At 37.0% G+C, this 115343-nt stretch carries 125 protein-coding genes and 3 pseudogenes (1 of these 128 running past the window's edge); 18 read left to right on the top strand and 110 right to left on the bottom strand.

Annotated elements, in window-relative coordinates:
- Nucleotides 1-149 precede the first annotated feature (149 nt).
- Complete coding sequence (locus CLORY_RS01395) at nucleotides 150-632, top strand: flavodoxin family protein (protein WP_079421786.1); 483 nt, start codon at nucleotides 150-152, stop codon at nucleotides 630-632.
- A gap of 229 nt (nucleotides 633-861) precedes the next feature.
- Nucleotides 862-1050, top strand: a complete 189-nt coding sequence (locus CLORY_RS01400) for a helix-turn-helix domain-containing protein (protein ID WP_242954295.1) — start codon at nucleotides 862-864, stop codon at nucleotides 1048-1050.
- A gap of 107 nt (nucleotides 1051-1157) precedes the next feature.
- Here CLORY_RS01400 and CLORY_RS01405 read toward each other — a convergent pair whose 3' ends face one another.
- The 8 genes and pseudogenes from CLORY_RS01405 to CLORY_RS01435 all read right to left on the bottom strand — a co-directional run bounded on the left by CLORY_RS01405 (nucleotide 1158) and on the right by CLORY_RS01435 (nucleotide 9238).
- Nucleotides 1158-3212: a DUF2264 domain-containing protein gene (locus CLORY_RS01405; protein WP_079421883.1), complete on the bottom strand. Its 2055-nt coding sequence runs from the start codon at nucleotides 3210-3212 to the stop codon at nucleotides 1158-1160.
- A gap of 16 nt (nucleotides 3213-3228) precedes the next feature.
- On the bottom strand, nucleotides 3229-4350 hold the full coding sequence (locus tag CLORY_RS01410; RefSeq protein WP_079421787.1) for a glycoside hydrolase family 88 protein: 1122 nt from the start codon (nucleotides 4348-4350) through the stop codon (nucleotides 3229-3231).
- 153 nt (nucleotides 4351-4503) lie between these two features.
- The gene (locus CLORY_RS01415; protein WP_079421788.1) at nucleotides 4504-5298 is read right to left on the bottom strand and encodes an AraC family transcriptional regulator; all 795 of its coding nucleotides are present in this window, start codon (nucleotides 5296-5298) and stop codon (nucleotides 4504-4506) included.
- Between the two features lie 706 nt (nucleotides 5299-6004).
- Nucleotides 6005-6346 (bottom strand): annotated as a pseudogene (locus CLORY_RS23510) (C69 family dipeptidase); the annotation flags it as partial.
- Between the two features lie 13 nt (nucleotides 6347-6359).
- Complete coding sequence (locus CLORY_RS23515) at nucleotides 6360-6935, bottom strand: C69 family dipeptidase (protein WP_207652153.1); 576 nt, start codon at nucleotides 6933-6935, stop codon at nucleotides 6360-6362.
- Nucleotides 6932-7294: an HsmA family protein gene (locus tag CLORY_RS01425; RefSeq protein WP_169911492.1), complete on the bottom strand. Its 363-nt coding sequence runs from the start codon at nucleotides 7292-7294 to the stop codon at nucleotides 6932-6934. Before CLORY_RS01425 ends, CLORY_RS23515 begins: the two co-directional genes overlap by 4 nt.
- Nucleotides 7295-7406: 112 nt before the next feature.
- Nucleotides 7407-8660 (bottom strand): S41 family peptidase, encoded by a 1254-nt coding sequence (locus CLORY_RS01430; protein ID WP_079421790.1) that lies wholly within the window; start codon nucleotides 8658-8660, stop codon nucleotides 7407-7409.
- Nucleotides 8661-8845: 185 nt separating this feature from the next.
- On the bottom strand, nucleotides 8846-9238 hold the full coding sequence (locus tag CLORY_RS01435; protein WP_079421791.1) for an ATP-binding protein: 393 nt from the start codon (nucleotides 9236-9238) through the stop codon (nucleotides 8846-8848).
- 143 nt (nucleotides 9239-9381) lie between these two features.
- On the opposite strand from CLORY_RS01435, the gene CLORY_RS24155 reads away from it, so the two are divergent.
- Together CLORY_RS24155 and CLORY_RS24160 are read left to right on the top strand one after the other, a co-directional pair.
- The gene (locus CLORY_RS24155) at nucleotides 9382-9708 is read left to right on the top strand and encodes a DDE-type integrase/transposase/recombinase (protein WP_169911493.1); all 327 of its coding nucleotides are present in this window, start codon (nucleotides 9382-9384) and stop codon (nucleotides 9706-9708) included.
- A gap of 9 nt (nucleotides 9709-9717) precedes the next feature.
- Nucleotides 9718-9882, top strand: a complete 165-nt coding sequence (locus CLORY_RS24160) for an IS3 family transposase (protein ID WP_423236511.1) — start codon at nucleotides 9718-9720, stop codon at nucleotides 9880-9882.
- A 109-nt stretch (nucleotides 9883-9991) separates the two neighbouring features.
- Here the strand turns inward: CLORY_RS24160 and CLORY_RS23920 are convergent, their stop codons facing one another.
- From CLORY_RS23920 to CLORY_RS01535, 20 genes and pseudogenes are all read right to left on the bottom strand, one after another.
- Nucleotides 9992-10117 (bottom strand): hypothetical protein, encoded by a 126-nt coding sequence (locus CLORY_RS23920; RefSeq protein WP_278335294.1) that lies wholly within the window; start codon nucleotides 10115-10117, stop codon nucleotides 9992-9994.
- An 88-nt stretch (nucleotides 10118-10205) separates the two neighbouring features.
- Nucleotides 10206-10886 carry a hypothetical protein gene (locus tag CLORY_RS01450; RefSeq protein WP_079421794.1) on the bottom strand — a complete coding sequence of 227 codons (681 nt, stop codon included), beginning with the start codon at nucleotides 10884-10886 and terminating at the stop codon, nucleotides 10206-10208.
- Nucleotides 10887-11455: 569 nt separating this feature from the next.
- Nucleotides 11456-12523 (bottom strand): sensor histidine kinase, encoded by a 1068-nt coding sequence (locus CLORY_RS01455; RefSeq protein WP_079421795.1) that lies wholly within the window; start codon nucleotides 12521-12523, stop codon nucleotides 11456-11458.
- Nucleotides 12520-12729: pseudogene (locus CLORY_RS24310) on the bottom strand (helix-turn-helix domain-containing protein); the annotation flags it as partial. The pseudogene CLORY_RS24310 and the gene CLORY_RS01455, both read right to left, overlap by 4 nt.
- Nucleotides 12730-12744: 15 nt before the next feature.
- On the bottom strand, nucleotides 12745-13203 hold the full coding sequence (locus CLORY_RS01460; RefSeq protein ID WP_341456623.1) for a response regulator transcription factor: 459 nt from the start codon (nucleotides 13201-13203) through the stop codon (nucleotides 12745-12747).
- Nucleotides 13204-13248: 45 nt separating this feature from the next.
- Nucleotides 13249-13716 carry an FtsX-like permease family protein gene (locus CLORY_RS23520; RefSeq protein ID WP_207652154.1) on the bottom strand — a complete coding sequence of 156 codons (468 nt, stop codon included), beginning with the start codon at nucleotides 13714-13716 and terminating at the stop codon, nucleotides 13249-13251.
- Complete coding sequence (locus CLORY_RS23525) at nucleotides 13691-14131, bottom strand: hypothetical protein (RefSeq protein WP_207652159.1); 441 nt, start codon at nucleotides 14129-14131, stop codon at nucleotides 13691-13693. Before CLORY_RS23525 ends, CLORY_RS23520 begins: the two co-directional genes overlap by 26 nt.
- On the bottom strand, nucleotides 14031-14642 hold the full coding sequence (locus CLORY_RS23640) for an ABC transporter ATP-binding protein (protein WP_242954297.1): 612 nt from the start codon (nucleotides 14640-14642) through the stop codon (nucleotides 14031-14033). The genes CLORY_RS23525 and CLORY_RS23640 overlap by 101 nt, the downstream gene beginning before the upstream one ends.
- Nucleotides 14643-15062: 420 nt before the next feature.
- The gene (locus CLORY_RS01475) at nucleotides 15063-15386 is read right to left on the bottom strand and encodes a hypothetical protein (RefSeq protein WP_079421796.1); all 324 of its coding nucleotides are present in this window, start codon (nucleotides 15384-15386) and stop codon (nucleotides 15063-15065) included.
- A complete protein-coding gene (locus CLORY_RS01480; protein ID WP_079421797.1) occupies nucleotides 15379-15591 on the bottom strand; it encodes a helix-turn-helix transcriptional regulator in 213 nt (70 codons plus the stop codon). Before CLORY_RS01480 ends, CLORY_RS01475 begins: the two co-directional genes overlap by 8 nt.
- 333 nt (nucleotides 15592-15924) lie before the next feature.
- Nucleotides 15925-16800 (bottom strand): AraC family transcriptional regulator, encoded by an 876-nt coding sequence (locus CLORY_RS01485; protein WP_242954298.1) that lies wholly within the window; start codon nucleotides 16798-16800, stop codon nucleotides 15925-15927.
- 145 nt (nucleotides 16801-16945) lie between these two features.
- Nucleotides 16946-17914 carry a phosphotransferase family protein gene (locus CLORY_RS01490; RefSeq protein WP_079421799.1) on the bottom strand — a complete coding sequence of 323 codons (969 nt, stop codon included), beginning with the start codon at nucleotides 17912-17914 and terminating at the stop codon, nucleotides 16946-16948.
- Between the two features lie 35 nt (nucleotides 17915-17949).
- The gene (locus tag CLORY_RS01495) at nucleotides 17950-18189 is read right to left on the bottom strand and encodes a purine biosynthesis protein PurH (RefSeq protein ID WP_079421800.1); all 240 of its coding nucleotides are present in this window, start codon (nucleotides 18187-18189) and stop codon (nucleotides 17950-17952) included.
- A gap of 866 nt (nucleotides 18190-19055) precedes the next feature.
- Complete coding sequence (locus CLORY_RS01500; protein ID WP_079421801.1) at nucleotides 19056-19484, bottom strand: hypothetical protein; 429 nt, start codon at nucleotides 19482-19484, stop codon at nucleotides 19056-19058.
- Between the two features lie 535 nt (nucleotides 19485-20019).
- Nucleotides 20020-20394: a winged helix-turn-helix transcriptional regulator gene (locus tag CLORY_RS01510; protein WP_079421803.1), complete on the bottom strand. Its 375-nt coding sequence runs from the start codon at nucleotides 20392-20394 to the stop codon at nucleotides 20020-20022.
- A gap of 41 nt (nucleotides 20395-20435) precedes the next feature.
- The gene (locus CLORY_RS01515; RefSeq protein WP_079421804.1) at nucleotides 20436-20576 is read right to left on the bottom strand and encodes a 4Fe-4S binding protein; all 141 of its coding nucleotides are present in this window, start codon (nucleotides 20574-20576) and stop codon (nucleotides 20436-20438) included.
- A gap of 58 nt (nucleotides 20577-20634) precedes the next feature.
- Complete coding sequence (locus CLORY_RS01520; protein WP_079421805.1) at nucleotides 20635-21030, bottom strand: pyridoxamine 5'-phosphate oxidase family protein; 396 nt, start codon at nucleotides 21028-21030, stop codon at nucleotides 20635-20637.
- 469 nt (nucleotides 21031-21499) lie between these two features.
- The gene (locus CLORY_RS01525) at nucleotides 21500-22234 is read right to left on the bottom strand and encodes a hypothetical protein (protein WP_079421806.1); all 735 of its coding nucleotides are present in this window, start codon (nucleotides 22232-22234) and stop codon (nucleotides 21500-21502) included.
- Between the two features lie 6 nt (nucleotides 22235-22240).
- The gene (locus CLORY_RS01530) at nucleotides 22241-24475 is read right to left on the bottom strand and encodes a hypothetical protein (RefSeq protein WP_079421807.1); all 2235 of its coding nucleotides are present in this window, start codon (nucleotides 24473-24475) and stop codon (nucleotides 22241-22243) included.
- Nucleotides 24476-25354 carry an ATP-binding cassette domain-containing protein gene (locus tag CLORY_RS01535; RefSeq protein ID WP_079421808.1) on the bottom strand — a complete coding sequence of 293 codons (879 nt, stop codon included), beginning with the start codon at nucleotides 25352-25354 and terminating at the stop codon, nucleotides 24476-24478.
- Nucleotides 25355-26438: 1084 nt separating this feature from the next.
- Here CLORY_RS01535 and CLORY_RS01545 point away from each other — a divergent pair.
- Nucleotides 26439-26804 carry a hypothetical protein gene (locus CLORY_RS01545; protein WP_079421810.1) on the top strand — a complete coding sequence of 122 codons (366 nt, stop codon included), beginning with the start codon at nucleotides 26439-26441 and terminating at the stop codon, nucleotides 26802-26804.
- A gap of 146 nt (nucleotides 26805-26950) precedes the next feature.
- Here CLORY_RS01545 and CLORY_RS01550 read toward each other — a convergent pair whose 3' ends face one another.
- From CLORY_RS01550 to CLORY_RS01580, 8 genes are all read right to left on the bottom strand, one after another.
- Nucleotides 26951-28627 (bottom strand): AAA family ATPase, encoded by a 1677-nt coding sequence (locus CLORY_RS01550; protein ID WP_079421884.1) that lies wholly within the window; start codon nucleotides 28625-28627, stop codon nucleotides 26951-26953.
- A gap of 304 nt (nucleotides 28628-28931) precedes the next feature.
- Nucleotides 28932-29225 carry a staygreen family protein gene (locus CLORY_RS01555; protein ID WP_278335295.1) on the bottom strand — a complete coding sequence of 98 codons (294 nt, stop codon included), beginning with the start codon at nucleotides 29223-29225 and terminating at the stop codon, nucleotides 28932-28934.
- Nucleotides 29226-29427: 202 nt separating this feature from the next.
- Complete coding sequence (locus CLORY_RS23165; protein ID WP_169911494.1) at nucleotides 29428-29592, bottom strand: hypothetical protein; 165 nt, start codon at nucleotides 29590-29592, stop codon at nucleotides 29428-29430.
- Nucleotides 29593-29674: 82 nt separating this feature from the next.
- Complete coding sequence (locus CLORY_RS01560) at nucleotides 29675-30226, bottom strand: DUF4932 domain-containing protein (RefSeq protein WP_079421812.1); 552 nt, start codon at nucleotides 30224-30226, stop codon at nucleotides 29675-29677.
- Between the two features lie 59 nt (nucleotides 30227-30285).
- Nucleotides 30286-30534 carry an AlkZ-related protein gene (locus tag CLORY_RS01565; RefSeq protein WP_079421813.1) on the bottom strand — a complete coding sequence of 83 codons (249 nt, stop codon included), beginning with the start codon at nucleotides 30532-30534 and terminating at the stop codon, nucleotides 30286-30288.
- A 484-nt stretch (nucleotides 30535-31018) separates the two neighbouring features.
- A complete protein-coding gene (locus tag CLORY_RS01570) occupies nucleotides 31019-31696 on the bottom strand; it encodes a hypothetical protein (protein ID WP_242954299.1) in 678 nt (225 codons plus the stop codon).
- 47 nt (nucleotides 31697-31743) lie between these two features.
- Nucleotides 31744-32442 carry a class I SAM-dependent methyltransferase gene (locus CLORY_RS01575; RefSeq protein WP_079421814.1) on the bottom strand — a complete coding sequence of 233 codons (699 nt, stop codon included), beginning with the start codon at nucleotides 32440-32442 and terminating at the stop codon, nucleotides 31744-31746.
- Between the two features lie 294 nt (nucleotides 32443-32736).
- The gene (locus tag CLORY_RS01580; RefSeq protein WP_079421815.1) at nucleotides 32737-33225 is read right to left on the bottom strand and encodes a P-loop nucleotide/nucleoside kinase family protein; all 489 of its coding nucleotides are present in this window, start codon (nucleotides 33223-33225) and stop codon (nucleotides 32737-32739) included.
- A gap of 493 nt (nucleotides 33226-33718) precedes the next feature.
- On the opposite strand from CLORY_RS01580, the gene CLORY_RS01585 reads away from it, so the two are divergent.
- Complete coding sequence (locus CLORY_RS01585) at nucleotides 33719-34294, top strand: TetR/AcrR family transcriptional regulator (protein ID WP_079421816.1); 576 nt, start codon at nucleotides 33719-33721, stop codon at nucleotides 34292-34294.
- A gap of 129 nt (nucleotides 34295-34423) precedes the next feature.
- Nucleotides 34424-35866 (top strand): MDR family MFS transporter, encoded by a 1443-nt coding sequence (locus tag CLORY_RS01590; protein WP_079421817.1) that lies wholly within the window; start codon nucleotides 34424-34426, stop codon nucleotides 35864-35866.
- A gap of 126 nt (nucleotides 35867-35992) precedes the next feature.
- Here CLORY_RS01590 and CLORY_RS01595 read toward each other — a convergent pair whose 3' ends face one another.
- From CLORY_RS01595 to CLORY_RS23170, 64 genes and pseudogenes are all read right to left on the bottom strand, one after another.
- A complete protein-coding gene (locus CLORY_RS01595; protein ID WP_079421818.1) occupies nucleotides 35993-36868 on the bottom strand; it encodes an AraC family transcriptional regulator in 876 nt (291 codons plus the stop codon).
- A gap of 345 nt (nucleotides 36869-37213) precedes the next feature.
- A complete protein-coding gene (locus tag CLORY_RS01600) occupies nucleotides 37214-38803 on the bottom strand; it encodes a type I restriction-modification system subunit M (RefSeq protein ID WP_079421819.1) in 1590 nt (529 codons plus the stop codon).
- A gap of 31 nt (nucleotides 38804-38834) precedes the next feature.
- Nucleotides 38835-40055 carry a restriction endonuclease subunit S gene (locus CLORY_RS01605; protein WP_079421820.1) on the bottom strand — a complete coding sequence of 407 codons (1221 nt, stop codon included), beginning with the start codon at nucleotides 40053-40055 and terminating at the stop codon, nucleotides 38835-38837.
- 212 nt (nucleotides 40056-40267) lie between these two features.
- Nucleotides 40268-43477 carry a type I restriction endonuclease subunit R gene (locus tag CLORY_RS01610; RefSeq protein ID WP_079421821.1) on the bottom strand — a complete coding sequence of 1070 codons (3210 nt, stop codon included), beginning with the start codon at nucleotides 43475-43477 and terminating at the stop codon, nucleotides 40268-40270.
- A complete protein-coding gene (locus CLORY_RS01615; protein WP_079421822.1) occupies nucleotides 43470-44048 on the bottom strand; it encodes a restriction endonuclease subunit S in 579 nt (192 codons plus the stop codon). The genes CLORY_RS01610 and CLORY_RS01615 overlap by 8 nt, the downstream gene beginning before the upstream one ends.
- 267 nt (nucleotides 44049-44315) lie before the next feature.
- Nucleotides 44316-44600 carry a helix-turn-helix domain-containing protein gene (locus tag CLORY_RS01620; RefSeq protein WP_079421823.1) on the bottom strand — a complete coding sequence of 95 codons (285 nt, stop codon included), beginning with the start codon at nucleotides 44598-44600 and terminating at the stop codon, nucleotides 44316-44318.
- Nucleotides 44593-44907: a type II toxin-antitoxin system RelE/ParE family toxin gene (locus CLORY_RS01625; RefSeq protein ID WP_242954300.1), complete on the bottom strand. Its 315-nt coding sequence runs from the start codon at nucleotides 44905-44907 to the stop codon at nucleotides 44593-44595. Before CLORY_RS01625 ends, CLORY_RS01620 begins: the two co-directional genes overlap by 8 nt.
- Before the next feature lie 95 nt (nucleotides 44908-45002).
- Nucleotides 45003-45146, bottom strand: a complete 144-nt coding sequence (locus tag CLORY_RS24040; RefSeq protein WP_341456624.1) for a type II toxin-antitoxin system death-on-curing family toxin — start codon at nucleotides 45144-45146, stop codon at nucleotides 45003-45005.
- 29 nt (nucleotides 45147-45175) lie between these two features.
- Nucleotides 45176-45385: a type II toxin-antitoxin system death-on-curing family toxin gene (locus tag CLORY_RS24045; RefSeq protein ID WP_341456625.1), complete on the bottom strand. Its 210-nt coding sequence runs from the start codon at nucleotides 45383-45385 to the stop codon at nucleotides 45176-45178.
- On the bottom strand, nucleotides 45382-45624 hold the full coding sequence (locus CLORY_RS01635; protein WP_079421825.1) for a type II toxin-antitoxin system Phd/YefM family antitoxin: 243 nt from the start codon (nucleotides 45622-45624) through the stop codon (nucleotides 45382-45384). The genes CLORY_RS24045 and CLORY_RS01635 overlap by 4 nt, the downstream gene beginning before the upstream one ends.
- 788 nt (nucleotides 45625-46412) lie before the next feature.
- Nucleotides 46413-46907, bottom strand: a complete 495-nt coding sequence (locus CLORY_RS01645) for a P-loop nucleotide/nucleoside kinase family protein (RefSeq protein ID WP_002337568.1) — start codon at nucleotides 46905-46907, stop codon at nucleotides 46413-46415.
- A gap of 44 nt (nucleotides 46908-46951) precedes the next feature.
- Nucleotides 46952-47317, bottom strand: coding sequence for a GrpB family protein (locus CLORY_RS01650; protein WP_242855620.1), 366 nt, complete (start codon nucleotides 47315-47317; stop codon nucleotides 46952-46954).
- Nucleotides 47318-47445: 128 nt separating this feature from the next.
- On the bottom strand, nucleotides 47446-47940 hold the full coding sequence (locus CLORY_RS01655; protein WP_008981870.1) for an HD domain-containing protein: 495 nt from the start codon (nucleotides 47938-47940) through the stop codon (nucleotides 47446-47448).
- 37 nt (nucleotides 47941-47977) lie between these two features.
- Nucleotides 47978-48718: a class I SAM-dependent methyltransferase gene (locus tag CLORY_RS01660; protein WP_032541185.1), complete on the bottom strand. Its 741-nt coding sequence runs from the start codon at nucleotides 48716-48718 to the stop codon at nucleotides 47978-47980.
- Nucleotides 48699-49568, bottom strand: coding sequence for a nucleotidyltransferase domain-containing protein (locus CLORY_RS01665; protein WP_015926176.1), 870 nt, complete (start codon nucleotides 49566-49568; stop codon nucleotides 48699-48701). Before CLORY_RS01665 ends, CLORY_RS01660 begins: the two co-directional genes overlap by 20 nt.
- 15 nt (nucleotides 49569-49583) lie before the next feature.
- Nucleotides 49584-50582: a PD-(D/E)XK nuclease family protein gene (locus CLORY_RS01670; protein WP_015926177.1), complete on the bottom strand. Its 999-nt coding sequence runs from the start codon at nucleotides 50580-50582 to the stop codon at nucleotides 49584-49586.
- 34 nt (nucleotides 50583-50616) lie between these two features.
- Complete coding sequence (locus CLORY_RS01675) at nucleotides 50617-51129, bottom strand: hypothetical protein (RefSeq protein ID WP_015926178.1); 513 nt, start codon at nucleotides 51127-51129, stop codon at nucleotides 50617-50619.
- Between the two features lie 158 nt (nucleotides 51130-51287).
- A complete protein-coding gene (locus CLORY_RS01680) occupies nucleotides 51288-52859 on the bottom strand; it encodes a recombinase family protein (RefSeq protein ID WP_079421827.1) in 1572 nt (523 codons plus the stop codon).
- 3 nt (nucleotides 52860-52862) lie between these two features.
- Entirely contained in the window at nucleotides 52863-53276 is a 414-nt protein-coding gene (locus CLORY_RS01685; protein WP_066067919.1) for a recombinase family protein, read from the bottom strand.
- On the bottom strand, nucleotides 53277-54842 hold the full coding sequence (locus CLORY_RS01690) for a recombinase family protein (RefSeq protein WP_079421828.1): 1566 nt from the start codon (nucleotides 54840-54842) through the stop codon (nucleotides 53277-53279).
- A gap of 61 nt (nucleotides 54843-54903) precedes the next feature.
- Entirely contained in the window at nucleotides 54904-55125 is a 222-nt protein-coding gene (locus tag CLORY_RS01695; protein WP_079421829.1) for an SHOCT domain-containing protein, read from the bottom strand.
- Nucleotides 55126-55259: 134 nt separating this feature from the next.
- Nucleotides 55260-55961 carry an N-acetylmuramoyl-L-alanine amidase gene (locus CLORY_RS01700; RefSeq protein ID WP_079421830.1) on the bottom strand — a complete coding sequence of 234 codons (702 nt, stop codon included), beginning with the start codon at nucleotides 55959-55961 and terminating at the stop codon, nucleotides 55260-55262.
- Entirely contained in the window at nucleotides 55958-56368 is a 411-nt protein-coding gene (locus CLORY_RS01705) for a phage holin family protein (protein ID WP_044036476.1), read from the bottom strand. The genes CLORY_RS01700 and CLORY_RS01705 overlap by 4 nt, the downstream gene beginning before the upstream one ends.
- Nucleotides 56369-56450: 82 nt before the next feature.
- The gene (locus CLORY_RS01710) at nucleotides 56451-58922 is read right to left on the bottom strand and encodes a glycosyl hydrolase family 18 protein (protein WP_079421831.1); all 2472 of its coding nucleotides are present in this window, start codon (nucleotides 58920-58922) and stop codon (nucleotides 56451-56453) included.
- Complete coding sequence (locus tag CLORY_RS01715; RefSeq protein WP_021400988.1) at nucleotides 58919-59500, bottom strand: hypothetical protein; 582 nt, start codon at nucleotides 59498-59500, stop codon at nucleotides 58919-58921. The genes CLORY_RS01710 and CLORY_RS01715 overlap by 4 nt, the downstream gene beginning before the upstream one ends.
- A gap of 9 nt (nucleotides 59501-59509) precedes the next feature.
- A complete protein-coding gene (locus CLORY_RS01720; RefSeq protein WP_024400885.1) occupies nucleotides 59510-59704 on the bottom strand; it encodes a hypothetical protein in 195 nt (64 codons plus the stop codon).
- A 15-nt stretch (nucleotides 59705-59719) separates the two neighbouring features.
- Nucleotides 59720-62242 carry a phage tail spike protein gene (locus CLORY_RS01725; protein WP_042679835.1) on the bottom strand — a complete coding sequence of 841 codons (2523 nt, stop codon included), beginning with the start codon at nucleotides 62240-62242 and terminating at the stop codon, nucleotides 59720-59722.
- Between the two features lie 4 nt (nucleotides 62243-62246).
- Nucleotides 62247-63020 carry a distal tail protein Dit gene (locus tag CLORY_RS01730; RefSeq protein WP_079421832.1) on the bottom strand — a complete coding sequence of 258 codons (774 nt, stop codon included), beginning with the start codon at nucleotides 63018-63020 and terminating at the stop codon, nucleotides 62247-62249.
- Nucleotides 63021-63033: 13 nt separating this feature from the next.
- Nucleotides 63034-65592 carry a phage tail protein gene (locus CLORY_RS01735; RefSeq protein WP_079421833.1) on the bottom strand — a complete coding sequence of 853 codons (2559 nt, stop codon included), beginning with the start codon at nucleotides 65590-65592 and terminating at the stop codon, nucleotides 63034-63036.
- Between the two features lie 26 nt (nucleotides 65593-65618).
- A pseudogene (locus CLORY_RS24050) lies at nucleotides 65619-65810 on the bottom strand (hypothetical protein); the annotation flags it as partial.
- On the bottom strand, nucleotides 65807-66190 hold the full coding sequence (locus CLORY_RS01740; protein ID WP_079421834.1) for a hypothetical protein: 384 nt from the start codon (nucleotides 66188-66190) through the stop codon (nucleotides 65807-65809). The gene CLORY_RS01740 and the pseudogene CLORY_RS24050, both read right to left, overlap by 4 nt.
- A gap of 11 nt (nucleotides 66191-66201) precedes the next feature.
- Nucleotides 66202-66804: a major tail protein gene (locus CLORY_RS01745; RefSeq protein ID WP_021401015.1), complete on the bottom strand. Its 603-nt coding sequence runs from the start codon at nucleotides 66802-66804 to the stop codon at nucleotides 66202-66204.
- A gap of 3 nt (nucleotides 66805-66807) precedes the next feature.
- A complete protein-coding gene (locus tag CLORY_RS01750) occupies nucleotides 66808-67161 on the bottom strand; it encodes a hypothetical protein (protein ID WP_024400890.1) in 354 nt (117 codons plus the stop codon).
- Nucleotides 67158-67589, bottom strand: a complete 432-nt coding sequence (locus tag CLORY_RS01755; RefSeq protein WP_079421835.1) for an HK97-gp10 family putative phage morphogenesis protein — start codon at nucleotides 67587-67589, stop codon at nucleotides 67158-67160. Before CLORY_RS01755 ends, CLORY_RS01750 begins: the two co-directional genes overlap by 4 nt.
- The gene (locus CLORY_RS01760) at nucleotides 67582-67917 is read right to left on the bottom strand and encodes a head-tail adaptor protein (protein WP_079421836.1); all 336 of its coding nucleotides are present in this window, start codon (nucleotides 67915-67917) and stop codon (nucleotides 67582-67584) included. The genes CLORY_RS01755 and CLORY_RS01760 overlap by 8 nt, the downstream gene beginning before the upstream one ends.
- Before the next feature lie 3 nt (nucleotides 67918-67920).
- Nucleotides 67921-68229 carry a head-tail connector protein gene (locus tag CLORY_RS01765; protein ID WP_024400893.1) on the bottom strand — a complete coding sequence of 103 codons (309 nt, stop codon included), beginning with the start codon at nucleotides 68227-68229 and terminating at the stop codon, nucleotides 67921-67923.
- Nucleotides 68230-68246: 17 nt separating this feature from the next.
- Entirely contained in the window at nucleotides 68247-68465 is a 219-nt protein-coding gene (locus tag CLORY_RS01770) for a Head fiber protein (RefSeq protein ID WP_079421837.1), read from the bottom strand.
- 15 nt (nucleotides 68466-68480) lie between these two features.
- Nucleotides 68481-69680 (bottom strand): phage major capsid protein, encoded by a 1200-nt coding sequence (locus CLORY_RS01775; protein ID WP_079421838.1) that lies wholly within the window; start codon nucleotides 69678-69680, stop codon nucleotides 68481-68483.
- Between the two features lie 12 nt (nucleotides 69681-69692).
- On the bottom strand, nucleotides 69693-70373 hold the full coding sequence (locus CLORY_RS01780; protein WP_024400896.1) for a head maturation protease, ClpP-related: 681 nt from the start codon (nucleotides 70371-70373) through the stop codon (nucleotides 69693-69695).
- A complete protein-coding gene (locus tag CLORY_RS01785; protein WP_024400897.1) occupies nucleotides 70370-71626 on the bottom strand; it encodes a phage portal protein in 1257 nt (418 codons plus the stop codon). Before CLORY_RS01785 ends, CLORY_RS01780 begins: the two co-directional genes overlap by 4 nt.
- 72 nt (nucleotides 71627-71698) lie before the next feature.
- Nucleotides 71699-72028, bottom strand: a complete 330-nt coding sequence (locus CLORY_RS01790) for a hypothetical protein (protein ID WP_021401040.1) — start codon at nucleotides 72026-72028, stop codon at nucleotides 71699-71701.
- Nucleotides 72029-72136: 108 nt separating this feature from the next.
- Nucleotides 72137-73735 carry a terminase large subunit gene (locus tag CLORY_RS01795; protein WP_032532182.1) on the bottom strand — a complete coding sequence of 533 codons (1599 nt, stop codon included), beginning with the start codon at nucleotides 73733-73735 and terminating at the stop codon, nucleotides 72137-72139.
- A gap of 65 nt (nucleotides 73736-73800) precedes the next feature.
- On the bottom strand, nucleotides 73801-73986 hold the full coding sequence (locus tag CLORY_RS01800; protein ID WP_021401016.1) for a DUF5049 domain-containing protein: 186 nt from the start codon (nucleotides 73984-73986) through the stop codon (nucleotides 73801-73803).
- Entirely contained in the window at nucleotides 73979-74437 is a 459-nt protein-coding gene (locus CLORY_RS01805; RefSeq protein ID WP_074441011.1) for a gamma-glutamylcyclotransferase family protein, read from the bottom strand. The genes CLORY_RS01800 and CLORY_RS01805 overlap by 8 nt, the downstream gene beginning before the upstream one ends.
- 38 nt (nucleotides 74438-74475) lie before the next feature.
- The gene (locus CLORY_RS01810; RefSeq protein ID WP_012102990.1) at nucleotides 74476-75375 is read right to left on the bottom strand and encodes an amidoligase family protein; all 900 of its coding nucleotides are present in this window, start codon (nucleotides 75373-75375) and stop codon (nucleotides 74476-74478) included.
- Nucleotides 75376-75520: 145 nt separating this feature from the next.
- The gene (locus CLORY_RS01815) at nucleotides 75521-75748 is read right to left on the bottom strand and encodes a DUF4314 domain-containing protein (protein WP_039652078.1); all 228 of its coding nucleotides are present in this window, start codon (nucleotides 75746-75748) and stop codon (nucleotides 75521-75523) included.
- Nucleotides 75745-76437 carry a virulence protein gene (locus CLORY_RS01820; RefSeq protein WP_042679859.1) on the bottom strand — a complete coding sequence of 231 codons (693 nt, stop codon included), beginning with the start codon at nucleotides 76435-76437 and terminating at the stop codon, nucleotides 75745-75747. The genes CLORY_RS01815 and CLORY_RS01820 overlap by 4 nt, the downstream gene beginning before the upstream one ends.
- A gap of 100 nt (nucleotides 76438-76537) precedes the next feature.
- A complete protein-coding gene (locus CLORY_RS01825; protein WP_042679862.1) occupies nucleotides 76538-77782 on the bottom strand; it encodes a site-specific DNA-methyltransferase in 1245 nt (414 codons plus the stop codon).
- The gene (metK, locus tag CLORY_RS01830) at nucleotides 77772-78938 is read right to left on the bottom strand and encodes a methionine adenosyltransferase (protein ID WP_139375941.1); all 1167 of its coding nucleotides are present in this window, start codon (nucleotides 78936-78938) and stop codon (nucleotides 77772-77774) included. Before metK ends, CLORY_RS01825 begins: the two co-directional genes overlap by 11 nt.
- 17 nt (nucleotides 78939-78955) lie before the next feature.
- Nucleotides 78956-79507 (bottom strand): P27 family phage terminase small subunit, encoded by a 552-nt coding sequence (locus CLORY_RS01835; RefSeq protein WP_079421840.1) that lies wholly within the window; start codon nucleotides 79505-79507, stop codon nucleotides 78956-78958.
- A gap of 112 nt (nucleotides 79508-79619) precedes the next feature.
- The gene (locus CLORY_RS01840; RefSeq protein ID WP_042679870.1) at nucleotides 79620-79979 is read right to left on the bottom strand and encodes an HNH endonuclease; all 360 of its coding nucleotides are present in this window, start codon (nucleotides 79977-79979) and stop codon (nucleotides 79620-79622) included.
- A 120-nt stretch (nucleotides 79980-80099) separates the two neighbouring features.
- Complete coding sequence (locus tag CLORY_RS01845; protein WP_042679872.1) at nucleotides 80100-80558, bottom strand: ArpU family phage packaging/lysis transcriptional regulator; 459 nt, start codon at nucleotides 80556-80558, stop codon at nucleotides 80100-80102.
- A 4-nt stretch (nucleotides 80559-80562) separates the two neighbouring features.
- A complete protein-coding gene (locus tag CLORY_RS01850) occupies nucleotides 80563-81912 on the bottom strand; it encodes a DEAD/DEAH box helicase (RefSeq protein ID WP_042679875.1) in 1350 nt (449 codons plus the stop codon).
- The gene (locus tag CLORY_RS01855; protein ID WP_039652072.1) at nucleotides 81893-82174 is read right to left on the bottom strand and encodes a VRR-NUC domain-containing protein; all 282 of its coding nucleotides are present in this window, start codon (nucleotides 82172-82174) and stop codon (nucleotides 81893-81895) included. The genes CLORY_RS01850 and CLORY_RS01855 overlap by 20 nt, the downstream gene beginning before the upstream one ends.
- 257 nt (nucleotides 82175-82431) lie before the next feature.
- The gene (locus tag CLORY_RS01860; protein ID WP_079421841.1) at nucleotides 82432-84777 is read right to left on the bottom strand and encodes a virulence-associated E family protein; all 2346 of its coding nucleotides are present in this window, start codon (nucleotides 84775-84777) and stop codon (nucleotides 82432-82434) included.
- Nucleotides 84774-85193 (bottom strand): DUF7768 domain-containing protein, encoded by a 420-nt coding sequence (locus tag CLORY_RS01865; protein ID WP_079421842.1) that lies wholly within the window; start codon nucleotides 85191-85193, stop codon nucleotides 84774-84776. Before CLORY_RS01865 ends, CLORY_RS01860 begins: the two co-directional genes overlap by 4 nt.
- Nucleotides 85194-85195: 2 nt before the next feature.
- Nucleotides 85196-85987 (bottom strand): phage antirepressor, encoded by a 792-nt coding sequence (locus CLORY_RS01870; protein WP_042679881.1) that lies wholly within the window; start codon nucleotides 85985-85987, stop codon nucleotides 85196-85198.
- 86 nt (nucleotides 85988-86073) lie between these two features.
- Nucleotides 86074-88008, bottom strand: coding sequence for a DNA polymerase (locus CLORY_RS01875; RefSeq protein WP_042679883.1), 1935 nt, complete (start codon nucleotides 88006-88008; stop codon nucleotides 86074-86076).
- Nucleotides 88005-88565 (bottom strand): DUF2815 family protein, encoded by a 561-nt coding sequence (locus CLORY_RS01880; protein ID WP_042679885.1) that lies wholly within the window; start codon nucleotides 88563-88565, stop codon nucleotides 88005-88007. The genes CLORY_RS01875 and CLORY_RS01880 overlap by 4 nt, the downstream gene beginning before the upstream one ends.
- 4 nt (nucleotides 88566-88569) lie before the next feature.
- Nucleotides 88570-89697, bottom strand: coding sequence for a DUF2800 domain-containing protein (locus CLORY_RS01885; RefSeq protein ID WP_058085657.1), 1128 nt, complete (start codon nucleotides 89695-89697; stop codon nucleotides 88570-88572).
- Nucleotides 89694-90011: a hypothetical protein gene (locus CLORY_RS01890; RefSeq protein WP_058085658.1), complete on the bottom strand. Its 318-nt coding sequence runs from the start codon at nucleotides 90009-90011 to the stop codon at nucleotides 89694-89696. The genes CLORY_RS01885 and CLORY_RS01890 overlap by 4 nt, the downstream gene beginning before the upstream one ends.
- Nucleotides 90004-90213: a hypothetical protein gene (locus tag CLORY_RS01895; RefSeq protein WP_032507254.1), complete on the bottom strand. Its 210-nt coding sequence runs from the start codon at nucleotides 90211-90213 to the stop codon at nucleotides 90004-90006. The genes CLORY_RS01890 and CLORY_RS01895 overlap by 8 nt, the downstream gene beginning before the upstream one ends.
- Nucleotides 90214-90330: 117 nt before the next feature.
- Nucleotides 90331-90924: an RNA polymerase sigma factor gene (locus CLORY_RS01900; RefSeq protein WP_231307032.1), complete on the bottom strand. Its 594-nt coding sequence runs from the start codon at nucleotides 90922-90924 to the stop codon at nucleotides 90331-90333.
- A 70-nt stretch (nucleotides 90925-90994) separates the two neighbouring features.
- Entirely contained in the window at nucleotides 90995-91144 is a 150-nt protein-coding gene (locus tag CLORY_RS23170; RefSeq protein WP_165475739.1) for a hypothetical protein, read from the bottom strand.
- Between the two features lie 250 nt (nucleotides 91145-91394).
- Between CLORY_RS23170 and CLORY_RS01905 the strand changes: the two genes are divergently transcribed.
- Genes CLORY_RS01905 through CLORY_RS01950 form a run of 10 tightly spaced genes read left to right on the top strand, consistent with a single transcriptional unit; the run spans nucleotide 91395 to nucleotide 103031 of the window.
- Nucleotides 91395-92549: an ABC-three component system protein gene (locus tag CLORY_RS01905; protein ID WP_058085659.1), complete on the top strand. Its 1155-nt coding sequence runs from the start codon at nucleotides 91395-91397 to the stop codon at nucleotides 92547-92549.
- Nucleotides 92533-92760 carry an ABC-three component system middle component 7 gene (locus CLORY_RS24165; RefSeq protein WP_058085660.1) on the top strand — a complete coding sequence of 76 codons (228 nt, stop codon included), beginning with the start codon at nucleotides 92533-92535 and terminating at the stop codon, nucleotides 92758-92760. Before CLORY_RS01905 ends, CLORY_RS24165 begins: the two co-directional genes overlap by 17 nt.
- The gene (locus CLORY_RS01915) at nucleotides 92750-94402 is read left to right on the top strand and encodes a DUF2326 domain-containing protein (RefSeq protein WP_058085661.1); all 1653 of its coding nucleotides are present in this window, start codon (nucleotides 92750-92752) and stop codon (nucleotides 94400-94402) included. The genes CLORY_RS24165 and CLORY_RS01915 overlap by 11 nt, the downstream gene beginning before the upstream one ends.
- The gene (locus CLORY_RS01920) at nucleotides 94402-94614 is read left to right on the top strand and encodes a helix-turn-helix domain-containing protein (protein ID WP_058085662.1); all 213 of its coding nucleotides are present in this window, start codon (nucleotides 94402-94404) and stop codon (nucleotides 94612-94614) included. The genes CLORY_RS01915 and CLORY_RS01920 overlap by 1 nt, the downstream gene beginning before the upstream one ends.
- Nucleotides 94611-96482 carry a type I restriction-modification system subunit M gene (locus CLORY_RS01925; RefSeq protein WP_330384069.1) on the top strand — a complete coding sequence of 624 codons (1872 nt, stop codon included), beginning with the start codon at nucleotides 94611-94613 and terminating at the stop codon, nucleotides 96480-96482. Before CLORY_RS01920 ends, CLORY_RS01925 begins: the two co-directional genes overlap by 4 nt.
- A 4-nt stretch (nucleotides 96483-96486) precedes the next feature.
- Nucleotides 96487-97878, top strand: a complete 1392-nt coding sequence (locus tag CLORY_RS01930; protein ID WP_058085663.1) for a restriction endonuclease subunit S — start codon at nucleotides 96487-96489, stop codon at nucleotides 97876-97878.
- Between the two features lies 1 nt (nucleotide 97879).
- Entirely contained in the window at nucleotides 97880-98341 is a 462-nt protein-coding gene (locus CLORY_RS01935; RefSeq protein ID WP_074097862.1) for a TFIIB-type zinc ribbon-containing protein, read from the top strand.
- A complete protein-coding gene (locus CLORY_RS01940; protein ID WP_198963675.1) occupies nucleotides 98328-99113 on the top strand; it encodes a hypothetical protein in 786 nt (261 codons plus the stop codon). Before CLORY_RS01935 ends, CLORY_RS01940 begins: the two co-directional genes overlap by 14 nt.
- Nucleotides 99114-99133: 20 nt before the next feature.
- Nucleotides 99134-102106: a type I restriction endonuclease subunit R gene (locus CLORY_RS01945; RefSeq protein ID WP_074097863.1), complete on the top strand. Its 2973-nt coding sequence runs from the start codon at nucleotides 99134-99136 to the stop codon at nucleotides 102104-102106.
- A gap of 25 nt (nucleotides 102107-102131) precedes the next feature.
- On the top strand, nucleotides 102132-103031 hold the full coding sequence (locus CLORY_RS01950; protein ID WP_009052922.1) for a GIY-YIG nuclease family protein: 900 nt from the start codon (nucleotides 102132-102134) through the stop codon (nucleotides 103029-103031).
- Between the two features lie 202 nt (nucleotides 103032-103233).
- Here CLORY_RS01950 and rlmD read toward each other — a convergent pair whose 3' ends face one another.
- The 4 genes from rlmD to CLORY_RS01975 all read right to left on the bottom strand — a co-directional run bounded on the left by rlmD (nucleotide 103234) and on the right by CLORY_RS01975 (nucleotide 108937).
- Nucleotides 103234-104595, bottom strand: coding sequence for a 23S rRNA (uracil(1939)-C(5))-methyltransferase RlmD (gene rlmD, locus CLORY_RS01960; RefSeq protein WP_079421843.1), 1362 nt, complete (start codon nucleotides 104593-104595; stop codon nucleotides 103234-103236).
- Nucleotides 104596-104627: 32 nt separating this feature from the next.
- Nucleotides 104628-105323: an MgtC/SapB family protein gene (locus CLORY_RS01965; protein WP_079421844.1), complete on the bottom strand. Its 696-nt coding sequence runs from the start codon at nucleotides 105321-105323 to the stop codon at nucleotides 104628-104630.
- A gap of 104 nt (nucleotides 105324-105427) precedes the next feature.
- A complete protein-coding gene (locus CLORY_RS01970) occupies nucleotides 105428-107188 on the bottom strand; it encodes an ABC transporter ATP-binding protein (RefSeq protein ID WP_079421845.1) in 1761 nt (586 codons plus the stop codon).
- Complete coding sequence (locus CLORY_RS01975) at nucleotides 107189-108937, bottom strand: ABC transporter ATP-binding protein (RefSeq protein ID WP_079421846.1); 1749 nt, start codon at nucleotides 108935-108937, stop codon at nucleotides 107189-107191.
- 134 nt (nucleotides 108938-109071) lie between these two features.
- On the opposite strand from CLORY_RS01975, the gene CLORY_RS01980 reads away from it, so the two are divergent.
- Nucleotides 109072-109965, top strand: a complete 894-nt coding sequence (locus CLORY_RS01980; protein ID WP_079421847.1) for a LysR family transcriptional regulator — start codon at nucleotides 109072-109074, stop codon at nucleotides 109963-109965.
- Between the two features lie 47 nt (nucleotides 109966-110012).
- Here CLORY_RS01980 and CLORY_RS01985 read toward each other — a convergent pair whose 3' ends face one another.
- From CLORY_RS01985 to trpD, 6 genes are all read right to left on the bottom strand, one after another.
- Entirely contained in the window at nucleotides 110013-111104 is a 1092-nt protein-coding gene (locus tag CLORY_RS01985; RefSeq protein WP_169911495.1) for an LCP family protein, read from the bottom strand.
- 273 nt (nucleotides 111105-111377) lie between these two features.
- Nucleotides 111378-112166, bottom strand: coding sequence for a tryptophan synthase subunit alpha (trpA, locus tag CLORY_RS01990; RefSeq protein ID WP_079421849.1), 789 nt, complete (start codon nucleotides 112164-112166; stop codon nucleotides 111378-111380).
- Nucleotides 112166-113341: a tryptophan synthase subunit beta gene (gene trpB / locus CLORY_RS01995; RefSeq protein ID WP_079421850.1), complete on the bottom strand. Its 1176-nt coding sequence runs from the start codon at nucleotides 113339-113341 to the stop codon at nucleotides 112166-112168. The genes trpA and trpB overlap by 1 nt, the downstream gene beginning before the upstream one ends.
- Nucleotides 113338-113970 (bottom strand): phosphoribosylanthranilate isomerase, encoded by a 633-nt coding sequence (locus CLORY_RS02000; RefSeq protein ID WP_079421851.1) that lies wholly within the window; start codon nucleotides 113968-113970, stop codon nucleotides 113338-113340. Before CLORY_RS02000 ends, trpB begins: the two co-directional genes overlap by 4 nt.
- Nucleotides 113971-113974: 4 nt before the next feature.
- A complete protein-coding gene (trpC, locus tag CLORY_RS02005; protein ID WP_079421852.1) occupies nucleotides 113975-114754 on the bottom strand; it encodes an indole-3-glycerol phosphate synthase TrpC in 780 nt (259 codons plus the stop codon).
- Nucleotides 114751-115343: the 3' portion of an anthranilate phosphoribosyltransferase gene (gene trpD, locus CLORY_RS02010; protein WP_079421853.1), read on the bottom strand. It continues 439 nt past the right edge of the window; the window shows 593 of its 1032 coding nt (coding positions 440-1032); its start codon lies off the right edge, out of view; its stop codon occupies nucleotides 114751-114753. The genes trpC and trpD overlap by 4 nt, the downstream gene beginning before the upstream one ends.

Genomic DNA, 115343 nt, shown 5'->3' on the forward strand with positions numbered 1-115343 from the left:
GTTTGGTCGAAAATTCAATTATAACATGAAATTGGGGGTCATTGTTTTTTTTATACAAAAAAACTCTGTAACCCTTGATATATAAAGAAATTTTTAAAAGAGTAGTGTAAAAAACTTTACACTAACATACGATGCAAGGAGAATAGAAAATGAAGGCACTCGCAATAAATTGTAGTCCAAGAAAAAACTGGAATACTGCACAATTACTTAAATCTGCACTGGAGGGAGCAAAATCTGTTAAAGCAGAAGTGGAATATATTGATTTGTATGATTTGAATTTTACTGGGTGTAGAAGTTGTATGCTTTGCAAAAGAAATGGTGCGGAAAGATGTCATTGCTATTGGAAAGATGAACTTTCGCCTGTCATTGATAAGGTATTTTCAGCAAATGTTCTTTTGATTGGTACCCCAATATATTTAGGAAGACCTACAAGTCAGTATTTTGCATTTATGGAAAGGCTGCATTTTTCATCACTGTCCTATGACGATTATAGCAATTATTTTCATGGGAAAGTAAACGTTGGAATGTTTTTGACAATGAATGCAACGGAAGAATTTTATGATAAACTGTACAAGGAGCTCAGGAACAACAATATTCTTAAGCTCTCTGTTTTTGAGTTCCTTCGCCATTAATACTTTCCTCACTGCATTAATTTGTCATGCTGTCAAGGGTGGCGGCTTCTTCCTCCTACCTATTTTTCCTTGCTTTTTTTCTTCTTTTTTGCTTTTCAATCTTACTTTGCTTTTCAAAATTTTTATGCTGCATTTGTTTCTCGAAAACCTACTCGATCTATACTATCATCCACAACTACATTATTACAAGAAAGTGTGGCATTCAAGGATACTTTTTTTCATTTCCTGCATGTCCGATGTTATTGAAAGCAGAATTACTTATGCAAAAGAACTTTTAGTTGAATCAGATTTGCCTATCAAAGAAATATCAAGTCTGTGCGGCTATCAAACCGAAGTCCATTTTATGAGGCTTTTAAAAAAATTAACTACTTTAACTCCCACTGAATACCGTAAATTGAACAGAAAAGCAGGAGAATAAAGCTAGAAATAAGATAATAATACAACCCCCTGTTGGCTGCTTTTAAATATAACACATCATTCAGATTTGATATCTTTAAGACTTTTTTCTTCCATAACAGATCCTCATTAAAGCTGCAGATTGCCCTCTATTCCCTCAAATTCAATCCTTCTTTTTCTTCCATCAAGCAAAGTAACCTCTACTGGTCCGTAGCCGCCGCATTTTTCCTTATCTGTATATTGAACAGCTGCAATTGGGAAAATTTCATCCTCTGAAAAATCTTCGTGGCTTTCTTTGGTTATTACTTGAGAAATCATGATATAGGGTTCATATCCATACTGTTTTCTTCTAGTTAGTTTTCCATAAACTATAATTGATTTCTCTGAATCAGGATTTGTTCCCTTACTATGCAAAAGATTTATCTCATCCCATCCATCATACAGAGTCATTGCAAGCTGTTTCTCTCTTCCAGTAAAATCATGACCTTTCAGGATTATTGCTTTTGCATTTCCTTTTGTAAGCTTGATTACATCAGTGCCGTTATCTGGAAAGCCATAAGCACCTAGCGTCAAGGATATTGGTCTGCGATATAATCGAAGCTTATCTACCCTAATTATTCCATGAGACACCGGAAAATCCGCAAGATTGACTGCCTGCATCCATGTAGCTTCTTTGCTCAGCTCATAGTTAAAAAACTGTCTTCGGTAAAGTATTTCATCTTTCTTTCCATGCCAAAAGGTTACATTACATTTTTCATAATTTCCGGTGGTCAGATCCTGAAGTACATACTGCTGCGCCTCCACATCCTTTGAGGGCGCTGACTCCCAAGGATATTTACTGTTGTAGCTCAATTTAGAATAATTCCACATGCCATGGTCATCCTTACAATTCTTCACTACTTTTCCTGTCCTTAGAATTGTCTCACCATTAGCTCCATGATTAGTAAAACAAAGAGCTGGTCCATCAAGTACAGTTTCTTTTACCTGATTACCTTCAAGTTTTTCCCACGTACCATTATTCTCCTTAGCTGTCCAAAATGGATGGTCTGCTGGCAAATGCAGGCATAAAAAGGCTTTGCCCAGCCAGAAAGGAGATTCGGCACAGGAATAGCCCTGAACTAATGGAGTAAATTGTCCATAAAACCCCATAGTAGGAACTCCCTTAAAAAGGAAGTCCTCTCTGGTTAAAAATTGGAGCAAAGAGCCAGAAGCAATACGTCTTGCCAGCCCCGGATCTGCTGTGGAATTCTTAAGCATCATGTTAGCATCAAAAGAACTAGTAGCAGCATTCCTGTAAACATTACTCCTTCCCCACATATTCGTGAAGCCATCTCTATCAAAATAATCTCCATAGGTCTCCATCAATTTATTGGAATTTTCTTCGAACTTTTGAGCAAGGTAAGGTTCCTTTTCATAACCATACCATAAATTCCAAATAGGAGTATAAACATTAAAAGCCCAGCAGGAATAATAGTCAAAGGAATGACCATCACGATACCAGCCATCTCCTGCATAATAATTGAGAATTGTCTGCGCATGATCCTTCATAATCTCTTCATCAATGGGATAGCCCTCTTTATATAAAAAGGCCATATCCAGCATATTGAAGAGTCTCCAATTTTGCGGAACCGTATTAGCATGAGCAAAACTAGTCAAAAATCTGGCTATAACATCCTTTTCCTCTTTGGTATAAGTGTCCCAAATTTCGCTTTTACAGCTCCACAAGCATACTACTAAGGCACAGGTTTCTACAGTCTGCTGGAAAGCTCTGTAAAGATCTTTATTGCCTGTTAATTCCTGAAGCTCCTCATAACTTCCAACTGAATTACTATCGCCCTTAGTACAAGCACGCAGCACCTGTTCTTTATAATAATCCCTAAGCTTATAATTACAAATAGTGGCATCTGGTTTGCTATGGATTAATGGAGCCGCTATAAAAAACGATCTAGCAAGGCCTTCAAATATCTCTGCTTTTACCTCTAATTCTCTTTGTGCTCCCGTTGCATTTTTATGAGGATAAGTAACTTCAGTTTCTTTTCTTGGCATAATAACTGGATCATGAATTGATTTTATATTATTAAAAACACCTGTTAAAAGATATTCACAGGCTTCAAGCCAGCTTTCTCTAGTTAATCCTGTGTATGGACTCAATTTAAAATCTAATGTTTTAGGCTTAAATATCATTTTTCTATTCTCCTTTTTACCATATAAATAATTCTTCACCTGTCAATTTCCATATTGCTTCTATGAAAAAATAATCTCCATAAATAATTGAAAATTCATGTTCTTTATCATGGAATGCAGCTGTGCATTTTTCAAGAATATTATCAATGTCATCCTCCCAATTACATCTTTCTCTTTCAAGCGCTTGTAGTAAACCAATAGCTGCCTTGTGATAAACCTTCTTTTCCTCTTCAGAAACCAGTTTTTCAATCTCTAACAAACCACATGCAGCAATTGCAGCTGCTGTAGAATCCTCTAATCCGCAATCCTCAGGCTGACAAAAATCTACTGGAATGAAGCCGCTTTCTGGAATATGTGCTATGAAGTAATCAGCCACCTTCTTAGCTGTATCTAAATACTCTTTTTTCTTAGTATGTATATAACTTAGAACAAAGCCATATACCGCCCATGCCTCACCTCTTGTCCAGCAAGACCCTTCTCCATATCCTTGTCCCCCATATGTCTTTACAAATTCTCCAGTTGCAGGATTAAATTCAACAATATGATTCACCGAGCCATCTTCCCTAACAAAGTATTTAACTGCAGTATCTGCATGCATAGCAGCAATCTGTAGAAAACGTGGATCATTTATCTCCTTAGATGCCCAATATAAAAGAGGCAGATTCATCATACAATCAATGATAGCCCAGCCTGCTACGCTGCCATCTCCCTTATCATTCCAGGCACGGATAAAAGCTCCAGCAGGATTAAAGCGTCCAGCCAGATTATTGGCCGCTAAAAGTCCTCTATTGCGAGACTCTTTATTGCCTGTTAATTGATAATTTGCGACAGCAGTTGGCAGCCACTTAAATCCATTATCATGATCCAGTCCCTGCAGCTCCATTAAATTCTTGTCCAGCTTCTTCTCATTTTCTTCTGCAATTTGACGAAACATTTCATTTTTCGTACCGTTATACAGCTGCCACATCATGCCTCCCCAAAAACCATTAGTCCACCAGCATATATTACTTTCAGACATATCATCGAAACAGCCGTCCTTCGTGGTATAAGGAATTTTATTTCTGTTTCGCTCTGCTACAAGCTCAAGCTTTCTCTTAATCTTTTCTGAAACATTTTCTGACCATTTTAATTCATCCATTTTATCTTTCCTCCAACATTCCTCATTTATAATTCTTCATTAAGCCTCTATTCAATGCACTTTCTTGTTACTAATACGTCCAACTCATTTAGTTTACAATATAATTATCTTAATGTAGAAAACCTTTACTTAAAATAACCTAAAGCTGTCTATTTAGTTTTTCTTTGCAACCATCTTTTCTCTATACTCCCTTGGAGACAGCCCTGTGTATTTTTTAAACTGCCTTGAAAAATGAATTTCATTTTTATAACCACAGATTTCTGCAATGGTACTGATTGAAATCACTGATTGTAAAAGATAAAACTTAGCTTGTTCAACTCTGGCATTAATGACATCATTCATGCAGCTAACATGAAAGGTGTTTTTATACAGATGCTGAAAATATGATAGACTGATATTAAGCTCTCTGCACACCATGTCAACATTCCAATTTCGCTGCGGCTCATTATATATTTTTGATCGTAAGTTTAGCAATTTTAAATACATTGGATGCGATTTCACTGTATCTTTCTCATTTTGTATTTGTTCAGACAGGCGATAAAGTAAAATACGCATATAATGATCTAGTATTTGCTCCTGATAACTGCCCTTTGAATATAATTCATTAATCACTAAGCTTATCAACATTGAAATAGATGGTATATCATAAAGAAGTACAGGCTTATTCAACGGTATTTTCAGCTTATGAAAACAGTGAGCTTCTCCTACAAAATCAAAATGCACCCAGTCATTTACATATTCTCCTCGTTTATTGCAATAGTTACTAGGAACATTTCTATCAAACAAAACAAAAGTTCCCGGCGGTGTTTCGTATTCCTTTCCATCAATAATAAAGTATGTTTCCGACTTAGTTAATAGTAAAAGATAATCCTTGCTGCCATCCACATGACGCACCATAAAGTTTTGCGGATGATGGTTGTTATATCCGCCAATATTTACCTTAATCATTCTTTTGTTACCTGCTTTCCTTTTAGAAACTTACATTTTTATAGGATGCTTTACAAAAACACTAATCCTGTTTTATTTTAACAAATACAGTTTAAATCCTCAATGATATAAGCTGTTATAACTTATCCTATTCTGCTTTTTACTAAATTCTAGCTCTCTTGAATGAGATAAATTCCTAGAGAGTAAAAAATGGTTACACCCTATGTCGGCCGGTTACGTTCATTAAGCAATTACACCGCATCTTTTAGTCAAATTTCCTAATGGCTCATAACTCGGCTACGCCTCAAACAATTCGCCATCTTAACGGAAATTTGCCTAAAAGACACGGATAATTGCTAAACTCGCTACAAATGCCTCCGTCGGGTGTAACCATTTTTAATGCCCTAACTCTTAATATTCACAAAATACTCTTATTATACTGCTTCTGTTGCCTTCTTATCTTAATTTATTAACTTCAAAATATATTACTGTCTCTTTTTAACTTCTTCGTAAACATACTGTACCGTTTTTCCATTCAACAACCACCTTTTCTCCTATTTAGTGGCGTATCTTGATATTAATTAAAAGTTATCCACAATTGGTAAAACACATAATTTCCTTAAGACTAAAAAAATCCAGTAGATAAGCACTTTTTTGCTTTCTACTGGATTTAATTTATCAATTATTCACTTAAAAACCTTCAAGCCTTATTAAAGTTCTCGTTAATCTAATATTGATCATGCAGCGGTAGATAATCGGCTGCCTGTTTAAATAAAACAGTGTTAAGTTCTTTAAATTTACTAAAAGCATAATCAGCATTCTTCTGTCCTTCTGCATTAAGATATTGAGCTAGCTGTTCTGGATTGCTATCTCCAATTTGATAATAGTTAGGTGTAGCCGTTATTCCTGCATAAAAGGGTACATATGTACTGGTTTCAGGAGATGCCATTGCTATCCATTGTATTCCTGAAATTTGATTCGGCATATTGGGTCTTAGTTGGTTTATATGTGATTCCTGTGTAGTTTGGTTACTTATTGGCCAATACCCATACTTCAGGAAATCTTCTCCAGTAGTATCATATTTAGTTCAGGTAATTAGTTACAATATCACCTAACCTCTGAACACCTTCTCTTGCAGAATTTATATATGGCAGCACTACAGTTAACATACTATCTTCTTTAATTCCATCGCTAACAAAAGGATCAACGCTAAGTACATTTTTATTTGAATATGTGCTTTCTGTAGAGCTCATCGCTACCCCTTTTTCATTAATACCATCCTCTTCGAATTGTCCATTAGCAGAGTTCTCATCCCATTGCGGTGTACAGGTATACTTATATTGGTGCTTCGGAAGCTCACAAGTAAAATTATTCACCTTTGATATATATTTTGCACCATCAACATTGTCTTTCGCTAATCTCACAACAAAATGCTTGGGTAATGTTGGATTATCATCCTCATTTCTTGCTATTATTGTAGATCCACCTTTTGTAGCTCCTTTACCAACTATAACAGTAGTGCAGGCAAAAGAGTTTAAGGCCGGCGACGCTATACCTAGTGCTAGTAATGATACTATAATCTTACTCAAGAATCTTTTTTTTATTATACAAATTCCCCCTATAAATTCTTCTTTTAAAATTGAATATTCTATTTTCAAATTCCTATCATCATCCCTGATAGATATGAAAGCAACCATATCAACCATACAACAACACTAAATTTTGAAAAATTCTTTCTAGCTTTGTCGTTCTTAATTGCGAGTACAACTACTGCATATATTACTGTTACGGCCATTAATAAAATTCCAACTATACCTATTATTCCATGAAGATTTAGCTCAAAACCTTTATCACTTAATTTACTCATAAGAATAGTACCTGTAACATCAAATACAAGTCCTGCACAAAGAAATAGTAAATGCTTTATTTCCAATTGCCCATGTCGTTTTTCAGACCATATTCCAACAGTATAAAAAACAAGTGCCAAGGTTACAAATATAACAGCAAACACTAACATAAAATTCCTCCTTCTAATTGCCTTTACTTCATGCCTTCTATCCAAGAATAGCATTGAACTACACTGCATATTTTGCGAATTTCTTTATTATTTTAACTTCGTCAAATTCACTTTAATGTACAAGTTTTAACACAGTCTGTACTGCCTTGTCCTTATTAAGGTCTTTGTTTACCTTTGCTGAAACCTTAATATCCGGCTTTGTTTTGTACTCAAAATTACACGTGCCATCTGAGGTTAAACCCATATCCATTGGAAATCTAAATACATAGCCACTATTTTTTAAAGCACATAGTGCAGGATCTACGCCAATACCATCTCCACCTGTTCTCTCTCCTACTAATGTTGCAAATCCTGTACTCTTAGCAAAAACTGCAAAAGATTCTGAAGAAGAAAATACGCCTGAATCAACCAATAAATATATTTTGCCTCTAAAGCCAACAGAGTCTTTAGGTGAAAAACTTTTGTTTATAGATAAATAATACTTAAAATCTTTTTTCACCTCTGCTGGCAGCTTATTCAACTTCTTTGTATCAATGTTTTGCGTTGATTGAAGCGAGTTATCATCATTACCCAATATGCCTCGCATAAATTTATCTTCAAACGCTCCGCCTCTAAATGCTACATATTCAGTATCACTAATAGGCTTATTTATAAGCATTCTAAGCATAGTAATCCAATCCTCATCAGTACCTCCGCCATTTCCACGTATATCTATTATTAGTCCCTTATATTTTTTTATTGAGCTTAGATATGCATGTATTTGCTTAGAAAAAGCTTCTATGTCATAATAATCAAATTGGTGAATTGCCAAATATCCGACCTTTTTACTTTTGAATAACTTAGTTTCCATATTATCGCTTGACGCAGCATTTCTTAAATTTTCACGCTTACCATTTTCCTCTGAATCTGCTGTATATCCGTAACGCTCCTCGGATTTTTGGTTTTCTAGTTCATCCACCCAAACTTTGTATCCTGGATTTTTCTTAGCTGCTTGCCCATACATATTTATATATGATTTATACCCACTGCCATTTAATATATCTGAATGTCCATTATTTAAATCTCCTAATATGCCACTTAGAATATTATAATAGCTTTCATCATCCTTAGTTTTTTTTATCAATGAAATATACTCATCTTTGTTAGCCAGCCAGTCTATTCCATCTACTCTTTTCTCCACTTCAAAATAAGGATAATTATCCTTAAGCACATTGTACATGTATTCAAAATCTTCTACTTTTTGTTCTTCTGTTAATTGCTCATTGTTCAAAGCCTTTTTAGCATAAGTAGTTTTTCCCACAGAAATCTCCGCTAAAGATACTGTAAATGTAATTGCAGCCAGAAGGGCTGCTAATCTTTTCCTCAAAATACCATCCCCTTTTTATATCATTTAAAGTACGTGACTTAACGACAATATAATATACATATAATGTAATGTCAATATTAATATGGATATACTTAAATAATATGTAAATTTTTAAACACTTAAATGCATATATTATACTTTGATTGAGATGGCAAACCTATGTAATTAGAATGTAGCTTTCTAGTTTAAAATTGTATTTTTGGAAAAACTAATGACAAGGTTGTACCTTTATCACAGCCTAAATGATGAGATTGAACACGAACTCTAATATTCAAATCATCAGCCATTTTCTTAACCAGATACAATCCCATTCCCGTAGAGCGGCTCAAATAACTCCCTGTGTCACCTGTAAAACCTTTATCAAAAATAAATGGCAAATCAGATGGTTGTATGCCTACTCCATTGTCATTGATTAACAAAATAATTTGCTGCGTATCTGTATCTTCTTTCACCTCAAAACGAAGTAATGGAGCGGTTTCTTTAACTGAATATTTCACACTATTGCTGATAATCTGGCCCAAAATAAACATAAGCCCTTTTTGGTCAGATACAACAGAATAATCTTCTTTTGTGAACAAGAGGGGATAAAAATTTCACCCCTGGGAAATTGAGAGGGGACTGGAAGTCAGCTCCTCTATCGTCTTGATGGTTGTACTAACCTTCAAAACACCCTGAATTCACGGCAGAAAATATACTTCATCGTCAATTTCACTCTGATAAGTTGAATGAAAAATGGGTAACCGATGTCACTGAATTCAAGTATAATACTACAGTGAATAACATCAAAAAGCTGTATCTAAGTGCTATTTTAGATCTTTGTGACAGACGATCAGTTGCCTATATAATTAGCGACCATAACAACAATCAACTTGTTTTCGATACCTTTGATGCTGCTTTAAAGTCCAACCCAGATGCACATCCCATTTTTCATAGTGATCTAGGATTTCAGTACACATCAGCGCTCTTTCATCAGAAACTTGTAGATGCTGGAATGACTCAAAGTATGTCTCGAGTGCCACATTGCGTAGATAATAGACCAATGGAATGATTCTGAGTAATTCTTAAAAGGGAAATGTATTATAGAAAAAAATTTACAAGCAAAGATGATTTAGTGAAGGCAATAAACAGTTATATGAACTACTATACAAATAGGCGTCCACAGAGATGCCTTGGAATTCTCACACCAGAAGAATTCCATGAGAAACTGTTAAACGCTGCATAAAAGAAATGTTGCTCAAACAAGCAACATTTCTGAAAACTTTTATTTTTTAATTGTCTACTTGACGGGACGCACACCAATTTTTGGGTGCGACAGCCTCCTTATTTTTTAATTACTTAACTTTAACCTTTTTGTTATGTTTCCTAACAGCTCTTACTATGAAATAAGCTATTGTAACATAGATTGCTATATTTATAATAGTAACAATTAAATTTGGTAAATCAAAAATAATATGCATTTATCCACCTCTTTAATATATTATTTTTATAATCTTATTATATTATAACTCACTTATGCACTCAATAAATTCTACTCATATAATATCCTTATTTTCCATAAGTAAACGTGTGCTGTAATGTCATAGAATCAGTAACAGTTTTAAACAGACCCAATTTACATATAAAGTAAGTACTTAGATCTCCGTTGACAGTAACACTGCACTTTTTCATATTGTTAGAGAAGTTATGGGCACTTCCAGTCTGCTTCCAACTCACCCAAGCAGTCAGTCCATATACACCTGACGTTACTTTTTGAAAACTATCATATTTTTTAGCAGTGTTATCATATATGAAGTAATAATTCATCTTTATGTAATACGGACAACCAGCAATCCACCACTTAGCAGATGAGAAACTTTGTCTAATTGAATTTTGTGTAACATTAGTAGATGAAGGGCTTACTTCAGATTCAGTAACATCTCCATCTGTAGATTCAATAACATTTCCCTCTGCTTCTACAGTACGCAATTCACTAGTTATACTATTACTTTCGGATATATTTGTTTCAAAATCGTCTAAAGTTGTACAAGATTTCGGTGTGATTCCAGATGGAACATCTGATTCTGATATTGGTTCTAATCCATAATTACTCTCTAAATATTGAATTTGTTCTTGTGTAATTTCAGTGTTTGCTGCTTGTTGACTAGCAAAAGCTGGAGTTCCTGTGCCAATACCCATTAAAAGTGTACAAGTTAGAGCAATTAGTTTTTTGTTTCTAACTTTTATCATACTATCTCCTCCAATATTTTAAATTAGCCATTGCAATGCTTAATTTATGATTATTATTTTTTACAAGCTTGTTTATTACATTATACTTCTTTCGTGGTAAAATGTAAAAATATTTTTTTACACATATATAATTCATATAATTACTTATTTTTACTTTTTCTTATTTTATTTGTTATTACCTATGTAAAGCTCTATATTACATATTTATTATTTAAATTTTTTATCGCTCACTTAGTAAATTGTTTATTTTACTTTTTTAAAAAATATGAGAATTGTTCAAATTTAGTACTTATTTTTTTATTAATTTTTATACTATTTGACTATATATGCAGTCTTTCGCAATACACCCTTCCCTCCATGGTCATCACTCACCTGATTGGTACTATGGTGTAATCCGACTACTCACTATCATTTGGATACCTTTGTTTTATCAGACATTGTTCTCCATGCTCCGTTTAGAGAATAGTGAGTTCTCACAAGTTGACATACTATATTTGTGTGTACACTAGAGAATTGGGAAGTGACTGAAAGTCAGCTCCTTGTTAATGACTTTATGCGTTGTTCTGGTTTCAGTTTTCATCCTTTTTCATAGATGATCGCTGTACTTTGGGAAAAACTAATGACAAGGTTGTACCTTTATCACAGCCTAAATGATGAGATTGAACACTAACTCTAATATTCAAATCATCTGCCATTTTCTTAACCAGATACAATCCCATTCCCGTAGAGCGGCTCAAATAACTCCCTGTGTCACCTGTAAAACCTTTATCAAAAATAAATGGCAAATCAGATGGTGGTATGCCTACTCCATTGTCATTGATTAACAAAATAATTTGCTGCGTATCTGTATCTTCTTTCACCTCAAAACGAAGTAATGGAGCGGTTTCTTTAACTGAATATTTCACACTATTGCTGATAATCTGGCCCAAAATAAACATAAGCCCTTTTTGGTCAGATACAACAGAATAATCTTCATTTGAATATTCAATCTGAAAACCTGCTTCATCTAAAAGAGTAAAGTTATCTATAACAGATTCTTTGCAGATGTTGTTAATTGACAGCAGCTCCCAGTAATAATCTTTATGTACAGCGCCAAGACGGGAAAAATAAAGAATTTGCTCCACGTCTTGTTTGATGTGGTCACAAGCATATAGCATTCTTGTATGAACAAGAGGGGATATTTCATCTTTTCTGTTATCCAACACCAATGTCGTTAGCGATAATGGCTTTTTGATTTCATGTACCCAGTTTTCGATATAATACTCGTAATCTGTAACCTGTATATTCCGAGACTCTATTTCTGCCTGCTTTTCTCTTAAATACTGTCCAAGTTCATGAACGTATGGACGTAAATATGGAGATACAACTTCCCTTAACAAATGCTCATTTGTTTCATCTGGTTCTAACAAAAAACATTGAAATGCAATGTTCTCCTGTTTGTGTTTTCTAATGGTAAGTGTAAGGGGAATTATAAACGCGGATATAATAACAAAAAACATGAGTCCTGCAAGCTTCAGAAAATCCCCCCGATATGCTACCCATGCAAAAAACAGAAACAAAATATCAACACAGGCCAATGAAATTAGCCAAATCTTGTAGGAAGAAATATAGGCGAAAACAGTTTGTATTTTTTTCACAGGTTCACCCACTCTCTCAACCGGTATCCTTGTCCACGCACCGTTTCAACACGATCATCAATACCAAAGTTTCGCAAAGTTTTTCGCAATCGAGTTAAATTCACTTGTAGCGTATTTTCACCTATAAATTCATTCGTATTCCAAATGGCATCACACAATTCAGATTTCGTGACAACATTAGGGCTATTTATCAACAAGGTAAGGAATAATTTTCCCTCATTCTATGGTAAAATATACGAAGTTTTATCAATATATATTGTAAAAGTATTGGGATCAATCCTAAAATTTCCACCATCCAATAAACCTTGATGTTCATGTTTTGAGGTTCTACGCAGCAGATTTTTGATACGAGCTAACAAGCGTTCCATGTTACACGGTTTTGTTAAATAATCATCTGCACCTAAGCCCAATGCGTGTAATTCGTCCTGCAATTTATCTCTTGCGGTTAACATCAATATGTTACTCATGCCTTTAGCCTTTATGGACTTACAGATTTCAAAACCTGATTGATAAGGTAAATTTATATCCAGTAATATTAAATTAGGTGCAAGTTCCAGTAATTGAAAAACTGGATTTTCAAAATTTGATATTGATAATGCTTCGTATCCAGATTTATTCAAAAGGTTAATCAATTCTTCTCTCATGTATATATCATCTTCAACCACAATAATCCGTTCCAATAGAACCAACTCCTTTCTTTATCTCGATAGCAGTATGTGCACTATTTAGGAATTTGTTTTCCATTTTAGTTTTCCTATTTCACAATTCGCTGTTCGTGCAACTGCAAATGCATAAACTACCAATACAAGAATAACACTATCTGCCATTATAAACATAAGTGGATAGGACTGTGCAATTGCTGCCTGGGAAGAATGGAGGTGTTTTTGCACAGCAAACAATCCTACCAAACTGCTTATGCACGCCAGTAAAAGCGGAAGCAGAAAGTACCACAACACTTGTTTGTTAATAGATTTTTTCATTTGCTCATGATTTGCCCCTAACATTGATAAGGTTAAATATCTTTCTTTCGTTGCCTGCATTTGTGTTAAAAATTGTAAAGAAAGCAGTGCACAGGAGATGATTAAAAACATAAATCCCATGTATAAAGATGTATAACTTCCCTCAATCACATAAAACAAATGACGCCCAAAATTGTTCAGGTAGCTTTCATAAACAAAACCAGCTGGCTTCAATAAATGGTTTGCGCCCATATTCGGGTTTTTTTATCTTTCCAGTTTCCATACGGTTCAAATGTGCAACATAAGGTTTCATTTTTCCAGAAGAAAGATATTGTTTCACCATCATATCATCACCCATCACAGTAAAATCATAAACAGAAGAACCTCTGCCCAAATTTTCTCTGTATGATAGGATGCTTGAAGAACCATCTGCAATCAACATAATTGTAAACATCATTAAAAGAGAGGCAACACTGATTGAAACATACTTACTTACAATATTCTCCTGTAATTGGCGCGACGTAAAAGTATAAAGTCCCTTTGTTGCTTTATTTTTCGCAGAACTGGCAAACAGACTTAATAATCTGGACAGTCCACGAATAAAAAGAAGTGTTCCTGCAATACCAAATAACACCGCAACCAAAAGCATTGCTCCTCCTGCTGCAAAAAAATATTCCCAAGCAATCCAATATGTAGCAGCTAGTAATATAACCCCAAGAAGCAAGGTAAAAAAGCTGCCACTGGCTGTTCCTGCACTTTGTTTTTTCACCATCTCTCCATAAAGCAGCTGATAAACGTGCATCTGCGTTATGAATAGATAAAGGCAGTAATATATTTTCTTTCCCGGTTAAGTTATCCAGCAGTGCAAAATCCTGAAACAGGTAACCAATTTTACTACCACGATACATGGCCAATTCATTACCACCAAAAGCACTGATATTTGTTCCAGAAAGTAAAATCTGACCGGATGTCGGCTTGATAATGGTAGCAATACAATTTAGTAATGTTGTCTTTCCTGAACCACTGGCTCCCATAATGCCTAAAAATTCTCCAGAAAGAACATCAAAAGTGATACCGTTTAGCGCCTTTGTAGGAATATCACCTCTTGCATAAGCCTTATGTAAATCCCTGACTTCTAGTAATTTCTCTGTATAATTCATAAATAGATACCTCTCATTTCAATTTCCTAATTCCTAATTTATAAGTTGATTTTACATTATAGTGACACAATATTCTACTTACATTCGTTGTAAGGTTTGTTCAAAGTATGCTTTATATTTATCATCACTATGACATGTGTACTCATATCCTGAAAAAAAGGAAATGTTGTGGCACTACGGAGACTGATCCGTTCATTAAACACTTGCAGCACAAATTTTATTCAAATTTCCTAATTTGGGCAAACCCGGTCGGCTACGCCTCGAACACTGTCTAGATCTTAACAGAATTTTGCATTAGCTTAGCTAACAATTGCTAAATTCCATTATAATAAAAAACTGAGTTCAGCACTATTTGCCTCCAAACTCAGTTTAAAAAGTACAGGTATCAATTTTTTATCTCACTTAATAATAGATAATATATTACATTCGCTTATCAAAATATCTTAATGCAAACAATTCTACCGCATTGTGCAAGCCGATGAATAATACGACATAAATTAAAACGCGATTCAAAGTAAGGGTTATTTGAATATCAGAAAATAGCAATACCGCGTCTCCGACAGCTAAAAACACTATCAAAATATAGTTTAAATAATTCGCTGCATTATTAGCTTTGTTCTGAATGAATTGCCAACGTTCGTCTTTTTTATAATCAATCTCCTTTTTAGCTTTCCATAGATAAAGAAAAAGAGTAATACCAGTACCAACAATAAGAAAAAATAAAATAGTAGTTTGTTCATTCATTATTTTCACCCTCCTTGTGTTCAAAAACTTCGTTGATTGAAACATTAAAAACTTCTGCAATTTTGAAAGCTAATTCTAATGAGGGAGTATATTTGTACTTCTCAATTGATATAACCGCTTGTCGGGAAATACCTACCTTTTCAGCTAAATCAGCTTGCGTCCAATCACGCTCTGCTCTCAAAACCTTTATTCGATTCTGTATCAAAGTATTGCCTCCTTAACAAAATGTAATCAATTGTTTACATTGTAATCTACTGATTACATTTTGTCAATAACTGATTTTTGTTTTGGGTAAAAACGCCATAAAATAAAGAGGCAAAGCATAGTTGCATAGCTCTACCCCCTTATATTTAGTTTCGGCATTCGCTTATAGCCTGGTACCTTATTTGTCTACACTTAACTTATCATGTCACCATGATAAATCCAAGATTAACTAATGACTGGTTGCTAACCTTTATCATACAGGATTCCCACATGTTATATAGTAATAAAGAAAGCTCCGCTTTCTTTAATTCATGATTGTATAATTAACTATTATCTATGAAATGATCGGAACCCATACCTCAATTTTGTTGTTCCCTTTTTCATCAGTTTTCTCTCCATATCGAATAAAATCCACACGAGCTTTATCATTAAGCTGACAATTAGATTGGGGGAACCATTCTTTATAAATGTAGTCCATTACTGGCTGCATAGAATCCTTTGCTTTTCCATGATAAATAAATACAACATATTTCCCAGCGGCTAGTGTCAATACACTCATGTCTGATGCTATTTCCTCTGGTTTACTCACTTCAACAGCAGCATAATACTCAAAAGTCGGGTATTTCTCTTTAAGTATAGACTCATTAGAATAGTCATTGATTCCAACAACATAATCTAAATCTACTCTGTTTTTAATTCGGCTTTTTTCCTTGTGCAATTTGTGCCAAAGTCGTGGAATAACAAAAAAGCCTTTCTTTGTATTTGCTTTAAATCCCACCAGAGTAATTTCTTCTTTTTCAATCATTTCTATATCCATAATTCGGTCTCCTTTTAAATTAGTAAGGATTCCACTCACTTCAAATTTCAACTGTATCGGATGAAACTGGTGTTTTAATCGAAATTTTTGAGGCGTTAATTTATACATGTTCTTGAATGCTAATGAAAAGGCTTGTTGAGATTCATAACCTGCATCTAAAGCTATTTGTATAATTTGGTTTTCAGTAAAGATCAAGCTTTTTGCAGCTTCTGTTAATTGTCTTCTCTTGATATAGTGATGTAGCGGAAATCCAACTATTCCACTGAACATCCTGTGCAAATGATATTGTGAATACCCTGTTGCAACAGCAAGTCTATCCAAATTTATTTCTTCTGTAATATGCTCTTCAATATATTCAATTAAAAACCGAATCACTTGTGTATTATTATCCACGAGTTTCACCTTCTTCATTTACAGAATACCAGTTCAAAAAACTTCTTTTTTCATATTTCTTGCTGTGTTATCTATATTTTTGCTCTTTTTTCTGAGGCAAAAAACATCATTAAAAATTGCACCCCTGTGGAATTTAGAGGTGAATTTAGTCAAGTTCATGCAAAGCAAAGTTGATTATAAGCGACGCTAAATGTTTCCTTTCCCAATGCTGTGGATCAGAAAGCGCAAGTCTTGTGGTTCCTTCCGTAAACATTAACAGACCCAGCATTAAACGAGATAGGGCTACTCTTGCTCTTGCATAAGGCGTAAACTCGATTTTTTCTTCAGCAGCAGAATTATATCCATCTATTAAACCCTTATTATCTTCTAGGTGTCCAAGAAAATCGATGGCAAAAAAATCAGCATAATAGTCACCAAAAAAACATCTTTCGGTATCTATAAGTCCAGCAAAATTTCCAGCTTTATCGATAAAAACATTATTGTCAAACAGATCATAATGGATAAGTCTAGGTACCTTTACCTCCTCAAGAGCACCTTCCCATTTTCTAATAAAACGAAGTATTTGAGAAAGTTCTGGCAGCATATTACCTTGCTTTTCAGCATCTTCTATAAGATTGAATATCATATCATAGTATGCATCTTTCCAAGTATCATGAAGCCCTACTTGAGTATAACCAAATTTCTCATTTTTGATGTTATGCATTTGTGCTAAAGCCTCTCCAAACTGATATTGCCAGTGATACAGCTGCTCTTCAGTGAGCTCTACGTCACATAGTAGTTTTCCTGGGAGCACGCTCATGATAAACCAATGATTACCGATTATCTCGTGACCACTGTGTAATATTTCTGGTATCTTTATATCAGTGTGCTTTCTAAGCTGTTCATAGGCCCAAAGCTCAACCTCCATAATACCTTTTTCGTAGGTAAGCATGTTTGTGCCCTCACTTGGTCCAATCTTTAGTATATATCTTGCAGTTTCGGTATGTATCATATAAGCAACATTAAATTCTCCACCAGTTAGCTCCTCTACATTTATTAAATCCTTGATACCAGCCACTTCAATCATCTGTAACAAATTTTCTTCACTTATATTTGCCTTAGTTCTTGAATGCATAAAAACTCTCCTTTTTATATTTAACTTGTGATAGTTTATTTCCCAATATAGCCGCAGCCTCTATTCATATCATCCAAATGCTCGCTAACATAAGAAGCATGAAAAGCTTTTGAAATCTCTGATAGTTCTTTTTCACCATCAATATATGGCTGATACATATCATAACCATAACTAGCACCGCAGTCATCACATCCAATATCGCTATATCCAAGTGACTCTTTTACAATCTGCTCTCTTTGTTCTTTTGTAGTATTCTTTATTAAAAATTTATCCATAATCTAATCCTTTCACTCATAAAAAATGGTTGCACCCTATGTCGGCTAGTTCCGCTCATTAAGCAATTTTACCGCATCTTTTAGTCAAATTTCCTAATGGCTCATAACTCGGCTACACCTCAAACAATTCGCCATCTTAACGGAAATTTGCCTAAAAGACACGGATAATTGCTAAACTCACTCCAAATGCCTCCGTCGGATGTAACCATTTTTAATGCCCTAACTCTTAATATTAACAAATTACTTTTATTTTATTAATTCTATTACCTTTCTATCTTAATTCACTAACTTCAAAATATATTACTGTCTTTTTTTAACTTCTTCGTAAACACGCTGTACCGTTTTTTTATTTAGCAACCACCTTTTCTCCTATTTAGTGGTGTATCTTGATATTAATTAAAAGTTATCCACACTTCCCCAAAAACATAATTTCCTAAAAAGAAAAAATAATAGCTCAATTAGCTTCCAATCTCTATAATGTACCTGTCCCTTTCAATGCTATCAGAATTTTCTGTTTACAGCAAGCTCCATAAAACTACAAAAGCTTTAAATATAATTAGTTTTTGGAAACAGTCCATAAATGGCATTTATAACTGCAAGTATTAAAATAGCATAAGTGGACATTCTAGCTGCATATGGTACTAAAAGTGCACACCTGTGGAATTGGGAGGTGACTGAAAGTCAGTTTCTTGCTATAAACTTAACTTCATTTATTTTGTATTCCTTCTTCTCTATATCCGTTAGCTTTGTTTGAACCTCCATAATTTTTTCTTCAGGATATACTTGCGAACCTTTTATTCTAAAAATAAGGACCTTAAATCTCCAATTATCCTTTATCGGTGCAACCTTGTTTGTTTCGCTCCATTCTAATTTCTCTTCTTTTTATAATCTGATCCATTCCACTGAAAGATATGTATATCATTTTCATGTGTTAAACTTCCCCAAGTTATTATTTCAGGTATTCTATCATTATTTACATCCGCAACAACAACATTTAATCTCATAAATGAAGCATATGGAGCTAAGTAGTGATAACTTTTGTTACTTGGTTTTAGTCTATAGCTTTTACCATGCTTTTGAACAATATCTACTAAATAGCCTTGTCCCTTTTCATCTGCTAATATTTTAATTTTATCATTAATCCCCTTTCCTGTAGTATCTTTTTCCATCACTTCTATTAACTTTAGGTTTAATGAAGAGTCGAATCCATAAACTTGTTTAGGCTTAATTAACATAACTAATTGGATTAAAATGCTGATTAGAAGTATTGCTGCAAAATACCTACTCTTTTTCATAGCTTCTTTAGTTGTCCTTTCAATTTTATTTATAGCTTTAGTATATGAAAAAAGCTATTATTTATCTAAACCTCTTTTAAAGAAACAAATTTTTGCTTTCAATGCCTATTTAAATAATGAATTTTTTACACCTGCTTTTCGATGTAGTTTCACTATACATAGTCCTTCATTTTCAAACAAGAAACGCTCTATATCATAAATGCTATAAAAGTGCACCCCTGGGAATTTAGAGGTGCAGTTCCTTTTATTCGCACCCACATATCACTTCTAACTTGTCACAATATTATAAACACAATAAATCAGGAACAAACTCAGGATTACATTTATAAAACGATAATGCGCCTGATAAACTTTTTTCATCCTTAATCCAAGAAATGCCCATGTCAATGTTGCACTTGGTTCCTCCTTCAGGTCAGTTATTAGCTTATCAATATCTTCATTGAGCACAATTGCTCTTCCAGACAGAGACTCCGGATAACAGGGCATATTAAGATTAATGCTGGCAAACACAGCATCATATCTTCACATCCTGTCTTTATTTATGATCGCATTTCTGGCATTGGGTCATGACATTTTCCACATCTTCTTTATAAAATACACCTGACCACTTGCAGATACTCTGTAAAATTGAGACTACAGATTTACCTTTCTCAGTAAGAGAATATTCTACCTTGGGTGGTATTTCATCATATGACTTTCTATCCACAATTCCATCTGCGATCATTTCTTTTAATGTAGATGCTAAAACAGCATCCGTAATATTACTCATTTCCTTGCGCACCTCACTATATCGAAGTGTTTTCTTAGCTGCAAGCACACAGACAATCCTAGATTTCCACTTGCCTCCAAATATTTCCAATCCATATTCTAATGGACACCTAATGTCTGGTTTTATTTTCTTTTGGTACATCATATCAACTCCTTTTTTCTCTTCATTATATCTTGTGTCCTTTACTTTTCATAGTAACTATCAAATTTATTAGTTGCTTTTATTTGCTTTAATTGAAAAGAGGGAGCGTTTCTATGACATAAGGATACACATTTCCCACAGCCAATACATTTTTTTGAATCTATATATACCAGCTTTTTCATCGCTTTGTCTCCAAAAAATGGATGTGAAAATTATCATCTCCACATCCATCCATATTCTTTAAAGTACTTTTTTATTATCAGCACCAGGAGTTGTAATGATTACTTTATCAGGAGTTATTACCAAGGCTCCTTTAGCAGTTGCAGCTCCATTAAACATTTTTTCCACCATTGCTTTAAAAGTATCAACAATTGCTCCTTCTGTTATATATTCAGCAGTTCCCTTAATCTGATATCCTTCCAAATTTTCTGCATCATAGACAGAAATTGCAATCTTTCCACCATTCGCTCTAATATTATCAAGTGTTGTTTCTAAGAAAACATCACCTACAAGTAACTTTCCGTCTTCCGTTACATCCTTGAATGCAACTGGTATCACATTGGGTTGATTATTGGCACAAGTTGCCAAATCCCACATTCCATTCTTTAATAAGTTTTTTACATTTTCATTTAGCACAATATCTTACCTCCATCAATTTTGTTGTTTTCCTTTGATGCTCTCATTATATCCAATCTACTTATCAGATAGAAGATATTAGTAAGTTTATTAGTAGCTAATAAATTTCATAGTGTAGCTATATAAGTTGCAATAAAGTTCTTACATCGTGGCTTCTAAAATATCACTGCTGAATCGGTTCGACCCTAGGATCTTTTAGAAGTCAGAATGTATTAGAACTTTCACAACTTATATATCTTCATCTACTCTTAGTATATTCTTGAACAAGTTCATTTCTGTTCCGTATGTTACCTCTAGTTCGTCCATTGTCTCTACTGGTTCATAAACTGTGTTATACGGCGGATTACTCCAACCATGTCACCATGATAAACCCAAGACTAACTAATGACTGGTTGCTAACGGTACTGCCAGCTCCCTGAATGTAGCGTACAAAAATTAGCTTTTGTCTTAACAGACTTATACTACCTTTTTAAGATTTTATAGAAAGCCTCTTAAATGAAGTCATATATAAAACCATTCCTACTAGAATAAATACAAATCTGCTCACTATAAAATTTAAAGACAACCTAAAGACAGGTTCCCCAATACTATCCACAGGTAGAACTGTAGGCATATAAGTCACATACCCCTTGGCAAAAATATCAATAAAAGGTGCTTTGTTAAAACTTATAAGTGACAAAATCAAAACAATTGGAATCCAAGCATAAAGCAAAGTTTGACCTTTACTGCCTAAAAACATACTAGTTCCAAAAACAAACACGAAAGTTGGAAGTAATATTATTAACATCGGTAATAAAAAATTTTGAAAACTTCTAAAATTAAAGGTTGTCTTATAGAATGCTAAGCTTATTAAAATGCAGCATAGTGCAATGATTAAGTAAGAAATAAATAAGGCAAAACATTTTGTAGCCAAATACTTTTTCTGCGGTAAAGACGTACATGAAGTAATTTCTCTTACTCTTTGCTCGTTTCTAGAAAAAAGTCCTGTACAAGAAAGCATAAAAATTAGTAACATAATCGTATTTATATCACACAAAAACTTGCAATAACTCCACTTAGAAAAAGGCGCTGTACCAGAAACACCTTGTATTATTTGTGTATATAGATCAAGCACTGAAAAGAAAAGTGCAATTATGAAAGTTATTACAAACATCCTTGAAAAAATTAATCTCTTCAGTTCATATTTAAGAATTTTCATATTCATTAATGCTTACCTCCCTGTACCCTTAGTAATATTTGAAAACTCAGAAAAAGACAGTTTATTATCCTTTTTATCATAATATTTTTTATAAATAACTCTCATAGCATCAAAATACTTGTCTTCACCAATGTGCTTGTATACATTATAAACTTCAAGTGGTCCTAAAGCATATTGTTTATAAGCTCTTAAAAATAATGAGACGTAATACTTTGGAAGCATTGATAATCTGCTCATATATTCAGGATTTCTTCGATAAAAGTTTCGATTTAATTCTTCTACTCCTGCTTTCCACTTTTTCGCCAATAACTTCTCTGCATAAGCTTCTCCAAATTTATTTTTCAAGAATAAATAAGTGCTCATTTCTGCGAAATCATCATCTGACCATTCATCATGATTTTTATCTATTTTGTTATGACTGTTTGCGTTAGATACATCTATTCCACCGCCCCACCATTGATGAGCAATTTCATGAGTAAGCAAAGCAAAAGTGTCAGAAGAAGAAGCTTGCGGTGAATCTGCGTTAGATTTTTTCGTTAAACAATCTTCAGAAACGCATGAAATATTACCTTTTTTGAATCCACCTTGACCAAATACTCCTGAGGTTATAACTACTTTAAGATTATCTTTTCCTAGCGGCCCAAATTTTTTCGAAAAGAATGAGAATATATCTAGCGTGTCATTTCCTCTAGATTCAAATTCTTTTCTCGCAGCCAATGGATAGAAAAACTCCACATTTGTCCCCATTACATTTCTTTCAAATATTCCATATCGTCCAGCTGTCAAAGATAATTCGCTTAGTTCATCACAAGAAAAGCTCCAGGTAGCAAAACCACCGTGCTCAGAAATTTTACGATTTTTCTCTCCCTGAGTTATGACTGTAAACTTTGAATCCATTTTTATTGTACCTTCAATACTCCTATCCTTTTGCTTAACACAAACAACAGGCGCAATGGCTTTAGCACCACTTAGACTTACATAATTTTTGTTAATTCCTTGGGAAAAATCTTTATTTATACTTATGACTTTCGGTACACCTGAATACCTTATACTTAATTTAGCTTTAGTGTTTCTTGGAATGCTTATTTCAAAAACATTTCCAAGTTTTGCACTATTCAAAACCTTAGGAGAGACTTGTGTACAACTTATACGTATTTTGCCTAACTTGATCTCATTAACATGGTAGCCATATGCTAAATCAAAATATACCTTTTGAGGCTTATCCGTAACATTTTGCAATTCTTGAAAACAAATCCCATTAGCTTTTTGTTTATCTTTTTCTATCTTAAGCTTTACAAATATATTTGAAGCTCCTATAACCTTTGTGTTTACAGGTGTTTCTTTTTTACCGCTAATCAATATTGACGAAAAATCCATAAGCGAAAGATTTTTAAAAATTGGTTCATTTTTAAAAACAATAAATATTGCTAAAGTAGAAATCAAGAAGCAAAATGGTAACAGCTTATATTTTCTACAATTTTTAAAAAGAGATTTAAATAGCCCTTTTTCATAGCACCTATTGCTAAGCATCCCAAATAAAAATATAGACATAGCTACCGATAACCCAAACAACCTATTCCAAAGCATTCCTAAAATTATATGTCCACTTCCAAAGTTTTCAGACAGTCCACTAGCACCTGTCTGAACCCACATATATTGATAATCTATTATTCCTGTTAAAAAGCTAAATAGCACCGCTAAGAACATAATAATGCAGGTTATATTAACATTCCTAAATAAAAGATAAAATCCTGCGGTCATAAGAATCGCTAAAACAATTGCGCCAAAAATTATTAATGGATAACTGATTAGTAAATAGCCAAAATTAGCTAGACTACCAACCTTAAATATGTAGTAAGGAATCATAATTATCATTGAGCATAGTGTTGAAATAAAGCCAGCACACATTAACCCTATAATTTTAGTTAAATTTATCTTTATGGAACTTGATATTGGTTCAATAATATAATTGACTCTAAATCTAAGTATTTTGTCAAACTCAAAAACTGTTAATGCAATAAACGCAAGAGTTGAAAATACTGCACCTACCTTTGCTGGAAAAAGTATGGTTTGAGATAAAAGAGTAGCACTATTCATTCCTAATACCATGGTGCTAATATCTTGACTAATGTAGGGTGATAATATCGCCCCAAGTAAAGGAAAAACTGCTGCCAACAAGATTATTATTTGAGTAAATCTAGACTTTAAAATCCTCTTTGTTTCATAGGCAAAGAATGTATTTTTCATTTAATACACACCCCCATTGTGTATAACATAGGTGTACGCATCTTCAAGTGTAGGCTCTATCAGTGGAATAGAGCTTTCTATTTCTTTGCCGATAACACGACAAGAGATGCCATTACCAGTAAACAATTTAGATGTGATTTTGTACTTACCTCCAATTCTTTTTTCTAAAGCTTCATTATTTTTTTCCTCAATAAAACCAACACGTCCGTGTACAGCTTTTATTAAATCCGGCGAAGTTCCGTCAAATAAAATTGTACCCTTATTAATGATTATAATTCTATTGCAAATGGCTTGTATATCATCGATGATGTGAGTGGAAAGTAATACTATTTTGTCATTTGCAGTCTGTGAAAATACATTTCTGAATTTAATTCTTTCTTCTGGGTCAAGTCCAACTGTAGGTTCATCTAAAATGATAAGCTCAGGATTTCCAAGTAATACTTGTGCTATACCAACACGCTGCCTCTGACCGCCTGAAAGAGTTTTAATTTTGAAATTTCTTTTTTCTTGTAAATTAGTCTGTTCAATAGCTTGTCTGATAATATCTTTTACGTTATTTTTAATTTCTTTTAATGCGCACATGTAATCCAAAAACTCATAAACTGTTAATTCGTCATATAAACCAAAGCTTTGTGGCAAATAACCCAATTGCTTTCTGAGTTCTTTTTCGTGTTTTTGGATTGGTTTACCATTAACAATTATTTCGCCGGCTGTCGGTATTATCTTCGATACCAATAGTTTCATAAAGGTACTTTTTCCAGCACCGTTGGGGCCCAAAAGTCCTATAAAATTTGGGCTGTTCATTTCCAAATTCATGTTGCTTAACGCCCTTTTTCCTGTTTTATATGTCATACTCACGTTCTTGATACTAATTTTCATAAATGTTGTTACACTCCTTTTTTATCGTTTCTTTCTCGTGGCTTAACTATATAATAGGACTTTGAGCTTACAGCTCTGTGACATTTAGGTGAGAGATTCGTCACTTTGGGAAAAATACAAAAAGACTATTACAGCAGCTTAGTATTAACTAATTTGCTATAATAGTCTTTTTCTTATTTGCTTTTTTCGCACATTCTGCTGGAGAATTGGTAGGTGACTGAAAGTCAGTTCCTTGCTACTATATACCCTTGCTAAAACCATTGCGGGTTTTCTGCAATAAAGGTTAAGCATTGATCCAGATCAGCTTCTTTCAGGTTATACCATTGACCCGTGTGCCTCAACCAATCTGCTGAACACTTTTCCCCATCCTTGTCAAATAAAGTTACCCTAGCAAATGGATATTCTATATATTTTCCATCAATCAAAGGTTCAGTTGCCTGAATATCTAAATCCTTTGGAATAAATTGTTCAACGAGGTGGTATAAATATACTCGTCCTGCACATATCTTAATTCTATTGATTTCCTTTTTCAGCCTTACTGACGTAGAAATTAATTTATTGATTCTAATCAGGAGTTTTTCTTTATCATTTTGTGCAAGTTTAGCTGGTTTAATGTCATATATCCATTTCTCCCCATTATGCTGGAACTCTAAAAGATGGTACGCCTAATAGATTTGGGCTTATTGGACTGCGAATTTACGTTCCGAGCCTTGGCTATGATAAAACGGGTGGTGTAGGACTTCCTGAAATTTCTTATTGCTCATCAAGAAAAGATTTCAGTAAAACAAACATTGCTGGAGCTTTTGAAAAACCAGCCCTACTAGAAAATCCACTAGCCCCAACAAGTCTTTTTAGCAAAGAAACTTCGTTCCAGTGTTTTAGTGATACAGCTAGACAAAACTGCGATTTAATCTGGAGTCGTCTAGGTGTCATTGCAACAAGAATTTTACAACCTGATCTAAATACAGTCTATATACTTTCAGATCAAATAAAAAGAGATCAATGTAAGCTGTTATTTATTCGCTGGAAAGCTCCTACATTTCCTGACACATATCATAATATCGGAATCTTAGGAAATGAGGACATGCGATACTGGAGTATGTCTTTTGTAACGCGAGTAGGCTTGTTGGGGCTCTACACCCTTAGTGACTTTCAAGCCGCTATTGATAAAAAGGGTTATGTAAATCTTGTTGTAAGTTTTGGAGCATCACGTCCACCTTATGTTACGCCTGAAAATGGGTTTACTTGGATTGATGCCAGCAATCTGCCTTTAGTTCCTCTCACCCTTTTATACAGAAACAATCAGGTGTCCCAGGGATTCCCTTATACAGCAAAGAATATACCAGAGGGTCAAATTGTTCCACCAGAAGTTATGAAAGAGTACTATCCTTGTGGTAAATACGTGAACCCTATCTATTTTGATTCATCTTGTTACGATTGCAACTATTAACATGACAAGACCAAGTGCAAAGACTATATAGGTTTTCTAACTCAACTATTATAAAAATTGCACCTCTAAGGAATTTGGAGGTGCATACTTAGAGCTAATGAGTGAATCCAATATATCATTCAATCATTAGCTCTATCTTCATTTCTTTAATCCGCTAATTTAACATAACAATCCTTTTCACAAAAGCTTATTCCATAACTTATGATATTTTTATATCCTTCGCTACGAAGTTCCATATCATAACCCTTTTCCTTAATCTGCTTTAGAGCATCATCCGCTCTTTTTTCTAGGTCATCTATGTTTTTAGCAATTTTAAATTCAATGACTATAGCTACACCTCTTTTTGATACAGACTTTATAAATAAATCACTTCTGCCTTTTCCACCCTCTCGGTTTGATTTTATAATGTAATCATGCATATTTGCTAGTGCTCCCACTACAAAACCATGATAGAAATTTTCATAGGCATCGTTAAAACTTATTGTTTCCATTAAAAGTCTCCCAAGTTCAATTTCAAAGGTTTTATAATCTGCATTTATTATGGCAGTGTAAAGCTTGCTTAAATCCCTTGCCTTCACTTTATCTTGAAACCATCTTAATACTTTAGTTCTAAAAATATATTTTACTTCTTCATTTGGAATTTCCAAGGTCACATATTTTTGATTAGTTTCACTAATTCTTTCAGATACCTTTTTAAAATATCCCGTAAAAAACATGAAGTTCCATAGATTATCCATGGTATCATAAATCTCATCATAGGTTATATCTTCATGAACTGGTTTCTCTACAGTTTTTCCTTCAATTAAAAGTTCTATCTCTTTTTTTGTAGCTGTATCAGCTTTATCAATTAGGCTTCTAACTATGCTATTTGAACTTGTATTTGCCCAATACGAGGAAGGAAATGTATCTTTGTCCACTGTTAAATCTTTTACAAATCTTATCGCACTCCAAGGATTGTAAACTTCAGCATCCCCAAAAATATATCCATTATACCAATCCTTAATTAATTGTTCTTTTTCACTTAATCCATAGTCCAAGAGCATCTTGCTTACTTCAGCTTGAGTAAAGCCAAAATATTCATCATACAATTTGTTTAATATGGAGATGATTTCTAAATTATTAAGTCCAGTAAAAATGCTCTCTTTGGAAATTCTAAGGCATCCTGTTATAACTGAAAATTCTAATGAAGAATTAGTTTTTAATGCCGATTCAAAAAGCGATCTTATAAAAGCAATCATCTCATCATAAAAACCTTCAAAAAAAGCATTTTCAAGAGGCACATCATATTCATCAATAAGAATTATTACTTTTTTTTCGTGATATTTTTCTAAACATTGAGATAGGAATTTTAATGATGTTACATATAGTTTTACATCATCGTCCCCTCTTGAAATCTTCATATACTTTTCTTTTTCATCACTTAATTTATCACTATTTAAAATATAAGCATGTCTTCTAAACTCATCAGTTATTTCATCTTTTATACACTTTAATGCTAATTCAAAGTTTGGCTGCTTTGCAGATTTTAAGCTTAAGTTTATAACTGGGTACTGTCCCATATGTGAAGTATACTTTTCTCCACATTTTCTTATATTTAAACCTTCAAAAAGGTAAGAATTGTCTTTTTCACCTTTTTCAAAGAAGTATTGGATCATACTCATATTTAAAGTTTTGCCAAACCTTCTCGGTCTTGTAAATAAGTTTACGTCAGCTTTTTTATCTAGTAAATCCTTTATTAACAAGGTTTTATCTATTAAATAATATCCTCTAGTTATTAACTTTTCAAAATTGTCTATTCCTATTGGCAGTGGTTTAAACTCCATTTCATCACTTCCATCTAATTTTCTTTTCATTATATAGAGATATCCAACTTCAACTATTAACTTATACACGCCGAGAATGATCGTTGAAGCTTTCGATAATTCGGCATGTATAAGTCAAGTTTACATATAGAAACCCTATATATATTATAACCCAACTTACACTTTTCTAAAATAGCAGGTTACGGCATTTTGAGGAATATCATGTTTTTCATAGTTACGCATGAAACTGCTTTGCAGGTCTTCTGATAATTCTCTTATCCGCTCTGAATGTACTTGTCTTTCCTTATATGTAAATATATCTCAGTTACTTATAAATCCCAATAACTCCAAAACTATATATCTTGTCATATGCAGGAATACTTGACATAAAGTGAATAAAAATTGGTGTGTTATCAAGATCAGGTTTCCTGTCAAACAAGAATCTATCAGCTTGTCGTAAGGCTTGAAGTGCTGTAGGCATTTCGTTATAAAAAATAGTATTTCTAATATAAGCATTTCCTATTATATCTTTACCATCCACAATTACATATCCAATCAAAGCAAGTCCTTTTTCATTTTGCTTCCAAGTAATTCTTACCTCGTCACGCATTCTTGTAATTTGATCTTCAGCATTAGCAAGTAAAAACTAATCACTACGTTCCAGTTTTTACAATGGGGTCAGGTACACAACACAAAAAATGTAAATTAAGAAAGATACTCAAAAATAAAGGTTCTCTTAATGCTTTAATATCTTAATTATGTTTACAATAAAATCATTGGGTAATATTCATTTAAATCCAATTAGTGCAAGCATAACCTTTTTATGGACCTGACCCCATAGAAAAAACTGGAAACAGTTTCTTCTTGCTAATTAATTTCTCAAGAACTGCTTCTCTGGCATAACAAAATAAATCTGATTTGCTGGCTATCTGGCTTCTTGTTTCATCAATTAAAATTCTCTTATGCCTTTGTCGTAAGGATATCATTTTTTCCTTATTATCGGTTCAATTTATCTTTGTAATTCTTTCATCGCTTAAAAGTATCATAGTTCTTCTCCAATCTGAAATTTTATACCTTTTCTGCAAATACCTTCACTAATTCTGGATAAAAGTCATCTATTGTTTTATAAATATCTCTGTGTTTTTCATAATATTGAAATTTATCAAGTAGAGCAGGTAAATACATATATCGTATTTTCATATCATACTCTAAATGTTTAGCAGCGTACTCTTTTTCGCCTAATTTCCTAGCAAGATAAATAGCTATTGCTCGTACAACATGTTCATTTACACATTCGGCCCAATCACCATATCCTGACTGAAAATCAGGCTGTTTATATAGCTTTAGCCATTCATATGCTTTTTGATACTTATTTACTAACTCGCTAAACTTTTCTGTTAGAGGATTAATTAATGGATGTACAAATTCATGGATCGTAACATTAGTGGATAACGCTCCTCTGCAAAATTCATTTTCTTCCTCATTATCACAGATTTTAAATAGAGTCATTATATTAAACATATCAAATTTATAATTATTCTTAAAACTTATGCCAAAACTGCCATGGGATAAATTTATAATAATATAATGATATGAGTTTTGTTTTTTTCCATATGCTATTCATTAATTCAATTTGAGGCTTGACCTCTACAATAATATCCTCCACTTGTCTATCCTTTCTAATATATTTGGGTTATAAAATTTTCATAAAATAACTTTCCATACAGCAGATCATTACATTCAGTGATTCCACGCATTCTCCACTCCCACGGATCAGTTTCTCTGTTGCCGGTATATGCAATTATATTATCAGAAAAATATGTACTTAGTGAAAATATACCTTCGTCATTGCTTCCTCCAATTGAAAACCCAGCTTGTCTCAAAGAATCACAGAAAGAATCAAAAAAATCGATTTTTTGCATTTGCATTTTTGCAACCTCCTTTTTTATTGAATTACAAATTAAAAACGCCGTAAAATTCACCATAGAATATCAAGGCGCTTATAATTAATATTCGGTTTTATGCTTATTTCCTCACACTCTTCGTATCGGAAAAAAGATATATCCTTGTCTATCTTCTGGACAGTTATAATCATGAGCAGCACCAACAAGCTTAAGGTTGTTTTCTTTTAGATATTCTATGACTTTCATAAATGTATCTTGATTTTCATTCTTTACATAAATATATTCATATGATGCATCTGTTTATTTCCATATAAAATCTCCTATTAAATTAATCTAAGCTTTAGCGCTCACATTTATCTGTAATTATGTGTCAATATTAGGATAATCATAACATATATCTCATACATTCTCATATATAAAAAGGATAAGTTATTGATTAAATTTTTCTTTTATTTTGCTAGTCAATCGCTTTTTAACTTCCATTTTCCTTCCAGGGGTCTGACCCCGCCTATATATTAATTTTCTTGATTAATTTGTCTACTCTCTTTTTTTGTGAATCTGATAAATTATTTCTTCTTTTTAATAGTACAGATAAAAATTCGTTAGAATTTTCTTGATTAATACAAATAAAAGCTCTCTCTGCATGTTGACCAACTTCCTTGGGTCTGCAAGTTTCTAAATGTTGAATTATTTTTGTTAGCATAATTTTTTCGTATTTTTTATCCGCTTTTGCTAATTCTGCAAACACACTAATACTATTATCTCTAGTTATTACACTTCCATTTTCATATGCATCAATAATAATTTCTATATTTTCAAACACTTCTTTTGGCTTTAGAACTGTAATCTTTGATATTGCTGTCATAGCTCCCCAAACAAGTCTGTTATTTCTTGATTTTAAGAGTTGGATAAAATCTAAAACGTAATTTGCAATTAATTCTGGCTTTCTTTCACCTATTTCATAAAGAACCTTTATACAATCATTCGCCACTTGCTCTTTTTTATTTTTCAATCCATCAACAATTTCTTCTATTCCCTTAAGATCCTTCGAATTACTTAATTCAATTGCCAAAGCAATATTAGGTTCTTCGTCATTTCTTCCGAGATTAAACGCTATTTTTTCAATCATATTGTTCTCCTTAACACAATAAACTCTTGCTCTTCTCGCTTTTATAATGTCTAACAATATTTTACATCCTTATTTTAGCTTTTCCAAGGGTCTAGCTCCGCAAGTTATTTCCTTTTAAACAATGCTGTCCACATAAAACCTAAACCTTGTAAAGTACCTTCTATTCCATCTTTATATTTTCTTATCTCTACAACTTCAAAGTCTTTACTAAATAATTGCTCAAGTTTTTCCCTGGTAAAGGCAACACCTACACGTCGTTTCTCATAATATTCCCAATCTGTAACTTCATCTGCACATTTTTCTCCCCAAGCAAAACATATTAGACCATAGTAAGAACCTCGCTTTAATGATCTCCTTAATAGTTCCACATATGAAATTCTTCTGTGCGGTGGCAAGTGATGAAAGCAACCACTATCATATATAAAGTCATATGTATTGCTATCTAATTCAAAAATTGATTTACACATAAAATTAATATTACAATTATTGTTTTCAGCAAATACCTTAGCGTTAGCAATTGCTAATTCTGATAAATCTACTGCTATTATCTCACAACCTTGTTTAGCCATATATACCGCATTCCTACCCTCACCACATCCAAGTTCAAGAACTGTCTTTGGAGCAATTGCTCCACTTTTAAAATATTCTTTTAGATTTTCATCTGGTAAGTCAGGATGTACTATAAATGGAGCCTTAGCCCATCTCTTTGAGTAAAAATTATTCCATTGTGTTGCTTGGTCAGCAAGTTTAGAATCTAGCATATTAAATACATCCTCAACATTTAAAATATCTTGATTAGTCACAATACTTTCCTCCTAAAAATTATTTCTCTTAGATAATTATACCAAAATGGATAATATTGCTTTTTAAGGCACTTTTAGTTATATGGGTATCCTTCGATGTAAACGATGTATTCTGTGTATATTGTTATAATAGAGTTGTTAGATAGTTGTTGTAATACACCTATACTCGCGGAAGTCAAAACACACGTAATAGCCTATTAGGTTGTAATATTTCAAAGTAATTTGTAAGCAAAAAAGGTTGTTAACTTTTTATTAACAACCCTAATATGTATTATTAATTTCAGGACTTATTTTTCATTTTCTTTGATTAACATGCCAAACATCAACCTCTTCTTTCTTAGGTATTTCAAACAAAGAATTCAGTTTCTCAATCAAACCATCGTCTACAAAATAGTCTGTTGTATTACCTGCTAAAACCGCTTCATTACGAGAATTGATATTTTGATACCATTTATCTATTGATATATCAATGTAATGCCATTCATAAAATATATTTTGCTTTTTATAATACTCGGATACCTGTTCTCGTTCCTCTCTGCTCCAGAAACCCCAATCAAGTATTACATTACTTCCTGCCAGAACGATTTCTGATGCTTTTTTATGCAAATATCTTTGAATATCTTTTGCTACTTCATCATGCTTTTCTCCAAGTTCATGATGAAAAATTTCGTATTCAATTTCATCACAGGATAAAATTACTGCATTATAGTCATTAACAAGTTTTTTACTATAATGAGTTTTTCCACTACAAATTTTTCCACAAATTAAAATAACTTTTGCCATTTATAACACTCCTAATTGTGTCGCAATTATGTCATAGTTTCCTGACTATTTATAATTATGTCTTTCAAATTTTCATATAGTACATTCTCATAATAATCTTTGTAACATTACGTATAATCATCTCTTTTTGTACTACTTTTTTTAAATGTAGGATAACCACCTGCGTGCACAGTGAGATTCTTGCTCCTAGAATATTTACTTTTTGAATAATCATTTTATATTGTTTTAATATACCTTCTCGTATTGATGGATAATCGAAAAATAAACTAATCTTTAAATCAATAATATTATACTATCACGTTTTTACCTTGGAATGAAAATCTGATACTTTCATTTCAATATCAAACATTTTATCCATCCATTGTGGCTCACACTTGTCACGTGGCTGGCACGTGACAACATGACACAATTTTTTCTTGACATAATTAAAATATAAAAAGTATAATACATATAGACCAGTCATTATAATTTGAAATGCAGAGGTGTCAAGTTTATGAATACAAAAACTGATTCAAGAGAAAAAATACTTACTACAGCTGTAAAACTTTTTCAAATCAAAGGCTTCAATGCTGTTGGATTAAATGAAATTTTAAAAGAAAGTAATGCACCAAAAGGATCTCTATACTATTACTTTCCAAATGGGAAAGAGGAATTAGCCTTAGAAGCAATAAAACTAGCAAGTGAATTCATAGAAAAAAAAGTAAAAACCTCTTTAGACAAGTATTCAGATCCTATTAGAGCTTTTCAATATAATATAGAAAATATAATTGAATGTTTAAATAAAGAATATAAACTTGATGGAATTTCTATAAGCCTTTTGGCTTTAGAAACTCATTTACACAATGAACTTTTAAGAGAAGCTTGCAAAGATGCCTTCTCAGCTTTACAAAATATATACGCGGATAAGTTAATACAAAACGGTTTTCCGAAAGAAACAGCTGAAGGGCTTGGCATGACTATTCAATTAATGATAGAAGGAGCTATTACGTTATCTGTTACAAAAAAAGATACCTCACCTCTTCAGGAAGTAAGCAAACAATTAAGCATCCTGTTAAAATCCTATATCTAAATATGGGATTTTAACAGGATGCTTACCTTTAAACTTTAATGAATTTGTCTTTCAGTTTATATATAGAACGCATTAAATTTTTCGTTTTATATAGAGACTGGTCTAAATATTTTCAAGGAGTGATATTCTATGGAAGTGAAAAAAATTTATTTTCAAGGAGAAAAACAGCATAACACTAAAGCTATGATGGCAGTATTATTATTTGCTGGCTTTCTTTCACTATTTAACGAAACCATACTAAATGTAGCATTACCAAGGTTAATGTCAGAAATGCAGGTTACAGCTGCTACAGTACAATGGCTTGCCACTGGATATATGCTTATTGTAGGTATCCTTGTGCCAGTTACCGCCTTTCTCATTCATACTTTTACCACCAAACAGCTATTTTTAAGTGCAATGATATTATTTTTATTAGGGTCTATCTTAGCTGTATTATCACGCTCTTTTCAATTTCTCTTAGCTTCAAGAATGATTCAAGCCACAGGGACAGGCATGCTGGTGCCTATTATGATGAATACTGTTTTATCAATAAACCCTCCTGAGAAACGAGGATCTGCTATGGGATTATGTGTTTGTGCTATCCTTTTTGGACCTGCATTAGGACCTATAGTCTCCGGTATACTTCTACAATTTTTCAACTGGCAGTCATTATTCCTTATATTAATTCCATTATCAATAATTTGCATAATTACTGGTACTCTGTTTTTAGAAAATGTTTCTTTAATCACAAAGCCCCAGATAGACTATTTATCCATCTTACTATCAACTATTGGTTTTGGCGGAATTATATACGGAATAAGTATAGTAGGAGACCTAGGAAGAAATGTTATCAATATTGTTCTATTTTTTGTTATTGGAATAGTTGCCTTAGTTATATTTAGTAAACGCCAGCTATCTTTAAAACAGCCTATACTAGAAATACGAGCCTTCAAGCATCCCTTATTCTCAATAGGTGTAATACTTATAATATTAATGCAAATGATACAATTTTCAATGAATATTATTTTACCTATGCTGTTACAGGAAGGCTTAAAAACCTCTTCTCTAGTTTCTGCTTTAGCTTTGTTCCAAGCAGCTCTTCTAAATGGACTTATGACTCCAATAACGGGAAAGATATATGATAAAATAGGTGGTAAGGTGCTAATTCCGTCTGGATTATTATTGATGTGTATTTTTATAGCTCTATTGTCACATATTGGTGTTTCTACTTCTATAGTAACCATAACAATTTTGTATTGCTTTGTTTGCCTAGGAATTGCTATGTCTATGTCTACAACACAGACAAATGCACTTAATCAGCTATCTATGAAAAACCAAGCAGATGGCGTTGCCATAACTAACACCTCCATGCAGATTGGTGCTGCCATTGGTTCTCCTTTGTTTATGGGACTTATGTCTGCAGGACAAAATTCTTATTTAAAGAATGCAGGCGATGCTTTAAACACAAGAATTCAGACACAAGCAATCTATAATGGTTTTAGTCATGCTTTATTTGCTGCCACTATTATTATAGCCCTTGGCTTTATGTTATCCTTGTGTTTAAGTTATGATATAAAAAGAAAAAAATCATAACATTTTCTATGTCACTTGTCACGTGGCTGGCACCATATTAATGACGTAGGGTGCCTCGCTCATTTTCGAGAATAAAATTTCATGCGTTATTTAGAAATCACTGGATACAGACTTATTTAATAGTGGTTACTTATGTGCAACCGGAATCCATATTTCAGCACTATATCCTGTTTGCGAATTGCCAAAATACATTTCCATATCAAAATCACAATCCGCATGCTCATAGCTTGCCACAGGAAACCACTCGGAATAGATTCTCTTCCAAACTTCATGCAGTTTTTCATCGTCACATTCACTTTTCCATTCAGTTTGAAATATTGCCCATGTTTGTTTTGGTATTGTTAAAGTCGTGTACTCAGGAGAAACAACTTGATTCCGCTTTATGCATCCAAGCATATAAGACATATCTCCATTGGAATTATGGGCGTATGTTACGCCGGCATCAAGCAGTTCTCCAGGTTTCTTTCCAGCTGCTTCAAGAAGAGCTTCACCTCGTCCGTCCTGCCCGCATGCTGACCAAAATTCCGGGATATCCTTGTAACATTTGCCATTCACAACAGTTGTTTTTAGTTCAAGTCCAAATACCTCAAATGGTTCTTTCACTTCAATACGATAATTCATCTCAGATACTCCTTTGATTGAAATTGAGAAAGTCATTTTGGGAAAGGCTTTGAGCGAAACACCAATGTCGCGCGCTGACATCGGCATTATGCCATGCAGATTTTTAAAGGCACGACTAAATGCTTCAGACGACTCATACCCGTATTTAACTGCTACATCTATCACTTTTATTTTGCTCGTTTGCAACTCAAATGCTGCTACTGTCAACCGCCTGCGTCTAATATACTCAGATAACGGTACACCAGTAATGAATGAAAACATCCTTTGAAAATGATATGTTGAGCAGCAAGCAATCTGTGCCAGTTTATCATACGAGATTTTATCTGCCAGATTCAATTCAATATAATCCACAGCATCATTCATCCTATCAAGCCATTCCATCAACGTCCCTCCTCTCAAGATTTATGTTATCATACTAAAGTGCTTGCCACCTTGCATTTGATGCACGAAAATATCATATACACATTGTTATAGTACTTGCTTTCTTATAATTTCACTTGAAAATTCTATAGCTTCACCTGTAAAAAATTGCACCCCTGGGGAATTTGGAGGTGACTGTAAGTCAGCTCCTTGCTATCTTCTATTCTTGTCCAAGGAATACAACCATCAAATAATTTTGGTTTGTCACGCATTGGAACAATAAAATCTTTCATTACAGCAGATAATTTACGCTGTTCCCAAGCAAATGTGGAAAAGTGAAAATCTCACCTTCCCACTACTAAATATCTAAAATTTTACACCTAAAATCTTCAACTGCTCATTAATTTCTGCTTCAAGTTCCGCTATTTCCTTATTGTCTTGTTCTAACTGCTTATTTACTTCTTCCAAGTCAATAGGTTCTTCTTCTTCAAAAGTGTCAACATAACGTGGAATATTCAAGTTAAAATCATTTCCCTTGATTTCTTCGATTGACGCAACGTGAGCATATTTATCAACATCTTTACGTTCTTTAAAGGTATTGATAATTTTATCTATATTTTCATCATTTAAGTTATTTTGATTTTTTCCTTTTTCAAAATCATTACTTGCATCAATAAATAATATGTCTTTAGTTTTACGATTCTTCTTAAATACTAAAATGATTGTTGGAATACTTGTTCCATAGAATAAGTTAGCTGGTAAACCAATCACCGCATCAAGATAATTTTTTTCAATTAGAGTTTGACGAATTTTACCTTCTGCTGCTCCACGAAATAGCACGCCGTGAGGCAACACAATAGCCATTGTACCAGTATTGTTTAAATGGTATATGCTGTGCAAGATAAAAGCATAATCAGCTTTTGAAGCTGGTGCTAATTTTCCATAATCGCTAAAGCGTGGATCTTTTAATTTTGTTTCATCATTATCCCATTTTGCAGAATACGGTGGATTTGCCACCACTGCATCAAAACTACGTGGGTGGTCAATGCCCTTTCCGTCTGGTCCATCTGGCCAATCGCTTTCCAGAGTATCTGCATTGTTTAGTGTCATATTGTTATAAGGTACATCGTGCATCATCAAGTTCATACGAGCCAAGTTATAAGTTGTTGTATTAAGCTCTTGACCAAAATACTTCATAGGAGTACCCTTAGGCAATTCTTGCCCAACTGTAAGTAATAAGGAACCTGATCCCATTGTGGGGTCATAGACGTTGAAAAATTCATCTGATTTTTCCACACCATTAGCCACTACTTTTGCTAAAATCTTACTTACTTGATGAGGTGTATAAAATTCGCCACCTTTTTTACCAGCACTTGCAGCAAATTGACCGATTAAGTATTCATAGATTTCGCCTAGAATATCTTTTCCATCCTCTCCCTTGTACTCAATTCCATCAACTAACTTAACTATATTGTTAAGTGATTTTGCACGCTCATTTGTAGAACTTCCAAGACGTGAATCTCCCAAGTTAATGTCGTTGAATATACCACGGAAATCTTTCACCGCTTCTTTATTTAATTCCGCATTTTTATTAAAATTATCAAAAATAGTCTGGTAGTCACTAGGAATAACCTGTGCATCATTAATTTTATTAATCAAAGACTCCCATGTATCCTTTGGCGCAATTGCATACCCTAAACTTAATGAAATATCTTGTAAATAGTCCTCTAAATCTGCACCTACCGCTTGTTTTAGGTAAGCATCATTGATAGATTCTCCCTCCTCAATATCAATAACATTATTCCCCACTAAGTACTTCTCCTGATGTTCAGAAAGGTACCTGTAAAACATAAATGCCAATATATAATTTTTATACTCTGATGCATCCATTGTGCCACGGAGTTCATTTGCCATTGCCCAAAGTTTACTTGTAATTGATTGTAAATTATTACTCATTATTTTTATTTCCTTTCTCTTTTGAAATTACTTATACAAACATCTGTTGTAGTAATGCTTTCTTTTGTTCTTGCAAGTGATTTAACTTACGCTGATGAAGGGTGATAAGGTGGTCGAGTTCATTGAAAAATGTGCCAATTTCTTGTTGCTCCTTAAAACTTGGTAAATCAATATTTAAATTCCCAACTTGTTCCAAAGACAAATTAGGTTGTGCTCCTATAGTAGGATTTTTCTTTATAAAATCTGATACTGCCTTACCTTTTAGATATGTTTTTACATACTCTAAGCAACCCGTTTTTAATCTAATTATTGCTAAAGCCTGGTTGGTATTTGCTGGTAAGATTCCCTTGTTTACAGAAGTTACACGTCCTAATGTTCCAGCAATAGAAAATAGGATATCATTTTCTTGTAACTGCGAACGTTTCAAGTATCCATTATGTTCTTCCTCAGATATTTTTGATGATATGTTAATTTCACCCGAAGAGGAATCAATATTTTCTATCTTTACAAAATTGATATTTCCATTTCCAGATTTATCAATTGGAGTGGTTCCTTTCGTAATTAGGCATGTCATCTCCCCCATCTTCCGCTGTTCCCAAGGATCAGTAAATCCCGGAAAACGAATCTCCGGAAAATCTTCGCCATCTTTTGGAAACATTTTTTGTAACAAACCTTTCTTCTTATCTTGCAAGTGTTTTAACTTACGCTGATGAAGGGTGATAAGGTGGTCTAAATGCTCGAATAATAAACCAATTTGTTTCTGTTCAGGTAATGACGGAACTGTTGTAATCATATTTTTGAACTTGCTCAGTGATAGCACATGTTGTCCTGTTCCTTCTGCTGCCATAGCTAACTGACTATTCATACCAAAATTAATTCGGCGTAAAAAGAAATTTGAATCTGTGTCTTTTACGCAAAAAACTGGATAGTAATAGCTGATAATCCCCCTGTGTATAATGTCATTCCGATTAAATACAAATAAATTAGTGTCACTTCTGCTCCTATATGTGAAGTATCCTTTAGGCAAAATAAAATACCCAACATTGTCATTTGTAGTGACCTGCCTGTCTGCAAAATAATCTTCCTGAAATACAATTCCTTTTTGCTGAGATGATGTCAACACTGGATACTGATTTTGAATTTCTGTTTTTTCAATGTAATCCTCTATTAGTTCACAAACCTTACGCTGTTCCCAAGGATCAGTAAATCCTGGAAACCTTAACTTAGGTACATTCGCTTTATTTTTATCCATTTTATCTCCTATCTTAACTGTCAATTCATATTCGGCAGTTCAACAATTAATTTTATTATTCTTAAGGATAGGGAAACACTACGGAAACTTAATTTATACATGTTTGAAAATCGCGGCATCAGGCGATTATCAGGCATGTATAAATTAATAGTTGAAGTTGTTTCCCTATATCTTATTAAATACTTTAATTATAAAGCGTCATTATATATAAACTAGTTTTCTACCAATTCATCAGCTAATTCATAAATGGCATCACGCAAACCATTACGATACTTAATTCTAGACAAAGCTTGTATCTCTTCGCTATGTGCTAACGTCTTATAATCCACGCTTGCTTTTGCAATTATATCTCGAATTTGACCACTATCATCCAAATCTTGCAGCCCATAACGATGACGACTAAATAATTCACGCATCTGAGCACTTGTAATAATATCTGTAATTCCCCACTTCACTCGAAAATCTAAAAACCTTCTATCAAGGCTGACATTGTTAGCCGCTTGAATAATTTGCTCGCTATTTCTCAATTTTACTGGATATTTAAGATTAGTACCTTCCGGCGGATAATGTCCTTTGATAATAGCCATGGCAGCATTCATGATCTTAGCAGCATAATTTCTATCTTCTAAGCCGTTGGCAAATTGATCAATTTTCTCTTTTGTAGCTTGTGCTTCTTGTTTCTTGCCCTCATGGACCTCATTTAATAATTGTTCCACCAATTCTGTTAAATAATCATAATCTATTTCTACATCCTTCACATGAGTCATCCTTAACTCAATTTGATAAAAAGGAATTTTCTTTTCTTTTGATATATGTTGTTTAAGCTCATTTGTTAAAACTGTAGTAAGCATGGTTTCTTGTTCACTAGTCATCCCTAACTTTTCAACTAACTCATCAGGATTTTCGTAATTGAAACCTACTGCATTTCCATCAACTTCCTCAGGTGAATATTGTTTTAATTTAGCCATACCAACATTATAATCACGCAGCAAATCAAGCATATATTCTTTTTGCTTCTCAGAAGGCGGTAATTGCTGAAACTCATTAGTTAGACTGCTTAATTTCTCAACAACCTCTTTCACTTCATTAAATACATCCTCAAAAGGTTTAGCTATAATACCATCCTTTTGGTTAGATTCACGTTGCTCATCTTCTCGTAAAATTGCAGAATCTTTATTAGCATAAATTGCGAGAGCTTTATTCATCAGCATCTCACTTTGAGCAGGCCAACGGTAATTTACAATACGCCCCCAAGGCTTTTCCTGCATATCCGCAATACGATTTGTTCTTGAATAGGCTTGAATAAGTCCAGCTCCTTTAAGTGTTCTATCTACATAAAGGGTATTAAGTTCTGGTGCATCAAATCCAGTCAAAAGTTGATCTACAACAATCACAATATCTAAGAACTTCTTGTCAGTTGCAGTTTTATTCAAACGGCTGGTAACATCTTGCGTATATCCTGCTACATCATCCATACCAAAGCTTGTACCAAATTCTTTGTTATAGGCTTTAATAGCATCATGTAATCCTTGATTAGTTTCAAGCATACTATCATTATTGGATGAGTTTTGGCTAAATGTAACTGCTACCTTTAACGTTTGTCCACCATTCTTCTCATTTTCAGCATTTACCCGTTGAAATTCATTAAAATACATCATTGCCATTGGAGTACTAGCTTTTCCCCCACCAACATGAGTGGTAAAGAGTGCATTATACTTGCCTTCGTTTGAACGATTTCGCCAGTTCTTGAAAATATCTTCAACTACCAGCTTAATATGATCCGGATTTTCATCATAAAAACTTGGTTCAACCGCATCATCCATATCTTCTTGACTTAAATTATAAATCTTCTCTTGAATCTGTTCTTCAGTCCACTTTGGATAACGTTCTCGATAAAAATGCGGTAGATATTTTAATTTCATTTGTTGTTCATCAATGGTTGTTTCAAAATCAACTTTAAAACCTAAAACATTTCTATCTGCAATTGCTTCACGAATAGTATAGGCGTGTAACAATGGTCCAAAAATATCTTCTGTTCGTAAACCACTAGTAGTTTCATCAAACATCGGTGTTCCTGTATAGCCAACCCAAGCTGATTTCTTAAAAGCCTTTTGTATCTTTTCAAAACTTTCACCACCGGTTGAACGGTGTGCCTCATCCACTATAAATACTATATTTTTATCAGGTGCTGTAAAAGATTTACGTTTGATTAAGGTATCCAGCTTTTGTACAGAAGTAACAATGATATTATTATCTTTACTCTTTAACTTGCGACTTAAATCGCTGGTATTATAAGTATTTTGAACACTACCAACCATATCTTCACTAGCATCTGGGTCATAGGCTCTATAATTTTCATTTGTTTGCTTTGTTAACGCAATTCTATCAACTACGAAAACAACTTTATCAACTTTCGGCATGCGGCTTGCAAGCCATGCTGTTTTGAAACTAGTTATAGTTTTACCAGAACCAGTGGTATGCCAAATATAACCTACTTTATTTGTACCAAGTTCAAAATCAACTTTTTTTAAATTTTCAATGACATTCTGAGTAGCATATACTTGATATGGACGCATTACCTTTAACATTTGTTTGTTTTTTGTACCATCTAATATCATATAATTAGTAGCCATCTGATGCGCCATTGGAATACTTAACATTGAATCCGCAAACTCTTTCCAATTACGAACTATCGTATTATCACTTTTACGTTGCCAGTTAAACGCAAAATCCTTATTGAACTTATCTGAAGTAGTATTCGCCATGTACTTGACATTATTAGGGGTGATAGCCACTAAAATTTGCAAAGTAGAAAAAATGTCACGATACTGGTTTTCGTCAATATATTGATGCATTTGATTTAGTGCTTCATTAACATCATGTGTATCACGTTTTTCTTCAATTTGAATGATAGGTAAACCATTAATAAGAAGTGTGGTATCAAAACGACGAGTTTGTTTCCCAGTGATAACCGCAGGCCGTTCAATTTGATTAACTACTTGGTACACCGTATCTCCAGCACCAATTTGCTTTTGATCAAAAACCGTTAAAAATACATGACGACCATCATCTAAATCAATTTCTATTTGCGATACACCATTAAGTCCATATAAAAATTGTCCAGCTTCATAGGGTGTTTGAATATCAGATATAATCTTTTTAACTTGATTAAATTCCACAGTACTTAGCGGATGATCAAGTGTATTTTGATTGTGCCTCTCAAGAATCTCTTTGAAGTTATCCCAAAGCTTTTCTGTAGTTTTAATTTTGGGTTCATACTTCCATAGCTTCGTTTTTACAACATAATCAGCAGATTTGTCATTAACCATAAAGTCGCTGATTCCTTGTAGGTGTTCAGGTTTAGTTATAGTTCCACTGGTAATATATTGTATCAACTCAGTTTCAAATTGATTTTCATTCATTTTCACTTACCTCCTCTAACTTGGATAATCTGATTTTTGTTTCATTTTCTGCCACTCTATATCTAAGGGCTTGCAACCTTAACTGATTAAAATAGACTTGTCCTATAATTTTTTGCTTAGCTATGGAAGGTATTTTGGGTATTTCAAGCTCTTTAAGTTGCTTGACAGTATATTTTAAAACTTGCGAACCTTGCATTCCCAACATAAACTGTTTCTTGATTGTTTTGTTTTCATTAATGAGATAAACCAAAAACTTGGAATCAATGTTATGATTAGGTATTAACTTAACGTAATTTTGCGTATAGAGATATCCCTGGTGCTCTTTTCTTACCTTAGTTGCAATACCCGTAATTAGACTAAACACTACATCGCCATCGCATAAGGTATTTACTTTATCCTTGGTTCTAACTTGTTTATTGTCTAGATTGTTCGAAATAATACCAACCAAATCATCTGTTAGATCTGTCTGACTATAATATGTAAAAAGCGGTGTTTTCTCATCAAATGCTTCTGTAATTCTAGACTGAGGCGATCCACTTACTAATTCAACCAATTCGCTCAACTTGTCCATAAATATTGTACCTTTCTAAAATTTTTTTTATTTACCATGATGTAATCATATCATAAAAGGAATTTTATTTCAACGATTAAAAATGTAATTTTAAAAAATTACATTTTTAATCGTTTATCATTAATCATTTCCGCTAAAAACAAACACCCCTGGTGCATTTTTACTATTGAACATTAATTTTAATGAAATAATTTAACCTAACTAACATATTATTTTCAGCAAAAAAAACACGCAGTGCTTTTGCTCTGCGTGTAAAATCATTAAATATTATCTTAGTTCTATATGAATTTCTTTTCCTAGACCTTTTGCAAGATTACTTAAAAAATCTAAAGAAGGATTGTAATTTCCACTTTCAAGCCTGCAAATATTTGATTTTTGAGTTCCCATTCTAGAAGCTAATTCTTCTTGTGTTAAATTTAATTTTCTTCTTGATTTTATCACCTCAGAAATCAACTCATATCGAGGCTTTAGCTTATCATATTCTTCTTTAAATTCGCTATCCCGCATAAGCTCTTCTTTAATAACAGAGAAATCAACACTCGCTTTACTCATCTTCACACCTCTGTTCAAAATCTTTTTTATATCTTTTTGCTTTTTCAAGTTCGAGTTTTGGCGTTTTATCTGTCTTTTTAAGAAATCCATTCAGCAATACAAAAGTATCTCTATGATAAGTAAAGTAAAATATTCTTGATGCACCTGATCCTAATTTTATTCTTAATTCATATATTCCCTTGTATCGTTCCGTTTTAATCGGTTTCACATAAGGTTCTTTTAAATAAATGCCATGCTCTTGTAAAAGTTCTATTTCACTATATAGCAACAGAGATTTCTCGGCAAGCTTCCAATCTCTGTAAGGCACCTGACCCCTTTCAAAAATTGGAAACCTAGTTTTCAATTTTTGTTGCTTATAAAGGGCAAAATGGACAGGTTTTCATTTTTTAAAGAAATAGTCACCTAGTATTTATTATTACAAACAATAATCCATTCTAATATATGCTTATCATCATATTTTCCTGACGCTATTCCTAATCCAAGATCTATAATATCTTCATCAGTAGATTCTAGTTCAATTCCATTTACATCTAGAAATACCATCATTGCTAAAATTCCTATTCTTTTGTTACCATCTAAAAGGGATGATTCTTTATAATGCTAAATCCTAATCTTGCAGCCTTAGCCTGTATAGATGGATATAATTCTTCTCCTCCAAATGATTGAAATGGGGAACTTAAAGCTGATTCTAGCAATCCTTCATCTCTAATTCCATCTAATCCGCCAGTCCTTCTAATTGCTATAGAATGCAGATGTATCATTTGTTCTTTGCTTAGATGTCTCATTTAGCTAACTCCTCAAATGCTTTTAGATGCTTATCTAAAATTTTACTTGCTGCATCTTCTACTGTAGCACTATCTGCTACATCATCTTGCTGAAACTTACTATAATCAATCAAAACATATCTTGGCACATTATTTTTGAGTATAACCGTTGCTCCATTTTCATCTACCATTCTTGCAACTTTAGAAAAATTCTGATTAGCTTCAGAGATGGATACTAAGTTATTAATATTTATTTGCATCGAAACACCTCCCTCATATAATTATATTATACGCAATTTTAGGATAAATTAAACCTAAAATTCTATGAATTTAATGTTTTAGCTCATTTATACGGATTCTTCTGTACAGGACAATCAACTGAAACCTTATAGGCAGATTCCTCCTTAGCAACAGAGATTTCTCGACAAGCTTCCAATCTCTGTAGGGTACCTGTCACCTTTCAAAAATCGGAGATTCAGTTTTCAATTTTTGTTGCTAATGTGACTAACTCAATTTAACAGACACTGTCTGTTGAATTTCATATTCTTGGTAAAATCCTCTCATAAACTGCAGGTTTGAAATAGAAAATCCTCATTAACAAATTCATAAAATTAAGAATTTCTACATAGTTTTTCTTTGTAGCTTCACTACCGTCTCCACATGGCTTGAGAGGACAGAATGAATGTCATTTGAGTATGTTCGTTCTCGGAAACATATCCACTGCGTTTTTAGCACTATCGGTAGACGGGAACATATCCATTCATGATAAAAAATAACGTGTCTAATTGCATAATCATGATTGAGTAGAGTTGTCAAAAGAATAAACATAACGTATTTCAGTAAGTTTTTTTCCTGTAATTTCAATAATGCATTCATCGTCTTCATTGCATCGCCACTTATTCTTCCGGCTGAATCAATACTACCCCCTGCTCTGAGATGACAATAATGATATCACCTGAAGCTGGTATCCCCTTGTTGGAAGTATATCTTTCAAAAAATTTGACAAAACTTATCATCTAGTACAATTTCCATGCCTAAAACCACAATATTAATATCCCTCGACTACTATAACTTCACCTTCTTCATCAGTTGGGGGTTGAAAATGATCATAATAAGTGGAAGCTGTTTGCTCCGTCAATATGATATCATTTTGATGATTTCCGTTTCTTTTTCGAATACGTTCCATAACAACTTCCTTAGGTGTCTTTATATAATAGATTTTGGGTTCTATGTCGTATTTCTTTAATAATGAAATATATTCATTTCTCATTTCTCTAGACCAAAATGAATAATCGAGAACAATATCAATGTTTTGCATGATAAGTGAAATTAGTTTTTCATCAAGATAGGTTTTAATATCTTCTAAAACCTCCTGAGGTAAAGGATGTTCATTCAAACCTCGTTTGAATGATTCTTCATCATAAGATAGTATTGTCATCCCGGTACTTTCAAATTTTTTTGCTAGTGTTGATTTACCTGCTCCCGCAGGGCCGCACATTAAAATAACTTTACTTTTCGACAAATTATCTACTGTATTTTTCATTGATATAACCTCCTATAACAAACCAAGAAAACATGACACTCTCCTTAAGCATTATTACTATTCGCTCTTTTCATGATTTCCTGTACTATTGATGTTTTAGCATTCGCATAGTGCTGGACATGCCTCCATTTATTCTTTGCCAAGCTTCGTTTGACTTGTGCATATTTGTCCCGATCAGTATCATTAGTCCGCAACCAATCACGGAAGCGTAACATTCTATCAATCTCTGATGTGCCCAAACTGAACACATGCAGATTAATATCGGTATCCGGTCCTTTAAACAAACGATGCTCAAACCAGTCAGGTTCTCGAATCTGTAGCACATATCCGGCCGCTTCCAACACTGGAACGTAGGATGACTCATCAGCAGAATCCTTAACAACCAACCGTATTCTTTTGCAACTCATCATCCGTTGTAGGCATGGAGGTATTATTAGATATCATCTTATCGCACTCCTTTGCTGCTTATTATCTAGGGTTAAACTTAACTACTATTTTTTCTTTGCGATATAAAATACATAACTGTAATAATCTACTACTAATCTAAAATAAAGCGATTATAAGCTATCCTTTTTCCTGTGTTTGTTTTAAAGTTTTCATCTATACACTTTTTTATCTTTTCCTGTTCTTTTTCTTTATCCATAACCGTTAAATTTTCAAGCAAATCAGCTTCCCATTGTATTTGAAAATCAAGTCCATCAATTTTAGATGGAGTATGATGGTTGCCTATTATAAAGCATATTCTATCAATATTTTTGTTATAGCCTACCTTTTTTAATATTTCTTTCGCTACTTCTGGTCCTTCCTTTTCTTGATAGACACCATCAATAGAACCGTATTTTTTTTGTGCTTCAACCGCACCAATATCATGTAGTATAGCAATAATACTGATGAATTCTTTTTCTTCCTCTCCGATATTTTCTCCTTTCATTATATCTTCTGCATTTTTCAAAACTTTGAGAGTATGCTCTATGCCAAAAGGAATTTCTTTGAATACTTCTTTCATCTCTATAATAATTTTTTCTTTAAACATAAATTACCTCCATTTATACCTTATAGGTGTTTTAGTTCTATCTATCCACTTTTTTGTTGGCCGATACAATCAGCATCATGGGACGGCGCATTTCATCCTGCATCCCCGGAATATCCATCATGTTTTCCGGCGGCTGCGGCTCCACAATCTGATTTATTATAAAACCATTTGAAAGCAGTGTATTTAGATATGTGGTCAGTGTTCTATGATATTTTGTAACCTTTTCTCCCAAAAACACAGCTGTCCGTTTGCCCTCATAATAATAATTATCCACCGGAAAATGCAGTATTTCTCCTTTTTCGTTATAATGCCAGTCTTGTGTTCCATAGGCAGTAAAAACAGGATGTTCAACCGTAAAAACTAGCTTACCACCAGACTTCAGTATTCTATATATCTTTTTTACTAAAATCTCATAATCTGCTACATAGTGAAACGCAAGTGAACTTAATATTACATCAAAACTCTCCTCTGGGAATTCCACATCTTCTATAGCACAGCATTTATATTCAACCTGTGGAAAATGCGTTTTTTCTTTGGCTACCTCGAGCATTTTATGAGAAATATCAACACCTACAACAGAAGAAGCACCGTGTTCCATCGCATAAATACAGTGCCATCCATAGCCGCATCCTAAATCAAGCACACGCTTATCTTTAAAATCCGGCAGCAGCTTTCTCAATGTTTCCCATTCTCCTGCACCGGCTAGTCCCTGCTGCGAGCGACTCATTTGACTGTATTTTTGAAAAAATATATTATCATCATATTTGTTTTCTTTCATCTGAATTCCCCTCGTTTAAAAAGTTATTTATCTCCGTTGCAATTTTTTTCACTTCTTTATAAAGCTTCTCGGTCATATCGTAGCATTCAAAAAGTGAAAGACCGAGTACTTCAAAAATATGATTAACCCTTTCGGCATATTTTTCAGGTTTATATTCAAAAGTTTCAAGCAGTTTTATAGCTTTCTTTTCGTTAATGCAATAAGCATTATTACATGCAAATAGTACTTGATTTAAGCATGAAATAATACGAAAAACATGGCCTGCAATATAATATTTATCCTCTGCTCCCGCATTTGCTTTTACAAACATTAAAGAGAACTCTGCTTCAAATATAAAAAAGTTTATCAAGTTCTTCTTTAGAGCACCAGGGTAAATTTCTGCCTGATTTTTTAATTCGCATAAGCTTTCATTCTTAGCATATTGTATCTTGCTGATCGCCAATTCTCCACGATACATAGCACTTATATAACCATGGGGATGCCCAGTCTGATAATTGGCAGTAACAATTCCTTGCTCCGTATCTTTGATTATTTGTTCCACCCGTTTTATATCACGTAAAATCAAGTCAACATGATACCCGTTTATAACTAACCATCCGCCGCCATTAATCCAATCACCCCACGCTCCGGGAGGTACAACAAGGTCGTTTCTATTCTCATCATCCAATTCTGTAGCAATTTGATTAATCGCTGTCAGGTCAAATGATTCTGAATTGTAATAGATTCCGATATCTATATCAGAATCCTCTGTATGGGTGCCTCTTGCACGTGAGCCCCCTAATACAATGCCTCCTATGCAAGGCAAAGAAGATAATTTCTCTGTTACTATTTGAATTACATTATCTACCATACGAACACACCCCTTTTATCGATTAAAGACAAAATACTTGTCTCCTCTCTTTTTCTTTCCGTAGTTCTTCGGGAAGTAATCCTTCCCGAGCTGCCAAACATACTGGTCGATTTGCTTCAGGCTAAATTTATCCAAGCCATAGAAGGCACGGAAATCAATCAGTATACCTTTGAATTTAACATAGTCTTTCAAATCACCATCTTGGAAATCTGAGAAGCTATCACGATTTCTAAAATAGCGAAGTACCTCATCGACGTAGCTGTCATAAATCGGATAATCGAGTGGATTGTGATGGCTACAATACTTTGTGGCAAAGGAGTAAAAATTCTTCTCTGTATCACCGATAGGTACATACTGGATATCTCCAACAAGAGTAACATCACCAGCCTTAAGCCTCGCATCAATATCCAAAGCGCATATGTGCTTAGCTACTGGATAGATTGAGAAAATATTCGTACTATAAAAATCATTAAGCGTTGATGCCTTCAAAAGAACATCGATTATGTCTGTATTCTTCGGGCATAGCTCAAAGAACAGTTTATTAAGTGCATCCTCCTGCAGGTGGTAGTTCTCAAGGCCATCCCACTTAGCAAGATAAAACTCCACCTGCTCAATTGATGGATCAGGAACATCAACATCCATTCTCTTCTTACGAGTATATGTACGATTAGCAGTATTTTCATGCTTGGGCGTTGATCGCTCGGCAGCTCCATCAGAAGCTAAGAGTAAACGGAACCTTCTTAGATGAGACAAGTAACTATTAACAAGTGATTTAACATTGCCGGTCGAATTCTCAGAAAGAGCCTTTATTAAGGAATTCTTCGCCTCATTCTCGAAATCAGTAGCAGTCACTGTATTCCAGAACAGGTCTTTGCTCCCTTTCCTCCAAAGGTAGAAGGTGTCTGTGTAAGCAGTATTGATTGTTAACTTTGAAATGTTCTGGCTATATAAGAATTCTCTGTATAAAGAACGCAGTTCATCATATGATAAATCTTTCATTTTGTTTATATTCAAAGTCAAACCCCCTTTACTTTACTCTTTGCTCCTTTTAATTACAAAAACTCGATTTATATTTCATCAGTGTATCTTCTACCTCGTGCCAAATTGTTACCGTTTCACCGTCATCCTCAAATACTTTACCGTGACTTTTAGGTCCATCCAACTTCATCTGTGAGTAATTATTCTTAAAAGTGGGCACATACAGTTCTGGGTTGTTTTCGTCACTGCATAAACGCTCCATCAAATTTATGGTAGCACGACCTGTGGCAGCCACTGCCTTAAAATAAGCACGAATGATTTTGTGGTTATATTGATTCGGCTTTATAGCCCATACTGGGATTCGTTGATTTGCTTTTCCGTAAAAATCCTTGTTTGTATCTTCATTCTGTTTTGCTACAGTTTTTGGGTTATAGGCTTGTGATGCCTTTTCAAAAGTTTTTGCAATATACCAACGCATACAACTTTCCACTGCAGCATCTTTTGTTTCATTTGTTAAATTCAATGCGATGCAGAATTTTTCATACACATCTGCATCTACTGTAAAGGTCACGCTCTTACTCAAAGTTTACACCTCCGCTATTACTCTATAGAAAATTATACCACTAATTTATATTTTGTAAATACTAATATACTAATTTGTATTGACTCATAGAAGTAATATGAAAAACACCCTGCATTTCCGGCAAGTTGTTAGATTCAAATAACATTTTTCTTTTCATTTCAATTTTTAACGTCTATACTAATTCCAGCCTTAAATTCCACCTCAACCCTGTTAGCGTGGATCGTTACCTTTTCAATAAGCCACCTTACTAACTGCTCATCATATTCCTCCAACTCGCAGGATTGTTCATTTAAGAAATCCGTCATCTCAGCGATGCGTTGCCTTTTCCCTTCTCGCTCTGCACTTTCAACCAGTGCATTTTGCTTTAACTCCCGAAGTCGATAAATTTTATCAGCTACATCTTCATAGTCGTTCTTGGATTTTGCTTGTATAAGAAGCTGCTGCTGTAATTCTTCCAATTTGCTATCGATGTCATCAGTGGCATTATCATTTCCTTCATTAAGTATGGCGGCTATGTTTTTCTGTAACGTTGAGAGGAAGGGTTCTTTGTTAGCCAAAAGTTCGTTAATAGCCTTGACCACTGCTGTCTGCAATGTTTCCTCGTTTAAGGTAGGAGCATTACATTCAGAGCCCTTTTCCTCCAAACGGCTGACGCATCTCCAAACAATAGACTTGTAACCTCGGTTATTCCAGTGTACCCGTCGGTAAATATCGCCGCACTGTCCGCAGTAAACAATACTCGATAAAGCATACTTGCTACTATAGACTCGCTTTTTACCGCCCTTGCCGCCACGAAGATTCGCTCTTCGAACCATCTCTTCTTGAACCTGCATAAAAAGCTCACGTGGAATGATAGGCTCATGGCTGTTTTCTACATAATACTGGGGAACGATTCCGTTATTCTTGACTCGCTTTTTAGAAAGGAAATCAACCGTATATGTTTTTTGTAGAAGGGCATCACCGATGTACTTTTCATTCTGCAGTATCTTTTTCAGTGTTTCTGGTCTCCATTTGGATTTGCCTGCCGCTGTTAGAATACCGTCTGCTTCTAGTCCTCTTGCTATCTGTAAAAGGCTGGCACCCTCAAGGTACTCCCTGTAAATCCGTTTAACAACCTCAGCACCCTCTGGGTCAATCACCAATTGCTTATTTTCATCTTTGGTGTATCCAAGGAAACGCTTGTGGTTGACCTGAACTTCACCTTGCTGATAGCGATACTGAATACCCAGCTTAACGTTTTGGCTTAAGGACTGGCTTTCCTGTTGGGCAAGGGATGCCATAATGGTCAGCAGGACTTCACCCTTAGAATCCATGGTGTTTATATTCTCTTTTTCAAAGAACACAGCGATGTTTTTATCCTTTAACTGACGGATGTATTTAAGGCAGTCCAACGTGTTTCTGGCAAATCGGCTTATGGATTTTGTGATGATCATGTCAATATTGCCTGCCATGCACTCTTCAATCATGCGGTTGAATTCATCACGCTTTTTGGTATTTGTACCTGTGATACCGTCATCCGCAAAAATCCCTGCCAATTCCCATTCCTTGTTCTTCTTAATATAATTTGTATAATGCTCAATCTGAATGTCATAGCTCGAAGCCTGCTCCTCACTATCCGTTGAAACACGGCAGTAAGCAGCCACTCGAATTTTGGGTTTGCTTTCACTATTTTTATTATTTCCGACTCGTTTAATTGCTGGAATCACTGTTACATTCCTACTTACCGCCACTGGTTACACCTCACTTTCTATCAAACTGTAAGCATATTCTGCCTGCTTGTATGGGTCTTCATATTTTTGCACCAGAGGCTTTGCTTTGAACTTTACAGGATAATCCGTTTTTGGTTCATCTTTAGGCTCCCATATCCTTCCTAGCTTTTCTGCTCGTTTTCGTCTTTCTACTCTGGCTTTTTCAAAGGTCTCCTCATCAATAATTGGAGGGTAGAATTCATCGCCAAGGTAGTGCTTATTCTGCAACATCTTACTTACTGTGGCATGGTAGCAGTCTATCCCAGCTTTTTTAGCAGCACCCTTCAAAGAAAGTCCTGCCAAGTATCCTGAAAATAATTCTTTTACCCGCTCCGATGCTATTTCATCCACAACAGCCTTACCGTTTTCAATTCTATATCCATAGGGTATGTGACCCATCTAATTCACCAACCTTTCCTTCAATGTGATTCCGCATTTTAATTCAAATCCAACTATCTCTCGTGAATAAACAATAATCTTCTCTGCGTAATTTTCAAACAGCTCATCCTCATAGGTTTTGAGCATTTTGGACTTAGTGGTAAACTTAAGCAGACGGTCAACCTCGTCTACTTTTGCAAAATTGCCATTGATGGAACGAGTAAGTTGATCCTTTTCAGCAAGAAGTCTTTCTCTTTCTGCTTCCAGTGAAATCTTTTCTTTATTAAACAGAGCAGGTTCCAGATATCCTTTGGCCAGTAAACCTGTCAGCATCTGGCTCTGCTCCATGTTGTTTTCAATCTTAGTTTCCAACTCTTCAATTCTGAGAAAACTCGCTGCACTATTCTGGTTACGTAACCCATCCAAAAGTGGTCTTAATATGAACTTCTGACCGAAAATGAGTTTATTCATCATCGTAACAAATGCCGTCTTTATATCATCATCTCGAATGAACTGCATAGAACATTCCGTTATCTGGCTTATATGCTTGCTACAGCACCAAGCAATGTATTTTCTTGTTCCAGACGAATGAATCCGTCTTTTAAAGGTACTGCCACATTCCGAGCAGATAATTTTGCTGGAGAAAGAATATCGGTTTTGATATTTGCTATTGCGCTTTTCGATGCCTTTTTCCTTTGCTCTCTGAGTGAGAATGGCATCCACAGCTTCAAAATCTTCATGGCTGATAATTGCCTCATGGTGGTTTTCTACTAGATACATATTTTTCTCACCATAATTGGTGTGCCTGTTAAAATGGCGGTCAGTATAGGTCTTTTGCAAAATAACATCGCCAGTATATTTTTCATTGGTCAGAATCCCTCGAATGGTAGTAGCCGTCCAACGACCACCTCTTTTTGATGGAATACCCTTTTGATTAAGATCATCTGCAATTTTCTGTGTACCTTTTCCCGATAATACCTCTGCAAAAATATACTTCACAACTTCAGCCTGCTTAGGGTTTATCACCATTTGACCATCAATGTTGTCATAACCATATGGTGGATATGAAATCTTAAAAGTTCCGTTCTGAAATCGTCTTTGAATTGCCCACTTAGTATTTTCCGAAATGGAAATTGACTCACTTTCTGCAAGCCCGCTTAATATAGAAAGCATCAACTCACTTTCCATTGACCCCGTATTGATGTTTTCCTTCTCAAAATAGATATGAACCCCAAGGTCAATCAGTTTGCGAACCATCTCCAAGCAGTCTGTAGTATTTCTCGCAAATCGGCTGATGGACTTTGTAATAATTAAGTCAATCTTCCCAGTTTCACAGTCTGATAACATTTTAAGAAGACCAGAGCGATTTTCCTTTTTCGTACCGCTGATTCCCTCGTCATAATATAAGCCTGCATATTCCCATTCTGGATTTGCCTTTATGTAGGACTCATAATGAGCCTTTTGTGCTTGCAAGCTGACTAGCTGTTCATTACTATCTGTTGAAACTCGGCAGTAGGCAACCACTCGTGTTTTTGGCTTAAGAAAAGAGTTGGCTAGATTTCCTTCTATTTTTGTTATCTTTTTCATCCTCTCACCTCCTTCTTGGTAGGTCACATATTACCTCTGAAACCCTTATATATCAACGATTTCAGGGCATTATCTGTGCTAACATCGGTGAGAAAGTTTCGCGGTTTAAAAGCATAATTTTGTTAAACTCTACCTTTGTAATAAAGCCCTTTTCAAGCATCTGATGCAGCAGTTTTTCCGCCCTATAATAATCAAACTCTCTTTGAAGCTCCTCAGTGCTTAAATATGTCTTTTTAAGGATGGCTTGTGAATCTTGTTTATCAGTAATTTTAGTTATCTGCATATAGGCAACCTCCATTTCTGCAGGGAGATCCCTGCACCTATATGCAAAAAATCCCGGTGATTCGAACCCCTTAAGGGCAAAAAAATAACCCGAAGAGCTGTTACACTCCTCGGGTCATTAAAATTTGCTGTTCATTAATCATACTTAATATAGGCTTCAGTAAAGCCAGCTTTTTTCGCTTTGGCAAGCTGGGCCTCAGCATTGGCTTTGACGGAATAAGCACCGATTTGAACGCGGTAGTATTTCTTTTTCTCTGATTCTGCAGGTTTAGCTCCTTCACTTAGAAGTTTTTTCACATCTGCACGAAATGTGTCCATGCTCTTCCCATGCTTCGGAAACCAGTTTTTCGGATCCCCATGATTACTTGCGATCCCTCTTTGGTAGCCTTCATAATGGCCAATGATATCTTTTTCAGTTAAGTTGTAGAGTTTGCAAAGGTACACACAAAGCTCTACCGCTTCCTTATAAACCGCATTAAAATACGTGGCATCGGTCAATCCGTCCTCGCATATTTCAAAGCCAATATGTGTATCATTTGCACTTCCTCCAGCATGCCACCCTCGATGGTCCCATGGCAGAGTTTGATAAGTGGCAATTGAACCATTCTTAAGCTTTCCAATGAAAGCATGGACGCAAACCTGTCTTCCGTCAGGTCTATCCTGATTCCAGTGATTATTGTACTGATTTACACCTAATAGACCATCATCCGGTCCAACGTATCTACGAAGATAAGGATTGTTGGCACCGGTGCTATGAACCATGATACCTTTCGGTGTAATCTTTTTTCCTGCCTTATAACATGCATTTTCAGTCAGAATAAGTTTTCTTAGATTCATTGTTCCTTACCTCCTTTATTATGCAACTGAACAAGAATATCTTTTAATTTTTCTGGTATTGGTAGTCCTAGCCGGCCAGCATTTTCTAGCATAGATACTCCTTCATTGGAGCAATAGAAAAAGATAATGGCAGTCCGGAGCACACTTCCATCTCCGATCAGGTTCGTATCAATCAAATGTCCAATTCCAACTAGAATAAAAATGAGCACTTTTTTAAAGATGCCCTTAAACCCTATTTCACTTGATAGCTTCTTTTCAACAATGGCACACATGACACCGGTGATATAATCAGCCACCATTAATGCCACTAATGCATATAAAAATCCATCAAAACCTCCTAAAAACCATCCCAAGAGTCCGCCAAGTACAGTAAATGCAGTTTGTATCCAACTCCAAATTTCCTTCATTATTTTTACCTCCTTCATGATTGGTGCATATATAAAAAGAGTGTCTGCATTATCGCAAACACTCTTGGTTCAGTGTGTTAATTTATATTTGTTTAGGTAAGGCTTCCCATAACCTCATATCCTCCTGTCCCAGAGACCATATCGCAATCCCCCTAAGCTTCCATCGATACGCTGCCTCATTTGCCCAATAGACTAGGCTATCCACGTCTTGGTAGTAAAGAATCGAGAAACCATCAGCATCCCCGAGAAATAGGCGCGAAATCCATACATTAATGTCCTTAGGCACAATCTTTACTGAATAGTCATTTCCACAGATCAATGATAAAAGCCCCGAGTGAAAGAAATCATAATCCATGGAAATATCCTGACTTCTTGTTGAAGCTTCCTCCACATCACTGTTAACTGTAAAAACCTGAAACTCACTATCCCATGTAACACCAGTTCTTTCTAGTCTCCCATACTCCGTTCTTGTTCCATCTGGGAAGATTACATCAAATCTTTCATAAGGTTCATAAGTCCAGGCATCTCCTAATCTTATTAATTCACATAGAATACGTCCATCAGATTGAACTCCGGCATAACCACCTGAATAACCATCAAGCGACGCTGTGAATCGCAAAACACTACTTGCTCCAGAATAAACCCTTACAGAATTACTACGTATCCTCATTTCAATGGTGTACATTCTTGGATTTGAGCGAAGATCTGATGATGGAGTTTTAGAAATTTCGGTTGCATAGCTTCCGATTAGAGTAGAACCATTATATAGTTCAATACGCTGTGAATTAATGTTTAAACAGCAAAAGATATCTCCACAAAAAATGCCTGCTCGGTCACTTCCATCTGAAGGAAAAGCTAATCTCGCTCTTAGATGGACATCTGAGAAACCATTATAATTCCACGCTAACCTCCCATGCCCATCAAGCTGTGAATAAGGGAGAGCAGCTGAATCATTCTTGTTCTGCCACACCTCCCACTCTCCGCTTAGTGTTGTCCAATAGCTGGATGGAAGCGGATTTTCATCTCTAAAGTCTTCATACCAAATTAGTGCTGAATCAGGCTTTCTACGAAGCACTTCAGTTGTCAATTTAAATCCTCGATCGGGCTGAACCATTAAACCGTTCACATCTTTAAACTTGCGAGGGGATAGCATGAAGTCAGCCTCTCCAGCAGTAGGTTCTTCAGTAAAGCTTGAACATACCCGAAATCCATAGAACTGCACACCTGGTACTGAGGCACTAACGCTGACAGTATGGGTACCAGCTGAAAGAAATACACCAGAAACCAAAGAAAGCCAACAAGTTGTTCGCCAGTATGGCCACCACAGCCTATTCTCGCTAAATACCTTACTTGTCCCGTCAAGTGAAACATGAATACTATTCTTATCCCAGAAGGGAAATGAGATGCGAATGGCTACATCATAAATACCAGCAGATGCAATTTCAAATTCGTATTCGGCTTCACCTTCTTCACCAAGTGTTATCATTTGAGAAGAAACCGATACATTACCAGTATAGCTATCAGGAGTTCCGCCACTACGATCTACATATATCGTGCCAAATTCAGTTTTTTGCTGCTTGCTATAGGCAGTCAAATACCTGCGTCGGTTATAAGTTTCAACCAGTAAAGGATAGGTTCTTGAAACTGCATCCCAGCCTTCCATGTAGTCATACACATGTGGCAAGGCCCAAGGCACCTTATCATAATCATCCCAATACGCTATGATAGGAATCATGGGCTGTGGTGGTCCATCATCTGTAAAGTTATATCCCCCTGTCATCCAAAGCTGTGCGGCATAATATGTGTTTGAAATCCCACGATAAGTGATACCCAGATTTTCTGGTGTATCGTGGATTCTCCAGTTCCAACCATATGCAGGCAGTCCTAAAAATATTTTTTCAGGAGTCATAACCCGGACTGCATAATCATAAATGCCTTCCAACCAATCCCTGGGAGATACCGGGCCCGGTGCAGAGCCTGCCCATGCCATGCCATAACTCATAATCGCTACTGTATCACCATAGGGATTCAAGTCTTCATAAACACACCAGTTTTCGCCACCAACCGATCCTTGTACTCCAGTCATGCCTGGTAGACAAATATTTACGAGTTTCGAAGAATCATAGGCTTTGACAGTGTTATATATGTCTCGAAATAGAGCATTAGCAGCATCCTTGTTTTCATAGCCACCTCCACGTTCCAAGTCTATATCCACTCCAGCACACCAAGGATACTTATTCATGATGCGAATAATCTCAGTAAGAAATTTATCCTTTGCACCATTGGTATTATTTCTAAGGGCTGTAAAAATAGAAGCCGTACCATGATTCATGATTGTAAGCAGCCATTTGATATGAGGCCAGCGGTTAATGTAAGTAAGCATACTGGATATGCTTGTTCCTGTTTCTGTTATGGTCCCGGTGATATCCACTTCAAAAGTGAAAATACCCACCGTATCAATTCGATCACCATAGTCTCGTAGTGCCTGATACATGCGGGCATTTCCCATGAAGCTCCAAACCATGCACCGCTTACCTTTTAGGTAATCAATCAAGGGCGCTCACTTCCTTCCTGCATTTCTTGAAATTCGAACAATAGCCGAGCTGATTTTCTGTCCTCTAGCTTCACCACATGTTTGCTATCACCCGATGCTGTATATTGAAAAAATCCTTCCTTATCAGTTGGGTTTCCATTCTTTAAACACTGTCTGGTTGATGCTAGTAGTGAAAAGGTATCGTCTGGGCTAGCAGCCTCTTTAAATTTTACCCTATGCGCCCCTGCCCCTTGAGACAATTGGATACTGCCTGCTTCCATATTCTGTATAGGATAGATATGACAGTCAAGACCAGCGGAAGTTGAACCCAGATTGAAGAGGATAACCGTCTCTCCGCTACGAACCACTCCGTTATAAAAACGAGCAGGAACAATAACACCGCCCTCTCGGTATTTTTGAAGCATCGTTTCTGTATTAATTGTATAACCAGTTAGACGATCACCTTCCTGAGCCTGAATATCAGTGAAATAAACAGTACCTGTGCAATCTTCAAGAAGTAGTTTCACTGTTACGCTTACTACTCGTTTATCCTCTTTACAATGAATCGTCTCAGCAAACCTGGTAAATGTAACTGACATCTGCACCACCTACCCATCCAACGTCCACTTAATTTCTGACACATGACCAATCCAGCCCGTAGCAATGGAGCCACCTTGCAAAAGCATATCTGTAAAGAACACCTCACCAGAACAATCAGTAATGAAAAGACGGATGGTAAGCGACTTTATCTTTCCAATACCTCTCGGTGTAATAGCATGTGCTGTCTGTGAAAAATAAGCCATAGCACTGCCTCCTTCCTAAAAGAGATCAATAAACCTGGTTTCTGTCGACCCATCCTCATATTCAATGACAACTTCAATCCCAACTTGCCCGTTTGGCCCTTTCTGAAGATTTTCCGATGCAATCTGCGCTGAGAAAGTGTAACTCTTCCTACTGGCAGGATAAACGGTCTGGGATAGACTTTTCGTCATCCCTAAAACGCCCTCAGCTTTAAAAGAAGCTGTTCCTGATACACCATTATTAGGGTCAACTGTAAAACCTGAACTTAACCAATAGGTTAGACCATCATCAGCTCGTGAATTTCGTAGATGATTAAAAGGCACCAAGTCTTTTAATTCCTGACGGTCAAGAACATCAGTGGAAGATAAAATATCGGCTGCTTTATCCCATCCAGCAGAGGAATCTCCTAGTTCTCTTAAAGTTGTTGATAGCTCCAGTACTGTTTTCCACGGCTCTTGTAGATTGTATTGTCTGCGAACCACACGAGTTTTGACAGATAAATTCAAATCTTTATCATCTACGGTTACTATATCACCAAGCTTCCATGCTTCATGCTCATAGCCTGTCAACACCGATAAATCCATAGCTGAAAGAACATACGAGACTCGTGGCTTTGCATACTGAGCCAGGCGCATATTGGCAAACTCAAGCAACTGATAGGGATTACTAAACGAGGAAGCATCCAGCGTTCCTACTCTAACTTCTGATGAATAGCTATAATCCTCGACATACTCCTTATTACCATTGATGGAGGCAAACGTCATGCCACCTTTACCATAAGCATAAAGCCTGGTAATTAGACTTCTTGTATCCACCACGCGCTGTATGCTTTTCATGTTTTTTCTATAGCAGAATAAGGCCCCACTATCCGTACCGCTAAATGTCAAAAGGTGTACCAGCCGATTGGCACTATCGAAAATCAAGTCACCGCCATGAATATTCTGTATGGCTCGAAGGATAGATAAAGCATTCTTCTCTGTTGATTGCCATGTTCGTTTTGTACTGACAGTGACATTTCCTAATGACCAGCCAGTACCAAGTAAGGCATAGCGCATTGGAACTTCCGGTGTCTCTGCGACAAACTCCATGGGCTCTTTCTCAGCGCTAAAGGAAAGATCATAAAAGGCAGCTTCCGCATACACCTGAGTTACAACTCTACCATCTGAACTTTTCTCATCTGTTATGGTTCGAATACGATAAACATCATTGACAATCTGTACCTGCTTTTCATTGTCTAAAGCCTCTCGCTTGGAATCATGAAATGGCAGTTTAAACTCCAAAATATCGGCGCCATTCACCTCACTTGTCACTATGATATCAAAGGCATTCTCTAGCACTGCTTCCCAAGCACCGTTAGTATCCAACACAACTGGTCTGGCAAATCCAAGTCTCTCATAAGGTGGTTTTGGTATATCATGAAGCTGTATTTCGAGAAGCTTAGGAGTTTTGCTAGTATCTTGAGTGGATAGTGTAATTCGATAACGGATATATTCTCTGTTAGGCGACTGCAGTTCCCCGCTTGCTCCAACGGCCTGCCATTCAGTCCAGCTAGACAGATCGTCTGATGTAGAAGTTTCCACTAGGCTTATGGCTGTTATACCTGCGGTGTATTCACTTGTAACTGATACCCTGCCCGTTCCTGCAAGACTACAGGCAGCTGCTATCGTAAAAAGCTGACCACTTTGTGCATAGACTCCGCTTGTTGCTTTCAACATGACAGAGCCAGGGTCCGCAAGGGCATCTACATCAGCAGCACTGTCACCACCGTTTGCCAAAATTGAAGATTTGAAATAGGAAATAAGATCCTCCATGGTAAGTAAAGAATCTTTTTCATAAAACCAGTCATCAAATCCTCCAGCGTAATAATAGGTATTTGCATGCATCCCCATCACAATATCCGCAATACAAGATTGATTTAAGTCTCCAGTGAATGTTCGAACTGGAGATTGCCAAACAGCGCCATCACTTCGGTCACAAAGTAAGTTCTGCACCCTTTTGTTGTTTACCTCGATAATAGAAGCGATAAAGTACCACCCGTTATTCTTTAGGGTAATAGTAGGCGTTTCGGTCTGATCATATATCAAGGAGCCTGAGGCATTATACAGCATTAATCGCAACCTTCCCTGAAATAAAGAAACATAAAAAATTGGCTGACCAGGTCCTTGTCTAGTATTAAAAATCGGGATATACGTCTGCCCTACAGAATAAGTAGTTGGATTTATCCATCCGCCAACAACAATCTTTTCACCTAAATCACTAAAAAAGCTACCGTCATTGGTAGTCACTAAATGAGTCTTTTCACTTGTTGGATTAATGATATTCTGCCTGAAAAATCTTCCTAATCTACCGGATAACAAGTTGGCGGATGTACCTGACCATCCGGATACAAAGAAGTTTCTGTTATGGCCGGAATCATCTGTAAGCATGTTGTTGCTATCTGGTGAAGCTTCATTAAATCGCCATAGAGCAACTGTCTTCTCGCTTACAGGAAACTCACCCGTAAAATCTGTCTGTGATGTTAAGATTGATTTAATTGCCACCAGATCACCTCCATCTGCTTTTGGCCAGAATCTTCAGCTCCGAAAATGTTGCTCCCACCGCTGATACTGTTATTTCATTTTCACCTTTGTGAAGTATAGGGAAGTTTAGCTCATCCAGGACTGGAAGCCCATTTCGAAGTGTATTTCCGTTGGCATCGGTTATTTTTGCTGTCACTAATCCGCTATCAATTACAAGCGCTTCATCTGCCGTCAAAGCTCCAACCACTCGAAGCTCCTCTCCATTCGTGGTAATGGAAATATATGTGGATGTAGATCCACTTATTGTGCCCTTAAGTTGATATATCGGTTCTGAATCTGCATTCCCGGTTATTCTTTGGATCTCATGAGTTCCAACACTTGAAATCGTGAATTGTTCATCTGTCAACGCATAGGCGTGAGGATCAGGACAGATAAACTTCAACTCAAAGGCACCTGCAGTTCTAAGTAATCTCTCGCAGTCCACTTGTTCAGTGAGGCGAGCATAAAAGTATCGATTCGGAATATCCTCTAATACAAGCTGTTTAAGACCGTTCATAGGGTTGAGCCACTCTGCAAGATCATCTAACACGCCTACTAAATCCTCAAAGCTCTTTTGAGGATATATGCTGCAGCTAATCGTAATGATCCGCTCTGAGATATCACAACCAAAATCAGCAACCCCTGCCTTTCCCGAAACAACCTCATACGTGTTTCTTAAAGCGGGCGATGCTTGCCAACTTGTGAGCCTTGCTTTTATTTTCATATTCTTTGAGTTAATACCGTTATAAATAAAGCCCATACATCGCCCTCCTTTACGCAGTTATAAATCTTCCCTGAGCTCGAGATCCTGTCTGCATCAAATTGTATAACTCCTGTGAAATCTTTCTAATATCGTCTTCACTTCGAACAATCATCTGTTGTATCGTAATTAATGACCCTCCAAATGTTCCATATCCGCTACTAATACCGGCTCCATTCATATTCAGATTAGGGTTAATGTCAAAATCAGTAGGGATAGCGTTTTTCATATCCTGGCTAACACTATTCATGGCTTTTTCAAAACCGACACCAATACCCTCTCCCATGTTTTCGCCAATTCCAGCAAACAATGTAGATGGCGATCGAATTCCAAAGAAATTTTTTATTTTATCTACAACACCACCAAAAAAGCCTGAGATTTTATCCCAAAGCCAGGCTCCGGCATCTGAAATACCCTGCCACAAACCTTTGATTAAATTGGTCCCAACCTGGGCAATTTGCCAAATAGATCCTGTAAAACCTTTAACCAGTGCTGTAATAATTTGTGGCACTGCTTTAACAACCTCTACTATAATTGTTGGAAGGTTCTTAATCAGCGAAACCAACAGCATGATTCCTGCTTGAATGATCTGTGGTATGCTGCCAATAATAGCATTCACAAGAGAGGATACAATCTTTGGTATAGCAGTAATAACTGTTGTAATAATTAGTGGTAGATTTTGAATCAGTGCCACTAGCAGTTGAACCCCAGCATCAATGAGCTGTGGGATTGAGCCCAAAATCGCTGTGATTAACCCGTCAACAATCTGAGGAATTGCTTCTACAATGGCGGTAATGATTTCTGGCAAAGCACCAATTAAAGATGTCAGAAGTTGAATACCAGCCTCGATTATTTGAGGTATTGCGCCTATAACAAAATCTACTATTCCAGTAATAATGGCTGGCAAAGCCGCAATCAGCACTGGAAGGGCATCTAAAATACCTTGAGTTAATCCAAGTACAAGTTGCAGAGCTGCTTCTAAAACCATAGGAAGGTTATACAAAAGCCCTTGTACGATTTGTACCACCGCTGAAACTGCAGCAGGAATTAACTGTGGCAGAGCTTCTGCAATTCCACTTATTATGGTTCCAATCATTTGAATACCTGCTGTAATTAGCGCTGGAAGTGTTTCAATGATTCCATTGACTAATGTCATCAGTAGCATGACTGCAGCTTCTGTTATTTGTGGTAATGCAGAGGTAAGCCCTTGAACCAGAGAAATAATAATCTGCGAAGCAATATCTACTACAACTGGCAACTGCTCAGATATAAACTGAACTGCTTCCTCTAAGATTTCTCCAAAAGCATCAATTAAGCCTTGAACACCGTCTTTTTGAAATGCTCCAGACAATTCATCGACCCAACCATTAACCATGGGAAGAACGGTACCGGAAAGCATAGTTGTTAAGCCTTCAGCAAGTTGGCCCTTCAATGAAGCAACACCATCTTCGAGAGTTGCCATCTGCCCAGAAAAGGTTTTTGACTGAGCTTCCATTGACCCATAGAAACGGCCACCTTCCGATGTAGCTGATGCAAACGCTTCTGCGACCATATCTGCAGATATTGCCCCTTTGGACATTTCATCCTTAAGTTCACCAATGGATTTTCCTGTCTTACGCGAGATTTCCTCTAGTGGGTTAAATCCTGCATTAATCATTTGCATCAAGTCCTGTCCGGTTAACTTACCAGTAGAGGACATTTGTGCAAATGCCAGTGTCAGGCTTTTGAACTTCTCGGCATCTCCCTGAGATATATCACCCAGCTGCTTCATGCGTTTTTGAGCTTCTTCTGCAGACATACCAAAGCTCATAAGGGTTTGAGCTGATTGGGCAAGATCCTGCATTCCAAATGGTGTAGCTGCTGCTTCTTTTTTCAGATCATTAACCAGCTTTTGAGCTTTAGCCTCATCACCAAGCATGGTGGTAAAGGAAGCTGTGTAGTTTTCCATTTGAGCGTTGTACTCAACGCCATCTTTCATAGCGCCTATAAAGGCTTTTCCAATTCCCGCAATGGCTGAGCCTAAAGCTTTTACCCCACCAATTATGGCTTCTGATAACAAATTTGCTTTAAGTACATCTCCAAAAACAGAGGTTTTCTTGCTAGCATCATCCATTTCATCGCCAACATCATCAACATTATCTGCAAGTTCGTTGGCTGCATCAGCGGCATCTTCCATGTTATCAGCACTGTCATCTGTGGCGTCGGCATGGTCTCGTAGCACTTTATGGTTATTTTCAAGTTCACGCTCCATGCCATTAAGTTCAGCCAAAGATTTATTTAGTTGAATCTGCCAGTTTTGAGTTCTACGATCGTTTTCTCCAAAAGAAGTAGAGGCGTTATCTAGGGCAGCTCGTAGTGTCTCTATTTTTTCTTTTTGTGCATCAATGGATTTTTCTAATACTTCATTTCGCGCAGTTAAGGCTTGGATGGATTTATCGTTTTTATCAAACTGGGAACTGACTAGAGCCATCTCACTACCTAATACTTTAAATGCTTGGTTAATGTCACGAAGTGCATTTTTGAATTCCTTTTCGCCTTCCACTCCGATTTTTAAACCAAAATTATCTGCCAAGATTATCGCCTCCTTTCTTTGAAAGATCAAATACCATAAGGAATAATGTCATCGATGTAAATCTTCCGTTTTGGTTTGGACATTCCAAGAAACTGCTTATGGCACTCCCATAAATCCATAAGCAAGCCAATAGGTGTAAGCCATGTTTCCTCTTCGGTACGATTTAAATGAACAGTCCCGTAATATAAAAGCCGGGTAAAGAGTTCATTCTCGTTTACCCGGTTTGCACGTTTTTTGAGCCATCTTCAGATTCTACATTTCTCTTGGTTCCCTTAAACATTGCTTCTGTCAAAGCGTTTTTATAAGTAGCTAGTTCCAAAGGAGAGGTTAGAAGTTCAACTTCTTCTTGAGTAAGCAGCAGCTTTTTGTTATCTGGATTTCGAAGGTTGTGAATGAGTAGGCCCTGATTGGCCATTAAAGTTATCAACCAGACTATTTCATCCAGTGCCATTTCGAAGTTCTCAGACTTCATTAATTTTTCACCCAAATTTTCAAGGCCACCATATCTCCCAGCAATTTCTTTTGTGGCTTTAGTGGTAAGAATAAGCTCATACTCCTGCCCGCCAATATTGATCTTTGCACTTCTTTCGTTATCCATTTCAATCCCCCTTATTCTCCACTTCCGCCAGAAGCAGCAAATGTAGGCTCATACACTTCGCTATACCAACCATTAATAATTGCCTGGGTTACGCCCTCATCACCCTCGTTTACTTCTGCTTTCCATGGATGCTTACCCTGACCATCCAGCTTATTTCTACGAAGTACTGTTCCTTCAATGGTCGGAGTTGAGAAAGTAATACTATCACCTTTGGTCGCCAAGTTTGTTGCAGGAATTCCAAACTTCACACGATACAGCCAAAAGTATCGGTATTTACCGTTTGCTTTTTGTGCTCTAAAGCCAATTGCAACAGGAGCCCCTCCATCCTCACTGGTTGAAATGAGTACATGGTTGTCATCAATGGTTGCTCCTGTTAAATCTCCTGCAGCTGCTACCCCTATATCATCAATACCGAGAGTTAGGGTACCACTTTTAAATTCTTTGACAATTTCAGCGGCACCATCATCGGCATAAAGAGTGGCCTCAGCAAGCTCAACGGAAAGTTCTGCACTGATTGCTTTTGCCAGCGGCATCGGTGTATCATAGGTTTCATCACCGTTGTCATCTTCGGTGATTTTTGCATAATAAAGTCTATCAAGACCGATTGTAGCCATGTTTTATTCCTCCTTTTCCAATTGAAATTCATATGGTTTAGCCACATCTATGGCATAATGATGATAATCGGTATCATCCTCATGTCCGATGTATCGACGATCCGTTATCGTAAAATCCGCACCTAGAAGAGTGCGGACAATTGCATTTTTTATAGCTGTATAACTACCTTTAACAAATAAGGAAAGTCTGGCTTCCTGTACTTCATATCCCGGTGTGTTATCCGCATGAACCTCAAACAAATCAATAAGAGGTGTAATCACAAGATAAGTATCAGGAGGAACACCAGAAAATCTTCCTGTTTCTACTGGGATACCGCACAAATCTGCTATGAGATTAAGCTCATTTAATATACTCATAAGTTTTCGACCTCCTGCTCAAACCTCTTCTTCATAGCGTCAATACATGCTTTTCTTGAAGCCCTTCTTGCAGGCTTTAAAAATGGTTTTGGTGGCTGACCTGATTTTCCATATTCGATAATATTGGCAATCTTAGCGTTACTTTCGCCATTTCTTCGTGGCTCCTTAAAACCTATCTTCACGTTGAAATTGCCATTTCGGTCCACTTTAGCAGGAGAGAGACCCAACGAACTAATAAGCTCACCTGTAGACCGACTTTTTTCTTTTGTTCCGCTACCAACTACAGCTTGCAAATTAGATCTAACCTTTTCCAAAACGATTTCTCCGCCTGACTCAAGTACCTTTGGGATGATTTCATCCGTCTTATCGCCAAGCTTTGAAAGCTTTAAAAGAAAATCCTCAGGCATTTTTACTTGTACCTTAGCCACTTGACCCCACCACCTTTTTTGCCAAGGCTTCAATATACATGCCCCGACCTTTTACATCTTCAACATTTGTAATCTCATAGCGGCCATCACTACACACAATCACCGTATTGGTAGACACCTCAACATCAGGTATCTTACGAAAGCAAAACAGAGCAGTCGCTTCAGAAAATACTGCTCGATTGGCCCATTTTTCATTACCATGACGTTCTTCTTTATAAGCACGAACAGAAGCAAGGATGGTGTCCTTAGATTTACCGAAGCCTTCACTGTCTTTCGTTCTTTCAACAGAAATGAGATCGATAAAGGTATTCATTTTTCCAAAACTCATACTCTACACCTTCCAATCCCGGTCAAGCCTGAGCAGTAAATTTACAGTGTTCCAAACCTGCTGGCCTGCCTGCACGTTATCAGCAAAAAAGCCGCCAGTGCTACCATCCCTACTTTCATAGAAGTGAGATGACAGCATAATGACGGCCTGCTCGGTAGTTGGCGGCATTGTGTTCTCATTATAATGACCTTCCGGTACATGCTGGTAACTCTCGGCATATGCGATAGCGGTGGTGATGTACATTTGAAGAAGTTCATCATCGCGATCGTGCTCAAGAATTAGATTTGCTTTAACTTTTTCTAAAAGTGTCATCACCATCACTATCCTTTCTAAGGTGTATCTCCATTCATGATTCCTGCAGTTTTCAGCTTACTGAGCAAGGCATTAAAGTCCGTCACTAGAGCTTCTACAGTTTCCGCAGTGCTTGCCGGTTGATTTTCAAGAACAGGGAGCCCAGTTACTTTGGCTCCCTCTTCAATGACAAGCTCTCCACCAATAACGGTTTTTTCTCCACCTTGTTCGGTGTAGTTCTTTGCGTTATAGCTCATAATTTGCACCTCCCATTAAGCCTTCTGCTGAAGAACTTTGATGGCTTCAGGTAGAATGAGCTTTCCATCTACACGCTGGCTTGCAAGGAAACCAACCTGCCCAGTAGTTGCAAAAAGCTCGTTTAAACGTTTGAAAGAACGCCCCTGTCTGTCAGCAATCCAATAGTATCCGAAATCACCGAAGGCAATCGTCTTTGCTCCGGCTTCAATAATAGGAGCATAAGCAGAAGTGTAAACCGGACGATTCAGCAACGTATCTGGAGTACCTGCTGTTAAAGAAGGCTGCCACAGATATTGACCTTGACCGTCTTTCAGTTTACGGATTGCTTTTACTGTTGCATCATTCATCAAGAATACTGCGTTCTTTCTGTAAGGAGCCTTTAGGGAATAAACAAGATCGATAATCTCATCTGCCGTAATGGCAGTTGCAGACCCGGCTGTCACTCCAAGCTGTGCACCACCAGTAGCGTTGAAAATTCCTGTAGGTTTCCCATCTGCATCTCCAACTAAAAAAGCTTCTTCTTCCTTAGCACCGATTCTACGGGCAAATTCAGTGGAGATATAATTCTCCAGATCAAATACACTGTCATTGAGAAGTTCATCAGAAACTTTAATCATTGTACCCAGCTTATAGGCACCGATAGATGTCTGGCCAAATACAGAATCGCTCTCATCAAACTCCTCACCTTCATCAAGCCAAGCCGCTGTACCCTTAGTCACAACAACAGGGATTTTGCGGTCACCGCTTGAAGTCTGAATAATTTTTGCCAGTTTACGGAATACATTCTCTTCCTCAAGGGTTTGAACTAAAGTACGCTCAAATTCATCAGGAACAAGATATCCTCCCTCTGAATCAGTGCCTACAGACAAAGCATTTAGCACATCATGACGAGGAGTTTTGCTACGCATTACGTTCCAGAATGCCTTTCTGTACTCATCACTGGCTTTTCCGGTCTTTGTATCCATCCCCGGAATAGCTGGTTTTTCGGTAAGAGGTGTGTTTACAGGCTTATTAAGCTCTGCTTCAAGAGCTTCTTGGCGCTCCAGTCTTGCAATTTCCTTACCCAGATTAATAATGTCTGCTTCCATTTTGTCGTAGGTTGCGGCATCCTCTGCGGACACAAGTCCATCACTACCACGCTTTGAATCAAGAAATGCCTTTGCTGCTTCCCATGCTTTTGCGCGCTTTTCACGCAGTTCAAGAATTTTACTCATTTTCATTTCCTCCTAATATTTCAATAAATTAAGCCGCTCATAAAGCGACTCGGCTGACTGTTTTACAACTGGTTTTTGAAGCTTATTCATTAGTGAATTAGTCACTGCTCTTCTGCTGAAGACAAAGCTATCTTGTAGTGCACTCTCTCCTGGTTTGAACATAATGTCATCTGCAAAGCCAAGCTCGACTGCCTTATTGGCATTTAGCCAAGTTTCAGCATCCATCAGTTGAGATAACCTTGTTCTAGACAAATCGGTTTTAAGTTCATAAGCGTTGATGATACTTTCCTTAACTTCATCCAGCATCTGCATTGCCTTTTGCATCTCCTCGCTATCGCCAATGGCTATGGTGAAAGGATTATGGATCATCATCAGTGATGTTGGAGACATTAAAACTTCCGTACCTGCCATGGCAATGACTGAGGCGGCTGATGCTGCAATGCCATCAATCTTTATGGTGACATTGCCTTTATAATCCATCAGCATGTTGTAAATCTGTGATGCCGCGATACAATCACCACCAGGTGAATTAATCCAAACTACTATGTCACCCTCGCCACTCATTAGCTCTGCTTTAAAAGCAGCAGGGGTAATATCATCATCAAACCAACTCTCCTCAGCAATTGCACCGTTTAGATAGAGGGTCCGTGTCTGTATATCTTCATCACGCACCCAATTCCAAAATTTCTTCATTCATTTTTTCCCTCCAATCCTTCTCTATTTGCGAATATGCCCGCATCCGCAAGCTTGGTCATATTGCCATTGATCAGATATAAGTCCCCGCCAAGCTCAGGTGGGATTCGGTCAAGGTTTTCTAGCTCTCGGATATCATTGGCACTCATCCAACCATTTTGTCTCGCGGTTGCATAACCGTTCATCCGAGAGACATAATCACCTCGAAGCAGTCCATCCACATTAAACTTGGCAAAATAGAGCTTCTTTTCATCTGGTCTTAAAAGTGCTCGGCTGATGGCCTGCTCCCAACGTATCACCCAAGGGTCCAAAGTGTATTTCACAAACTCCAGTGACTGTTGCTCAATATTAGAAAAGCTCGATTTTTCCAAGTCCCCAACCATATGTGGAGGTACGCGGAAAATCCGAGCGATTTCATTAATCTGAAACTTTCTTGTCTCTAAAAACTGAGCTTGTTCTGGTGAGATACCAATAGGCTGATACTTCATCCCTTCCTCAAGCACTGCCACACGATGGGAGTTGCTGCTTCCTTGATAGGCCGCATTCCAGCTATCTCGCACTTTTTGTGGGTCTTTAATCGTTCCAGGATGCTCAAGTACACCTCCCGGAGCTGCTCCATTTGCAAAAAACTTAGCTCCATATTCCTCACAGGCTATGGCCATACCAATGGCATTCTTGGCCATTGCAATCGGAGAATACCCTACTAGTCCATCAAATCCTAAGCCAGGAATATGAAGCACATCGCTTGGCCTTAGTGTGACCGTCATTCCATTCATCGTAGGTGCTTCATCGGAATATCTGGTATAGGTATAATAAAGAGCACCACTGGAATCGCGGTCCACCGACATTCGATTTGGCATTAACGGATACAGTGCTATGACTTCACCTTTTCCATTTCGAATAATCTGTGCATAGGCATTGCCCCATAATAAAAGATGAGTCATCAACGTCTCCCGAAAAACGAAGGAACTCATCTCTGGGTTAGGTTCATCATGTAATACAAAATACAGCGGATGAGAAAGAGCCTTTTCCTTACCGCCGCTTGCATTGTATTTATATAGGTGGAGGGGTAACCCTGCCACAGCCTCTGCAAGTATTCTTACGCATGAATAGACCGCTGTCATTTGCATTGCTGTATGTTCGTTTACAGGCTTACCGCTGGTTGTTCCACCAAAAAAGAAGCTATAATTGCTTCCTGTGGTTCGATCCTTCGGTTTATCACGCGCCTTAAATAGCTTTGAAAAGAGGCCCATATACATCACTCTCCTTAAAATTGGGCATGAAAAAAGCACCTCGCGTTTGAGATGCCTTTCCTAAAATCATTATTATAACTTTAGATATTCTTCTGCATCTGATCCATTGTTTCCGAGATGCTTAACACCTTTAATGGTTCCATTTGCAACATTGTCATATAACCATCTTCCAAGTAGTGTTGGAGGAGTATCTATTAAATCTCTTAGAAAGAACTTCTGTCCAGAAGGTAAAGAATCTATTTTCTTTACCATTCTTTTATAAAGATCTGCGTAAGTACTTTTTCCCCGCAATGCTCTAACTTTACATAACTCAGCGATATTGGGATAACCTTCAGATGCTGCCTCAGCAATTAATTGTTCTTTTTCAGTATCACTTATCGTAAATTGTACCCTGTAACTCATTTTCAACCTCCTTTTACTGACTTGTGTTCAGACTTCTGTTCATAAATCTATAATATCGGAGATTGTTTTGTTTTACAAGTAAAAACGTTATAATAATAAATTTGCAGATTAAAGAATCAATAAACCTCTTCCATCATAAACAGAGTTACCTGTTCCACCTTTGCGGATCGCTCGGTCAAGAGCCATAATGGTAGCGACAGCTCCATCTATTCTCTCAGTTGACTTTTCTTTATCTGGTTTAATATTACCGGCAGGATCTGTTCGGATAAAGATGTTATCCATCATCCATCGGAGCACCGGATGACCACCATGCGCCAGTTTCTCTTCCAAGGTAAGCTTCATAAGCTCCTTCGTTGGCGGACTCATATCTTTAAAACCTTGACCGAAAGGAACTACTGTAAACCCAAGGTTCTCTAAGTTTTGTGTCATCTGCACAGCTCCCCACCGGTCAAAGGCAATTTCTCGAATGTTGTACTTTAAGCCCAGCTCTTCGATAAAGTTTTCGATGTATCCATAATGCACCACGTTTCCTTCAGTGGTGTGTAAGAACCCCTGCTTCTCCCAAACATCATAAGGAACATGATCACGCTTTACCCTTTGGTCCAGATTATCTTCCGGTATCCAGAAGTAGGGAAGAACGATGTATTTATCTCCTTCATACTCAGGCGGGAAGATAAGTACGAACGCTGTAATATCTGTAGTAGATGATAAGTCCAAACCACCGAAGCATTCTCTTCCTACAAGGTTTTCTGGATTTACAGCAAATGAACATTTATCCCACTTCTCCATAGGCATCCAGCGCACCGACTGTTTTACCCATTGATTCAAACGAAGCTGCCTGAATAGGTTCTCTTCGGCTGGGTTTTGCTTTGCGCTTTCACAAGCAATCTGTATCTTTTCAATGTCCACTGTAATACCCAGAGAGGGGTTGGCTTTCGCCCATACCTTTGGATCTGTCCAGTCATCATCTTCGTCAGCACCGTAAATGACAGGATAGAATGTAGGGTCAACCTTTCGCCCTTCCAGGATATCTTTGGCCTTTTGATGCACCTCGTAGCAAATGGAATGGGTATCATTCCCAGCAGTTGTGATTAAGAAATACAGTGGTTGTTTTCTGGCATCACCGGAACCATGAGTCATGACATCGAATAGTTGGCGGTTAGGCTGAGCATGAAGTTCATCGAAAACTACGCCATGAACATTTAGGCCATGCTTAGTATAAGCTTCTGCAGACAAAACCTGATAAAAGCTACCAAGGGGTTTATAAACAAGTCGTTTTTGCGATAGTACCGGTTTAATCCTCGCTTTCAGAGCTGGACATTGTTCTACCATATCCACTGCTACATCAAAAACAATGGAAGCTTGCTGTCTGTCAGATGCACATCCGTATACTTCACCGCCATGCTCAAAATCACCACAGGTAAGCAGTAACGCAACCGCTGCTGCAAGTTCAGATTTCCCTTGCTTTTTAGCGATTTCGATATATGCCGTATTAAATTGACGGTAACCATTAGGCTTTATAATCCCAAACACATCGCGGATAATCTGTTCCTGCCAGTCTATAAGTTCAAATGGTTGCCCATACCATTCTCCCTTCGTATGTTTTAAGCAATTAATAAAAGACACCGCAATGTCTGCAGCGTCCTTATCATATACCGAACCATCTGCCTTAAAGATGGTCGGCTTATATTTTTTTAGTTTACGTATGGCCGCCACCTCCTTATGGCTACGAAAAAAGGAACCCCGCAGAGTTCCTTCAAAATTTGTTTAGGTTATTCTGTTTTCGCTTCCCCTGTCAAAATGAAATGGACATATTCTCCTTTGTTCTTTTCAAGGTAATCTACTAGCTCCGTATAACCTGCTCTTAAAGCAATACTTGTCACAACCGGAAGATCAAACATATTCGTTTCACCTGTTTCTCGAATGGCAAGTATTTGTTGCATAATTATCTCATTCATTGGCTACCTCCTCCGATTCTACTGAATCGGTTGTCGCTTTGCGCAGGATTTCCACATCGAAGCCTGCACTCTTATAGCCTTCTAAAATTGTACTGTAATAATAACAGCTCGGCTGTCCAAGCGGCCTCCCATCATTCATGATGTATACCATCGCCTTAACGGTTTTACCCCCCAACTTCACTTTTATTGTTTCCTTGCGATAAAGGAACGGCCATCCCTCGTAACGGTCAAGTGCCGCTTCATCGACAGGTGTGATTTCCCACACTAAAACGGGTACGTTGCCACCCTTAAAAGGCTCGATAGTCGCCACAGCGCCTGCGTGTGCCCCTCTAAATAATAAACGGTGGTCATTGATTTGACTTGCTCCTACCACCTTCGCTGTGGGGCATCTGTTGGCCATTTGTTTCAGGTTAAGGTTGGAGCCATAGGCAAGATATAATTTTTTATTCATTGTAATCCTCCTTCTTAGCTTTGTGGGTTAGGGGCAGCTCAGGCCGCCCGAAACCGCCATGCAGCTGAACCCGAAAGTGCTGCGGTCAAATGCTCTCTGCAGTTTGCAAATTCATCACCAATGAAACCAATCCGGTTTAGGTAGGTTCTCATGGCAAATTTCTCGTTCTCCACCTGTGGCTTCTTTGCTGATGCACACTTTTGTGTTAAGGCTTGATGGTTGATGGCAAGCGCTAGAACAATGTAGCTTCTCATCTTTCCAGCATGAAGCTCGCTGTTAAAACCTCTAAGTTCAACTGTATGGTTTCCGGTAAAAAAGCTGTGAAGGTTGAGGAAATGGTAGCGGCTGTTGTGGTAATGAGTGCTTCTACTCTCGCTGTAACCCTCGTACCAAATGTCCTCAATTTGTCTCATGGTTTTAGGCTTTTTGTGGTTCATCTTCTCAACCAAAATGCTGTCCATCTTTTTGCAGTAGCGCATTCGCTCCGGTGCAATCTGTAGTGCTTTATAAAATAAGTCATTTTTACTTGCAATGATATTTATAAAGTTTCGAATACTTCTTGGGGTATGTTCAGCACCGTCTAGATGAATGTGAATGCCGCAAGATGTATTTGTAAAGGCTCCAGCTTTGCGAAGCTTTCTTACTATCTCCTGCAAAGTTTCAATGTCCTCCCGGTAAGTTAGGATTGGGCTAACTAGCTCAACGCTATAATCTCTACCTGCAGCTACTTTTCTTCTACCTTCTTTTCTTTGACAGTGAATGCTCCCATCATACATAAATCTCCAAACTCTACCATCTGGAGTTTTTACCTTCTTAGTGTCGTAGTAAGTCCCGCCTTCACTATAAGTGCCTTGCAAAAACTCTGCAGCAACTCTGGCTGCCCTTTCCCTTGTAATCCCTGTAAATTCAATCTCGATTCCGAATTTTGCACTTAACATCGTACCTCACTCCTTTTAAAGTGTGTTTATCCTTTTGGCATGTACATATATCACTCTAAAAGGGTTAAATAGCAAGACAATTATTCGATATAAGGAGCATAATTTACACAGTTTTTCTTTACTTTTTCAGGATAAAACGTGTGCTTTATTCTTCAATCCTTCTGCAGGAATCCTCGCCATATACAATACCTAATGAGCTTCCAGAGTCCCAATTCACATGGATGGTTCCAATATCATCTACACTAATGACAGTTCCTCTCGTCCCAGGTTCCAGTTTGGTATAGGGATCATTCATCTTTACTAAAACCACTCGTGTTCCAGGCCTATAGATACTTCTGAGTTGTTCTAAGACATTAGGGTTAATGGTTTTCAAATTCCATCTACCTCCTCCTGCTTAGCAACTACACTTTTAAATGCAGAACTTCCGTTCAGTTTGGAAAGGAGTATCTTTCTTGCGGCCTTGTATTCTTCACCGATAAATCCTAACCTTAACAGAAAACAACGAAAGGCATACTTTTCATTATCCACTTCCTTAGCTGTGGCAGTGATTCTCTTCTGTTTTTTTGCCATATCACAAAGGGCTGTAATGAAATGCGTGTAAGCTTTAACTTTCTCAGCATCTTCATCAAAGGAAAACCAAGGGAATCGTAGAGTTTCCTCTGTTTGCTCAATAGGTAATTCCTCTACTCCAAGTGCTTTTTTAATGAGATCTCCTTTGCTTTCCAGAATCTTTTCCAAGTTACTTAAGGCAATGTCGGTGAAGTTTTCCTTAGGTATTTCAATTACCAACAAATCTGTATTATCTGTAAGCCCCTGTTCCAGGCCTTCTGGTTTCACATAAGTAAATCCTCGACTATTAAGTTCATCAAGCAGTTTGACCGCTTTTTCGCCCACAACACCCTCATCAAAAATAAGAGCACCTTCCTTATCCACTTCAAATCTGCCTATTTGATAAATAAATGTTGGTGCGCCTTTGTATTCAGGCTTTTCACCTAGTACTTCTCCAATCGCAGTAACGAGGGCCTTTCTCTCACCACCAGTACGATTAAATTCAATTTTCATCCTACATACCACCTTTCTTATTTGGTAGTACCATATATCACTCTAACGCTACACAATAGCAAGTTATTTCTGTGCAAAAATGAATTTAAAACTTGCTCTATCAATCTAATTCATCAGAAGATGTGGCTGCCACATTAAATGGAATCTTCTCTTTTTCTCGAATGACATATACCTCTTTATCTGTTCCAACCTGCTCGATGTAACGCTTCACAATAACATCGCAGTACTTTTCATCCAGCTCGATGGTATAGCAAATTCTATCGGTCTGTTCACAGGCAATCAGCGTCGAGCCAGAACCTCCAAAAGGATCAAGTACGATACTATTAGTAAGGCTAGAATTCATAATGGGGTAGGCAATTAAAGCAATGGGCTTCATAGTCGGATGATCTGCATTCTTTTTCGGCTTATCAAATTCCCAAATGGTTGATTGCTTACGGTCTGAATACCAGAGATGCTTCCCCTTCTTTTTCCAACCGAATAGCACCGGTTCATGCTGCCACTGATAAGGGGATCTTCCAAGAACCAATGACTGTTTCTTCCAAATACAAGTACCGGAAAGATAAAAGCCTGCGTCAACAAAGGCTTTTCTAAAATTAAGTCCTTCTGTATCAGCATGGAAAACATATATACTTCCATCTGATGCCAATACCGATTCGATATTCTTAAAGGCATCTAATAAAAATTGATAAAATGCGTCATTGGCCATATTATCATTTTTGATTTTCCCAGCGGTTCCTTCATAGTTGACATTGTATGGGGGATCAGTTACCACCAGATTGGCGACCTTTCCTTCCATTAAAATGTTATATGTTTCTTTTTTTGTGCTGTCTCCACATACCAGTCTGTGCTTACCAAGTATCCATACATCTCCTAAACGCGAAACAGCTGGCTTATTCAGCTCGCTGTCCACATCAAAATCATCTTCTTTTATTTTTTCTTTCATCGTATCCTTGAAAAGATCATCTAGTTCTCCGGGGTCAAAGCCTGTCAGCGATACATCAAAGTCTGCAGCATTTAAGTCTGTAATGAGAAGTGCTAGTTTCTCCCTATCCCAATCTCCATTTATTTTGTTCAATGCAATATTGAGGGCTTTTTCCTTTTCCTCATTCATCTCAACAACTACGCAATCCACTTCTTCCATACCCATGTTCAGTAGGATTTTCAACCGCTGATGGCCACCAACTACTCTGCCTGTGGTTCTATTCCAAATAACTGGTTCAACATAGCCAAACTCCTCAAGTGAGCGTTTTAACTTTTCGTACTCTGGATCACCCGGTTTTAAATCCTTTCTAGGATTATAATCAGCAGGGATCAGCAGTTTCGTCTTAATTTTCTCAATCTGCATATTTTTCCACCGCCTCTTTTAGTTCACTATATTTATTAACATCCTCCCAAGGGAAGAGGCAACTGTTAAAGTGACCATAGACTGCTGTATCAGAGTAATGAATGTTTCTAAGTCGCAACTTTTCTATAATTGCTGCAGGCCTCAAATTAAATACTTCTTGAGCAGCAATGGTTAGAACTTCATCAGAAACTGTTCCTGTTCCAAAAGTATTTATAGAAAAAGCTACAGGATTTGCCTTGCCAATGGCATAGGAAATAGCCACTTCACATTTCTCTGCCAAATCACACCACACAATATGTTTAGCAATATACCTAGCCATGTAAGCTCCGCTTCGGTCAACTTTGGTCGGATCTTTCCCACAAAGTGCTCCGCCACCATGTGATGCAAGTCCACCATAAGTATCCACCATGATCTTTCTTCCAGTTAAACCTGTATCTGCAGCAGGTCCTCCTAATACAAACTGTCCAGATGGATTAATAAGAATTTCTGTTTCATCATCAAAAGAGAAATCCTCAAAACACTGCCATAACACATTATTTAGAATATCTGATTTTAACTCTTCCTGAGTTTTATTCTTTTCATGCTGAACTGACACTACAATGGTCTTAACTCTCACTGGAACATCATCATTATACTCAATGGTCACCTGTGCTTTTCCATCGGGAAGGATACCTTTAATAAGTTTACCTTTCCTTGCCTCATCTAGTCTCTTTACAATTCGATGAGATAAGACAAGGGGAAGGGGAAGCATTTCTCTGGTTTCTTTTGTGGCATAACCATACATAGTACCTTGATCACCAGCGCCGATGGAACCATATTGTTCGTTTATACCATTTCGTGCTTCTAGTGCAGTATTCACACCAGCTGCAATATCAGAACTCTGATTGTGTACATATACATAAATTAAAAATTTCAAATGGTTATAACCTAGTTCTTTTAGCACATTCTTAACAATGCTTCTGATATCAATTTTCTCGCTGCAGGAGATCTCGCCCGCCACGATAATTTTCCCTTTAGTAGCCATAACCTCACACGCTACGCGTGACGCTTTATCTCTTCTAAAGCATTCATCCAAAATATTATCAGCAATAATATCGCACAGTTTATCAGGATGTCCTGCACATACACTTTCTGCTGTTAAATATCTCTTACTCATCTCACATCTCCTTATTATTATTTACCTCTACGGGCAGTCAACAGTCGTTCCATCACATCATCCTGTGGATTTGTACCGGAATACTCTGTCGCACAGTTTTCACGAACAATCTGATATATTTCCATCCAGAGTCTGTTGGTTTGACTCATAAAATTATGGCTCATGGAAACGTATGGACTTTGGATAGCGTTGCCAGTAGTTGGATGCTTAGCAAGAAAACCAAACTCACTTATTGCTTCCTCACACTGTATCCACCTAGCAGCACTCATGGCATATCTTTCTAATAGCTGTGGTAGAACTAGATGTGCACACCCTCGCTCCTCAAGCCATTTCCACGTAAGCTCATAAATTTCGCTAGCTACTAAGGTTTTACCATCCTTTTGTACTGCTGAAAGCATAGCCCTTGGCTGTGGCATCTCCTGCCCTTGAAGTTCTGCGGTATTTTTAAATTCAATAACTTCCAGTTTTCTTTTTCCGGGATTTCCCTGAGCAATTTTATCTATAAGTGCTTTCTTTTTCTGACCAGATCCAATACGGGCACCACCTCGATTTGTACCATCTTTGGCCATTAACTCACCTCATTTCTTATTAAGGGGGTATTACCCCGTTTGAAACTGCGCCTTTTTGCACGAAGCCCCACGCCCGTTGTCCACTTAAAAGGCTGTAGAGATTCGACTCCCCCTACCGGGATGGCCAACGGTCTCCATCTCTTGCTGTGATGGCAGAGTGACAAGGAGTACAAAGAGCCATCAAGTTACTTTCATCGTGTGTTCCCCCTCGCGACAAAGGAAGGATGTGATGCACTTCAGCAGCCGGTGTCAGCTTTCCCTGCCTTTTGCACTCTTCACACAGAGGATGGGCTGTGATGTAACCGTCACGTATTCTTTTCCACGCACGACCATAACGCTTCCTCGTCTCTGGATCGCGCTGATATTTTTCATATCGTGAAGCTTCCTTTTTGGCATGCTCCGGACAAAAGCGTTCATCTGTCAGCTCAGGACAACCAGGAGAAGAGCATGGTCGTTTAGGTTTCCTTGGCATTTCGCACCTCCATTTGGGTATAGAAAAAGCCCCCGCGGTTTTTCCACGAAGGCTCTCTACAGTTTTTCACAATACCATTGTATAACCGATTTCTAATAAAATCGTCCACGATATTACTCATTACTTTCCATAGAGCAGTAGCGCTAGATGCTGAAGCGCCCGATTCTTCTTGTTGTATGCAGAGGAACGTTCAATGTTAAAGCGGTCACAAATGTTATACACTGCATCTATCTGCTTTTGTTCATCATCCAAATAGAACTCCTTTAACACATACTGTTCATCCTCCGTTAAGGCATCCCACGCCGGTTGAAACCAGTCCATGTATTCTAGTGCTTGACGATAGCGTTCTTTCAATACATCAATTTCATTGATGCAGGCAATGAGCCTTTTCTCTCCTGCTTTTGGATCATGGGTCGATGGCATGCCATTTAGAACTGGAGAAGCAGTGGAACTCATTTCTTCGTTGAGAGTAGCAATGTCCTCATCAGTATGTTCTATGATGTACTTCATGCTGCTGTAATCTTTTAAGGCATTAATTGCCGCTGCTCTTTTATCTAAATACTGCCAGACAATGTTCATCGTATCAGACCTCCTTTAGTGTTGCTTTTACCGCATCTATCAGTGCGGATTGGGTATTGTCTTTATCTTTTAAAGCTTTCATTACACGCTCATCAATGGTGCCTTTGGCAATCAGGTGATGGATCACTACCGTTTCATTTTGTCCTTGACGCCAAAGACGGGCATTGGTTTGCTGGTAAAGCTCCAAGCTCCAAGTCAGGCCAAACCATACAAGAGTTGAACCTCCAGCTTGCAAGTTCAGTCCATGGCCTGCTGATGCTGGATGGATGACTGCAATGGGGATTTCTCCATCATTCCACCTTTTAATAGAATCGCTAGTGGATAATACCTCAACTTCAAAGCGCTTTTGTATTCGAGATAAATCATGCTTAAACCAATAAGCAATTAGAACTGGTTTGCCATTAGCGGCTTCGATTAAGTCTTCCAGTGCATCCAGCTTACGGTCATGTATATGAATAACTACACCTTGATCATCATAGACTGCTCCGTTTGCCATCTGCAGGAGCTTTCCTGAAAGAGCTGCTGCATTAGCAGCAGTAATATCCTCACCTTTCACCGTTGTAATTAAATCCCGCTTCATAGTGTCGATAGTTTTCATTTCTTTTTCAGAAAGCTTCACTGGCACTTCGTTTATAACCAACTCCGGCAACTTCAGGTAGTCTGTCCCTTTCATGCTAATAGTGATGTCAGATATGAGCCTATAAATAGCTTCTTCTGCTCCCGGTTTTGGTTTGTAGGAGAAGATCACTTGCTGATTGCGTTTATCTGGTACGAAAAAGTCCTCTCGATATCTGCCAATAAACCTGCCCAATCGCTGTCCCATATCCAGCAGGCGATACTCAGCCCATAAATCCATCAGTCCATTGGATGATGGCGTTCCGGTAAGCCCTACGATCCTTTTAATCTTTGGCCTGACTTTAAGTAGGCTTTTAAACCGTTTCGCTTGATGGGATTTGAAGGATGACAGCTCATCGATTACTACCATGTCAAAATCAAAGGGTATGGCACTTCTAGAAATTAGCCATTCGACATTTTCTCGATTGATGATGTATACCTGAGCTCTTTTCATAAGGGCTGTTTTCCTCTGTACCTCAGAGCCAACTGCTACGGTGTATTTAAGACCTTTTAGGTGATCCCACTTTTCAAGCTCTGCAGGCCATGTATCTCTGGCTACTCGAAGAGGTGCAATGACCAGAACCTTACGAACAAGAAAACTATCCAGTGTTAAATCAAAGATGGCAGTTAAGGTAATGACACTCTTACCTAATCCCATATCTAAAAGCACTGCTGCTATGGGATGGGTGAGGATATACTCAGTGGCATAAACCTGATATTCATGAGGCTTGTATTTCATGAAGTATCCCTCCAATCTGTTCTATGTGATCCAGGCAGAATACCAAAAATCCAAGTGATTCTAACTGTCTTTTTCGCTTTTCCTGTAGAGGCCTTAAGGTTTTACCTGGAGCTTTTACCTCCACAAAAGCTATTTTTTTATCCGGCAAAAGAATCAATCTGTCTGGCATTCCATCAAAACCTGGTGATGCAATCTTCAGTGCAATGCCGCCTATATCTTTTACTGCTTTTACCAGTTGTTGTTCAATCCATTTTTCTCTCATATAGCCTCCATGTTCCCTAAATCCAAAAAGTCTCTATACGCGCGTATATACGCGTCTGCAGGTAATTTCTTCTTTTTGTCTTTAGGATTATTTTTAATAATTATTTTTGGAACAATGGAACATAAGTTATAAAGTAGCCTACTTTACAAGGGGCTGCCGCCTGTTCCGATGAGGTGTACCAAAAGACCGTTTTTGTTTCACCGGAACAGGTGAAATCTGTTCCCGAGAAAAAATTGTTCCATGTGTTCCAAACTAAATTATGTTTTGGGAACATAAACCCATTGTGGTCCATAAAGCGGGATACGTTCTTTTTTCACGAGTCCAGTCCAGCCTCCGATACTTGCCATAATTGCAGATATCTCATTGCCATCCATTCTTCGGAGATTGGCTCGATCTTTGCCAAAGCACTCACACCAGATTTCCATATTAGAAACCGATTTTCGTTTCCAAACACCAACCCTTTGGCTTTCACCAAACTCAGTCCCGTTGATATAGGCTCGACGTTCATATAGATCCATGGTGTCCCAATCCTCAGGTAAAAGCATATCAAGGTACTCTCTAACCAAACCTTCTCGCTCATCGGACTCCATAGCTTCTCGCTGTTCTTCTTTTGCAAGCTTTTCAAGGCTAGCATCAAGGTACAATTTCTCTCCAGCCTTTACATAGGTAAGAGCCTCAGCCCATATCTGCAGAATTTCATCCTGCTTTAGCTGCCAAGATTTTTTTGTACCATTTCCCGGAGTCTTTACTGGCCAGAAGCGACGGTTTCCTGTGGTGTCCCGCAAATAGCCTTTCTCAGCATTGGTGGTTCCGAAAAAGATACATTGTCTTAAGTGCGGAGTAGCTCTCCTGCCAAAGCTGGCACGATAAATGTCATTTTGGCGAGACAAGAAACTTCGAAGTGTTTCGACTTCAGCTTTTTTAAGTCCGGCTAGTTCTCCAATTTCTAAAATCCAGTAACCTTGAAGTTTTTCTGCGGCGGTCTTATCCTTGGTATCCGATAAGTTCAAGCTATCTGAAAACCAGTCTCCACCCAACTTGGCTATGAGAGTGCTTTTTCCAACTCCCTGCGGGCCATTAAGAACCAACATGGAATCGAATTTGATACCAGGAGTTAGCACACGAGAGATAGCTGCACATAAAGTTTTTCTTGTTACAGCCCGAACATAAGAGATATCTGATGCACCTAGATAATCGATGAGCAGGGTATCTACTCGCGGTACCTTATCCCATTCAGGGAGTGCATCAATAAACTCACGAATAGGATGATAAGATCGGTCGTCAGCTACCTTTGCTACGGCCACATCATAGTTTCTTGCAGAGAAGGTTCCGTAGTGGGTGTCAATGTAGCTGATTAGCTGGGCATCATCTGCATCTCTCCAGAACTTAGATGGATGTGGCCAAGGAACATCACCTTTAATTTCGAGACTGTCTGATAGCTGATTAAACACAATGCCTTTCAGATTTGGATCATTTTCAAGTATTAAAATCAAGTTTCTAAGGGTATTTTTAACTGATCCTGTCTTGTCAAGCTCCAGCTGCTTTTCCCAATCTTCATCAATAAACTCTTTTTCAGCCTGAGCCTTTCGTTCTTCTGCAAACTGCTCTTTTACCCGTTCATCCTCTAAAGTTAAATCAGTCATAGCTTTAAACGAAGGTAGTTTGCTAGGTGATGTATTTTCTGCCGCCTTTTCATCTAAGTCGCGAAACTTATGCACTCGGACCAGATCAAAAGCGTTTAGCAGCATTCCACATGCTGGATCTGTGGCATGATGGCTATAAGCAAATTTACCGTCATAGATTACCAAGCCCGCAGAAGAATCTGCAGGGATATAATCAAACCTACCATTCATAGCACTTGACTCATATACATCCGTCAAGAATGTATTAATAGCTTCTTCAATGGTATAAGCTCTGCAAAATGCCCCGACAACGCCCTCTTTACTTAAAGGGTCTGCTTGCTTTGTGATTTTCCTTTGTACAACCTCTGATTGTCTTGTGGATACAGGCCACATGGATGTATCCCGCCAATCTGCATATTTGGAAAGATAAACATCAGGATCTAAAAGCTCTCCATCCTTTTCTTTAAAGACAAATTCTCCATCAGACGGTGTGGATGGCCAATACATTAACCTAGATGGCTCATAAGTGGTATCATCGAATAAATCAATCCCAATCTCCTTTGCAACCATCCGGCCAAGAGCTGGGTATTCATCCTCTGTTACTTCTCTTTTAATTGGAATGATAAGTCTTAATCGCGGTGCATCTGGTGTATGTTTATGGGTTGAATAGATGCAGCATTTGAAATCATGTAATGCTTCAATTTGATCCCAAATCCTCGGTTTGGCATAATCCATATCTAATGTCAGAAGGGAGCGGGAGAGGACATAACCATTTCTGCGCTTTCCTTCACGAAGAGCTCCTCCCACAAATCCACCGACGTCTTTTATTGAGTCCTGCTGAGCGCGACTCATTTTTCGGAATTCAGATACTGTTTCTGTTGTTCGTATAGTAGATTTAACTCGGGAGATGAAGTCCTCCCATGTGATGTCTTTGTTCTTCCACTTTTTATCCATTCGGCTGTTACCAACCGCTATCTTCATATCTTCTGCACCTCCCTGCAGTTTTCGGTAAAATACCGAATAGGAATACTATGCTTCGATGCTTTATCTATTTCTGCTTGCATTCCTTTTGAGATGTTGCGACCAAATACCCACAGTTCCTCGCACTTTCTAAGCCAAACCATTCCAAAGAATAGTCCTAGTTTTCTTTGTTCTGGATCGCTATCATCTAGAACTTGAGGGTATAGCAGATGAGGAGCAAAAGGAATAGTTCCTTGCTCAACTGCAAACTTCAGATATTTTCTGGCCTTCTTCAGATTTTTTTCTGTATCCCCAGCAAAAGGTGAACAAATAAAGACACAAGGTTTGTAGCATTTTACTTTTTCTTCACGCATGACATTTTCCAAGGCTTCTGCTGCAGTTGGATCTGGATAGCTATCGGCGTTATATCTATCCATAACTACATCCCCTCGAATTCAGACTCTTGTTCAATCAGTGGTAAAATGCCATGATCCTTTAGAAGCTCATAAATAAACAAGCGTCCTTTCTGAGTCCAATAGGTATGAACCTTTGAATGTATCGTTCCATCCTTTCCAGGGTACGTATGGGTTTTTGTTGTTGTATATCCATGTTGGGCATACTTTTGATATAAGAGCCAGATTTTCCCTTGACGGAACTGAACGCCAAGATCATGTAGATATTCATTGAACCAGCGACCAGACTTTCCATAATCCTTGGCGATTGTTGTGATAGACACCGCATCCTTGCAATTAAGCACCACATCGTAATAACTGGCTTTTGGTTTCATTTCTGCAATCTGCTGTTCCTGAATACTAATCGTAGTTGTTAGCTCGGCATTTTTGGCTCTTGCAGCTTTAAGTTCCTGCAATGCTTTAATTAAAAAGTCTGGATTAGCAAGCAACTCATCTGTAGCATAAAGTCCATGCCTTCTGATTGAAGGAAGAACCTCATGAGTTACCCAGCGCTTGAACTTTTTAGCCCCTGGCTTGTCAGAGCGAAGAATTAAATTGTATAGTCCACTTTCATTGATACATGTCATTTCCTGCGGACCACCAGGGGTGTCCACTCTTACCGGCTCCCTTTCATCGGCATCTAATCTTTCTGCCGCATCTCGATATTTTGAGATACCGAGTACAGCACAGACATCCTTAAGTACCCACCAAGGACTACCTTCCTTTAAAATTGTTCTGACATTGTTGCCCTCGTAGTTGAAAATAGTTAATTTGTTCATATCGAACCTCCAGCATATAGTTGTAGAGCGATAAAACATGCCCTCAGCTATAAGCAAAAAAAGAGGAGGCTTCGAACCCCCTCAAATTAATCTTTTTTATAAAAATCACATTCAAACCCATCAGCACGAAGCAAAAGCCCCTGAGCCCAAGGTGGTGTCTGTCCCATAAGAGCACATATATCTGGAACAGATACTTCTAAAGGAACCTCTAAAACTACCTCATCATGGACATGCATTACAATATCAAAACCTTTTTCATTAAGCTTTCTCATGGCATAGCAAAGAAGATCTCTTGAAATGGCCTGCACGATGTTCTCAACAAACTTCGGACCATAGCTTTCAATACGCTCCCACTTCTTTGTGGCACCAACGCCTTCATACGTCACTGTTTCACTGCCGAATCTGTTAATCCCCATCCTTGGTTTGACATAGGTAAGCTGTCTCCCGGATGGCAGCCATATCAACAGCATTCCACTACGATATTCAAATCGGATACGATGAGTTTCTGTTCTGGATCTTTCTTTTACAGCTTTTTTAACTGCTCTATCGACATCCCACCAAAGCCTAACAATGTTTGGATTCGCATTTCTCCACGCATATACCAGTGGCTTTAACTCTTCTTCGGTAAGACCCATATCAAGTGCTCCCATTGCTTTTAACGCACCAACCGATCCACCATAACCCAAGGCCAACTCCGCAATTTTTCCTTTTTGTCTGAGTGGACTACCTTTTGTGACTTCTTCCAAGGGGACCCTAAACATCTGGGAAGCGGATGCTTCGTAAATCTTGCCATGGGTAGCGAATACCTCATTTCTCCATGTCTCGCCTGCGAGCCAGGCAATCACTCTAGCTTCAATTGCACTAAAATCAGCAACAATAAACTTATATCCTTTCTTTGGAACAAAGGCAGTACGGATTAACTCGGACAAAACTCCTGGAACAGAATCGTACAATAATTCCAAGGCCTCAAAATGACCACCTCTAACTAACCTTCGCGCCTGCTCCAGATCCGGCAAATGGTTCTGCGGAAGATTTTGAACTTGTATAAGCCTCCCTGCAAATCTGCCGGTTCGATTGGCACCATAAAACTGCAATAGACCACGTGCTCTTTCATCTGCACATACTGCATTTTCCATAGCGGTGTATTTCTTTACACTGGACTTGGCTAGTAGTTGCCTCAATTCCAGCACTTCACTCAGGTGATCTGGAGCTTCCTTTAATAGTGCCTTAACTGACGCCTTATCAAGACTATCCGTTTCCAGACCACTTTCCGATAGCCAGGTTTTCATCTGGGTCACTGAGTTTGGATTTTCAAGTTTAGTAAGCTCTTTTAGTCGGCTTGTGAATTCCTCTCGGGTTTGTTCATCACACTGGATAGCCTGCCTTACCAATTCTAAATCCAATTGAATACCTCGATCATTAATCTGCTGGTCTAGAATATAGTTCTGCCACTCCTCTTCTGGCATAGGGAACTTATGAAGCTTTGCCTGTATGGAAAGTTCAGCTTCAACATCTCGAAGGTTATATGCTTTGAAACTCTCCCACTTTTCTAAAGCATGCTCCGGTAGATTGCGAGTTCGGCCTCCATTAGACTGAGTCGCTTTGCAGGGAACTGAGAAATATCTTATGAGTTCCTTACCCTCAGTCAGCTTTTTCTTATCAGCTCCTGTTACAAGAGCCGCTCCTTCTAGCGATAGAGGAAGTCCTAGGTAGGCAGACCACACCATCGTACAACGCCATGAAGCAGGCTCAAGCCAGACACCAAAATGACGAGACAAGCAGATTCGTTCAAATTGAGCATTAAATGCCCACTTTATAATCTGGCTATCTAGAACTGCATTCTGGATTTCTTGTGGGATCTTTTCGCCACATGCTAAATCAACTACCTGTACAGGACCACCATCCACACTGTAGCCCAAAAGTAGGATTTGAAAATCCGGTGCTTCAGCGTAACGATAGACCCCGCTTTTGGCGATGTCTACGCTACTATATGTTTCTATATCTATGCTGAGGGTTCTCATGATAAAAAGTCGTCATCCACGTCAGTGGCAAAGTCATCAGCTGCATTGGTTCTACCGCCTAAAGGCTCACCATCGCGGATTTTTTGAATGTTTCCAAGGCCACACGCTATACCCTTATTTCCATTGGAGTTAAAGGCGTAGAAGTTGATACTCACTCTTGCATAGACACCGGAGTACACTTCTGAACGATCAAGGATTGGATTGACGTTTCTGTCTACAATTTGTGGAGCAGTATTGCTGTTGGCATTGATAAAATAGCTGTTGGCATAAGCCTCATCATCCGGACGATCAATGTCGCCATCACGCAGAGGGAGCTTGAGAACTGCTTTATTGGGAATCTTCCCACCGAATTTACCTTTACCTTCCTCTATGGCGGCATTCACTGCTTCGTTGATAGCGCTTAAGGTTTTAGTATCACTCTTAGGGATAATCAGGCTCACACTGTATTTTTCAGTACCGCCATTGATAGATTTAGGTTCCCAGACATTGGCATAAGAGAGTCGTACAACTCCTGTGATTACTTTCGTTGGGTTCGTTCTTTTTACTGTTTTTGACATAGTATTATACCTCCATAAAATCATTTTTTGCTGATGATGTGTTCATTTCAGGACGCTTGTCTGAAACTGGTACTAGCGTCGGTTTGCCTGGTGGCTTCATAATTAGTCCACCAAGGACTTCATTAAATTTTGTCTTGCCCATCAATTTCTCCATTTCAGTAATAGTGATGAGACTTTGCTTGTATATGTCGCGATAACCTGCATTCTTTGCCGCTTCTGCGACCGCTTCTTCATCTTTGTATTTACGGTTGGAACGGCCTTCGACTACTTTAAAGCCGGGCCACTTCTTTCCATGATTAACTGCTGCATCTGTCGCATAGGCTATAATCTCATTTGTCCATCTGGTGAGATCACCGATAGAAGATAGAATCTCAGCAATTTCTTCATCTGATAAAAGTGGCGGTAGCGCAAACTCAAATGTAGCCAGTTTCATTTTCGCTTCTGCTCTTGCTCGACATTTCACTGCAGCCCGACAAAATTGACACCACTCTCCGGGGCAATAGTTTCCGTCACCAGCGAAGGCCAGTTCAGCTTTAGGTTTCAAAACTTCTTCAGCCCATCGATACAAGCTTTCTTTTGAGACTGTGGACGTGCTGATATTTTCACGACGAGGTTGATAAATTGTCATTGAAACCATCTCGATGTCATAAATACCATCAAAGAGATCCAGTGCACCAAGGGCATATAGTTTCATTTGAGGATTGTCCTCTGCGCTGACTAAGACACCCTGACCATACTTAAAATCAATAATGTGAAGAGTTCCATCAGCTATAATTACACAATCCCCGGTCCCAAAGCCATCAGGAACATACTTTGAAAAATCAAGCCGCTGTTCTATCAAGATTAAGGGGTCACTACATGTCTGCTTGGCTTGCTCAATCACTTCAAGCACATACTCTACATATCCATCGGTGTAATTATCCATCTCATCTGAGTCATATGGAGAAACCGGCTTTTTTGATCTCATCTTAAGCGCTTTGCGGAGCTTGTGCTCACTTAACGCATGGGCAGCTGTGCCTTCAGCCGCAGCTTCACCGCTGTTGTCGTCAAACTCCAGCTCCAACCTCGCTGATGGTGTGCAGTTTAACCACCTATGGGCTCCAGATGCAGAGAGAATTGCATGTTTACTCATTTCAATCCCTCCGCATCGGCAAGAAGTGCAGCATACTTGCTTGGATCAATCTGGCTGAGTTTTGATGCACCATACTTTTCTAGAAGTGCTCTTACTTCAGCTGTAAATCCGTCATGGCTTTTTTCCGCAAGTACCGCCCTTACTTCTTCTAAGGTGAGCTGCTTTTCTTCAGATTGTTTTTCAGGCTTTGGTTGCTCTGGCTTTGTAATCTCATGAGGCCCATTACTTGCTATTGCATCAGCTACAGCCTGAACACTATCTGCCAGAGCTCTAAGATCTGACACCACATCGAGAAGGAGCTTAATCTTACTCATGACCCACACCTCCTTCCTTGATTTCCTTTATTTCTACCGTCTCAACTGAGTCACCGGGAGTAATTACAAGCAGACTGACTTTCTTTCCAAATAGGAAATCAAGCATTCTCGCTCGGATTGTCTTCCGACTGCTTTGAATTACTGAGCTTCTTTCGCCACCGGGCCTTGCCACATTGATTGTGACTTTGTGTTTAAGGTTCATATTCCATCTCCTTTCTGGGGGCGATTTATCTGCCCCTCACCGATAAGCGAAAAAGAGAGTTCTTTCGAACCCCCTTTTCAGAAAAGATTTTTTTATAAAGGGTTCTTGCGAACCCAATTAGGATAGAATTTTTCTAAGTCTTTCTTGAAGCTTCTTAAGGCGACCACGAATAGCCGCTTCTGTAACACCTTCTTCTGTTGCAATATCAGTGTTGGATCGTTTTTCAAGGTATACTTTTTTGAAGAGTTCTTTTTGTTGTGGTAAAAGACACTCCATTGCCTTGGTTAACTTGTCCAGCATATCTTGATGTTCAGCCTCATCTTCTGCTTGTATAATTAGCTGTTCTGGATTCGCAGTATCATCTGCAAGATACTTATTGCGGTCATTTGCCGCTTCCTCTTCGCCATCATGATAAGCATCCAGATGTGTTGTCACTCGATAATCGTACCGGCGCTGCTCGTCCACTTCGTCATCATCCATAGTATGTAAAAGCTCGATATCAGCTTCGGTGACTCCATCTTCACCTGGGGTAATCACAATCTTTGTTCCTTCAGCAGTGTAATAAATGTAGTTAGTTCTCTTCTTTTTACTTGTTTTGTACGCTCTTTTCATAATTTGACTCCTTTGGTTTTCAAAATTTGGCTTTGAAAAATCCGCAGGAGCCGGTTTTCTTTTATCCGCAGAGCAGAAAAAAAGACGGGCAGGAAACACTTTCAAAGTGTTCATCCTGTCCGTCTAGCGGCTCTGCGGATTATTTCGTATAATTGCTTGATCACAATTCTTAAATTGCCTCAGAGTTAATAACTTTCATGGTGCCATCTTCCATGAACTGAATAACTGTCTTAAACCCTCTCTGAACAATTTCAACTATTTTATTTGAAGCATCTGCTCGACAAACTGTCTTACCATTACCATTCTTAATCACTTCCATGCCCTCACCTCCGTTTCACTTAATAAAGATAATTTGTTTTTATTCGCGCAGTATATTGATGCGTTCGCAAATATAAAATTGAAATTTGCGAAAATACGTGATATAATTGTAAAAAGTTGTGTACATTACAGATGGACTGTACAGTGTCAACTTCCTTTGAAACAATTGTAGTAAAAATAAAAAAACCATCTCTAACAGATGGGTACAGATGGATACAACCGGATACAAAGCATGAAGGAGGTAATTTCTATTGATATTGACATTTAGCGAATTCGCACAAATCCTGATGCCCATATTAGGTTCTGGGGCAAATACTGCAGAATTTACTAAAGAGTTGTTCTCTAATATCACTACTTTTCCAGATGATATGGATGGAGATTACAACCCTATTCATGACGTTACAAGTTCAGCTCTAAAAAGCTATTTTAATGGCACTAGGCCTATTTCATCTATGGCGAAAAAAATTAATAAATACATAGATATAGATAAGTTTGAGAACTATATTAATTCGGCAAATGAAGACGCTCAAAGCTCCTTAGGTAGTAAACTTTCGGAGTATTTTCCAGACATTAATGCGTTCAATACGCCTGAAAAGTGCGCTAAAATTTTCAAAGATATTCTTATTGAAAGTGCAACATCAGGAAAAAGCAAAAAAGCCACTTCTACATCAAGTAAAAGTGGCCAATTAATAAGTGTTGACGTGCTAAAAAACGAGTTTGGTCTACGTCTAATTTTAGAGTCAAATGGTATTTGCCCCAACGATAATTGCTATCAACCTCTGTATGTTACGAGCAACAATGGTAAGACAGCAGCTAATTACGAAATTGCTCAAATCGATCCAAAATTGAAACCTGATAGCTATGAAAACCTTATTGCTTTGTGTCCAAAATGTAAAAATAAGTATTTGTTATCTCCAAGTCAAGATGATATTAAACGCATGGCAGATATTAAAAGACATCTTATGCTAGAAGCTAATGCTATTGAAGCTTTGGCTGATTCAAAGATAGAAGAGGGCGTAAATAGAGTTTTAAGAAAAATAAGCACCACTCCATTCACAGAATTGATTCCTTTAAACTACGATCCAGTTGAAGTAAAAAGAAAGATTAAGAGAGACAATGTCCCTCTTTTTATCAAAATTCAAAGCAGTGTTAATATCTACTATCTTTATGTTGAGAATTTATTTCAACAGTTGAGTAAAGAAGGTCAATTACGGTTTGAGCCATTCTCCATGCAAGTGAAATTAAATTACTGGAATCTACGTGATCAGGGTTTATCACAATCTGATATCTATTATAAATTAGTTGATTGGCTTGCTAAAAACACAAATGAAAGTAAAGAACCGTGCGAAGTGATTATTTCATATTTCGTACAGAAGTGCGAGGTGTTCGATGTTATTGCCGAATAAAATTTTCACATATAACGAAAGTATATTGTCTAAATTCCCTTTTGTCCTTAAAGAACTGTCAATTTCTCCACAATCAGTAATAACTCTTTACATGAAGATGCGGCCTCTGATATCTGATGTGGGCGAATATATAGAAATCCTCGATTCTCTTTATGCATTACAGAAGATTGAATACGACGAAGATCGAGAGGTGTTGATATATGTTAGTTGAAATACATTGTGATGAATTTATGTCCTATGGAAAGCCCCGAAAACCTATCATTTTCCATGAAGGACTTAATACTGTGCTCGGCGGCCAATCAGCAGATAATTCTATTGGTAAATCTACGTTCCTTCTAATCATAGATTATGTTTTTGGAGGCGATACTTACAAGTATTCAGATGCTGCACACAAACTGAAAAACCACTTTATTAAATTTGCTTTTAAGTTTGATAATCAACACTATTATTTTTGTAGAGATATTGTTAACAGTGAGGAGGTTTCTGTTTGCGATAAAAACTATAATATTCAAAAAACTATACCACTTCAGGAGTTTAAAGATTTTCTATTTTCAAAATACAATATTAATCTTCCTCATGTTACTTTTAGAGATGTTGTCGGGCGCTATTTCAGAATTTACGGTAAAGATAATCATTCTGAGAAAAAGCCTCTCCACTCAACCAGCTCAGAACCAGCTGAAAAGGCAATCACTGCTTTAGAAAAACTTTTTAATGTTTTTGATAGAATTCAAGAATATAAAACGGTTGAGTCAATGAAGAAAGATAAGTTTGCAACATTTAAAAAGGCAAGGAAATTTGAGCTTTTGCCCTTCTCAATTACAACAAAACGTCAGTATAAAGAAAATGAAAAGGAAATTGCAAGATTACGGGAAGCTTTAGTTAATCTCACAGAACAAATAGACAAAGATTTATCACATGATGATCTAGTCCATGCGGAAGAAGCGTCAGCCATAAAAGCTGAAATAACCTCTATTAAGAGGCAGAGAAGCAGACTATTATCTCAACTTAAAGTTGTAACAAAAAACTTGAGTGGCGAACGCGTTATATCTGAAAGCGATATAGTTGAATTAGCGCAATTCTTTCCAGAGGCGGATATAAGAAAAATTAAAGATATTAACAGATTTCATGGTAAGATGCAGCAAATATTAAGCGACGAAATGACTGAAGAGGCGGAAAGATTGCGGGTATTAATTGAGTCTACTGAAATAGAAATATCTAGACTTGAAGATGATTTACGGAAACTTGGTATTCCTGCGAATCTTTCAAAACGTTTTTTAGAAAATTATTCAGAAATAGAACGAAAAATCAATATGCTGGAAGCACAAAATAGTGCCTATATTAATTCAACTAATCTAAAGGAGGAGGTAAAAATAGCCTCTGAAAATCTTAGAATAGCCCAAGAAAAAGAACTGCGTTTTATAGAGAGCGAAATTAATGAGCAGATGGTCCGTTTCAATGATTTTATTTATGATGAAACCCGTAAGGCTCCTGTTATTGATTTAGATAATGGAAAGAGATATGAATTTTACACTCCTGACGATACCGGTACGGGGACTTCATTTAAAAGCCTTATTATTTTTGACTTGAGCATTCTTAAATTAACTCCACTACCTGCTATTGCTCACGATTCTCTAATTTTTAAAAACATAGGTGATGCTCCGATTGACAAGATAATGGAGTTGTACATGCAAAGTAAAAAACAGATTTTCATCTCTCTTGATAAAGATGGTGCTTACTCTGAAAAAACAAGGTCTATACTTAACAAAACAGCCGTATTGCATCTTAATGAAGGCGGCGATGAATTATTTGGTCGCTCTTGGAACAAAAAAGATGCGACCCAAGGAGGCTTATAATGTATATAAGTTATAACAAACTATGGAAGCTGCTAATTGACAAAAATATGAATAAACAAGATCTAAAAAAACTTAGCGGTGTTAGTTCTGCCTCTATTGCAAAACTAGGTAAAGGCGAAAACATCACTACAGATGTATTAGTCAAAATCTGTAAAGCACTTGATTGTGATATAACAGATATTATGGAGTTAATTCACGAAGAGAAGAAATGAACATTCAACAACAAAGAAAATATGGAAAGGAAGCGTTTTATATGGATAACCAAACCTATAATTCAATAGTAAACTTTATTTGGGGAATAGCCGACGATTGTCTGCGAGACGTATATGTACGAGGTAAATATAGAGATGTAATCCTGCCTATGACAGTAATCCGCAGATTAGATGCTGTATTAGAGGAAACTAAACCTGCTGTTCTTGAAATGAAAAAGAAACTAGACGAGGCAGGTATCACCAATCAGACTGCTGCACTATGCAATACAGCTGGACAGTCATTTTGCAACAGTTCACCTTTTTGCTTGCGTGATTTAACCTCTAGAGCAAAGAAACAAACTTTAAAGGCAGATTTTATAGCGTATTTGGATGGTTTCTCTCCTAATGTTCAGGAGATATTAGATAAATTCAAATTCCGCAACCAAATAGACACTATGATCGATGCAGATATACTTGGTGCTGTTATCGAAAAATTTGTATCACCTACAATCAATTTAAGTCCCAACCCGGTTTATAAAGATGATGAAAAAAAGGAAATTCGTCTACCAGGTCTTGATAACCATACCATGGGGGTAATATTTGAAGAACTTATTCGCCGCTTTAATGAAGAAAACAATGAAGAGGCCGGAGAACACTTTACCCCTCGTGATGTTGTCGAATTAATGGCCGATCTTATTTTTGTACCAGTAGCGGATAAAATTAAGGATGCAACTTATTCATGCTATGATGGGGCTTGCGGTACAGGTGGTATGCTTACCGTAGCCCAAGACCGCCTGATGGAGCTTGCTGAAAAAGCTGGCAAGAAAGTATCTATTCATCTTTTTGGCCAGGAAATAAATCCAGAAACGTATGCTATAGCTAAGTCTGATTTACTATTACAAGGCCAAGGAGATCAGGCGGACCATATTGGGTTTGGTTCCACCCTCTCTAACGACCAATTCCCTACCTACCAGTTCGACTTCATGCTAAGTAATCCACCGTATGGTAAATCATGGAAAGTTGATGCAGATAAGCTCGGTGGCAAGAAAGATATTATGGACAGTCGTTTTGTGACCAACTTTGCTGAAGATCCTAATTTCAGTATGATTCCAAGAACAAGTGACGGACAGTTACTTTTCCTACTCAACAATGTTGCAAAAATGAAGAAAACTACCGAGTTAGGTAGCCGTATCGCAGAAGTGCATAATGGTTCCTCCTTATTTACAGGTGATGCCGGACAAGGTGAAAGTAATGCCCGACGCTATATGATAGAGAACGACCTTGTAGAAGCGATTATTGCGCTACCAGAAAATATGTTCTATAACACAGGAATTGGCACTTTTATTTGGATTCTTTCTAACAATAAAGCTGAACACAGAAAGGGTAAGATTCAACTTATAGATGCTACTTCTTTAAAGTCGCCTCTTCGTAAAAACCTTGGGAAAAAGAACTGTGAATTCACTTCTGAGATTAGGCGCCAGATTTTGGATTTATATATGGCTTTTGAGGAAAATGAGTATAGCAAAATTTTTGATAACAACGAGTTCGGTTATTGGAAAGTAACTGTTCTTCGCCCTGCATATAACGAAGATGGCACTATTCAGAGAGATAAAAAAGGAAAACCTTTTGTCAATAAAGAGCTAACAGATACAGAACAAATCCCTTTTACCTATGAAGGTGGCATCGAAGCATTCTTTGAAAAAGAAGTAAAGCCCTTTGCTCCCGATGCATGGATTGACGAAAAGCAGACAAAAATCGGTTATGAAATTAGTTTTACAAAATATTTCTATAAACCGATTCAGCTAAGAACACTAGAAGAAATAACAGCAGACATTCGTTCACTCGAAGAAGAAACAGACGGATTACTTGCTGAGATTATAGGGGGTTGAGAGAATGTTGAAACCCTATGAAAAATATCAAAATACAGAATACGATTGGCTAGGGTTGATACCACTACATTGGCAATGGCTATATTTATCGCAAACATGTACGGAGAAGAAGCAAATTAAAAACACAGGAAATATTGAAAAAAAGGTTCTTTCATTAAGCTATGGTAAAATTGTACCTCGTAAAAATGTTGATCTTGGTTTAGCCCCGAAAGACTATAGTAGTTACCAAATTGTAGATAAGAATGATATTATTCTGAGGCTTACGGATTTACAAAATGATAAAAAAAGTTTAAGGACTGGGCTTGTAAAGGAACGTGGGATAATCACATCTGCGTATACTTGCCTTAAGCCTTTTCAAAATGCTGCATATTTACAATATCTCCTTCATTCCTATGACACCCAAAAAGTGTTTTACGGAATGGGAGGCGGTGTGAGACAGTCAATAGGATATAAAGATATTAGAAATATTCGCATTCCTTTTCCTCCCCGCGAGGAACAAGACCAAATCGTTCGCTTTCTCGATTGGAAGCTTGCTAAAATCAATAAACTAATTCGAGCAAAGAAAAAGCAGATTGCATTATTTAATGAACAAAGACAAGCTATTATAAATAACGTAGTTACAAAGGGGCTAGATTCCCACGCCAAGTTGAAGGAAAGTGGAATTTCCGGACTAGGGAGTATTCCATCTACGTGGAGTGTTAAACCCTTAAAATATTGGGCTAAAAGCAATTTACAATCACTTAACTCGTCAACTGAAGCAGATTTTGAATTTGATTATTTAGATATTAGTTCTGTCGGTTTTGGCTATGTTAAACAAGAACCCGTACATTATAGATTTGATGAAGCTCCTTCACGAGCAAGAAGAGTTGTAAAATATGGAGATACCATTATTTCAACAGTTAGAACTTATCTTCGTTCTATGTGTTTTATTGATCATGATATAGAGCATTGTATTGTTTCCACTGGCTTTTCTGTTCTATCACCTATTAAAGGAACAGTATTACCAGAGATATTATCTTATGCATTGAGTTCAGATTACTTTGTCAATGAGGTAATAAAAAATTCAATAGGTGTTTCTTATCCTGCAATAAATAATAAAAAGTTATTAAGCTTAAAGGTTGCTCTCCCCTCAACAATAGAAGAACAACTACAGCTTTATAATGAAATTAAAACAAAAACAACTCTATTAGATAAAGGAATTTTATCAATCAAACAGCAAGTTACTACTTTAAAGGAATTTCGTACCCGCCTTATTTCCGATGTGGTAACGGGAAAAGTCGATGTACGTGATATCGAAATACCTGAATATGAAGCCGACTCTGATGAAACTATCGACGATGAAATTGATGATAATCTCGTCTTAGATGAAGAAGACGGAGAAATGGAGGTGGAATAACATGAGCGACGATTTTCATATGGAAATATCTATACCAGCAGATAACGATGGATATATACTTTTGCAATGCCCCAACTGTGGTACTTTCTTCAAAGCTACTCCTTCTGATATTGAGGACGATGGCGTACTTGAACTTTTTTGTCCAAGTTGTGGCCTTGTAGGAGAAGACTACATTACAGAGGATGTATTAGAGTTGGCTATGGCAATGGCGCAAAACAAGGCGATGGACATGATCCACGAAGAATTTAAAAAAATGGAGCGTCAATTTAGGAAAGGACCTGTTACTTTTAAGGCTGGAAAACGTCCCAAGCATGAGCCTGAAAATCCAATTCGTTCTGGCATTGAAGCTCTAGAAATCGTATCATTTCCGTGTTGCAAGCGCACTGCCAAAGTAAAGCCTATTCTAAGTATGACCGGGTGCTACTGCCCGTTTTGTGGGGTGAAAAATTATGAAGTTGAATAGAGCAGACTTAAGAAAAATCATGTATGATTTCAACAGTATTTCTAGTCGTCTTCTACAAGCTGATTTCAACGACTATACAAATGTGCTATCAAAATTTATTGCATTTATTAAAAATACACCTATTATTATTGATTACATTATAGCTTGTGGAGTTTGTGATCAAGACTTGAAACAAGAGTTTGACGAAGTTAGTCGTTCTTACGGAAGATGTATTTTTTCTCTTGGAGATACAGATGAAGAAGAGATTCGAAATGTCTTTGCAATCTTAAACTATATTGCTGAAAATAACATCGAAATACATCTAGGCGTTGCCTTTGGATATTCGTCTTCAAAAAAATATCAAGACAAAATCAAAGGATTCAACGACCGAGTTGTTATGGTATTAATTCACCATATAGAAAGATACTTAACCAAGATAGGAATTGATATGGGAGTTGATGAAAAAATTATTTATTCAATTACAGTACAAAATGGACAAGTCAATATTGCCAACGACAATGCTTCCATTTCAGCAACCAATACAGTGGGCATTGATACTACCCAACTTGAAAAGTTGATACAAGCAGTGAGAAAAACTGCTGATGGTTTATCAAACGAAGATGCTGAAATTTTGAATAGCAATTTAGAAGTTATAGAAGAAGAAATAAAATCTGAAAACCCTAGAAAAGGTTTTATAAAAACTGCAGTTTCCGGATTGAAAATGCTAAAAGGAACCGCTGAGTTTGCTGCGGCAATTACGGCGCTAATTCAATTTATTAATCCATTGTTATAACAAGAACGGAGGTGGAATAAATGACTGCTACTAATACACGAGAAAGTGGTCTGGAATCTTTGATTGTAGATTGGCTTGTAAATCAAAACGGTTATGAGCAAGGAAGCAATGCTGACTATAACCGAGACTATGCTATTGATGAAACACGTCTATTCCGTTTTCTTTCAGCGACGCAGCCGGATGAAATGGAAAAGCTCGGTGTATTTAAAAGCGACTTAAAAAAGGCTCAGTTTCTAAACCGACTGCGTGGTGAAATAGCAAAACGCGGAATTATTGATGTACTTCGTAATGGAATTAAGGTTTATCCTGCCGACCTGGTTATGTTTTATCTTACACCAAGTGAGAAGAACATAAAAGCAAAAGCGCTATTTGAGCAAAATATTTTCAGCGTTACACGACAACTCCAATATTCAAAGGATGCGACTCGTCTTGCCCTTGATCTGTGCATTTTTATCAATGGCTTGCCGGTTATAACATGCGAGCTTAAAAATCAACTTACAAAGCAGAATGTTGATGATGCAGTATATCAATATAAAACCGATCGTGATCCAAAGGAACTGCTTTTCCAATTTAAACGCTGTATGGTTCATTTTGCAGTAGATGATGCAAGGGTCAAGTTCTGTACTAAGCTTGATGGTAAAGCTTCCTGGTTCTTGCCATTTGACAAAGGGTACAATGATGGGGCCGGCAACCCTCCAAATCCTTCTGGTATAATGACAGATTATTTATGGAAGGACATCCTTGAAAAGTATATGCTTGCACATATAATCGAAAATTACGCTCAAGTTGTTGAAAAAGTAGACCAGGAAACAAAAAAGAAAACATATACACAAATTTTCCCACGTTACCATCAACTGTCTGCTGTTGAAAGTCTCCTCTCAGATGTACGACATAATGGTGTTGGCCAAAGATACTTAATTCAACATAGTGCTGGTAGTGGAAAATCAAATTCTATTGCATGGCTGGCTCATCAACTCGTAGGGCTCGAAAAGAATGGAAAAGCCATCATTGACTCTGTGGTAGTTGTTACAGACCGTGTAATACTTGATAAACAAATTCGAGATACGATAAAACAATTTATGCAGGTTTCTAGCACTGTAGCATGGGCAGAACACTCTGATGATTTAAGGAAAGCAATCAATGGCGGTAAGAAGATTATAATAACTACTGTACATAAGTTCCCTATTATTCTTGATAGTATAGGTTCAGAACACAAAGGGCGTTCTTTTGCCATAATTATTGACGAGGCCCATTCATCACAGAGCGGTAACATGTCGGCTAAGATGAATATTGTATTATCAGGTGAAGTTACTGGAGAAGAGGAAGATTTTGAAGATAAAATCAACCGTCTTATGGAAGGGCGCAAAATGCTGAAGAACGCTAGCTATTTTGCATTTACCGCTACTCCGAAAAACAAAACCCTTGAAATGTTTGGTATCCCATACCAAGACGGAGATGAAATTAAACATCGTCCGTTCCATGTATATACAATGAAGCAAGCAATTCAAGAAGGTTTTATTTTAGATGTACTTAAATACTATACCCCTGTTGACAGTTATTACAGACTTGCTAAAACCATTGAAGATGATCCTTTATTTGACAAGAAAAAAGCACAAAAGAAACTCCGTCAATTTGTAGAAAGCAATAAATTTGCCATATCACAAAAAGCAGAAATCATGGTGAACCACTTTCATGATCAGGTTATTTCAAAAGGAAAAATCGGAGGAAAAGCGCGAGCTATGGTGGTTACGAGTAGTATAGAGCGCTGTATAGAATACTATTACGCAATTAATAAATGCCTTGCTGACAGGCGTAGTCCTTATAAAGCTATTATTGCTTTTTCTGGGGAAAAAGAATATGGTGGTAAAACTTTAACCTCTGCAGCAATTAATGGCTTCCCAGATAATACAATTGAGAAGGTGTTCCGTAAGGATCCATATCGATTTCTTATAGTGGCTGATATGTTCCAAACGGGTTATGATGAACCACTACTCCATACAATGTACGTTGACAAAATGCTATCTGATATAAAGGCGGTTCAGACTCTATCTCGACTGAACCGCTCTCATCCTCAGAAACATGATACTTTTGTACTTGATTTTGCAAATAAAACAGAGACCATTGAAGCAGCATTCTCAAAATATTATCGGACAACTATTCTGTCTAATGAAACTGATCCGAACAAGCTTTATGATCTCATAGCAATTATGGAATCCCATCAAGTATACGAAAGTGGGCATGTTGATTCGCTTGTTGAACTGTACTTAAATGGTGCAGAACGTGATAGGTTAGATCCTATCCTCGATGCATGTACTGCTATTTACAAAGAGCTTGATGACGAAGGGAAAATTGAATTCAAAAGTGCAGCAAAAGCATTTGTTCGAACATACGGCTTTCTTGGAGCTATTCTTCCTTACGGTAATGCAGAATGGGAAAAGCTATCAATATTTTTAAATTTATTAATACCTAAACTTCCTTCTCCCAAAGAAGATGATTTATCTCAAGGGATACTAGATTCAATTGATTTAGATAGTTACCGAGTGGAAGCTCGTGATTCTATGTCTCTTGTATTAGATGATGCTGACGCTGAGATTGGCCCTGTACCTGCTGGTCGTGTAGGTGGCATAGTGGAGCCAGAAATGGATTTGCTTTCTAGCATTCTTTCATCATTTAATGACTTGTTCGGCAATATAGACTGGAACGATGCTGATAATGTTCGCCGCCAAATTCTAGAAATACCAGGAATGGTTACAAAAGACGAGCGCTATATTAACGCAATGAAAAATTCAGACAAGCAAAATGCGCGTATGGAAAGTGAACGTGCCCTTCAGTCGGTTATATTTAGTATAATGGCGGATAATATGGAGTTATTTAAGCAGTTTAATGATAATCCTTCGTTTAAGAAATGGCTGTCGGATCTTGTTTTCAATTTAACGTATAACCCTGAAGGAAAGCCATTTGAAACTCCTTACAATGATTCAAATAACAAATAAGCTGTTACGAGAGAGGTAAAGGATTATGGCTAAACGAGGAAAAAGTATAAATTTGTTTTTAATGGATGGCACACCAAATGGGAGAATAAAGTGTACTCTTGCTAATTGGACAGGCGTGGCTTACAAAATACCTCGAACAGAACTAGATAAGTGCAAGGGACGCGAAGATTTATCACAGAGCGGTGTTTACTTCTTATTTGGCACTTCCGATCAAACAGACGACAATATGGTTTATATTGGTCAAGCTGGAGTACGAAAAAATGGAGAGGGTCTTCTCTGTCGGTTGATAGAACATAAGCGAAATCCTGATAAAGATTATTGGACAGAGGCTGTTGTATTCACTACGTCCAATAACTCCTTTGGTCCCACAGAGATAAGTTATCTTGAGAACCGCTTTTGTGGACTTGCAGTAGAGGCAAACCGGTATGTGGTTAAGAATGGAAACGACCCTACTCCAGGAAATATAACCGAGGAAAAAGAAAGTGAGCTTGAAGAGTTCATTGATTACGCTAAGATTATAATGGGCGCTCTTGGACATAAATTATTCGAACCACTAACAGATAAACCAAAAGCAGCTATCACTGTAGAATCTCCCGAAGAAGAATTGCTTCTCTTTATGAAGCGAAAAAGTCGTAAGAGTGGACAAGTAATTGAGGCAAGCTGTAAGCAAACAAACGAGGGCTTTGTCGTCTTACAAGGCAGTCGTATAGAAACTATAGATTCTGATAGCATTCCACCTGGAATTAAAGAACGCAGACAAAAAGCCAAAATAGATGAAAATGGAATACTTCAAGAAAACATCTTATTTCGTAGCCCATCATATGCTGCTGCCTTTGTCATTGGCGGGCACGTAAATGGACTGGTAGAATGGAAAACGAAAGACGGGGTATCATTGAAAGAAATAGAAAACAGTGAAGAAAATTAAGCGGAAATTTACATCCATCCTGTCTCCTCAACCCTGTTAATATATCTAACCTATCAACTCAACCCTATCACTTTCAAGGCAGTTGATATGTTACCGCAAACAATAAAAATAAGGGTTTTCTGACATTATTTCTTCCGGCAAAGTAACCGTGAGAAAAACCTAATGTCTGGAAACCCTTTATTTATCAGTATTTTTAGTAGAGCTACTTCTCCACCCTTGACATCAAGACAACACACTCAACGTGCCCCGTCATCGGAAACATATCCATCACTCTAACTTTCTCAATCTTATATCCTCTAGCCTCCAGCACCTTCAAATCATTCATCAACGTTTTCGGATTGCAGGACACATAGATAATCTCCTCAGCCTGAAACTTTATAACATAATCCATAGCAGTAGGATGTACACCTGTTCTCGGCGGGTCAAGTATTATTATATCTGGCTTGTCTTTTACCTGCTGAATGACCTTAGCGACGTCACCAGCTATAAATTCACAGTTGGTTATGCCATTCAATTTTGCATTCTCTTTTGCACTTTCCACCGCTTCTGCAATAAGTTCTATGCCTATAACCTTCCTAGCCTTTGCTGCTGCAATCTGACCTATGGTACCTGTACCGCAGTATAAATCAAATACTGTTTTGTTATCAGCATCTCCCATGAATTCTCTAACGATTGAGTAAAGCTTCTCCGCACCTTGCGAATTTGTCTGAAAAAAGGAGAAGGCGCTTATTTTAAAGGTAAGTCCAAGTATCTCTTCCTCTATATAATCTGTTCCATATAAAACATCGACCTTTTCTGGAATTACAGCATCAGCCAGGTTATCATTAGTAGTATGAAGAATTCCGTTAACCTTTCCTTTATAATCTAGTGCTAGTAACTTATCTACATAACCTTTAAGGTCAAGTTCCAGTTGAGATGTTGTTACAAGATTTATTAAAATTTGCTGCTTATTTTTAGATTTTCTTACCACAAGGTTTCTAAGGTATCCTTCATGATTCATTACCTTATACTTTGGCACCTTAAGTTCCTTGAAATATTCAAGTGTAGCAACCAATACTTTTCTTATATCCTCATCAATAAGCATACATTGATCAACTGTAGTTACAGAGAAACCCTTATTAGGCATATGCATACCAAGAGTCATCTCTCCGTCTTTCTCCATATCCCCAAAGGTGAATTCCATTTTATTTCTATATTCAAAAATTTCAGGGCTCGATGAAATTCCTTCATATATGTAATCTTTAAATCCATTCTGCTCAAATAGCTGTAAAACTTCCCTCTCCTTATTTTTTAGCTGAAGTTCATAGGGCATGAACTGATGAGAACAGCCGCCGCAAAAATCAAAATGCGGGCATTTTAATTCTATCTCGTAAGGTGCTTTTTCTACCTTTTCAATAAGCTTAGCCTCTGCATATTCTCTTCTTTTCTTGGTAATTCTAGCTTTAACCTTCTGACCTGCCGCTGCATTTTTTATATAGCATTTAAGTCCGTCAAGATGAGCAATACCTGTAGCCGGAAATTCCGTAGTTTCTATTTCAAATTCATAAGTTTGTCCTTTACGCATTTTAATCATCCTTTATTGTATATTATTTATGTTTATTCCACTCTGATTTCCTTTATATATTGGACATTTTTCAGTTGTGCTGCCAATTCACTGCCACGTTTGTCTTTCGGTACTATGAATGTGTAAGTAAGTTCAAGCTCCTCCTCATCGTCATTTTCCTCAGGATACTCTATATGCTTAATTCTGATACCATTCTCTCGAGTATACTTCTCAAGTTCTACAAGTGCCATTTTATTATCGCTAAATGTTATTGAGCATGTAAATTCTCTTGTTTTATCTATATACTTCTTTTCAAAGTTCTTTAAAAATACCAGAGCCAAGTACAAACATACCAGCGACGCTATACTGAGCTCATAGTATCCAAAACCTATTGCTATACCTATACAGGCTACTACCCATATGCTGGCTGCTGTAGTTAAACCCTTAATAGACCCTTTGTCACGTATAATTGTTCCTGCTCCAAGGAAGCCTATGCCGGATATGACCTGTGCGGGAAGTCTTCCATAATCCACTTTAAACAGTTGCGCTGCCGCCTTGTCTCCTGCAACAGAATTCTGTACATCTGCTATTATATTAATTTGTATCATAGATATGATAGCAGCACCTACCGTCACTAAAATGTGGGTTCTAAACCCAGCAGTTCTATTATTTTTTTCCCTTTCAAGTCCTATAAGTCCACCCACGACTACAGCTAAAATTAATCTGATAATTACATCTGAAAGTTTCATTCATTAGCTCCTCAATGTTTACTCCAATTTATTATATGACTATTATATATAATTATCAGAACTTTTTACAGTACAAAATGCTGCAGCATTGTAATCCTCCATAATTAAATTATTTCACGAACAAATTGGCTATTGTAGAGTTCATAATAGAATCCATGTTTTTCAAGCAAAGCTTCATGTTTTCCCTGCTCAATTATATGTCCATCCCTCATAACAAGAATTATATCAGCATCCTGAATTGTTGATAAGCGATGAGCGATTATAAAGCTTGTCCTTCCTTTCATCATCATCATAAATGCTTCCTGTATTTTAATCTCTGTCCTTGTATCTATGGATGAAGTGGCTTCATCCAAAATAAGCATCGGCGGAAGAGATAACATTACCCTTGCAATACACAGCAGTTGTTTTTCGCCTTGAGACAAACCTTCTCCGTTTTCAGTTATTTCTGTATCATAGCCTCTTTGCATACGCTTAATAAAGTTGTGTGCCCTTGCAGCCTTTGCAGCTGCAACAATTTCTTCATCTGCAGCATCAGGTTTTCCCATGCGTATATTGTCTCGTACTGTTCCTGATTTTAGCCATGTATCCTGCAGTACCATACCATAGTTGGTTCTTAGACTTTTTCTGGTTACTTCCTTAATATCATTGCCATCTACTCTTATTTTGCCGCCGTCAGTCTCATAAAAACGCATAAGCAGATTTATAATTGTAGTTTTGCCGCAGCCTGTAGGTCCAACTATAGCAATTTTCTGTCCTGGTTTCGCAGTAAGATTTAATTTTTCTATCAGTTTTTTATCTGACGTATAAGAAAATTCTACATTATCTAAAGTAACTTCCCCGCTTACAGCTGCCAGTTCTTTTGCATTTTGCAGGTCTGGGTTCTGCGGCTCCTCATCTATAAGTTCAAGAATACGCTTGGCACAAGCTAATGCATTTTGAAGCTCCGTAACTACACCGGATATTTCGTTGAAAGGTTTTGTGTATTGATTAGCATAGTTAAGGAAAGCTGCCAAAACACCTACTGTAAGCGATCCGTTAATAACAGCTATAGCTCCCGTAATCCCTACGCCAGTATATACAAGTCCATTTATAAATCTTGTAGCAGGATTAGTTATTGAAGAAAAGAAAATAGCATATAGCGAACTTTTTTCAAGTCTATTATTTATCTCTTCAAAGGTATTAACCGCCTCTTTTTCATGTCCAAAGGCCTGCACTACCTTTTGATTTCCAATCATTTCATCTATAAATGCAGTCTGTTCACCCCTTATTTCTGACTGAGACTGAAACATTTTATAGGTTCTTCTGGCTATAAAGCTGGCAACAAACAGTGACAGGGGAGTTAAACATACCACTACAACTGCGATTGCAGCACTTTCATAAAACATAAAAATTAGTGTTCCGATAATCGTAATGACTCCACTGAAAAGCTGCGTAAATCCCATTAGCAGCCCATCTGCTAACTGATCAACATCTGCAATAACTCTGCTTACAATTTCTCCATAGGAATGCTGATCTATATATTTCAGAGGCAATATCTGTATTTTCTTAAAGGCATCCTTTCGCATATCTTTTATTACATTATAAACAATTTTATTGTTACACATATTCATAAGCCACTGAAAAATACCTATAGCAGCAATTACCGTTACCATTAATTTTAAAATATGAATAAGTCCTGCAAAATCTACTTTTCCAACGCCAACCATACAGTCTATAGCATCACCTATAAGAGATAAAATATACAGCGTTAAAGTCACTGATATTGCAGCAAACAGTAATGAACCTGCCACATAAAGCCAGTAAGGTTTTATATATTTAAGCACTCTTTTTATAGTTTCCTTTTTATCATCTATTCTTTTGCTCATCTATATTGCCTCCTGCTTCTTAATGTTCTGGGAATGGCATATCTCCTGATAGATTTCACAATCTTCCAATAACTTCTCATGTGTTCCTATTCCTGATACTCTGCCATCATCTAAAACTACTATTTTATCTGCAAATCTAACAGCTGCACTTCTTTGAGACACTATAAATACAGTAGGTTTATTTTTCATGTTTGAAATAGCCGTTCTCAGTTTCGCATCAGTTGCATAATCAAGAGCTGATGCACTGTCATCAAGTATAAGCACCTCTGGATTTTTAACTAATGCTCTGGCTATTGTCAGACGCTGCTTCTGTCCACCTGACAGGTTTTTGCCTCCCTGATCAATCATAGTTTCAAGACCTTTTTCCTTCTGATCTACAAATTCTTTCGATTGAGATATTCTAAGTGCTTCCTGTAATTCTAAATCAGAAGCGCTGCTTTTTCCCCAACATAAATTCTCACGAATTGTACCTTTAAATAAAACAGCCTTCTGCATTACTATTCCAATCTTCTGTCTCAGTTTAGCAACATCATATTCTTTTATATCTCTACCATTAATTAATATTTCTCCAGCTGTAACATCATAAAATCTAGGTATCAGATGTACCAATGAAGACTTTCCTGAGCCTGTTCCCCCAATAATACCTATAGTTTCTCCTCTTTTTACACTGAAACTTACCTCTGATAAAGCTTCATCACCAGCTTCAGAATACTTAAGAGCTACACGTTTAAATTCTATAAAGCTATCATTTTCTATATTTTCCTGTTCCACATCAATGTTATTTAAAGCTTTATTTTTATCAATGCTAGGTTTCATATCCAGCACATTCTGTACTCGGTTTCCGCAGGCTATTGATTTAGTTACATTAATTATTAGATTAGCTAATTTAATTAGTTCTACTAATATCTGCGACATATAACTTACTAATGCTATTACTGCACCAGTAGTCAATGTTCCATTTGACACCTTTATTGCTCCTGTCCATAATAAGACTACAATGGCCCCGTTTACAATAACATAAGTTACGGGATTCATTATGCCTAGGATACGTCCTACAAAAAGTTGTAATTTTGTAAGGTTCATATTGCTGTCGTTAAAGTCGTTAATTTCATCCTCTTCTTTGTGAAAAGCCCTTATTACTCTTGCCCCTGTAAGGTTCTCTCTTGTTAACCTCAATATCACGTCAAGCCTTGACTGTACCTTCTTATATAGCGGTATACTTATAAGCATTACTCCAAAAACAATAATGGAAAGCAGAGGTATAGCGACAACAAAAATAAGTGCAGCCTCTGCGTTTATGGTAAAAGCCATTATCATTGCGCCAAATACAATAAACGGAGAACGCATAAATAACCTTAGTACAAGGTTCACACCCGATTGCACCTGATTTATATCGCTTGTCATTCTAGTAATCATAGTTGATGTTCCCATATTATCCATTTCTGAAAACGATAGTGTCTGTATATGCTTAAACAAATTAATGCGTACTTTTGCAGCAAATCCAACCGCTGCCTTAGCTGAAAAATACTGAGCGGTGATAGAACATGTAAGCCCAATTACACCAAGCAATATCAGAATTATACACTTATTCAAAACATAACTTTTATCATGGCTGCTAATACCTACATCTATAATAAGCTTCATCACTATTGGAACCAGTAATTCAAACGAAGCCTCCAGCATTTTAAATAATGGTGCTAAGATGCTTTCTTTCTTATAATCCTTCAAATATATTAACAATTTTCCCATACGCTATGTCCTTTCTTGCTTTTTTCCTTATGTTATATTATCATATTTCTAACCATATTAATAATATTATAATTGTATGCCTTCTATAGCTTTTGAGTATAGTTAATAATATATTATAAGAAAGGAATTTGATTATGGATTTAAAACAATTAGAATACTTTGTAACTATCGTTAATGAAGGAAATATAACCGCTGCTGCAAAGAGACTTCATATGTCTCAGCCTCCTCTCAGCAATCACATGAAGCTTCTCGAAAATGAAATTGGTTGTATTCTATTTGAACGAGGTTCTAGGCATATTGAGCTTACAGAAGCAGGAAGAATTTTATATAGCAAAGCTATCAGTATCCTTGATCTATCAAAGTTCACGCTGCAGGAATTGGAAGCGTATAAGAAAGGAATCTTCGGAACGCTGAGAATAGGTGTTGTATCATCAGTAGGAAATATTTTTCTCAATAATTTGATAGTTCCATTTCATGAGCTAAATCATGATATTCACTATGAAATCTTCGAAGGAAATACCTACGAACTGCTAGAGCAGCTAAAAGCAAACAGTTTAGATATTGCTATTATCAGGACTCCATTTGCGTTATCCTCTTTCAAATACATAAATATATTAAAAGAACATATGATAGCTATAGGAAATGAAAGCTTTTTTAGAAACTGCATAAGTTCTGACAGCGTAACTTTATCTGAACTTTCAGCTATGCCTATACTTTTATATCGCAGATGGGAATCCATTATTTCTTCAATATTGGAGCAAAAGAAACTTCAATGGGACATTTTTTGTAAAAGTGATGATGCACGCACTACAGTTTTCTGGTCAAATGCAGGCTTAGGCGTTGGCATTGTTCCCGAATCAGCAAAAGGTTTTGCCGACAGCTCAAAAACAGTTATAAAAAATATCTCAGACATAACTTTTGACTCAACAATTTCAGCGGTTTATAATCTGGATGCCTACAATTCCTCAACAGCTAAACAGTTTTTAAAATACATTTCCAATATATACAGCATTAAGTCTAATGATTAAAAGGGCGAATGACTACTGCCACTCACCCTTTTATAACCTTTATGAATTTATTGTTGTAATTCTACAAGATGCTGCTGTGCCTCCGCTTGAGTGTCACCATATAGGAACATAAATAATTTTTCAATATTCTTATTCCAATCATATACTAAAGGATAAGTAATTCCTTCATATATTTTAGGGGAAGTAAATGCACCTTCTACTGGCAATCTATATTGATGTATCTTTGAAATCTTATTTTCCATAACTTCTTCAATAAGCAGCGCAATAGTATCCTCTGATAAATCAGTAGTAATATAATTTAAACCCTGGTCTGCAATCTTGATTTGCTTAAGAGCATTATATGATTTGAATTTTTCAAAAATCTTATTAAGAACTCTTCTTTGCCTAAGAGTTCTTCCGTAATCATCTGGAACGTTTCCTAAAGTCGGAACATGACGAACTCTGCAATAACCAAGTGCCTGATTACCGTTTAATAAATTAACGCCTTCAACTACATGTCTATATCTAGGATTTGATATGTAATTAGTAGTATTTAAATAATTAGCTTCAACCCTTGTAAGTTTAATTTTTACACCGCCAAGTAAATCAATCATTTTGTCAAAATCATCAAAATTAACGCTTGCATATCCATTCAAGCTAATTTTGTAATTCTTTTCTATGGTATCAACTAATAATTTTATTCCGCCTCTTCCATAGGATGAATTTAATTTATTTCTTCTATATCCAGGAATATCTACATAACTATCTCTCATTAATGAAGTAAGCTTTATTGTTTTTTTCTCAGTATTTAACGAGGCGATCATCATTGAGTCTGTATTCCTTGCACCGCCAATTTCTTCAATTCCAATAAGCAGAAAATTTAATACATGCTTATCTTTTCTTACTGGATATTGTCCGCTGCCAATATCGGCTAGTTTAGCATCTTTTGGCTGAGGTTTTGTGTTTACGGCTTTAGTATCCTTATTCTGATCCATATCCTTAGTTTTCTGAACTTGTGTATGTATTACATGAGCAGCCAGCCTGTATAATATTCTTCTTCCAGTTTGTGTCTTAAATAAAAAAAGTGCAGCTAATACAAGACAAAGTATAATTACAACTAATATTTTTAAAATTTTCTTTTTTTTCCCTTTTCTACTCATCATTATTCTCCATTCTATACTGACTTTTCAGCGATCTGACACTATATAGTCTGAACCTTCAAGTTTCCTAACAATTCGCTAAATGTCTTTTGCATAATGAAATAATTTTGTTGATTAATGCATAATCCTACTGTTTCGTTTACATAGTTTATTACGTTGCTAACATTTTTATCGTTGCAATCATTTTACACTACTGTAATTTTTCCGTCAACCTAATTAATATTCTGCAAAAAAATACCGCTAGATACTTATTATAAGTTCTAGCGGCTATTTTTACAATACTGCTTTTACTTCTTTAACAAATTCTCCTACAGCCTTCAGCATTTCATTCATATCCTCATATTTATCTACAAGCTTTACTATAGCACTTCCAATAATAACTCCATCACAGTAAGGCTTATATTTTTCGGCCATTTCAGCATTTGATATACCGAAGCCTAGAGCTTTAGGAACAGATGTATATTGTGCTACCTGATTCATATACTCTGCAATATCTGTCTTTATTTCGCTTCTAGCACCCGTAACTCCTGCTACAGATACACAATAAACAAAACCTTTGGCACCATTTACTATACCTTCTATTCTGTCATTTGATGTCGGAGCTACAAGCGGGATAAGATATATATCATATTTATCACAAAGCTTGTTAAATTCCTCCCTTTCTTCCAGCGGTAAATCTGGTATTATTATTCCGTCTATACCTGAAGACTTACAGTCTTCAAGAAATTTCTCGGTACCATATTTAAATATACAATTATAATAAAGCATATAAACCAGCGGAATATTTATGCAGCCTCTTATATCTTTAACTTTTTTCATAAGATTGTTTATCTTAAACCCTGCCTTTAATGCCTTATAGGAAGAATTCTGTATAACAGGACCATCAGCTATGGGATCTGAATACGGAATACCTATCTCAACTATATCCGCTCCTGAATTTTCCATTGTTTTTATTATTTCTGCTGATGTGTCAAGATCAGGATCTCCTGCTGTTATAAAAGTAATGAGTGCCTTCCTGTTTTCTTCTTTTAATCTGCTAAATGCAGCATCTATTCTATTCATTAAATCTCAACCCCCAAACTGTTTGCTACAGTGTAAATATCTTTATCTCCTCTGCCTGAAAGATTAATAATAATTATCTTATCCCTATCAAGTTTTGGAGCAAGCTTCATTGCATAAGCTACGGCATGAGAACTTTCAAGAGCCGGTATTATTCCTTCAATAAGTGAAAGCTTTTGAAAAGCTTCCAATGCTTCATCATCTTTTATAGCTTCATAAGCTGCTCTTCCTGTCTTATGCATATAGGCATGCTCAGGTCCTATACCAGGATAGTCAAGGCCTGCAGAAATTGAATATGCATTTTCTATCTGACCATCTTCATCCTGCAGCACATAAGTCATCATACCGTGAATTACGCCAAGGCTTCCTCCGTTTATTGAAGCTGCATGCTTCCCAGTTTCAATGCCGCTGCCTGCTGCCTCTACGCCTATAAGTTTTACATCTGTATCATTTCTGAAAGGATAAAAGATTCCCATGGCGTTACTGCCGCCTCCAACACAGGCTATAACGTAATCAGGAAGTCTCCCCTCTTTTTCAAGAATCTGCTTTCTCGCTTCAATCCCTATAACCTTCTGAAAATCCCTAACCATAGTTGGATATGGATGAGGTCCCATAACGGATCCTATAACATAGAATGTATCATCTATGTTCGTAACCCACTTTCTCATAGCTTCATTTACAGCATCCTTAAGCACCTTACTGCCGCTTTCTACAGAAGTAACCTTAGCTCCCAGCATCCTCATTCTGAAAACATTAAGCTTCTGTCTTTCTATATCCTCTGCACCCATGAATATTTCGCATTCCATGTTAAACATCGCAGCTACAGTAGCTGTAGCAACTCCATGCTGTCCTGCTCCAGTCTCTGCTATTACCTTCCTCTTTCCCATTTTCTTTGCAAGAAGTATCTGCCCCATAGCGTTGTTTATCTTATGAGCACCAGTATGATTCAAATCCTCTCTCTTAAGATAAATCTTAGCCCCGCCAAGCTCTTTAGTGAAGTTTTCAGCATAGTAAAGAGGTGTCTCCCTTCCGCTGTATTCCTTAAGATAATAATTATATTCCCCAATAAATTTTTCGTCATTTATCGCTTCATTGTAGTTCTTCTCTAGCTCCTTCAATGCATGCATAATTGTCTCTGGTACATATTGTCCTCCAAATATTCCAAATCTGCCATTCATTTACCTTCCACCTCTTTCATAAAATTTCCGCATAGTTCCCTATCTTTAATTCCATCCTTCTCTATCCCTGAAGATACATCCACTGCATAAGGTTCAACCACTTCTATAGCCTTTCTCACATTGTCTTTATTTAGCCCTCCAGCCAGTATTATCTTTTTTTCTTTTTCTATTTTTTTAACAAGTCTCCAGTCAAAAGTCTTTCCAGTGCCTCCAAAACCGACTTCCACTTTGCTGTCAAGTAGTATTCCATCTACGTCGTATTCATAGATCTTCTCTATGTCATCTTTATCTCTTATGCCTATGGCCTTCCATATATCCACTGAAAGGTTATGCTCTAATAATTTTCCTCTGAGGAGATTTACATACGTTTGAGTTTCATCGCCATGAAGCTGAATGATATCAAGTGGTATCTGTAAAGCCGCTTCAGCTGCATAATCTATTGACCTATTTACAAAGATACCAACCTTCTTAATGCTGCTGTCAGCCAACGCTGCAAGCTGATGCGCAGTATCAACTGATACCTGCCTTTTGCTCTTTGATAATATAAATCCGATGTAATCAGGCTTTAGTTCATTAACTATATCTATATCCTCTGGTCTTCTCATGCCGCACATCTTAACCTTAGTCATGATTTCATGCCTCCTTCATAGCATTAAGAAAAGCCTTCATTTTGTCTGCATCATAAACCATTCTCATAAAGCTCTCTCCAACAAGAAGTCCTCTGACACCTATAGCCTTAAGCTCTGCTGCATCTTTTAAATCCTTTATTCCGCTTTCAGATATGACTATTCTGTCCTTAGGAATATACGGCATAAGGTTTTTCGTAGCAGCTATATCCACATTAAAGCTCTTTAAATCTCTGTTGTTTATGCCTATTATTCCATTTTCACATTGCAGAGCATTTTCCAGCTCTTCTCTGCTGTGAACTTCTATAAGGCAATGAAGTCCAAGTTCTGAGGCTTTTAAATAGTAGGTTTGAAGTTTGTCCTGTAGAACTGCTGCAATGAGCAGTACTGCATCTGCTCCTCTCACCCTTGCTTCAATCAGCTGAAATTCATCAACAACAAAATCCTTTCTTAGGATGGGGACAGTACCTTTCATTTTTGCTATTTTCAAATTATCTATCGAACCCTTAAAATGAGTTTCTTCTGTTAATACTGATATTGCATCTACTTTTATCTCATTATAAATTTCAGCAATTCTCTCCACATTAAAGTTCTCAACTATAATGCCTTTTGACGGCGATGCCTTTTTTATCTCTGCAATAATACCTATCTGTTTTTTAGTAAAGGCGCCTCTGAAATCCCTCACAGGTGTATCTATAGGTGCATTCATTATTTTTTCAAAATATTCACTATTTTTAAGCTGCTGCATATCTTTTTTTCTCAGCTCCACGATAGTATCTAAAATCATTTATGCTCTCCTCCATTAAAAGCTACAATTTCATTCAGTTTTTCAAGCGCTTTTCCGCTGTCTAAAATACTTTCTGCAATTTTTATACCTTCTGCGTAGCTATCAGCTTTTTTCCCTGCATATATGGCAGCAGCACTGTTTAAAACTACTATATCCCTTTTAGCACTCTTTTCCCCTGCTAAGATAAATTTAATAGTTTTTGCATTTTCCTCTGGAGTACCGCCGCCAATAGCCTCCATATTCACAAGCTTCATGCCATATTCCCTAGGATCTATTTCATAATCTATTACCCTGCCATTCTTTACTTCACTTACCTTTGTTGTACCTGTAAGAGTTATCTCATCGAGGCCATCACTGCCGTGAAGCACCATTGCTCTCTCCCTGCCCAATTTGTTTAAAACCTCTGCCACGCTGTGCACAAGTTCTGGACTATATACCCCTAAAACTTGTCCTTTGATATCTGCCGGATTCGTAAGTGGTCCTAGTATATTAAAAAGCGTCCGTACACCAAGTTCCTTTCTTACAGGTCCAGCATACTTCATAGCCTTATGATAGCTCTGAGCAAATAAAAAGGTCATTCCAGTTTGAT

The organism is Clostridium oryzae, from assembly GCF_002029235.1.
In the GTDB taxonomy this organism is placed as follows: domain Bacteria; phylum Bacillota; class Clostridia; order Clostridiales; family Clostridiaceae; genus Clostridium_AE; species Clostridium_AE oryzae.

What these genes read in the sequence shown, in the direction of transcription:
- CLORY_RS01895 (WP_032507254.1), bottom strand. Translation starts at nt 90,213, where the DNA reads ATGAACCTTAAACACAAAGTCACAATCAATGTGGCAAGGCCCGGTGGC.
- CLORY_RS01565 (WP_079421813.1), bottom strand. Translation starts at nt 30,534, where the DNA reads ATGCAAATGCAAAAAATCGATTTTTTTGATTCTTTCTGTGATTCTTTG.
- CLORY_RS01585 (WP_079421816.1), top strand. Translation starts at nt 33,719, where the DNA reads ATGAATACAAAAACTGATTCAAGAGAAAAAATACTTACTACAGCTGTA.
- CLORY_RS01415 (WP_079421788.1), bottom strand. Translation starts at nt 5,298, where the DNA reads ATGATTAAGGTAAATATTGGCGGATATAACAACCATCATCCGCAAAAC.
- CLORY_RS01740 (WP_079421834.1), bottom strand. Translation starts at nt 66,190, where the DNA reads ATGGATAACGAAAGAAGTGCAAAGATCAATATTGGCGGGCAGGAGTAT.
- CLORY_RS01635 (WP_079421825.1), bottom strand. Translation starts at nt 45,624, where the DNA reads ATGCAAATAAATATTAATAACTTAGTATCCATCTCTGAAGCTAATCAG.
- CLORY_RS01950 (WP_009052922.1), top strand. Translation starts at nt 102,132, where the DNA reads ATGGCTAAACGAGGAAAAAGTATAAATTTGTTTTTAATGGATGGCACA.
- CLORY_RS01495 (WP_079421800.1), bottom strand. Translation starts at nt 18,189, where the DNA reads ATGGATAAATTTTTAATAAAGAATACTACAAAAGAACAAAGAGAGCAG.
- CLORY_RS01405 (WP_079421883.1), bottom strand. Translation starts at nt 3,212, where the DNA reads ATGATATTTAAGCCTAAAACATTAGATTTTAAATTGAGTCCATACACA.
- CLORY_RS01610 (WP_079421821.1), bottom strand. Translation starts at nt 43,477, where the DNA reads ATGAATGAAAATCAATTTGAAACTGAGTTGATACAATATATTACCAGT.
- CLORY_RS01500 (WP_079421801.1), bottom strand. Translation starts at nt 19,484, where the DNA reads ATGAAAAAGAGTAGGTATTTTGCAGCAATACTTCTAATCAGCATTTTA.
- CLORY_RS01770 (WP_079421837.1), bottom strand. Translation starts at nt 68,465, where the DNA reads ATGAGCTATAACGCAAAGAACTACACCGAACAAGGTGGAGAAAAAACC.
- CLORY_RS01885 (WP_058085657.1), bottom strand. Translation starts at nt 89,697, where the DNA reads ATGAGTAAACATGCAATTCTCTCTGCATCTGGAGCCCATAGGTGGTTA.
- CLORY_RS01620 (WP_079421823.1), bottom strand. Translation starts at nt 44,600, where the DNA reads ATGAGTAAAGCGAGTGTTGATTTCTCTGTTATTAAAGAAGAGCTTATG.
- CLORY_RS01965 (WP_079421844.1), bottom strand. Translation starts at nt 105,323, where the DNA reads ATGAAACTTTCAGATGTAATTATCAGATTAATTTTAGCTGTAGTCGTG.
- CLORY_RS01845 (WP_042679872.1), bottom strand. Translation starts at nt 80,558, where the DNA reads ATGAACATTGTCTGGCAGTATTTAGATAAAAGAGCAGCGGCAATTAAT.
- CLORY_RS01890 (WP_058085658.1), bottom strand. Translation starts at nt 90,011, where the DNA reads ATGAGTAAGATTAAGCTCCTTCTCGATGTGGTGTCAGATCTTAGAGCT.
- CLORY_RS01695 (WP_079421829.1), bottom strand. Translation starts at nt 55,125, where the DNA reads ATGCAGATAACTAAAATTACTGATAAACAAGATTCACAAGCCATCCTT.
- CLORY_RS23920 (WP_278335294.1), bottom strand. Translation starts at nt 10,117, where the DNA reads ATGCATATTATTTTTGATTTACCAAATTTAATTGTTACTATTATAAAT.
- CLORY_RS01860 (WP_079421841.1), bottom strand. Translation starts at nt 84,777, where the DNA reads ATGAAGATAGCGGTTGGTAACAGCCGAATGGATAAAAAGTGGAAGAAC.
- CLORY_RS01515 (WP_079421804.1), bottom strand. Translation starts at nt 20,576, where the DNA reads ATGAAAAAGCTGGTATATATAGATTCAAAAAAATGTATTGGCTGTGGG.
- CLORY_RS01580 (WP_079421815.1), bottom strand. Translation starts at nt 33,225, where the DNA reads ATGGCAAAAGTTATTTTAATTTGTGGAAAAATTTGTAGTGGAAAAACT.
- CLORY_RS01745 (WP_021401015.1), bottom strand. Translation starts at nt 66,804, where the DNA reads ATGGCTACAATCGGTCTTGATAGACTTTATTATGCAAAAATCACCGAA.
- CLORY_RS01935 (WP_074097862.1), top strand. Translation starts at nt 97,880, where the DNA reads ATGAGCGACGATTTTCATATGGAAATATCTATACCAGCAGATAACGAT.
- CLORY_RS01535 (WP_079421808.1), bottom strand. Translation starts at nt 25,354, where the DNA reads ATGAAAATTAGTATCAAGAACGTGAGTATGACATATAAAACAGGAAAA.
- CLORY_RS01805 (WP_074441011.1), bottom strand. Translation starts at nt 74,437, where the DNA reads ATGAATAAAAAATTATATCTTGCCTATGGCTCCAACCTTAACCTGAAA.
- CLORY_RS01525 (WP_079421806.1), bottom strand. Translation starts at nt 22,234, where the DNA reads ATGAATATGAAAATTCTTAAATATGAACTGAAGAGATTAATTTTTTCA.
- CLORY_RS01600 (WP_079421819.1), bottom strand. Translation starts at nt 38,803, where the DNA reads ATGAGTAATAATTTACAATCAATTACAAGTAAACTTTGGGCAATGGCA.
- CLORY_RS01945 (WP_074097863.1), top strand. Translation starts at nt 99,134, where the DNA reads ATGACTGCTACTAATACACGAGAAAGTGGTCTGGAATCTTTGATTGTA.
- CLORY_RS01685 (WP_066067919.1), bottom strand. Translation starts at nt 53,276, where the DNA reads ATGGGTCACATACCCTATGGATATAGAATTGAAAACGGTAAGGCTGTT.
- CLORY_RS01730 (WP_079421832.1), bottom strand. Translation starts at nt 63,020, where the DNA reads ATGGGCTTTATTTATAACGGTATTAACTCAAAGAATATGAAAATAAAA.
- CLORY_RS24040 (WP_341456624.1), bottom strand. Translation starts at nt 45,146, where the DNA reads ATGATGGTATTTCTAGATGTAAATGGAATTGAACTAGAATCTACTGAT.
- CLORY_RS01655 (WP_008981870.1), bottom strand. Translation starts at nt 47,940, where the DNA reads ATGTTTAAAGAAAAAATTATTATAGAGATGAAAGAAGTATTCAAAGAA.
- CLORY_RS01865 (WP_079421842.1), bottom strand. Translation starts at nt 85,193, where the DNA reads ATGGATAGATATAACGCCGATAGCTATCCAGATCCAACTGCAGCAGAA.
- CLORY_RS01400 (WP_242954295.1), top strand. Translation starts at nt 862, where the DNA reads ATGTCCGATGTTATTGAAAGCAGAATTACTTATGCAAAAGAACTTTTA.
- CLORY_RS01660 (WP_032541185.1), bottom strand. Translation starts at nt 48,718, where the DNA reads ATGAAAGAAAACAAATATGATGATAATATATTTTTTCAAAAATACAGT.
- CLORY_RS01410 (WP_079421787.1), bottom strand. Translation starts at nt 4,350, where the DNA reads ATGGATGAATTAAAATGGTCAGAAAATGTTTCAGAAAAGATTAAGAGA.
- CLORY_RS01475 (WP_079421796.1), bottom strand. Translation starts at nt 15,386, where the DNA reads ATGAATGAACAAACTACTATTTTATTTTTTCTTATTGTTGGTACTGGT.
- metK (WP_139375941.1), bottom strand. Translation starts at nt 78,938, where the DNA reads ATGAGTAAGAGATATTTAACAGCAGAAAGTGTATGTGCAGGACATCCT.
- CLORY_RS01790 (WP_021401040.1), bottom strand. Translation starts at nt 72,028, where the DNA reads ATGAGTTACAGGGTACAATTTACGATAAGTGATACTGAAAAAGAACAA.
- CLORY_RS01980 (WP_079421847.1), top strand. Translation starts at nt 109,072, where the DNA reads ATGGATTTAAAACAATTAGAATACTTTGTAACTATCGTTAATGAAGGA.
- CLORY_RS01765 (WP_024400893.1), bottom strand. Translation starts at nt 68,229, where the DNA reads ATGACACTTTTAGAAAAAGTTAAAGCAAATCTAATTCTTGAGCACGAT.
- CLORY_RS01870 (WP_042679881.1), bottom strand. Translation starts at nt 85,987, where the DNA reads ATGAACAAATTAACTATTTTCAACTACGAGGGCAACAATGTCAGAACA.
- CLORY_RS01810 (WP_012102990.1), bottom strand. Translation starts at nt 75,375, where the DNA reads ATGTTAAGTGCAAAATTCGGAATCGAGATTGAATTTACAGGGATTACA.
- CLORY_RS23170 (WP_165475739.1), bottom strand. Translation starts at nt 91,144, where the DNA reads ATGGAAGTGATTAAGAATGGTAATGGTAAGACAGTTTGTCGAGCAGAT.
- CLORY_RS01985 (WP_169911495.1), bottom strand. Translation starts at nt 111,104, where the DNA reads ATGAGTAGAAAAGGGAAAAAAAAGAAAATTTTAAAAATATTAGTTGTA.
- CLORY_RS01450 (WP_079421794.1), bottom strand. Translation starts at nt 10,886, where the DNA reads ATGATAAAAGTTAGAAACAAAAAACTAATTGCTCTAACTTGTACACTT.
- CLORY_RS01605 (WP_079421820.1), bottom strand. Translation starts at nt 40,055, where the DNA reads ATGGATAAAAATAAAGCGAATGTACCTAAGTTAAGGTTTCCAGGATTT.
- CLORY_RS01665 (WP_015926176.1), bottom strand. Translation starts at nt 49,568, where the DNA reads ATGGTAGATAATGTAATTCAAATAGTAACAGAGAAATTATCTTCTTTG.
- CLORY_RS01425 (WP_169911492.1), bottom strand. Translation starts at nt 7,294, where the DNA reads ATGTTAGTGTTTGCTGTTATATTTGTAACCTTGGCACTTGTTTTTTAT.
- CLORY_RS02000 (WP_079421851.1), bottom strand. Translation starts at nt 113,970, where the DNA reads ATGACTAAGGTTAAGATGTGCGGCATGAGAAGACCAGAGGATATAGAT.
- CLORY_RS24045 (WP_341456625.1), bottom strand. Translation starts at nt 45,385, where the DNA reads ATGAGACATCTAAGCAAAGAACAAATGATACATCTGCATTCTATAGCA.
- CLORY_RS01825 (WP_042679862.1), bottom strand. Translation starts at nt 77,782, where the DNA reads ATGCAGATTGAGAAAATTAAGACGAAACTGCTGATCCCTGCTGATTAT.
- CLORY_RS23165 (WP_169911494.1), bottom strand. Translation starts at nt 29,592, where the DNA reads ATGATATCCTTACGACAAAGGCATAAGAGAATTTTAATTGATGAAACA.
- trpC (WP_079421852.1), bottom strand. Translation starts at nt 114,754, where the DNA reads ATGATTTTAGATACTATCGTGGAGCTGAGAAAAAAAGATATGCAGCAG.
- CLORY_RS01715 (WP_021400988.1), bottom strand. Translation starts at nt 59,500, where the DNA reads ATGTCAGTTACATTTACCAGGTTTGCTGAGACGATTCATTGTAAAGAG.
- CLORY_RS01925 (WP_330384069.1), top strand. Translation starts at nt 94,611, where the DNA reads ATGAACATTCAACAACAAAGAAAATATGGAAAGGAAGCGTTTTATATG.
- CLORY_RS01800 (WP_021401016.1), bottom strand. Translation starts at nt 73,986, where the DNA reads ATGAATGAGATAATTATGCAACAAATACTTGCCATTCGAGAAACAGGT.
- CLORY_RS01510 (WP_079421803.1), bottom strand. Translation starts at nt 20,394, where the DNA reads ATGTACCAAAAGAAAATAAAACCAGACATTAGGTGTCCATTAGAATAT.
- CLORY_RS01940 (WP_198963675.1), top strand. Translation starts at nt 98,328, where the DNA reads ATGAAGTTGAATAGAGCAGACTTAAGAAAAATCATGTATGATTTCAAC.
- CLORY_RS23525 (WP_207652159.1), bottom strand. Translation starts at nt 14,131, where the DNA reads ATGCTTTTGGTTGCGGTGTTATTTGGTATTGCAGGAACACTTCTTTTT.
- trpB (WP_079421850.1), bottom strand. Translation starts at nt 113,341, where the DNA reads ATGAATGGCAGATTTGGAATATTTGGAGGACAATATGTACCAGAGACA.
- CLORY_RS01975 (WP_079421846.1), bottom strand. Translation starts at nt 108,937, where the DNA reads ATGGGAAAATTGTTAATATATTTGAAGGATTATAAGAAAGAAAGCATC.
- CLORY_RS01650 (WP_242855620.1), bottom strand. Translation starts at nt 47,317, where the DNA reads ATGATGAGTTGCAAAAGAATACGGTTGGTTGTTAAGGATTCTGCTGAT.
- CLORY_RS01750 (WP_024400890.1), bottom strand. Translation starts at nt 67,161, where the DNA reads ATGAGTATATTAAATGAGCTTAATCTCATAGCAGATTTGTGCGGTATC.
- CLORY_RS01840 (WP_042679870.1), bottom strand. Translation starts at nt 79,979, where the DNA reads ATGCCAAGGAAACCTAAACGACCATGCTCTTCTCCTGGTTGTCCTGAG.
- CLORY_RS01855 (WP_039652072.1), bottom strand. Translation starts at nt 82,174, where the DNA reads ATGAGAGAAAAATGGATTGAACAACAACTGGTAAAAGCAGTAAAAGAT.
- CLORY_RS01875 (WP_042679883.1), bottom strand. Translation starts at nt 88,008, where the DNA reads ATGAGAACCCTCAGCATAGATATAGAAACATATAGTAGCGTAGACATC.
- CLORY_RS01930 (WP_058085663.1), top strand. Translation starts at nt 96,487, where the DNA reads ATGTTGAAACCCTATGAAAAATATCAAAATACAGAATACGATTGGCTA.
- CLORY_RS01775 (WP_079421838.1), bottom strand. Translation starts at nt 69,680, where the DNA reads ATGAGTAAAATTCTTGAACTGCGTGAAAAGCGCGCAAAAGCATGGGAA.
- trpA (WP_079421849.1), bottom strand. Translation starts at nt 112,166, where the DNA reads ATGAATAGAATAGATGCTGCATTTAGCAGATTAAAAGAAGAAAACAGG.
- CLORY_RS24165 (WP_058085660.1), top strand. Translation starts at nt 92,533, where the DNA reads ATGTTATTGCCGAATAAAATTTTCACATATAACGAAAGTATATTGTCT.
- CLORY_RS01835 (WP_079421840.1), bottom strand. Translation starts at nt 79,507, where the DNA reads ATGGCCAAAGATGGTACAAATCGAGGTGGTGCCCGTATTGGATCTGGT.
- CLORY_RS01785 (WP_024400897.1), bottom strand. Translation starts at nt 71,626, where the DNA reads ATGGGCCTCTTTTCAAAGCTATTTAAGGCGCGTGATAAACCGAAGGAT.
- CLORY_RS01395 (WP_079421786.1), top strand. Translation starts at nt 150, where the DNA reads ATGAAGGCACTCGCAATAAATTGTAGTCCAAGAAAAAACTGGAATACT.
- CLORY_RS01595 (WP_079421818.1), bottom strand. Translation starts at nt 36,868, where the DNA reads ATGGAATGGCTTGATAGGATGAATGATGCTGTGGATTATATTGAATTG.
- CLORY_RS01880 (WP_042679885.1), bottom strand. Translation starts at nt 88,565, where the DNA reads ATGTCAAAAACAGTAAAAAGAACGAACCCAACGAAAGTAATCACAGGA.
- rlmD (WP_079421843.1), bottom strand. Translation starts at nt 104,595, where the DNA reads ATGCGTAAAGGACAAACTTATGAATTTGAAATAGAAACTACGGAATTT.
- CLORY_RS01850 (WP_042679875.1), bottom strand. Translation starts at nt 81,912, where the DNA reads ATGAAATACAAGCCTCATGAATATCAGGTTTATGCCACTGAGTATATC.
- CLORY_RS01615 (WP_079421822.1), bottom strand. Translation starts at nt 44,048, where the DNA reads ATGGACAAGTTGAGCGAATTGGTTGAATTAGTAAGTGGATCGCCTCAG.
- CLORY_RS01705 (WP_044036476.1), bottom strand. Translation starts at nt 56,368, where the DNA reads ATGAAGGAAATTTGGAGTTGGATACAAACTGCATTTACTGTACTTGGC.
- CLORY_RS01490 (WP_079421799.1), bottom strand. Translation starts at nt 17,914, where the DNA reads ATGCATTCAAGAACTAAGGCAAATATAAGTGAAGAAAATTTGTTACAG.
- CLORY_RS01545 (WP_079421810.1), top strand. Translation starts at nt 26,439, where the DNA reads ATGCGATACTGGAGTATGTCTTTTGTAACGCGAGTAGGCTTGTTGGGG.
- CLORY_RS23640 (WP_242954297.1), bottom strand. Translation starts at nt 14,642, where the DNA reads ATGAATTATACAGAGAAATTACTAGAAGTCAGGGATTTACATAAGGCT.
- CLORY_RS01590 (WP_079421817.1), top strand. Translation starts at nt 34,424, where the DNA reads ATGGAAGTGAAAAAAATTTATTTTCAAGGAGAAAAACAGCATAACACT.
- CLORY_RS01820 (WP_042679859.1), bottom strand. Translation starts at nt 76,437, where the DNA reads ATGAAAATTGAATTTAATCGTACTGGTGGTGAGAGAAAGGCCCTCGTT.
- CLORY_RS01700 (WP_079421830.1), bottom strand. Translation starts at nt 55,961, where the DNA reads ATGAATCTAAGAAAACTTATTCTGACTGAAAATGCATGTTATAAGGCA.
- CLORY_RS01915 (WP_058085661.1), top strand. Translation starts at nt 92,750, where the DNA reads ATGTTAGTTGAAATACATTGTGATGAATTTATGTCCTATGGAAAGCCC.
- CLORY_RS01720 (WP_024400885.1), bottom strand. Translation starts at nt 59,704, where the DNA reads ATGGCTTATTTTTCACAGACAGCACATGCTATTACACCGAGAGGTATT.
- CLORY_RS01920 (WP_058085662.1), top strand. Translation starts at nt 94,402, where the DNA reads ATGTATATAAGTTATAACAAACTATGGAAGCTGCTAATTGACAAAAAT.
- CLORY_RS01760 (WP_079421836.1), bottom strand. Translation starts at nt 67,917, where the DNA reads ATGAGTTTTGGAAAAATGAATACCTTTATCGATCTCATTTCTGTTGAA.
- CLORY_RS01970 (WP_079421845.1), bottom strand. Translation starts at nt 107,188, where the DNA reads ATGAGCAAAAGAATAGATGATAAAAAGGAAACTATAAAAAGAGTGCTT.
- CLORY_RS01780 (WP_024400896.1), bottom strand. Translation starts at nt 70,373, where the DNA reads ATGAAGAAATTTTGGAATTGGGTGCGTGATGAAGATATACAGACACGG.
- CLORY_RS01550 (WP_079421884.1), bottom strand. Translation starts at nt 28,627, where the DNA reads ATGGAGTTTAAACCACTGCCAATAGGAATAGACAATTTTGAAAAGTTA.
- CLORY_RS01530 (WP_079421807.1), bottom strand. Translation starts at nt 24,475, where the DNA reads ATGAAAAATACATTCTTTGCCTATGAAACAAAGAGGATTTTAAAGTCT.
- CLORY_RS01690 (WP_079421828.1), bottom strand. Translation starts at nt 54,842, where the DNA reads ATGAAAAAGATAACAAAAATAGAAGGAAATCTAGCCAACTCTTTTCTT.
- CLORY_RS01645 (WP_002337568.1), bottom strand. Translation starts at nt 46,907, where the DNA reads ATGAAAAATACAGTAGATAATTTGTCGAAAAGTAAAGTTATTTTAATG.